Source organism: Streptomyces sp. NBC_00989, from assembly GCF_045162655.1.
Taxonomy (GTDB): Bacteria; Actinomycetota; Actinomycetes; order Streptomycetales; family Streptomycetaceae; genus Streptomyces.
On the sequence record NZ_CP108728.1, the window covers coordinates 9659224 to 9771801 of the forward strand.

Annotated in this window: 107 protein-coding genes and 6 pseudogenes (1 of these 113 only partly in view); 62 read left to right on the plus strand and 51 right to left on the minus strand. The window is 69.0% G+C overall.

Annotation, left to right across the window (positions count from 1 at the left end):
• The 7 genes from OG714_RS43355 to OG714_RS43385 form a co-directional block, all read right to left on the minus strand.
• Window positions 1-126: the start of a carbohydrate ABC transporter permease gene (locus tag OG714_RS43355; RefSeq protein ID WP_406129422.1), read on the minus strand. Its footprint begins 732 nt before the window's first position; 126 of the gene's 858 nt are visible here — the first part of the coding sequence; it begins with the start codon at window positions 124-126; the stop codon falls past the left edge of the window.
• Window positions 127-133: 7 nt separating this feature from the next.
• Window positions 134-1114, minus strand: a complete 981-nt coding sequence (locus OG714_RS43360; RefSeq protein ID WP_406129424.1) for a carbohydrate ABC transporter permease — start codon at window positions 1112-1114, stop codon at window positions 134-136.
• A complete protein-coding gene (locus tag OG714_RS43365; protein WP_406129425.1) occupies window positions 1107-2336 on the minus strand; it encodes an extracellular solute-binding protein in 1230 nt (409 codons plus the stop codon). Before OG714_RS43365 ends, OG714_RS43360 begins: the two co-directional genes overlap by 8 nt.
• A 105-nt stretch (window positions 2337-2441) precedes the next feature.
• The gene (locus OG714_RS43370) at window positions 2442-3467 is read right to left on the minus strand and encodes a LacI family DNA-binding transcriptional regulator (RefSeq protein ID WP_406129427.1); all 1026 of its coding nucleotides are present in this window, start codon (window positions 3465-3467) and stop codon (window positions 2442-2444) included.
• 274 nt (window positions 3468-3741) lie between these two features.
• Window positions 3742-4482, minus strand: a complete 741-nt coding sequence (locus tag OG714_RS43375) for a hypothetical protein (protein WP_406129428.1) — start codon at window positions 4480-4482, stop codon at window positions 3742-3744.
• On the minus strand, window positions 4469-5026 hold the full coding sequence (locus tag OG714_RS43380; RefSeq protein ID WP_406129429.1) for an RNA polymerase sigma factor: 558 nt from the start codon (window positions 5024-5026) through the stop codon (window positions 4469-4471). Before OG714_RS43380 ends, OG714_RS43375 begins: the two co-directional genes overlap by 14 nt.
• A gap of 192 nt (window positions 5027-5218) precedes the next feature.
• Window positions 5219-5974 (minus strand): HAD-IA family hydrolase, encoded by a 756-nt coding sequence (locus OG714_RS43385; protein WP_406129430.1) that lies wholly within the window; start codon window positions 5972-5974, stop codon window positions 5219-5221.
• Between the two features lie 39 nt (window positions 5975-6013).
• On the opposite strand from OG714_RS43385, the gene OG714_RS43390 reads away from it, so the two are divergent.
• Window positions 6014-6157, plus strand: coding sequence for a hypothetical protein (locus OG714_RS43390; RefSeq protein WP_406129432.1), 144 nt, complete (start codon window positions 6014-6016; stop codon window positions 6155-6157).
• A gap of 307 nt (window positions 6158-6464) precedes the next feature.
• Here OG714_RS43390 and OG714_RS43395 read toward each other — a convergent pair whose 3' ends face one another.
• The gene (locus tag OG714_RS43395) at window positions 6465-7298 is read right to left on the minus strand and encodes a PIG-L family deacetylase (RefSeq protein ID WP_406129433.1); all 834 of its coding nucleotides are present in this window, start codon (window positions 7296-7298) and stop codon (window positions 6465-6467) included.
• Window positions 7299-8322: 1024 nt separating this feature from the next.
• On the opposite strand from OG714_RS43395, the gene OG714_RS43400 reads away from it, so the two are divergent.
• Both OG714_RS43400 and OG714_RS43405 read left to right on the plus strand, forming a co-directional pair.
• A complete protein-coding gene (locus OG714_RS43400; protein WP_406129434.1) occupies window positions 8323-9684 on the plus strand; it encodes a hypothetical protein in 1362 nt (453 codons plus the stop codon).
• A gap of 25 nt (window positions 9685-9709) precedes the next feature.
• A complete protein-coding gene (locus OG714_RS43405; RefSeq protein ID WP_406129436.1) occupies window positions 9710-10315 on the plus strand; it encodes a hypothetical protein in 606 nt (201 codons plus the stop codon).
• A gap of 530 nt (window positions 10316-10845) precedes the next feature.
• Here OG714_RS43405 and OG714_RS43410 read toward each other — a convergent pair.
• On the minus strand, window positions 10846-11055 hold the full coding sequence (locus tag OG714_RS43410; RefSeq protein WP_406129437.1) for a terminase gpP N-terminus-related DNA-binding protein: 210 nt from the start codon (window positions 11053-11055) through the stop codon (window positions 10846-10848).
• Between the two features lie 193 nt (window positions 11056-11248).
• On the opposite strand from OG714_RS43410, the gene OG714_RS43415 reads away from it, so the two are divergent.
• From OG714_RS43415 to OG714_RS43430, 4 genes are all read left to right on the plus strand, one after another.
• Window positions 11249-11539 (plus strand): hypothetical protein, encoded by a 291-nt coding sequence (locus OG714_RS43415; RefSeq protein ID WP_406129439.1) that lies wholly within the window; start codon window positions 11249-11251, stop codon window positions 11537-11539.
• Complete coding sequence (locus tag OG714_RS43420; protein ID WP_406129440.1) at window positions 11448-11861, plus strand: class I SAM-dependent methyltransferase; 414 nt, start codon at window positions 11448-11450, stop codon at window positions 11859-11861. Before OG714_RS43415 ends, OG714_RS43420 begins: the two co-directional genes overlap by 92 nt.
• Before the next feature lie 38 nt (window positions 11862-11899).
• Window positions 11900-12511, plus strand: a complete 612-nt coding sequence (locus OG714_RS43425) for a hypothetical protein (RefSeq protein ID WP_406129441.1) — start codon at window positions 11900-11902, stop codon at window positions 12509-12511.
• Window positions 12512-12613: 102 nt separating this feature from the next.
• On the plus strand, window positions 12614-13789 hold the full coding sequence (locus tag OG714_RS43430; protein WP_406129442.1) for an NAD(P)-binding domain-containing protein: 1176 nt from the start codon (window positions 12614-12616) through the stop codon (window positions 13787-13789).
• Between the two features lie 80 nt (window positions 13790-13869).
• On the opposite strand, the gene OG714_RS43435 is transcribed toward OG714_RS43430, so the two are convergent.
• On the minus strand, window positions 13870-14259 hold the full coding sequence (locus OG714_RS43435; protein ID WP_406129444.1) for an ArsR/SmtB family transcription factor: 390 nt from the start codon (window positions 14257-14259) through the stop codon (window positions 13870-13872).
• A gap of 134 nt (window positions 14260-14393) precedes the next feature.
• Here OG714_RS43435 and OG714_RS43440 point away from each other — a divergent pair, with 134 nt between their 5' ends.
• Together OG714_RS43440 and OG714_RS43445 are read left to right on the plus strand one after the other, a co-directional pair.
• Window positions 14394-16373 (plus strand): heavy metal translocating P-type ATPase, encoded by a 1980-nt coding sequence (locus tag OG714_RS43440; RefSeq protein ID WP_406129445.1) that lies wholly within the window; start codon window positions 14394-14396, stop codon window positions 16371-16373.
• Entirely contained in the window at window positions 16370-16771 is a 402-nt protein-coding gene (locus OG714_RS43445) for a (2Fe-2S) ferredoxin domain-containing protein (RefSeq protein ID WP_406129447.1), read from the plus strand. The genes OG714_RS43440 and OG714_RS43445 overlap by 4 nt, the downstream gene beginning before the upstream one ends.
• A gap of 34 nt (window positions 16772-16805) precedes the next feature.
• Here the strand turns inward: OG714_RS43445 and OG714_RS43450 are convergent, their stop codons facing one another.
• Entirely contained in the window at window positions 16806-18152 is a 1347-nt protein-coding gene (locus OG714_RS43450; protein ID WP_406129449.1) for an MFS transporter, read from the minus strand.
• A gap of 139 nt (window positions 18153-18291) precedes the next feature.
• On the opposite strand from OG714_RS43450, the gene OG714_RS43455 reads away from it, so the two are divergent.
• Window positions 18292-18651, plus strand: a complete 360-nt coding sequence (locus OG714_RS43455) for an ArsR/SmtB family transcription factor (RefSeq protein ID WP_406129451.1) — start codon at window positions 18292-18294, stop codon at window positions 18649-18651.
• Between the two features lie 129 nt (window positions 18652-18780).
• Here the strand turns inward: OG714_RS43455 and OG714_RS43460 are convergent, their stop codons facing one another.
• Both OG714_RS43460 and OG714_RS43465 read right to left on the minus strand, forming a co-directional pair.
• A complete protein-coding gene (locus OG714_RS43460; protein ID WP_406129453.1) occupies window positions 18781-19494 on the minus strand; it encodes a DUF1775 domain-containing protein in 714 nt (237 codons plus the stop codon).
• Between the two features lie 55 nt (window positions 19495-19549).
• The gene (locus OG714_RS43465) at window positions 19550-19918 is read right to left on the minus strand and encodes a hypothetical protein (RefSeq protein ID WP_406129455.1); all 369 of its coding nucleotides are present in this window, start codon (window positions 19916-19918) and stop codon (window positions 19550-19552) included.
• A 50-nt stretch (window positions 19919-19968) separates the two neighbouring features.
• Between OG714_RS43465 and OG714_RS43470 the strand changes: the two genes are divergently transcribed.
• Complete coding sequence (locus OG714_RS43470) at window positions 19969-20226, plus strand: hypothetical protein (protein ID WP_406129457.1); 258 nt, start codon at window positions 19969-19971, stop codon at window positions 20224-20226.
• A 31-nt stretch (window positions 20227-20257) separates the two neighbouring features.
• On the opposite strand, the gene OG714_RS43475 is transcribed toward OG714_RS43470, so the two are convergent.
• Window positions 20258-20545 carry an LLM class flavin-dependent oxidoreductase gene (locus OG714_RS43475; RefSeq protein WP_406129459.1) on the minus strand — a complete coding sequence of 96 codons (288 nt, stop codon included), beginning with the start codon at window positions 20543-20545 and terminating at the stop codon, window positions 20258-20260.
• An 86-nt stretch (window positions 20546-20631) separates the two neighbouring features.
• Between OG714_RS43475 and OG714_RS43480 the strand changes: the two genes are divergently transcribed.
• Entirely contained in the window at window positions 20632-21411 is a 780-nt protein-coding gene (locus tag OG714_RS43480; RefSeq protein ID WP_406129460.1) for a helix-turn-helix domain-containing protein, read from the plus strand.
• Here the strand turns inward: OG714_RS43480 and OG714_RS43485 are convergent.
• Window positions 21390-21812, minus strand: a complete 423-nt coding sequence (locus OG714_RS43485; RefSeq protein ID WP_406129462.1) for a hypothetical protein — start codon at window positions 21810-21812, stop codon at window positions 21390-21392. The two genes, OG714_RS43480 and OG714_RS43485, sit on opposite strands and share 22 nt — an antisense overlap.
• A gap of 152 nt (window positions 21813-21964) precedes the next feature.
• Here OG714_RS43485 and OG714_RS43490 point away from each other — a divergent pair.
• Window positions 21965-22257, plus strand: a pseudogene (locus OG714_RS43490) (transposase family protein); the annotation flags it as partial.
• A gap of 52 nt (window positions 22258-22309) precedes the next feature.
• Here the strand turns inward: OG714_RS43490 and OG714_RS43495 are convergent.
• Both OG714_RS43495 and OG714_RS43500 read right to left on the minus strand, forming a co-directional pair.
• Window positions 22310-23719 carry a sensor histidine kinase gene (locus tag OG714_RS43495; RefSeq protein WP_406129464.1) on the minus strand — a complete coding sequence of 470 codons (1410 nt, stop codon included), beginning with the start codon at window positions 23717-23719 and terminating at the stop codon, window positions 22310-22312.
• On the minus strand, window positions 23716-24402 hold the full coding sequence (locus OG714_RS43500; RefSeq protein WP_406129466.1) for a response regulator transcription factor: 687 nt from the start codon (window positions 24400-24402) through the stop codon (window positions 23716-23718). Before OG714_RS43500 ends, OG714_RS43495 begins: the two co-directional genes overlap by 4 nt.
• A gap of 196 nt (window positions 24403-24598) precedes the next feature.
• Here OG714_RS43500 and OG714_RS43505 point away from each other — a divergent pair, with 196 nt between their 5' ends.
• The 6 genes from OG714_RS43505 (at window position 24599) to OG714_RS43530 (ending at window position 30675) form a co-directional block, all read left to right on the plus strand.
• A complete protein-coding gene (locus OG714_RS43505; RefSeq protein ID WP_406129468.1) occupies window positions 24599-25129 on the plus strand; it encodes a hypothetical protein in 531 nt (176 codons plus the stop codon).
• A gap of 2 nt (window positions 25130-25131) precedes the next feature.
• On the plus strand, window positions 25132-26349 hold the full coding sequence (locus tag OG714_RS43510) for a S8 family serine peptidase (protein ID WP_406129470.1): 1218 nt from the start codon (window positions 25132-25134) through the stop codon (window positions 26347-26349).
• A gap of 41 nt (window positions 26350-26390) precedes the next feature.
• Window positions 26391-28658 carry an MMPL family transporter gene (locus OG714_RS43515; protein ID WP_406129472.1) on the plus strand — a complete coding sequence of 756 codons (2268 nt, stop codon included), beginning with the start codon at window positions 26391-26393 and terminating at the stop codon, window positions 28656-28658.
• An 8-nt stretch (window positions 28659-28666) separates the two neighbouring features.
• The gene (locus tag OG714_RS43520) at window positions 28667-29365 is read left to right on the plus strand and encodes a DUF2993 domain-containing protein (protein WP_406129474.1); all 699 of its coding nucleotides are present in this window, start codon (window positions 28667-28669) and stop codon (window positions 29363-29365) included.
• A gap of 87 nt (window positions 29366-29452) precedes the next feature.
• Window positions 29453-29761, plus strand: a complete 309-nt coding sequence (locus OG714_RS43525; RefSeq protein ID WP_406129475.1) for a transposase — start codon at window positions 29453-29455, stop codon at window positions 29759-29761.
• Window positions 29758-30675, plus strand: a complete 918-nt coding sequence (locus OG714_RS43530; RefSeq protein WP_406129477.1) for an IS3 family transposase — start codon at window positions 29758-29760, stop codon at window positions 30673-30675. Before OG714_RS43525 ends, OG714_RS43530 begins: the two co-directional genes overlap by 4 nt.
• A 28-nt stretch (window positions 30676-30703) precedes the next feature.
• Here the strand turns inward: OG714_RS43530 and OG714_RS43535 are convergent, their stop codons facing one another.
• Window positions 30704-30844, minus strand: a complete 141-nt coding sequence (locus OG714_RS43535) for a hypothetical protein (RefSeq protein ID WP_406129478.1) — start codon at window positions 30842-30844, stop codon at window positions 30704-30706.
• Window positions 30845-31752: 908 nt separating this feature from the next.
• Here OG714_RS43535 and OG714_RS43540 point away from each other — a divergent pair.
• The 4 genes from OG714_RS43540 to OG714_RS43555 all read left to right on the plus strand — a co-directional run bounded on the left by OG714_RS43540 (window position 31753) and on the right by OG714_RS43555 (window position 34692).
• The gene (locus OG714_RS43540) at window positions 31753-32490 is read left to right on the plus strand and encodes a sulfotransferase family protein (RefSeq protein ID WP_406129480.1); all 738 of its coding nucleotides are present in this window, start codon (window positions 31753-31755) and stop codon (window positions 32488-32490) included.
• Window positions 32491-32534: 44 nt separating this feature from the next.
• A complete protein-coding gene (locus tag OG714_RS43545; protein ID WP_406129481.1) occupies window positions 32535-32915 on the plus strand; it encodes a hypothetical protein in 381 nt (126 codons plus the stop codon).
• 564 nt (window positions 32916-33479) lie between these two features.
• On the plus strand, window positions 33480-34112 hold the full coding sequence (locus tag OG714_RS43550; RefSeq protein ID WP_406129483.1) for a hypothetical protein: 633 nt from the start codon (window positions 33480-33482) through the stop codon (window positions 34110-34112).
• Between the two features lie 124 nt (window positions 34113-34236).
• Window positions 34237-34692, plus strand: a complete 456-nt coding sequence (locus OG714_RS43555) for a tellurite resistance TerB family protein (RefSeq protein WP_406129484.1) — start codon at window positions 34237-34239, stop codon at window positions 34690-34692.
• A gap of 165 nt (window positions 34693-34857) precedes the next feature.
• On the opposite strand, the gene OG714_RS43560 is transcribed toward OG714_RS43555, so the two are convergent.
• Window positions 34858-35790, minus strand: coding sequence for a M56 family metallopeptidase (locus OG714_RS43560; RefSeq protein ID WP_406129486.1), 933 nt, complete (start codon window positions 35788-35790; stop codon window positions 34858-34860).
• Between the two features lie 6 nt (window positions 35791-35796).
• Complete coding sequence (locus OG714_RS43565; protein ID WP_406129488.1) at window positions 35797-36189, minus strand: BlaI/MecI/CopY family transcriptional regulator; 393 nt, start codon at window positions 36187-36189, stop codon at window positions 35797-35799.
• A 223-nt stretch (window positions 36190-36412) separates the two neighbouring features.
• Between OG714_RS43565 and OG714_RS43570 the strand changes: the two genes are divergently transcribed.
• The gene (locus OG714_RS43570; RefSeq protein ID WP_406129490.1) at window positions 36413-36988 is read left to right on the plus strand and encodes a TerD family protein; all 576 of its coding nucleotides are present in this window, start codon (window positions 36413-36415) and stop codon (window positions 36986-36988) included.
• An 80-nt stretch (window positions 36989-37068) separates the two neighbouring features.
• Window positions 37069-37653: a TerD family protein gene (locus tag OG714_RS43575; protein WP_406129492.1), complete on the plus strand. Its 585-nt coding sequence runs from the start codon at window positions 37069-37071 to the stop codon at window positions 37651-37653.
• Window positions 37654-37674: 21 nt separating this feature from the next.
• Here the strand turns inward: OG714_RS43575 and OG714_RS43580 are convergent, their stop codons facing one another.
• Window positions 37675-37941, minus strand: coding sequence for a GlsB/YeaQ/YmgE family stress response membrane protein (locus tag OG714_RS43580; RefSeq protein WP_406129494.1), 267 nt, complete (start codon window positions 37939-37941; stop codon window positions 37675-37677).
• Between the two features lie 243 nt (window positions 37942-38184).
• Between OG714_RS43580 and OG714_RS43585 the strand changes: the two genes are divergently transcribed.
• Window positions 38185-38571 (plus strand): ArsR/SmtB family transcription factor, encoded by a 387-nt coding sequence (locus tag OG714_RS43585; RefSeq protein WP_406129496.1) that lies wholly within the window; start codon window positions 38185-38187, stop codon window positions 38569-38571.
• Complete coding sequence (gene mgtA, locus OG714_RS43590; RefSeq protein ID WP_406129497.1) at window positions 38555-41227, plus strand: magnesium-translocating P-type ATPase; 2673 nt, start codon at window positions 38555-38557, stop codon at window positions 41225-41227. The genes OG714_RS43585 and mgtA overlap by 17 nt, the downstream gene beginning before the upstream one ends.
• A 46-nt stretch (window positions 41228-41273) precedes the next feature.
• Here the strand turns inward: mgtA and OG714_RS43595 are convergent, their stop codons facing one another.
• On the minus strand, window positions 41274-42791 hold the full coding sequence (locus OG714_RS43595; protein WP_406129499.1) for a sensor histidine kinase: 1518 nt from the start codon (window positions 42789-42791) through the stop codon (window positions 41274-41276).
• 6 nt (window positions 42792-42797) lie between these two features.
• A complete protein-coding gene (locus tag OG714_RS43600) occupies window positions 42798-43610 on the minus strand; it encodes a response regulator transcription factor (protein ID WP_406129500.1) in 813 nt (270 codons plus the stop codon).
• A gap of 393 nt (window positions 43611-44003) precedes the next feature.
• Here OG714_RS43600 and OG714_RS43605 point away from each other — a divergent pair, with 393 nt between their 5' ends.
• The 5 genes from OG714_RS43605 (at window position 44004) to OG714_RS43625 (ending at window position 49892) form a co-directional block, all read left to right on the plus strand.
• The gene (locus tag OG714_RS43605; RefSeq protein ID WP_406129501.1) at window positions 44004-44564 is read left to right on the plus strand and encodes a hypothetical protein; all 561 of its coding nucleotides are present in this window, start codon (window positions 44004-44006) and stop codon (window positions 44562-44564) included.
• A gap of 89 nt (window positions 44565-44653) precedes the next feature.
• On the plus strand, window positions 44654-44779 hold the full coding sequence (locus OG714_RS43610) for a hypothetical protein (RefSeq protein WP_406129503.1): 126 nt from the start codon (window positions 44654-44656) through the stop codon (window positions 44777-44779).
• A 224-nt stretch (window positions 44780-45003) separates the two neighbouring features.
• Window positions 45004-46704, plus strand: coding sequence for an ABC transporter ATP-binding protein (locus tag OG714_RS43615; protein ID WP_406129505.1), 1701 nt, complete (start codon window positions 45004-45006; stop codon window positions 46702-46704).
• Between the two features lie 166 nt (window positions 46705-46870).
• Window positions 46871-47548 (plus strand): lytic transglycosylase domain-containing protein, encoded by a 678-nt coding sequence (locus OG714_RS43620; protein ID WP_406129506.1) that lies wholly within the window; start codon window positions 46871-46873, stop codon window positions 47546-47548.
• A gap of 652 nt (window positions 47549-48200) precedes the next feature.
• Window positions 48201-49892 (plus strand): LCP family protein, encoded by a 1692-nt coding sequence (locus OG714_RS43625; RefSeq protein WP_406129508.1) that lies wholly within the window; start codon window positions 48201-48203, stop codon window positions 49890-49892.
• 60 nt (window positions 49893-49952) lie between these two features.
• Here OG714_RS43625 and OG714_RS43630 read toward each other — a convergent pair whose 3' ends face one another.
• On the minus strand, window positions 49953-50612 hold the full coding sequence (locus OG714_RS43630; RefSeq protein WP_406129509.1) for a zinc ribbon domain-containing protein: 660 nt from the start codon (window positions 50610-50612) through the stop codon (window positions 49953-49955).
• A gap of 128 nt (window positions 50613-50740) precedes the next feature.
• A pseudogene (locus OG714_RS43635) lies at window positions 50741-51583 on the minus strand (undecaprenyl-diphosphate phosphatase).
• Between the two features lie 285 nt (window positions 51584-51868).
• Here OG714_RS43635 and tatA point away from each other — a divergent pair.
• Window positions 51869-52150 carry a Sec-independent protein translocase subunit TatA gene (tatA, locus tag OG714_RS43640; RefSeq protein ID WP_406129511.1) on the plus strand — a complete coding sequence of 94 codons (282 nt, stop codon included), beginning with the start codon at window positions 51869-51871 and terminating at the stop codon, window positions 52148-52150.
• A 19-nt stretch (window positions 52151-52169) separates the two neighbouring features.
• Here the strand turns inward: tatA and OG714_RS43645 are convergent, their stop codons facing one another.
• Complete coding sequence (locus OG714_RS43645) at window positions 52170-52400, minus strand: hypothetical protein (protein WP_406129512.1); 231 nt, start codon at window positions 52398-52400, stop codon at window positions 52170-52172.
• A gap of 246 nt (window positions 52401-52646) precedes the next feature.
• Between OG714_RS43645 and OG714_RS43650 the strand changes: the two genes are divergently transcribed.
• Window positions 52647-53381: a hypothetical protein gene (locus OG714_RS43650; RefSeq protein ID WP_406129513.1), complete on the plus strand. Its 735-nt coding sequence runs from the start codon at window positions 52647-52649 to the stop codon at window positions 53379-53381.
• A gap of 284 nt (window positions 53382-53665) precedes the next feature.
• Here the strand turns inward: OG714_RS43650 and OG714_RS43655 are convergent, their stop codons facing one another.
• Window positions 53666-54097 carry a sec-independent translocase gene (locus OG714_RS43655; protein ID WP_406129514.1) on the minus strand — a complete coding sequence of 144 codons (432 nt, stop codon included), beginning with the start codon at window positions 54095-54097 and terminating at the stop codon, window positions 53666-53668.
• A 158-nt stretch (window positions 54098-54255) separates the two neighbouring features.
• Here OG714_RS43655 and OG714_RS43660 point away from each other — a divergent pair, with 158 nt between their 5' ends.
• The 4 genes from OG714_RS43660 (at window position 54256) to OG714_RS43675 (ending at window position 58330) form a co-directional block, all read left to right on the plus strand.
• Window positions 54256-54831: a TerD family protein gene (locus tag OG714_RS43660; protein ID WP_406129516.1), complete on the plus strand. Its 576-nt coding sequence runs from the start codon at window positions 54256-54258 to the stop codon at window positions 54829-54831.
• A 430-nt stretch (window positions 54832-55261) separates the two neighbouring features.
• Window positions 55262-55642: a GNAT family N-acetyltransferase gene (locus tag OG714_RS43665; protein ID WP_406129518.1), complete on the plus strand. Its 381-nt coding sequence runs from the start codon at window positions 55262-55264 to the stop codon at window positions 55640-55642.
• A gap of 334 nt (window positions 55643-55976) precedes the next feature.
• Complete coding sequence (locus tag OG714_RS43670; protein ID WP_406129520.1) at window positions 55977-57314, plus strand: hemolysin family protein; 1338 nt, start codon at window positions 55977-55979, stop codon at window positions 57312-57314.
• A complete protein-coding gene (locus tag OG714_RS43675) occupies window positions 57311-58330 on the plus strand; it encodes a hemolysin family protein (protein WP_406129522.1) in 1020 nt (339 codons plus the stop codon). The genes OG714_RS43670 and OG714_RS43675 overlap by 4 nt, the downstream gene beginning before the upstream one ends.
• Before the next feature lie 425 nt (window positions 58331-58755).
• Here the strand turns inward: OG714_RS43675 and OG714_RS43680 are convergent, their stop codons facing one another.
• Together OG714_RS43680 and OG714_RS43685 are read right to left on the minus strand one after the other, a co-directional pair.
• The gene (locus OG714_RS43680; RefSeq protein WP_406129523.1) at window positions 58756-59016 is read right to left on the minus strand and encodes a hypothetical protein; all 261 of its coding nucleotides are present in this window, start codon (window positions 59014-59016) and stop codon (window positions 58756-58758) included.
• Window positions 58983-62345 carry an RHS repeat-associated core domain-containing protein gene (locus tag OG714_RS43685; RefSeq protein ID WP_406129525.1) on the minus strand — a complete coding sequence of 1121 codons (3363 nt, stop codon included), beginning with the start codon at window positions 62343-62345 and terminating at the stop codon, window positions 58983-58985. The genes OG714_RS43680 and OG714_RS43685 overlap by 34 nt, the downstream gene beginning before the upstream one ends.
• 421 nt (window positions 62346-62766) lie before the next feature.
• Between OG714_RS43685 and OG714_RS43690 the strand changes: the two genes are divergently transcribed.
• Window positions 62767-64011 (plus strand): IS110 family transposase, encoded by a 1245-nt coding sequence (locus tag OG714_RS43690; RefSeq protein ID WP_405969036.1) that lies wholly within the window; start codon window positions 62767-62769, stop codon window positions 64009-64011.
• Window positions 64012-64088: 77 nt separating this feature from the next.
• On the opposite strand, the gene OG714_RS43695 is transcribed toward OG714_RS43690, so the two are convergent.
• The gene (locus OG714_RS43695) at window positions 64089-66812 is read right to left on the minus strand and encodes a DNRLRE domain-containing protein (protein ID WP_406129527.1); all 2724 of its coding nucleotides are present in this window, start codon (window positions 66810-66812) and stop codon (window positions 64089-64091) included.
• Between the two features lie 1082 nt (window positions 66813-67894).
• Window positions 67895-68053, minus strand: a complete 159-nt coding sequence (locus OG714_RS43700) for a twin-arginine translocase TatA/TatE family subunit (RefSeq protein WP_406129529.1) — start codon at window positions 68051-68053, stop codon at window positions 67895-67897.
• Between the two features lie 164 nt (window positions 68054-68217).
• Between OG714_RS43700 and OG714_RS43705 the strand changes: the two genes are divergently transcribed.
• The 8 genes from OG714_RS43705 to OG714_RS43740 all read left to right on the plus strand — a co-directional run bounded on the left by OG714_RS43705 (window position 68218) and on the right by OG714_RS43740 (window position 78059).
• Window positions 68218-69183 carry an ion transporter gene (locus tag OG714_RS43705; protein ID WP_406129530.1) on the plus strand — a complete coding sequence of 322 codons (966 nt, stop codon included), beginning with the start codon at window positions 68218-68220 and terminating at the stop codon, window positions 69181-69183.
• A 73-nt stretch (window positions 69184-69256) separates the two neighbouring features.
• Complete coding sequence (locus OG714_RS43710; protein WP_406129532.1) at window positions 69257-70966, plus strand: LCP family protein; 1710 nt, start codon at window positions 69257-69259, stop codon at window positions 70964-70966.
• Between the two features lie 49 nt (window positions 70967-71015).
• Window positions 71016-71633 carry a TetR/AcrR family transcriptional regulator gene (locus tag OG714_RS43715; RefSeq protein WP_406129534.1) on the plus strand — a complete coding sequence of 206 codons (618 nt, stop codon included), beginning with the start codon at window positions 71016-71018 and terminating at the stop codon, window positions 71631-71633.
• Between the two features lie 40 nt (window positions 71634-71673).
• Window positions 71674-72885 (plus strand): acyltransferase, encoded by a 1212-nt coding sequence (locus tag OG714_RS43720; RefSeq protein ID WP_406129535.1) that lies wholly within the window; start codon window positions 71674-71676, stop codon window positions 72883-72885.
• A 220-nt stretch (window positions 72886-73105) separates the two neighbouring features.
• On the plus strand, window positions 73106-74680 hold the full coding sequence (locus OG714_RS43725; RefSeq protein WP_406132148.1) for an IS4 family transposase: 1575 nt from the start codon (window positions 73106-73108) through the stop codon (window positions 74678-74680).
• Between the two features lie 238 nt (window positions 74681-74918).
• Window positions 74919-75092: a hypothetical protein gene (locus OG714_RS43730; RefSeq protein WP_019070528.1), complete on the plus strand. Its 174-nt coding sequence runs from the start codon at window positions 74919-74921 to the stop codon at window positions 75090-75092.
• A gap of 97 nt (window positions 75093-75189) precedes the next feature.
• A complete protein-coding gene (locus OG714_RS43735; protein WP_406129537.1) occupies window positions 75190-76020 on the plus strand; it encodes a glycoside hydrolase domain-containing protein in 831 nt (276 codons plus the stop codon).
• 1292 nt (window positions 76021-77312) lie between these two features.
• The gene (locus OG714_RS43740) at window positions 77313-78059 is read left to right on the plus strand and encodes a DUF4118 domain-containing protein (RefSeq protein WP_406129538.1); all 747 of its coding nucleotides are present in this window, start codon (window positions 77313-77315) and stop codon (window positions 78057-78059) included.
• An 11-nt stretch (window positions 78060-78070) separates the two neighbouring features.
• Here OG714_RS43740 and OG714_RS43745 read toward each other — a convergent pair whose 3' ends face one another.
• Complete coding sequence (locus OG714_RS43745; protein ID WP_406132149.1) at window positions 78071-78481, minus strand: CBS domain-containing protein; 411 nt, start codon at window positions 78479-78481, stop codon at window positions 78071-78073.
• Window positions 78482-79466: 985 nt separating this feature from the next.
• Window positions 79467-81257: a hypothetical protein gene (locus tag OG714_RS43750; protein ID WP_406129540.1), complete on the minus strand. Its 1791-nt coding sequence runs from the start codon at window positions 81255-81257 to the stop codon at window positions 79467-79469.
• Window positions 81258-82096: 839 nt separating this feature from the next.
• On the opposite strand from OG714_RS43750, the gene OG714_RS43755 reads away from it, so the two are divergent.
• Window positions 82097-82315 (plus strand): hypothetical protein, encoded by a 219-nt coding sequence (locus tag OG714_RS43755; RefSeq protein ID WP_406129542.1) that lies wholly within the window; start codon window positions 82097-82099, stop codon window positions 82313-82315.
• Between the two features lie 177 nt (window positions 82316-82492).
• On the opposite strand, the gene OG714_RS43760 is transcribed toward OG714_RS43755, so the two are convergent.
• Window positions 82493-82729 carry a hypothetical protein gene (locus OG714_RS43760; protein ID WP_406129544.1) on the minus strand — a complete coding sequence of 79 codons (237 nt, stop codon included), beginning with the start codon at window positions 82727-82729 and terminating at the stop codon, window positions 82493-82495.
• Between the two features lie 338 nt (window positions 82730-83067).
• Here OG714_RS43760 and OG714_RS43765 point away from each other — a divergent pair, with 338 nt between their 5' ends.
• A complete protein-coding gene (locus OG714_RS43765) occupies window positions 83068-84648 on the plus strand; it encodes an AMP-binding protein (protein ID WP_406129545.1) in 1581 nt (526 codons plus the stop codon).
• Between the two features lie 78 nt (window positions 84649-84726).
• Window positions 84727-85932, plus strand: coding sequence for an alpha/beta fold hydrolase (locus OG714_RS43770; RefSeq protein WP_406129547.1), 1206 nt, complete (start codon window positions 84727-84729; stop codon window positions 85930-85932).
• Between the two features lie 207 nt (window positions 85933-86139).
• Here the strand turns inward: OG714_RS43770 and OG714_RS43775 are convergent, their stop codons facing one another.
• The 3 genes from OG714_RS43775 to OG714_RS43785 all read right to left on the minus strand — a co-directional run bounded on the left by OG714_RS43775 (window position 86140) and on the right by OG714_RS43785 (window position 89652).
• Window positions 86140-87474, minus strand: coding sequence for a Vps62-related protein (locus OG714_RS43775; RefSeq protein ID WP_406129549.1), 1335 nt, complete (start codon window positions 87472-87474; stop codon window positions 86140-86142).
• 119 nt (window positions 87475-87593) lie between these two features.
• Window positions 87594-88058 (minus strand): hypothetical protein, encoded by a 465-nt coding sequence (locus OG714_RS43780; RefSeq protein WP_406129551.1) that lies wholly within the window; start codon window positions 88056-88058, stop codon window positions 87594-87596.
• 361 nt (window positions 88059-88419) lie between these two features.
• The gene (locus tag OG714_RS43785; protein ID WP_406129553.1) at window positions 88420-89652 is read right to left on the minus strand and encodes an alpha/beta fold hydrolase; all 1233 of its coding nucleotides are present in this window, start codon (window positions 89650-89652) and stop codon (window positions 88420-88422) included.
• A gap of 269 nt (window positions 89653-89921) precedes the next feature.
• Between OG714_RS43785 and OG714_RS43790 the strand changes: the two genes are divergently transcribed.
• Window positions 89922-90497 carry a TerD family protein gene (locus OG714_RS43790; RefSeq protein ID WP_406129555.1) on the plus strand — a complete coding sequence of 192 codons (576 nt, stop codon included), beginning with the start codon at window positions 89922-89924 and terminating at the stop codon, window positions 90495-90497.
• Window positions 90498-90853: 356 nt separating this feature from the next.
• Here OG714_RS43790 and OG714_RS43795 read toward each other — a convergent pair whose 3' ends face one another.
• From OG714_RS43795 to lgt, 4 genes are all read right to left on the minus strand, one after another.
• Window positions 90854-91303, minus strand: coding sequence for a GIY-YIG nuclease family protein (locus tag OG714_RS43795; protein WP_406129556.1), 450 nt, complete (start codon window positions 91301-91303; stop codon window positions 90854-90856).
• Between the two features lie 9 nt (window positions 91304-91312).
• Window positions 91313-91567: a three-helix bundle dimerization domain-containing protein gene (locus OG714_RS43800; protein ID WP_406129558.1), complete on the minus strand. Its 255-nt coding sequence runs from the start codon at window positions 91565-91567 to the stop codon at window positions 91313-91315.
• Between the two features lie 598 nt (window positions 91568-92165).
• Complete coding sequence (locus OG714_RS43805; RefSeq protein WP_406132150.1) at window positions 92166-92987, minus strand: phosphatase PAP2 family protein; 822 nt, start codon at window positions 92985-92987, stop codon at window positions 92166-92168.
• A 5-nt stretch (window positions 92988-92992) separates the two neighbouring features.
• On the minus strand, window positions 92993-93883 hold the full coding sequence (lgt, locus tag OG714_RS43810; RefSeq protein ID WP_406129560.1) for a prolipoprotein diacylglyceryl transferase: 891 nt from the start codon (window positions 93881-93883) through the stop codon (window positions 92993-92995).
• A gap of 148 nt (window positions 93884-94031) precedes the next feature.
• Here lgt and OG714_RS43815 point away from each other — a divergent pair, with 148 nt between their 5' ends.
• On the plus strand, window positions 94032-94538 hold the full coding sequence (locus tag OG714_RS43815) for a MarR family winged helix-turn-helix transcriptional regulator (protein WP_406129561.1): 507 nt from the start codon (window positions 94032-94034) through the stop codon (window positions 94536-94538).
• A gap of 182 nt (window positions 94539-94720) precedes the next feature.
• Here OG714_RS43815 and OG714_RS43820 read toward each other — a convergent pair whose 3' ends face one another.
• The 3 genes from OG714_RS43820 to OG714_RS43830 all read right to left on the minus strand — a co-directional run bounded on the left by OG714_RS43820 (window position 94721) and on the right by OG714_RS43830 (window position 96848).
• Entirely contained in the window at window positions 94721-95647 is a 927-nt protein-coding gene (locus tag OG714_RS43820) for an alpha/beta fold hydrolase (protein WP_406129563.1), read from the minus strand.
• Window positions 95644-96012, minus strand: a complete 369-nt coding sequence (locus tag OG714_RS43825; protein WP_406129564.1) for a hypothetical protein — start codon at window positions 96010-96012, stop codon at window positions 95644-95646. The genes OG714_RS43820 and OG714_RS43825 overlap by 4 nt, the downstream gene beginning before the upstream one ends.
• 254 nt (window positions 96013-96266) lie before the next feature.
• On the minus strand, window positions 96267-96848 hold the full coding sequence (locus OG714_RS43830) for a hypothetical protein (protein ID WP_406129566.1): 582 nt from the start codon (window positions 96846-96848) through the stop codon (window positions 96267-96269).
• Window positions 96849-97134: 286 nt separating this feature from the next.
• Here OG714_RS43830 and OG714_RS43835 point away from each other — a divergent pair.
• Window positions 97135-97257 (plus strand): annotated as a pseudogene (locus tag OG714_RS43835) (galactose oxidase-like domain-containing protein); the annotation flags it as partial.
• Window positions 97258-97290: 33 nt separating this feature from the next.
• Here the strand turns inward: OG714_RS43835 and OG714_RS43840 are convergent.
• Window positions 97291-98349, minus strand: coding sequence for a PucR family transcriptional regulator (locus OG714_RS43840; RefSeq protein ID WP_406129568.1), 1059 nt, complete (start codon window positions 98347-98349; stop codon window positions 97291-97293).
• 241 nt (window positions 98350-98590) lie between these two features.
• Between OG714_RS43840 and OG714_RS43845 the strand changes: the two genes are divergently transcribed.
• A complete protein-coding gene (locus OG714_RS43845) occupies window positions 98591-98995 on the plus strand; it encodes a hypothetical protein (protein WP_406129570.1) in 405 nt (134 codons plus the stop codon).
• A gap of 343 nt (window positions 98996-99338) precedes the next feature.
• Window positions 99339-99803 carry a CBS domain-containing protein gene (locus tag OG714_RS43850; protein ID WP_406129572.1) on the plus strand — a complete coding sequence of 155 codons (465 nt, stop codon included), beginning with the start codon at window positions 99339-99341 and terminating at the stop codon, window positions 99801-99803.
• A gap of 9 nt (window positions 99804-99812) precedes the next feature.
• Here OG714_RS43850 and OG714_RS43855 read toward each other — a convergent pair whose 3' ends face one another.
• Window positions 99813-100172, minus strand: a complete 360-nt coding sequence (locus OG714_RS43855; RefSeq protein WP_406129574.1) for an STAS domain-containing protein — start codon at window positions 100170-100172, stop codon at window positions 99813-99815.
• 351 nt (window positions 100173-100523) lie between these two features.
• Between OG714_RS43855 and OG714_RS43860 the strand changes: the two are divergent.
• Window positions 100524-101778 (plus strand): annotated as a pseudogene (locus tag OG714_RS43860) (cation:proton antiporter).
• Window positions 101775-103072, plus strand: a pseudogene (locus OG714_RS43865) (SLC13 family permease). Before OG714_RS43860 ends, OG714_RS43865 begins: the two co-directional pseudogenes overlap by 4 nt.
• Window positions 103073-103157: 85 nt before the next feature.
• On the opposite strand, the gene OG714_RS43870 reads toward OG714_RS43865, so the two are convergent.
• Complete coding sequence (locus OG714_RS43870; protein ID WP_406129576.1) at window positions 103158-103493, minus strand: hypothetical protein; 336 nt, start codon at window positions 103491-103493, stop codon at window positions 103158-103160.
• A 935-nt stretch (window positions 103494-104428) separates the two neighbouring features.
• On the opposite strand from OG714_RS43870, the gene OG714_RS43875 reads away from it, so the two are divergent.
• On the plus strand, window positions 104429-106087 hold the full coding sequence (locus OG714_RS43875) for a penicillin-binding transpeptidase domain-containing protein (protein ID WP_406129577.1): 1659 nt from the start codon (window positions 104429-104431) through the stop codon (window positions 106085-106087).
• A gap of 1103 nt (window positions 106088-107190) precedes the next feature.
• Here the strand turns inward: OG714_RS43875 and OG714_RS43880 are convergent.
• Both OG714_RS43880 and OG714_RS43885 read right to left on the minus strand, forming a co-directional pair.
• Entirely contained in the window at window positions 107191-107787 is a 597-nt protein-coding gene (locus OG714_RS43880) for a hypothetical protein (protein WP_406129579.1), read from the minus strand.
• Window positions 107788-107806: 19 nt separating this feature from the next.
• On the minus strand, window positions 107807-109105 hold the full coding sequence (locus OG714_RS43885; protein WP_406129581.1) for a hypothetical protein: 1299 nt from the start codon (window positions 109103-109105) through the stop codon (window positions 107807-107809).
• Window positions 109106-109591: 486 nt separating this feature from the next.
• Between OG714_RS43885 and OG714_RS43890 the strand changes: the two genes are divergently transcribed.
• Window positions 109592-109951, plus strand: a complete 360-nt coding sequence (locus OG714_RS43890) for a hypothetical protein (protein ID WP_328934984.1) — start codon at window positions 109592-109594, stop codon at window positions 109949-109951.
• Between the two features lie 26 nt (window positions 109952-109977).
• Here the strand turns inward: OG714_RS43890 and OG714_RS43895 are convergent, their stop codons facing one another.
• Window positions 109978-110142: a hypothetical protein gene (locus OG714_RS43895; protein ID WP_406129583.1), complete on the minus strand. Its 165-nt coding sequence runs from the start codon at window positions 110140-110142 to the stop codon at window positions 109978-109980.
• 269 nt (window positions 110143-110411) lie between these two features.
• Between OG714_RS43895 and OG714_RS43900 the strand changes: the two genes are divergently transcribed.
• The 3 genes and pseudogenes from OG714_RS43900 to OG714_RS43910 all read left to right on the plus strand — a co-directional run bounded on the left by OG714_RS43900 (window position 110412) and on the right by OG714_RS43910 (window position 111863).
• On the plus strand, window positions 110412-111050 hold the full coding sequence (locus tag OG714_RS43900) for a transposase family protein (RefSeq protein WP_406129585.1): 639 nt from the start codon (window positions 110412-110414) through the stop codon (window positions 111048-111050).
• Window positions 111023-111124, plus strand: a pseudogene (locus OG714_RS43905) (hypothetical protein); the annotation flags it as partial. The gene OG714_RS43900 and the pseudogene OG714_RS43905, both read left to right, overlap by 28 nt.
• 283 nt (window positions 111125-111407) lie before the next feature.
• Window positions 111408-111863, plus strand: a complete 456-nt coding sequence (locus OG714_RS43910; RefSeq protein WP_406129587.1) for a transposase — start codon at window positions 111408-111410, stop codon at window positions 111861-111863.
• Between the two features lie 17 nt (window positions 111864-111880).
• Here the strand turns inward: OG714_RS43910 and OG714_RS43915 are convergent, their stop codons facing one another.
• Window positions 111881-112444: a hypothetical protein gene (locus tag OG714_RS43915; RefSeq protein ID WP_406129589.1), complete on the minus strand. Its 564-nt coding sequence runs from the start codon at window positions 112442-112444 to the stop codon at window positions 111881-111883.
• Between the last annotated feature and the right edge of the window lie 134 nt (window positions 112445-112578).

Here is a 112578-nt window from a genome sequence, read left to right on the forward strand (position 1 = left end):
CGGGAACAGCATCACGGCCAGGATCAGCGCGCCGATGGCGGTGTATCCCCACGGCCGCCGGGAGCGCCGCCGGTGGAGGGGTGTGTGCGTGGCCGGTTGGACGGCTGAGTGCGTGACGGTTGCCATGACGGCCTCACTGCTCGACGGCGCGGCGGTTCGCGCGCAGGTAGAGGACGGCGAAGACCAGCGAGACGACGATGAGGATGTTGCCGAGCGCGGCACCCTGCCCGAAGTCGAACTGCTGGAAGGAGAGTTGGTAGGACTGGCTGGCGATGGTCTGCGTCGCGTTGGCCGGGCCGCCGTTGGTGAGCCCGAGGATGACGTCCAGCACCTTGACCGTGTAGACGACGCCGAGCACGAGCACCACGCTGACCACGGGCCGCAGCAGGGGCCACGTCACGTGCCGGAACGCCCGCCAGCCCGTGGCGCCGTCCAGGGCCGCCGCCTCGTACAACTCCTCGGGGATGTCCTGGAGTCCGCCGTAGAGGATCGCGACGTTGAACGGGATGCCGATCCAGATGTTGACCACGATCACCGCGAACAGCGCCAGCGAGGTGCTGGTCAGCCAGCCGGGACGGTCCTGTACGAGGTGCAGGGCGCCGAGGAACCGGTTGAGGACGCCGTTGTCCTGGTCGAGGATCCAGCGCCATACCGCGCTGGAGACGATCAGCGGGACCAGCCAAGGCAACAGCAGCAGAGAGCGCATGACGCCGCTCAGCGGGAACCGGCGGCGGAAGAACAGGGCGATCGACAGACCGGTGAGGAACTGTCCCGCGATCGAACCCACCGTGAACAGAACCGTGTTGAGGAGTGCCTTGTCGAAGACGGAGGACGATATGACGGCCCGGTAGTTGGCGATACCGACCCAGGGCGCCTGGCCGGTGTAGAAGGTGGTCGTCGTGTAGTGCTGGAACCCCATCACGACGTTCTTCACGACCGGGTAGCCGAAGAAGGCCACCATGTAGGCCAGGGCGGGCAGCAGGAACAGCACGTGCGACTGGCGCAGCCGGTCGCGTTTCCCGAGCCTTCCGAGCCTCCGGCCCGCCGGGGCACTCTCCGCGGCCGGCGCCGCACGCCCCTTGGCCCGCACCGCGCGGCGCAGTACGTCAGCCATCCTGGGCCTGCTTCAGTGCCTTCGCCGGAGTCGCCCCCTGGGTGAGCGCGGTCTGTATCGCCGTGTAGATCTTGGTGGCGGCCTTCGGCCAGTCCTTGCCCAACTCACCTGTGCGGGCACGGGCGTTGCGCACCTGGTCGGTGAACGCCTTCATCCGGGGCTGCTCGGCGGCGAACCTGTCCATCAGCGCGGTCTTCGTCGGCACGGTCTGGCGCTGCTGGGCCAGCGACAGCTGGTTCTCGTCGGAGTTGAGGCACGCGACCACCTTCGCCGCCTTGGCCTGGCGCTGCGCATTGCCGGTCTGCGGGACGGTCCAGGTCTCACCGCCCAGCGGGACGACGGGAGTTCCGCCGGCCTCGGGCACGGGGATCTGTACGACGCCGTAGTGCAGGCTCGTCTTCTTGTCGAGGATAGGGAACTGCCAGGGGCCGTTGACCATCATGGCCGCGTTGCCCGCCGCGAACTGGTCGTTGGCGTCGGCCTGGGCCCAGCTGACCACCGACTTCGATGCCGATCCGTCCTTGACCATGTCCACCCAGAGCTGAAGTGCCTGTGCGGTCCGGGGAGTTGCCATGTCCTTCTCGTCGCCGCCGTTGGACCACATGAACGGCAGGAACTGCCAGGTGCCCTCGTAGGTGGCCGGTGCGGCGAAGGCGATGCCGTACCGCTTGCCCGAAGTGAGCTTCTTGGCGGCCGACTTGAGCTCGGCCCAGGTGGTGGGCGGCTTGGCCCCGGCCTTGTCGAGCATGTCCTTGTTGTAGAAGAGGCCGAGTGTGTTGGTCACCGGTTGCAGGCCGTAGAGCTTGCCCTGGTAGGTCGAGGCGTCCACCACGCCCTTGGCGTATCCGTCCGCCTTCAGGCCGAAGTCGCCGAGCGGGGAGAGGGCGCCGCTGGCGGCGATCTGTTGCAGGTCGGGGTTGTCGAGCATCAGCACGTCGGGCAGGGTCCGCGACGAAGCCTGTTGCAGCACCTTGGGTATCAGGGACGGCCCGGCCACGGCCTCCCGTTTGATCTTCACGCCGTTCTGCTGCCCGCACGCGTCCAGGACCTTCGCGTAGATCCCTTTGTCGGGCTGATCGGCGTAGTAGTCCATCACCCGCAGGGTGTCGGCGCCGCCGGACGATCCGCTGTTCGAGCCACAGGCGCTCAGGGAGAGCGGCGCCAGAAGCGCGAGGGTCACCGTCAGTGTCGTTCTGCTGAGGATCGCTCGTCGTTGAGCCATGTTCGTTCTCTCCTCGGTCGGCGCTGTCTCGGGTGGACCGCGCAGGGTGTCGATGCGTATCGACAGCGGTGAGGCGTCATCCCCCTTGACACGAAACGGTGGGGATCAGCGGGCAGACAGGCTGGTCTGACGAAGTGTCAGGCGTGGGGTCACCAGTTCGACGGTCGAAGTGGTGGGCACGCTCTCGCGGTTGAGCAGCCGGAACAGGATCCTCATCGCGCGGCGCGAGACGTCCCTGGGTTCCAGCGAGAGGTTGGTGACGGGGGGTGTGGAGGTCTCGGCCGTGCGGTCCGTGCACAGTCCGATGACGGACAGGTCGCGGCCCGGGACCAGACCTCGGTCCAGCAGGCTCTGCAACGTCGGCTGAATCAACTGGGGATCGGGGATGACAAGGCCCAACCTGCCGTCGCCGGGCCCTTGTTCGGCAAGCGCCTCGTCCAGGGCGGCCTCGGCCCCGGCGCGGCTGGTGTCCGGCGGGCTCACCTCGGCGTAGGCGATGCCGTGCGCGGCGGCCGCGTCCTCGGCTCCCCGCAGGAAGCGGCGGACGAAGTTGACGTCGCGCGCCAGCACGTCACGGGGATAGCCGAGCAGGACGACGCGGTCGTGCGCGGAGGCGGCCAGTTCGTCCACCGCCATACGTCCGGCCAGCGTGTAGTCCAGGTCGACGCAGTACAGGCCCGCGGGGTCGTCCGGCACGCCGATCAGGATGACGGGCACGCTCAGCCCGGCGGCCACGGGGATGCGCGGGTCCTTGGACCCGACCTCCATCAGCACGATCGCGTCGCACAGGGACTGGTCGCTGAGCCGGGTGAGGCCCTCGGCGCCCTCGTCCTCGGTGGCCAGGATGACGTTGTGGTCCTCTTCCCGGGCGCACTTGGTGATCGTCTCGATGAAGGGCAGCACCCCCGTCATGTCGGCCCCGGGCGCGAACGGCACGACCAGGCCGATGACTTGACTGCGCTGACTCGCCAACGCCCGGGCGCCCGCGTTGGGTTGGAACCCCAACGTCTCGATCGCCTCCTCGACCCGACGGCGGGTCTCGGGGGATATCGAGCGGCGCCCGCTCATGACATAGGAGACGGTGCTCTGGGAGACGCCCGCCAACCGGGCCACGTCCCGGCTTGTCACCATGCGAGCACCTCCCTCGGTTCCCTCGGTGTCGATACGCGGTGTCGATACGTATCGACTGACTGGGACGAGACTGTAGGGAGGGGCCGCGAACGACGGCAAGGGGCGTGCAGGGAAAAAGTTCCGCCGGACCGGGACCAACGAGGGCCGCCTTGAGCAACTCCCGTTGCGATACAGGGGGGTGGGGGAGGGGGGAGCTGCCACGGGGGAGGGGGAGCCGCCACGGGAAGGGGGAGCCGCCACCCTCCGCCCTTCGCGGTGTGTGGGCGTTGCCGGTCTACGGCCAGGTCATGGGGTCGCCGGCTTGGTGGTCGCCGAGCCAGATCGTCTTCTCCGGCTCGTCGTAGTAGCTGATCTCCGCGCAGGCTCCTTCCGGTTCCTTGTCGGCGGTCTGGAAGTGGCCGCTCTTCCAGCCGGTGAGGTCGTGCTCGGCCAGCAGTCGGCCGACCACCTTCCTGAACTCGGCGTAGGGGACACAGGTGCGCCCGGCGAAGTGCGCCTTGAGGTCGGTGCGGAAGAGAGCGAGGCCGAGCTGTTCCCGGGTCGGCCCGAGATAGGGATCCGCGCGGTGGCGCCCGCACTGGTCGCGGCCTCCGGCGTACACGACGATGGAGCCCTGCCGGGAGCTGTCGACGCAGGCGGTGAGCGTGCTGGGCGCCGGCTTGCCGAACAACTCCGGCCATTGCTGACGGCACTTGAGTACCGGATCGTCGGCGCCGGGATCGAAGCCGACCACGGCATCGCCCCGGTCGGGGCCGTCGCAGGTCAGCCCGGTCGAGTCGAGGGTGTGGCCCTTGCCGTCACCGGCCACCCACGCATAGGTCCCCGCGGTGACGCCGGCGACGGTCAGGGCCACCGCCGGGGCGAGGACCAGGATCCGCCTGCGCCGCTGTCGCGCGCTCCGGCGAACCCGCGCGAGGATCCGTGCGGCGGTCGGCGAGTCCGGGTCGGTCGCCGAGCCTGCGGGAGCCGGATCGCCGGCCCGCAGCATCCGGTCGAGTTCGTCATCGCTCAGCATGGTCCTTCTCCTTGTGGTCCTTCTCGTCGGTCGGATCCTGGTGAGAGCTCGCCGCGTCGAGGCGTACGCGCAGGCGCTGTCTGGCTCGGTGCAGGCGGGTGTCGACGGCGCCGACCGAGATGCCGAGCACGGTCGCGATGTCCTGCCGGGACAGGTCGTCCCAGTAGGCCAGGCGCAGCAGTTCCCGGTCGGCGTCCGACGCCTGCGCCAGGGCCGCCGCCAGATCGTCGCCCCCGTCATGCTGGAGCCGGCCGGTGTCCGGCGGATCGGTACGTTCGGCCACCCGTAGCAGCAGCCGTGCCCAACGCCGTTGACTACGCGCCTGGTTGGCGAGCACCCGGCGTGCGATGCCGAGCAGCCACAGCACCGCCTCCTCGTCGTCCGAGGGCAGTTGCCGTCGTCGGCGCCAGGCGATCCCGTACACCTCGGCCACCACGTCGTGTGCCGCTGTCTCGCCGGTCCGGCGCAAGCAGTACGCCATCACCCGGCGGAAGGTCTGCCGGAACAGCTGCTCCAGCTGTTCGCCCCGTTCATCCGCGTCCATGCACAGTAATGTCCACCACGGGGCGATGCCTTACGGCTCCCGGCCGCGGTGTTGTCCCGCTTGGGTGCAGCGCCTTGTGACGCCGAACGAGAGCGCGGGGAAACACCGCGGTGATCGCTCCGGGCAGACGGACAGGAGGAGTTCGGAATCAGCCTTTGGCCTTGGCCGGCCGGAGTCGGCGTACCGCATCTCCTACGGCGTGCCGCTGCGGCCAGGACCTCTGAGGCGCTGACGCGGTTGCCGGTCCGGGGGATCAGGACGGCTGGTCCGGGAGTCAGGTGGCGACGGATGCGCCATTTCCACGCGGGTCGTCGGGTCGTCGGGCCGTCGGGTCGGCAACCAGGTGTCGATGACGGCCGCCAGCTCGTCGCGACCGGTGAAGACGTGTCCGTTCATGCCGATGGCCTGCGCGGCGCGTACGTTCTCCTCGCGGTCGTCGACGAAGAGGAAGTCGGTCGGAGCGGCCCGCAGGGCGACGACGACGTGGTGGAAGGCCGCCGGGGCCGGCTTCGCCGCCTTGATCTTTCCGGAGAATGCGACGTGGTCCAGACGGCGCAGCCAGGGCTGCGCTGCGAGGAAGGCGTCCGCGTGGTCCGAGGGGATGTTGGACAACAGGGCGACCTCGGCGACATCGCGGAGGGACTGGGCGTAGGCGACCATCCGGTCGTCGACGCGTGACCAACTGTCGATGTCGGCGAGGCGCAGTTCCTCGATCGTGCCGGCGTCGACGGCCAGGGACAGCCGTCGCAGTACGGCGGTCCAGTACTCGGACGCGGACTGCTGCCCGGCGTCGTAGGGCGGGCGGCAGTCCCAGTAGGCCGTCGTGAAGGCGTCGGTCGGTGTGTGACAGCGGGCGGCCATCTCGCCCAGGGCGCCCGGGCGTTGGTCGCGGGCGATGACCCCGAAGAGGTCGAACAGCACGATGCGGCGGTCGATGGACGTCGTCATGGGTTCCTCCGGCTGTCGAGGCGAGGGGGCGTTCAGTGGATGCTTGCTGCCGTCTCGGGTGTCCGGCCGGATCCGGTGCGCGGGATCGTGGCGGATACGGCGGTGATCGCACGCAACGGGATCAGCAGTACGAAGGAGTGGTTCAGGGCGACGTGGTGGGGCTGCCGGCTGATGGCGACGTGACGACGTGACGACGTGACGACGTGACGACGTGACGACGTGACGACGTGACGACGTGACGACGTGGTGGCGGGACCGGCGTGGCGGCGTGGTGGCGGGACCGGCGAGGGCCTGGATGCGGGCTGACGGAGCGGAACTCACGTGGAGAAGCCTCCGGGCGTGTGCCCCGCTCGATCGCGTCGTGCGGTCGATGCGCTTTCCCGGACCGCCCGGACCGCCCGGACCGCCCGGACCGCCCGGACCGCCCGGACCGCCCGGACCGCCCGGACCGGTAGGGCTGGTTGGCCAGTCGGCCGGGAGGCCCGGCGTATCAGCGCAGTCCGGCGAAGAGGTCCTTCTCGGGTACGGCGGCGCCGGTGGTGTCCTGGACACGGACGAACGTCTCCGTACCCATCAACTCGCCGAACCTCTCCTTGCCCATCTTGAGGAAGAAGATGTTCTCGCCCTGGCTGGCGTGCGCGGCCAGCGAGTCGAACTTCTGACCGCTGAACGCGGTGGCGTCCACCCAGGTGGTGATCTCGTCGTCGGGGAGGCCCATCTTGGCCATCTCGGCGACCTCGGCGGGGTCCGGCTCGGGCATGTCCGGATGAAGCTCGCGCATGACCTCGCCGAACCGACGCATCTGCGAGCGGGGCATCGTCGTCCAGTACGCCTTCGGTGTCAGCTCGGTCATCTCCAGCGCCGCCATCGTGATGCGGTGGGCCTGGATGTGGTCGGGGTGGCCATAGAAGCCGTTCTCGTCATAGGTGACGACCACATCGGGCCGGTAGTGCCGCATGAGTTCCGCGAGCCGGGCCGCGCCTTCCTCAACGGGGGTCTGCCAGAAGGATCCGGGGGCGTCGTTGCTCGGCCAGCCCGCCATCCCGGAGTCGCCGTAGTCCAGCATCTCCAGGTCGCTGATCTTCAGGACCTCACAGCTCGCCTCGAGTTCCTGGCGGCGCAGCAGGGCGACCGCCGCCGGATCGTGCCCGGGATCGCCCGGCTTGACACCGCCTGGTCCGTCACCGCAGGCGCCGTCGGTACACGTCACGAGAACCGTGCGGATGCCTTCCGCCGCGTACTGCGCGAGGACCCCTCCGGTCGTGGTGGCCTCGTCGTCGGGGTGGGCGTGCACTGCCATGAGCGTCAAGGGCCGGTCGGTCATGAAGAGTCCTCCTGCGGAAATGCGTCTTGGTCCCTGTGCGCGGTGGGCGTACCGCGATCCTGGGGCCCGGATCCTGGTGGGGCGGACGACCTTGTGGTCTCCGTGTTCCCCGACCGTGCGGCGCCGGGCCCTCGGTCGGTGCAACCGCGCCGACCGGACCGGCTGTTCCCGGCGGGGCCACTTGGTCTTCCAGGCGTCGACGTTTCAACGCGAACGAGGTACTGGGCGACGTGTGCAGGGCACGCCAAAATAGATCACCTTCCAGGAAAAACCCAGGTCAGGAAGGTGATCGTCCGTGATCACGGCTCCGGGGAGCCCTGGACTCTCTACCCCCGAGGACTTCCGTCTGGTCGTCGACGACCAGACCGCCGGAGGAATGGGAATGTCACTTCGAGTGGCAGTGTTTCTGCCTCGACTGGTCGCCACGAAGGGTGCCTGACGGGAGTTCTCCCAGTTCAGGCACCCTTTCAGGCACGCGTCCCTCTGGCCTGGAGGGCCTAGAAGAAGCCCAGCTTCTTCGGCGAGTACGACACCAGCAGGTTCTTGGTCTGCTGGTGGTACACGGCTTGCATGGCGCTGACCAGCGCGAATGTGACGGCTGATGTGGATCTGGCGGTCTCTGGCCCGCATATGGTCCGGATCTTGGTTGTGGGTTGAGCGAGACCTCGACTGGGTTGGGTAGGGCCAATGGCACTGTTCGCAGTCGCAGAGTCTGGAGGGTTTGGCGAGGCGGTTTCTGATGGGCCGGCGCCTATTTTTCTGCGCCCGCAACGCCGAAGGCTGCGGATCCGCCCCGGTTCACACCCGAGCGCCGGGCCGGGCGGTGGCGTGCTGGTGGGAGAGCAGTCCGGCGGCGGCTTGGGGGCGCGGGCTTCGGGCAGGGTGCCTCTCAGCCGGATTAGCAAGCACTTTCGGACAATGCATGGACATGCCACGCATGTGGCGGATCTTGACTCCTAGTGTCGCGGTCGTTCGTGGCGCCGGCTCGTGGCCGGCCGTCACACGACTCTGCGAAGGGATAGCAGTGAGATCCGTTTTCAGAACGACCCTGACTGCCCTGGCGCTTGCGCTCCTTCCCGCGCAAGCTCTCGCCGCCACACTGCAGCCCGGTTTCCCCTCAACCGCGCCGGAGACTGTTGCTCAGGCCCAGGCCGAACTCCCCACGCCGCAGCCGCAGAAGGCCGGCCGCCCTGAGGCCCAGGCACTGAGTGCTTCCGACAGCTCCTGTTCCAAAGTCCTGCCCCGGCTCAAGGCGCTGGCGAAATCGGGGAAGGCCGACCAGCTCGCGCAGCAGGGCAAGACGAAGGCCGCGTGCATCAGTTCGGCCGCTCCTCACAAGCCGTCGGCTGTGAAAGCCGCAGCACTCGCCGATGACCGCACCCCGCTGTCGCTGCCCGACTGGTGCTACGACCTCTCCGACGGAGACGGCACCTGGTACTTCGACCGGTTCCACGCCTGTGCGATCGAGACGTGGATCGTCGACGTGCGTGACATCCGCACCCAGGAACTGCTCGGGCAGCTCTACTACCAGGCTGACGAATATGTCTACGCGCAGAGGGACATCTCCACCTGGGGCCATCAGCTGTCGATCCTGCTGTACGACGGCTGGGGACAGATCAGCGGCACCACGGTCAAGGGCGACGCCACCTGCGTGGGGGACTGCACCCTGCCCGCTTCCGCCGTCGACTTCCCCGAACAGCCCGTCACTCTGAGCAGCATGCCCTGGGGCGAGGCACTGCCGACCACCACGGCCACGGCGGCCGGAGCCACCGGAACGGCCAGGACCACCATCTACTACGAGTTCAACAACCCCTCATGGGCAGTAGGTACCGGCCTGTTCGGCATCCCGGTGCCGATGGATGTCCGTTGCGACAACGCGGTACCGGGCGTCTCCAGCGTCGGGTGCGTCTTCCCTGACTACGCGCCGACCGACGTCGTCAGCCTCAGCGGCTCCTCCCCCAACTACGCCCGCCACGTCCGCGACGCCCAGGCATCCGGGCTGCCCGGCGCCTACCCGGACGGTCAGCCTCTGTACCGGCTGACCGACGCGACACTGCGAGACCGCAACGGGAACACGGCCTGCCCGCAGTTCGCCAGCGGCGGCTACCCGCGCCCCACCGGCTACAGCTGCGACGAATACCCCTTCCGCTCGACCTGGCAAGGCGCCTACACCGGCTCCCTCCCGCAGCCCCAGCCGTATCCCGGCCGCACCTTCGACTGGTGCCAGATCACCGCGCTGCCCATCGGCAGCACAGGACCCGACGGATGGAGCGCCTGCATGATCCCGGCGGCGGAGAACAGCAGCGCGGGCAGCCTGTTGAACGTCTTCTACACCGACAACCGGGTCATCGAGAAAGACGCCTTCCGGGTATGGATCGTCGACTGAGGAGGCGCGGTCTAGCATGCCTGGCATGAGCGAACCGGTGGCGGCGGCATCCGCACTTGTACGGGTGGAGTACCACGCCTTCCACCTGGCGGACATCGGACAGCACCGCCAGCCCCCCTTCCGTCCCGAGAACGGCCTGATCTTCTCAAGACCAGGGCTGGCGGTGGTGCTCGTAGGGGCCAGCAGCGGTGTCGTCAACGTGCAGGTGCAGGTGTACGAGCAGCCTGTGACGAGCCCGGACACCACGGGGTGGGACGAGGTGGTGGATCACAGCATCGAGTCCGTCTCCGGGCAGATGCAGGTGGCCGCCATGATGGACGATCCTCCCGACCTGCCCTTGCTGACCCCGTTCGGGCCCGGCCATTACCGGGTACGCGTCCACGCCCGCGGGCGGGATCGCGGATACGACGCTGTCGCATTCGAACCGGCGGAGGACTACCTCCTGCAGATCTGGCCGGCTACGCCCGAGAAAGACACCGTCCACCAGCACACCGACCAGTGTGGGCGGAACTGGCGCAGCAGCGTCACGAGCGCACCCGAACCATCCACGCCTCCGGCAGCCGCGCCCGACTGGGAGCAACAAGCCAGAGCCCGGCTCAAGCGGGCGTCGACCCAACCCAACAACAAGTGATCAACCGGGGGCGGGCCATGACGGCCCGCCCTCTCACACAAAAGCCAGCCCAGCGACCGCCATTGAGTGGGTGGTTCGTGAGTTGATGTGCGTTCCGGACTTGGTTACTGCTTCTTACTGAAGGTGCCCGGCTCGGCCTCGGTGAGGATTCCTATGGTGACGAGGCGTTTCATCTTGGCGCGGGGTGCGTTCGACGTGTTTCGGCAGCAGATCGAAGTCGAGGGCCTGGCAGATGTCGCGGGCCCTCAGTGGGCCGGTGGTGTCGTTGAAGACGGCGAGGATGCGCGGGTAGTCCGGGTGCTCGGGCAGTTCCAGACGTGGTGACGGGTCGACCGTCTGGGGCTGTATTCGGTCGGCGAGGCCGGTGATGGTCGTGCGGGTGATGGCGAGGGTGGCCGCTCGCGCGGTGTGTCGATCGGCCGACCGCGGCGTAGCGGCGCGATGGCCATCTTGACCCGCTGGTAGTGGCCGCCGTAGCCCTTGGCGGCAATCTCCTGGTGCAGCACGGTCGCGGTGTGCTCGCTTTCCTCTCACCGCTGCCTCAGATACTCCAGATACGGGTCGAGGCTCGTGGACCGGCGGGAAGGAGTGCGCCGTATGCACTCCTTCCAGCAGGCAGCGCGTGCGTACTTGGCCACGGTGCGGCGGTTCAAGCCGAGCTCGCGGGCTATCGCGCTGAGACTGCGGGCCGTGCCGGTGTACCCCTGGACGGTCTCGAACAGGCGCTTCGCGTGACGCAAGGCGGGAGTATCAGGAGCCTTGCACGGTTCGTCCCGACGGGGGTAGGGCCGGTTCGGGTTCACGTACTGCCGCGGCCAGGCAGCCGCGGTGGGCCGCGGCGATGTCCGAGACCCGCTTCGACAGCCCCTGCCACAGGTGAAAGCGGACCTCGGACGCCTCATGCAGGGCAAGCCACATGCGGACACACCCGGTGTGACCATCGCAACCCCTCGTGCCTACGAACTCTTCGGCGACGTCTGTTTCGCCGGCCGCCGCAACCGCGCCTTCACCCGCCTCGCCGAACTCAGCGGCGCCCAGGCGGGCGACCACGTCCTGGACGTCGGCTGCGGCACCGGCTACCTGACCCGGCACATAGCGGCTCGGGTCGGCCCCGATGGCGCGGTGAACCGGAGTGGACCCCTCGCCGCCGGTTCTGGACTACGCCCGCCGCAAGAAGCAACGCGCGGACAGCGCCCCCTGCACCTACCAGGAGGGCATCGCTGAATCCCTGGACCTGCCGGATGCCGCCTTCGACACCGTCGTCACCAGCCTGATGCTCCACCACCTGCCCGAGGAGCTCCGCCCCGCGGCGCTGCGCGAAATGCACCGCGTCCTGCGGCCCGGAGGACGGCTGCTGGTCGTCGAGTTCCGACTGCCGAAAAGCGCCCTGGGCCGTCGGCTGGTGCACGGCGGCGGAGGGCACGCCATGGCGCACAACCGCGTGGATCTACTGGACGGACTCATCGCGGGCGCGGGCTTCGAGGTCGGCGAGCACGGCGATGTGCGGCCCTGGCTGTACAACGTGCAGGCGACGCGGACGCGGTAGTGACAGGGCGTCGACTCACCCTTCATGATGTGTGGGTCATGGCGATTTCAACCCATGTGTCTAGCCTGTGCCGTTCCGGTGGTGTATCGGCCCCGGTACGGATCGCGGCTGCCCGCGCGGCTCTGTTCGCCGGGGCGGCCACGGTGCTCGCGGTCGTGGGGCATCACGTGGTGTTCGACGTGTCGCCGTCGTGGGGTGCCCGTGGGGTCTTGGCCGGTCTCCTGTTCGCCGTGGCGTTTCCCTTCTCCTGGCAACCGAGCATGGTTTCACGGCAGTTGACGCTCAGCCTCGCGGGGCAGGCGCTCGGAGTCTGTTGGTTCACCACGACCACGGAACCCGCGTACGAGCGGCTGTCCACGGCCTGGCCCTTTGTGATCGCCCATCTCGCCATGACCGTCCTGCTCGCCGTCCTCCTGCACGGCGTACAGAACGGCCGGACCGGTCTTCACCGGGTGGCGGGCGAACTGCGTTCGCTGTTTGCCTGGTTGTGGCGTCTGCTGTTCCCGCGAGAAGGCGTCGAGACCGCCGTCGCGGCGCCCGAGGTGACGCCCGTCCGCTCCGGCCCGGCCCGCGCCTCGCCACGCGAACCGGCGCTCGCCCACTGTGTCGTACGCCGAGGCCCCCCTCTCGGCGTACTCACCGCTGCCTGAACGGCCGTAGCCGACTCGGCGGCGATGTGCGCGTGCCTGCACGCACCACCTGACCGACCACATTCATGGGCGGTCCGACGGGGCTGCCTTCTGGGGGGATTCATGTCCACGACGATTGTCGTGATCGGGACGGGTCCGTACGGCCTGTCCACCGCCGCACATCTGAAGGCGTGCGGCCTGCACGTCAGGGTGTTCGGTTCGCCGATGGCGAGCTGGGCCGAGAACATGCCCGCGGGCATGCTGTTGAAGTCGCCGCCGAGCGCGTCGATGCTGTCCGCGCCGAAGCCAGGGTTCACGCTGGACGCCTACGCCCGGCAGGCGGGGGAGCCGCGGCTGGAGGGGCACGATCCGGTGCCGGTCGAGATGTTCGTCCGGTACGGGCGTTGGTTCGCCGAGCAGTTGGTGCCCGAGGTGGAGGACATCCGGGTGCTGGGTGTCGACCGGCAGGCCGACGGGTTCCATCTCAAGCTCGCCTCGGGCGAGGAACTGCGCGCCTCGGCCGTGGTGGTCGCCAGCGGGATGGACGGTTTCGCGTACGTCCCCGAGCCGCTGGCGGCGCTCGTTCCCGAGGGGCTCGTCTCGCGCAGCTCCCACCACGCCGATCTCGCGAGGTTCGCGGGGCGGGACGTGGTCGTGGTGGGCGCGGGCCAGTCGGCGCAGGAGAGTGCGGCACTGCTGGGCGAGGCCGGGGCGAGGGTTCAACTGCTCGTGCGTGGGAGGGAGTTGGTGTTCGGTGCGGCTCCGACGCCTCCGCCGCACTGGCAGCCGGACACGGGGCTGGGCCGGTCCTGGGGGCTGTACGGCGTCGTTCACCACGCGGCGGCGTTCCGCTTCCTGCCCGCGGTCACGCGGCTGCGGCTGGTGAAACGGGTGCTGGGGCCCTTCGGCTCCTGGTGGCTCAAGCCCCGCCTAGAGGGCGTCGTGCCCGTCTACCTCGGGCAGCACATCACCGGGGCCGCGCGGAACGGCGACGGGGTCACCCTCACCACCCGCGACACCGAGGGCCGGACCCGCACCATCGAGACCGGTCACGTCCTGGCCGCCACCGGCTACCGGGTCCGCCTCGACGCGGTGGACTTCCTGGCCCCCGAACTGCGGGCCGAACTGACCCGCACAGCCGGCTTCCCGCACCTCGACGCCGGACTCCAGTCGTCCGTGCCGGGCCTGTACTTCACCGGCATCCAGGCGGCGGCGACCTTCGGGCCACTGCTGCGGTTCACGTGCGGCACGCAGTTCGCGGCACCGCGACTGGCCGCGGCGGTGGCGGCGAGGGGCTGACGGCGGATCGGGCCTGGGAGACGTCGCTGCGGTAGGGCGCCCCCGGGCCGTCCCGCGTTCACGTCGGGCTGGAGGGTGGCTCAGCGGGTCCCGACCGTTGCGGTCGGGACCATCGTCGCGGCGTCGCGCAGGCCGAGGCGCAGGTGTTCGACGTGGTAGAGGGCCTGCTCCAGGAGTTCGGCGACGTGGTTGTCGTAGAGCGCGTAGATGACCGAGCGGCCTCGGCGCTCTCCGGTGACCAGGCCGAGGTTGCGCAGCAGCCGCAGTTGGTGGGAGCAGGCGGACTGTTCCATGCCGACGGCGTCGGCGAGTTCTGTCGCCGCGCACGGGCCTTCCTGGAGACGGGCCAGGATCCGCAACCGGGAGGGGGTGGCCAGGGCCTGGAGGGTGGCGGCCACGTCGGTGGCGCCCACGGCCTCCAGGCGCTCGCGCGCGGTGGCGGTGGTCTTGGCGTCAGCTCCGTGGCCCATGGCACTCATCCTACGGAGATGCATGAATGAACGCATGAATGAGTCTTCATGTGATCCTGTATCGTGGAAGGGGCGGGGCTGGATCCCCGGCCGACCGTTGTTTCGTCATGGCTCCGTGAAGGACTTCCGCTCCGATGACCTTCACCCTCACCCCGCCGCACGCCGACCGTGCCGCGCCGACGCGCGACGGCGACACCTCCCGGCGCCGCACCCGTGTTCTCGCACTGCCCGAGGCGCGCTGGGCGGCTGCGGCCACCGTCCTCTTCCTCCTCGCCCTGCCGCTGCAGCTGACCGGCGCGCCGGTCTGGGTGTGGGGTCCGCTGTACGCGCTGTCGTACGCCACCGGCGGGTGGGAGCCGGGCTGGGAGGGGCTGAAGGCGCTGAAGGGGAAGACTCTCGACGTCGATCTCCTGATGATCGTCGCCGCGCTCGGTGCGGCGGCGATCGGGCAGGTCATGGACGGGGCGCTGCTGATCGTCATCTTCGCCACGTCCGGTGCGTTGGAGGCGTTGGCCACGGTCCGGACCGCCGACTCGGTGCGCGGCCTGCTGGACCTGGCGCCGGCCATGGCCACCCGCCTCGACGCCGACGACCGGGAAGTGGCCGTCGCCGTCGAGGAGTTGGCCGTTGGCGACACGATCCTCGTACGACCGGGCGAGCGCGTCGGCGCGGACGGCCGAGTTCTGGACGGGGCTAGCGACGTCGACCAGGCGACCATCACCGGCGAACCGCTGCCCGTGGCCAAGGAGAAGGGCGACGAGGTCTTCGCCGGCACGCTCAACGGCACCGGTGCATTGCGGGTGCACGTCGAGCGGGACGCGTCCGACTCGGTGATCGCCCGGATCGTGCGCATGGTGGAGGAGGCGTCGGAGACCAAAGCGCCGACACAACTGTTCATCGAGAAGGTCGAACAGCGGTACTCGCTCGGCATGGTGGCGGCGACCCTCGCGGTGTTCCTCGTCCCGCTCGGCTTCGGGGCGAATCTGACCGAGTCGCTGCTGCGGGCCATGACCTTCATGATCGTGGCGTCGCCGTGCGCGGTCGTGCTGGCGACCATGCCGCCCCTGCTGTCGGCCATCGCCAATGCCGGGCGGCACGGTGTGCTGGTCAAGTCGGCCGTGGTGATGGAGCGGCTGGGGCAGGTCGACGCGGTGGCGCTCGACAAGACCGGCACGCTGACCGAGGGCACCCCAAAGGTCACCGACATTCGGCCGCTCACCGGATCCGGGCTGGGTGAAGGCGAGTTGCTGGTCCTCGCCGCTGCGGCGGAACACCCCAGTGAGCATCCATTGGCCCGTGCCGTCGTGGATGCGGCACGCGAGCGCGGACTCACTCTGCCGGTGGCGGAGGACTTCACCTCCACGCCCGGCGTCCGGGTGACCGCCGCTGTCGACGAGCGCGTGGTCGCGGTCGGTGCCCCGGCCCGGCTGCTCGCAGGGGCGTCGGACGCGGGCTCCGTACGGGCCGCCGCGCTCGCAGGTGCGCTGGAGGAGGACGGGCGGACCGCCGTGCTGGTCACCCTCGACGGTGCGCCGGTGGGCGTACTCGGCATCGCCGACCGCCTGCGCGCCGACGCGACCGCGACCATCTCTTCGCTGACGTCCCTCACCGGAGCCGCACCCCTGCTGCTGACCGGCGACAACCCCCGTGCCGCCATCCGCCTCGCCGCCGAGGTCGGCATCGAGGACGTACGGGCCGGGCTGCTGCCGCAGGACAAGGTGAGCGCGGTCAGGGAACTGGAGGGCGCGGGGCGCAGGGTGCTGGTCGTCGGGGACGGTGTCAACGACGCACCCGCACTGGCCGCCGCGCACACCGGCATCGCCATGGGCCGCGCGGGCTCCGACCTTGCCCTGGAGACCGCCGACGCGGTGATCGTCCGCGACGAACTCGCCACCGTCCCCGCCGTCATCGCCCTCTCGCGCCGCGCCCGCAAGCTCGTCGTGCAGAACCTCGTCGTCGCAGGCGTGTTCATTGCCGCCCTGGTCATCTGGGACCTGGCGGGCCACCTGCCGCTGCCGCTCGGTGTCGCCGGGCACGAGGGCTCCACGGTCATCGTCGGCCTCAACGGGCTGCGGCTGCTGCGTGAAGCGGCCTGGAAGCGGGGCGTCCAGTGAGCCGGGGCAAGGACCGCGCCGCCGACCGGGCGGCGCCCTCGTGCACGGTCACCGTGTGCCGGGGCTGCTGCTGCGGCACGGCCAAGGTTCCCGGCGTCGACCACGCCGCCCAACTCGCCGCGCTAAAGGCCGAGTTGGGCTCGGTCGCCCGGATCCGGGCCGTGAACTGCCTCGACGCGTGCGAGCGGGCCAACGTCATCGTCGTACAGCCCTCACCGTCCGGACGCGCCGCGGGCGGGCAGCCGGTCTGGCTCGGACTGGTCAACGACCCGGACGCGACGGCCGACATAGCCGCGTGGGTGCGTGCCGGAGGGCCGGGCCTCGCTGAACCACCCGACATCCTCGACCTGTACGCCTTCGGCCCGTCCCGGCGAGTGCGGCGCGACATCGAGGACTGACCGGGCGGTAGGCGTTCCGTCCGTCACCGCCCGTTCAGCGGTGGGCGTGCAGTCCGTCGAGGAGCGGGTCGTGGCTGTGCCGCCAGCCGTTGGCGACCCGCGCGGCCCCGGCGACGTGGGGGTGTGCCGCGTCGAGGCCGGTGTGGTCGTGCTCGACGGCCACCGGTTCCCGTGCCGGCCACAGGCGTACCGCGAGCAGGCCCGCGGCAAGGGCGATCGTCCCGAGTGCGACCACGGCCGCCTGGAGTCCCGCGTCCGCTCCCAGCCAGCCGGCCAGCGGATACGTCAGCAGCCAACAGCTGTGGGACAGGGAGAACTGGGCGGCGAACGCCGATGTGCGTTCCTCCGGAGGGGCCGAGCGGCGGATCAGCCGGCCGGTCGGCGTGAGCACCATCGAGCAGGCGGCGCCGAAGGCGGCCCACACCGCGAGTAGCCCGGGCCCGGGCCATCGCCAACTCCCGCTCCCGGCGGCGGTGATGGCGCCCAGCCCGACGAAGACCACGGTGAGCAACAGGGCGCCGCGCAGCATGACCACGCGATCCGGGACCCGGTCCAGTACGCGGGGCAGCAGCAGCGCGACCACCATCGAGCCCGCGCCGTACGCGCCGAGCGCGAGGGACACGTCGGCGGCGCCGTGGCCGAGCCGGTCGCGGACGTAGACCACGCTGTTGACCGTGACCATCGCGCTCGCGGCGGCGACGGCTAGGCTGAGGGCGAGCAGGGCGCGCAGCTGCGGGGTGGCGAAGAAGAGTCGGGTGCCGGCGGTCGCCTTGGCATACGCGCTGCCGCTTCGTGGCGTGGTGGCCGTGACCGGCTTGGACAGCGCGGCCGACACCACCAGGGCCGCCGAGGCGAGGAAGCCGGCCATCGTGCCCAGGAACAGCCAGTTGTACGTGATCAGCGAGAGCAGCGCGGCGGCCAGCGCCGGACTGAACAGGCTCTCCAGGTCGTAGGCGAGCCGGGACAGCGACAGCGCCTGGGTGTAGTCGCGCTCGGCGGGCAGCACGTCCGGGATGACCGCCTGGAACGTCGGGGTGAACGCCGCGGACGCCGACTGGAGCAGGAAGATCAGGACGTACACCTGCCACACCTGGTCCACGAACGGCAGCATCAGCGCGACCCCGGCCCTCGTCAGGTCCGAGCCGACCATCAGCGCGCGGCGCGGCAGCCGGTCGGCGACCGCGCCGACGGCCGGGGCGATCACCACATACGCCAGCATCTTGATCGCGAGCGCGGTGCCGAGGACCGATCCGGCGTCGGCGCCCGCGATGTCGTAGGCCAGCAGACCGAGCGCCACGGTGGCCAGACCGGTGCCGACCAGGGCGATGACCTGGGCGGTGAAAAGGTGACGGTAGGCGCGGTCGCGCAGGACGGAGAACATGCGGGCGGGTCCTCGGCAGGGGGACGGCAGCAGCTGGCATCCACTATATGCACGAGTGCGCATCTGTGCACATGTTCCTGCGTGAACATGGTGGACGCGCGATGCGCTTCCCGCCCGTACGGGCCTCTACGCTGTCCCCATGTCTGTTCGCGAGCCCCTGCCACATGCGTCTGATGCGCATCTGCGTGCCCCGGACAGCGCGCGACTCGCGGAAGCGACCGAGGTGTTCGCGATGCTGTCCGACGTGACCCGGCTCCACCTGCTGTGGCTGCTGGCCCAGGCGGAGTCGGACGTCGGCTCGCTGACCGAGCGCTGCGAGGCGTCCCGGACGGCCGTGAGCCAGCACTTGGCGAAGCTGCGGCTCGCGGGGCTCGTGGAGACACGGCGTGAGGGCCGGCACGTCTACTACAGCCTGCGCGACGGCCATCTGCGCCGACTGGTGACGGAAGCGCTCAGCCACGCCGACCACCGGGTCACCGGCAAGGCCCCGCACGACTGACGCGCAGACGGCTCGGGCCACTGAGCGCGACGCACCGTACGCCAGGAGCCCGGAAGAGCCCGGCCGGCTCGGGCAGGTGGCGTCGAGTCGGCCGGGCCGGTCACGGCGAAGACCTTCCGCCGGATGGAACTACGCGGAGGCGGCGCCCCGGCGGCGTACGAGATAGAAGGCCCCGCCCGCCGCTACGACCACGACGGCACCGATGCCGATCCAGGCACCGCTCGACAGGCCGCCGTCGTCCTTCGTCTCGGCCTCGGCCACGGGGGAGGACGAGGGCTCGGGCTCCTCGGCCGAGGGTGAGGCGGACTGGGACGCCGTCTCGCTCGGGGTCGGGCTCGCGGACTTGGCGCCGGCCGCGGCGGCTGTCAGCTTGAGCACCGGAGCGGGCTGCTCGCCGCTCTCGTCGAGTTCGATCCAGCGGTCGGTACGGCCGTCGGTGTAGGTCTGCAGCGTCTTGAACGCCAGTTCCTTCGCGTCGGGTAGCTGCCTGACGACGATGGAGTACTCGGCGTTCACACCGCCCTTCACCGCCGGGCCCTTGACGGTGTAGCCGTCGTCGTTCGCGGTGAACTTCCAGCCCTTGGGGCCTTCGCCGTAGGCCACGTCGGCGGGCGCGATGCTCTCGGGCAGGACCACGCGGATCTCGGCGATCCCGGCCGTGGAGGACTCCGACTCGGCGTCGAAGGAGACCTCGACGTTCTCGGCAAGGGCCTGGGCCTTTTCGGACTCGACCTCCACGTGGGCGGCGGCCGGACCGGTGCTGAGGAGGACGGCGGCGGCGGTCGCGGCGGTGGCGATCGTCAGGCGCCGGGCGGTACGGCGGGTGTTTGTGGGACGGGACATGGGTGTCTCCAGGCGTGATGGAACGCGGAGCGGCGAGGGTGCCGTTCCGGCGGGGTCAGGTGGCGAGTACGAACCCCGCCGGCGGAGGACCCCGCCGTACCACCACGTCCGCGAGCAACGCCCCCTGGGGCAGCGGACGTTCCAACCATGCGAGGGCGAGCGTCGGCAGCTCGCCCTCCGGCGGCGCCGGGCGGTCGCTCAGCAGCGCCCAGACCGTGGCGATGCGTGCCCGGACGCCGTCCGCCACCACCGTCAGACCGCGCGCCAGCGACCAGCACGCCGCGTCCGCGCGGTGCAACAGCACGGCGACGAGTACGGCGGCGACGGCGTGCACGACGGTCATCGCGAGCGAACCGTGCAGCCGCTCGTGCCAGGCGCCATGGGCGTCCACGGGGTGGTGGGCGTCCATGGCCATCGTCGGCATCGCGGTGTGTGCGCGCTGTCGACAGCCACAGGTGCAGGCCCACTTGGGCGGTGGCGCTCGTCGCCGTCACCGCGCCCAGTGTGCGCGGACGCCGAGCACCGGCGAGCCCGATGCCGAAGAGCACGGAGGCCGCCCAGGCACTCTGCCGCCAGGGCGCGGGCCCCTCGGCGATCAGGTGGTGGGCGCTCACGCCCAGCACCGTCCCGACGGCGGCGAACACCGCGGCCCGCAGAACGGGCAGGGGCGCATGGTGCGTCGTCGTACGGGGCATGGTCATGGCCCGACCATCATCGGGCATGGCCTGGTGAGTGTGGAGGCGGGTTCCGGAAAGAGGCGACCTCAGCCACCGGACAGCAGGTCGATCGACGCAAGTGACTGCGCGGCCTGGATCGGCCGACGGAGGAACGGCATCAGTGCGGCTGTGCCCAGCGTCACGGTCTCGGTCACCGGGGCGAGTGCGGCCAGCATCGTGAGTGCCTCGATGCGCGGGCTGATCAGGGAATCGTTGGCGAAGAGCGAGGAGAAGCCCGAGCGTTCGGCGTACCGGCCGAAGGCAATCAGCTCGCGGGGGTCGTCGGCAGCGCCCCATTGGGCGGTTCCGGTCGGAAGTAGTACACCGATGTCCATGTCGGCAATGTTCACGACCTGTAGGAGTGGCGACAATTCCCTGCGGGGAATGGCCTGGGACCCTCCGCGGCCGTTACAACAGGCCCGTGGACTTTCCTCGTGCGCTTCGTGAACGCCGTACCCGCCGTCATCTCAGCCAGCTCGACCTGGCGCTGCGAGCGGGCACCACCCAGCGATACCTCAGCTTCATTGAATCCGGCCGGTCCGTCCCGGGTCGGAACATGGTCGTGCGCCTGGCCGAGTCGCTGGAGCTGCCGCTGCGGGAGCGCAACGAGCTGCTGCTGGCCGCCGGGTACGCGCCCGCCTACCCGGAGAGCTCACTGGACGATCCGGTGTTGGCCCCCGTGCGCATGGCGATCGACCACATCCTCCGCGGGCATCTGCCGTATCCGGCGCTGGTCGTGGACCGGGGCGGTGACCTGATCGCCGCGAACACCGCATTCGACCTGATCACCGAGGGTGTGGCCGCCGAGCTGGTGGGCCCGGGCGCGAACATGTACCGCCTTGCGCTGCATCCCGACGGCCTGGCCCCCCGTATCGTCAACCTCGCCGAGTGGGCGCGCCACATCCTGGTGCGCCTTGGCCACCTGGAGGAGTTGCGCGCCGAGCTCACCGGATACGTTCCCGAGCTGGAGCCGTCCGCCGGGCAACTGGGTTTCGCGGTGCCGCTCCGCCTGCGGTCCTCGTATGGTGAGCTGCGCCTGATGACGACTGTGACGACCTTCGCCACCGCCGTCGACGTGACGCTTGCCGAGCTGAAGCTGGAGGCGTTCCTGCCGGCCGATCCGGCGACGGCCGAGGCTCTCTCCGCAGCCGCCGGGGCAATGGCTTGCGCTGCCGCCGGTCAGGAGCCCGGGAACATGTAGTCGGCCTTGATGCGGCCGTTGTCGTCGAGTACGAGCATGTCCGAACCACCACCCACCACGTCGCCGGTTGCGGTGGACACCGCCTCCCAGCCGATCCGGACCACGCTGTTGAGACGTGTCGCACCGGGGCGCGCCCGGAAGGTGAATCCCTGTTTCTCTACGAACCGTTCGTAGCTTCGTGTCACTCGGGTCTCGATGGCGTCGTATCCCTGAGCCTGCAGAGTCGGGTGGTCGAAGCCGAGTGCCGCGGCGGTCTCCCGTATCTCCGCAGGCGGGTGAAGGATGTGGGTGCCGTCTTCGGCCCAGAGTTGCTCGATGGCCGCGCGGCGCTCTGCGGCGTCGGGCACATTCCATTGAGCCATGTAGCGGTCGGCCAGCTGCTGCGGGTCGATCTCGATCATCTTCGTCTCCTTGCCCCGGCAGGTCCATTCGGACCAGATCCTGCGGGGCGCGGTGGAGGCCGGCAATTCCCTGCGGGGAATGGGCCTTTCAAATCAGAGACGACAGCGGTCATGCGCAGCCTCAGCGAAATGTTCACTGCGTGAGTGGTGTGATGACGACGTCGGAACCGTCCTGGACAGCTCCGTTCAGTGGGCTGAGCCCGCCGGCCTTCGGCGAGCTGCTGGCCCCGTTGCGGCGCGAGCGTGCCACGCGTCCGGCCGGGGACGACCGTGGAAACTGTCGCCGGAGGATCGAGTGCTGCTGGTGACGGCCTACTGGCGAACGAACCTGACACTGCGGCAGCTGGCCCTGCTGTTCGGGGTGTCGAAGTCTGCGGGCGACCGGGTCATCGATCGCCTCGGCCCGAAACTCGCGTTCCAGCCACGCAAGCGGTTCGCGAAGGACGCGGCGGACAGGAGCGTGACCGGGTGAGACGACGATCGCGTCAGCCCAGTGTTCAGGGCGTGTAAGGACCGCCGGAACCGCTGTCCGGGGTGGTGGTGCCGGGCCGGGGTGGCAGGTGGACGGTGAAGCAGGCGCCGCCCTCGGGCGCCTTTCCCTGGGCGGTGATGGTCGCGCCGAGGCGGGTGGTCAGGCGGTGGGCGATGGCCAGGCCGAGGCCGCCGCCGACGGGGCGGACTCCGCGGTAGCGGTTGGAGAGGGTGCCGCGTTCGAAGGCGACCTTGATGTCGTCCTCGGTGAGGCCGGGGCCGCCGTCGCGGATCTCCAGGAGGGCGCCGGTGCCATCTGCCCGCAGGGCCAGGACGAGGGATTGTCCGGCCGGGGTGACACGTAGGGCGTTCTCGGCGAGGCCGTCGATGAGCTGGCGTATCCGGAAGCCGTCGGTGGTGACGGTGAGGGGCCGTTCGGGGCGTTCGACGCGGAAGTGCACGCGGTGGGGCGCGCAGCGGGCCGACCAGGCGGCGGCGGCCTCGGCGGTCAGCGCGGTGAGGTCGACTTCGGTGATGTCGAGGCGGAAGTCGTCGGCCTCCAGTCGGGCCAGTGCGAGCAGGTCGCCGACGAACCGCTCCAGACGTTCGATCTCGCTACGGAGGATGCGGCCGGCTTCGGGTACCTCGTCGCCGGTGACGACCTCGTCGGCGAGTGCCTCGGCGTAGCCGCGTGCCGTGGTCAGCGGGGTGCGGATCTCGTGGGAGACGGAGAGCAGGAAGTCCCGTTGCCGGTTCTCGCTGTGGGCCAGCGCGGAGTCCAGTGTGTTCAACGCGGTGGCGAGTTCGGCTACTTCGGTGGGTCCCTCGGTCGGTACGGTCAGGCCGCGTTCACCTCCGGAGAGGCGGTGGGCCGTGCGCGCGGCTGTGGTGAGCGGGCGGGCCAGGCGCCGGCCCAGCAGCGCTCCGGCCAGTGCCGCGCCTCCCAGGCCCAGGACGAGGGGCAGCACCAGGGCGCCGCGCATCCGGTCGGTGGCCTCGTCCACGGCGCTCATCGGCTCGGTGAGGACCAGCCCGCCGCTCGTGGGCGTCGGCACCCCCTCCACCAGGACCTGGCGGCCGTCCAGCCGTGAGGTCGCCGACACGTCCCGGCTGGAGAGCAACGCCTTGCGGCGGGCAGTGTCGACGACGGCTGCCGCCGGTCCCGTCACGTCTCCAGTGGGGCGGACGAGGGCGAGCTGGATGTCCTGGGGTCCGGCGATGCGCTGCTGCCGGTCGAGCATCCACGAGGCCAGCTGCGGGGTGCGGGCCAGTACCTCCGCCTGGCGGGAGAGCTGGTCCCGTTCCTGTGCCTCGGCGTTCGTACGGATCATCCGCCAGGCGAACAGCCCGGTGACCACTACCGCCAGGGCGGCCACGGCGGTCGTGAGCAGGACGATGCTCCCGGCCAGGGAGCCGCGGCGGCGTGCGGCGTTCATCGGGTGGTGTCGGTGGCGCTGTAGCCCACGCCCCGGACGGTGCGGATAGGGCTGGCGTCGCCGAGTTTGGCGCGTAGTTGGGAGACGTAGACGTCCATGACCCTGGTGTCCCGGTAGCCGGCGTAGCCCCAGACCTGCGCGAGGAGTTGCTCGCGGGTGAAGACCTGGCCGGGGTGATGCAGGAGGAAGGCGAGCAGGTTGAACTCGGTGGTGGTCAGGTCCACCGGGCGGTCGTCGACCCGCAGGGTGCGGCGGCCGGTGTCCAGTGCGAGGCGGCCCACCCGGCGCACCGGGTCGCTCTGCGGTCCCGCGGCGCGCCGCAGCAGGCTCTTGACGCGGGCGACGAGCTCCTGCGGGGAGAAGGGCTTGGTGAGATAGTCGTCGGCGCCGAGTTCCAGTCCGAGGATGCGGTCCATGACCTCGTCCCGAGCCGTCACGAACAGCACCGGCGTCCAGTCGCCCTCCTCGCGCAGCCGGCGGCAGACCTCCATGCCGTCCATGCCGGGCAGCGCGATGTCCAGCACGACCGCGACCGGGCGCATCCGGCGGACCGCGGCCAGCGCCGTGTCACCGGCGGTCTCGACGTGGACGCCGAAGCCCTCCCGGGCGAGATAACGCCGCTGCAGATCGGCGATGTTCCGCTCGTCCTCGACGACCAGGACGAGCCCCTTGTTCTCCGGCATGCGCTTCTCTCCTCGCGGCCGAGCGGCCAGTGCAGGCGCCGTGCAGGCCGTGGCCATGGCCTTCGATGCTATCCAGCGGATCCCCGCCCCAGCGCCCCGGCCAACGGCCCTTACACACCCCGAACATTCGCCGAACCTCCCACTCGTACGCCCCGGCCAGGCTGGGGCCCGAGACCGACAGCAATGGGAGGACATCGTGAACCGCATCGGTATCGCCGCGGTACGCAGGACCCGGACCACCGCACTGACCGTCGCCGCCGCTGCTGTGGCCGGACTGGTATGGGCAGGCGCCTCGTCCGCCGGGCCGGCCGACACGACCTCGGCCACCGTGAGCACGTCGACGGCCGAACTGGCCGACACCGTCGGCTTCGCCGCCACCGACCAGCGCCCGCTCCCCGCCTGGATGCCGCCGGAACTCCGCGCCGACCTGCGGAAGCTGCGCACCATGAAGCCCGGGCAGCGACAGCAGGCGGCGGCGAGGATCTGGCAGGACGCGCTGGCCGGTGAGTACGGCACCGCCGTACGCGTGCGGGCCGAGGAGGCCCGGCGCCGCTACCAGGCCCTGCCCGAGGAACTCAGGGACGACATCAAGGAGTTGAGCGGGCTCAGCGGGGACCAGCGGAGCGAGAAGAGGACGGAGATCCGGGACAAGGCGCTCGCCGGCGAGTACGGCGAGCAGGTCCAGGGCTGGGCCGAGCGCCGCAGCGACTTCTGGCAGCAGGGCTGACGGTGACCGTCCTCCGGGGCCCGTGTCGGGCCCGCCCGTGGGGCCCGGCCGTACCCGTCGCCCTTCTGCTCACGCTTCTGCTCCCGTCCGCCGCGGCGGCCTCCGGCACCGATCCGCTGCGCGCGCGGCAGTACGGGCTGGAGCTGAGCGGCCTGGCCGACGCGGCGGATGCCGGTGCCCGTGCCGACGGGGTGGTCGTCGCGGTGATCGACACCGGCGTCGACCTGGACCACCCCGACCTCGCCGGCGTCCTCGTCCCCGGCCGGGACTTCGTCGACGGCGACACGCGTCCGGATGACGAGAACGGCCACGGTACTCATGTCGCCGGGGTGATTGCCGCGGTGTCCGGCAACGGCGTCGGCATCGCCGGCGGGGCGCCCGGTGCGCGGATCATGCCGGTCCGGGTGCTGGGCGCCGACGGCACCGGGGATTCCGCGGTGATCGCCGACGCCGTGCGGTGGGCCGTCGACCACGGTGCCGACGTCATCAACCTGTCGCTGGGGGACACGGGGCCGGCCGATCGGCTGCGCAAGGGCGGACCACTGGACCTCGCGCTGCGCGAGGCCGCCGACCTGGCCGTCGTGGTGGCTGCGGCCGGCAACGACGGCCAGGTCGAGCGTGTCTATCGGGCCGGGGTATCCGCCGTCGTCGTCGAGGCCGTCGGTTCCGACGGGCAGCTCGCTGCGTTCTCCAATGTCGGCGATCCGCGATCGGTGGCGGCGCCGGGAGTCGACATCCTCTCCACCGTGCCGGGCGGCTATGGCCGTATGTCCGGTACGTCCATGGCGGCACCCCATGTGGCAGCTGAGGCGGCGTTGCTGATCGGCCGGGGTGCCGACCCGGCCACCGCCCGAGGGCTGATCACCAGCACCGCGCATGCGACGGACGATCCGCGTCTCGGCGCGGGGCTCATCGACGCGGCTGCCGCGGTGCGGGCGCTCGGACCGCCCGGCCCATCCGCTCCATCGAGTGCATCCGGCTCGGGCAGTCCGTCCGACCACTCCGCCCCGTCTGACCAGTCCGCCCTGTCCGCCCCGTCGGACCTGCCCGGTGGGTCCGCTACGCCCTACACGCCCGCCGCGGACAGCGGGACTCCCGACCCGGGCGCGGGAGGAGCGGCGCTGCTCGGCCTGAGTCTCCTCAGCGGCGCGGCGTTGCTCACGGCCGTAGCGCTGTTCCTCCGCCGTACGGGCCCCGGCCGACATCCCCGACATCACTGAGAGCGATCCCGCCCGACGAGGGCCCGACAAGGAACGACGGTATGACCAACGCTCCCGCACCTACCCAGGAACCCGACCGCCCCGAGGCGTTCGCAGACGTCGGCCGACTGCACCGGCTCGGCCGCTGGTGCGCACGACGGCCGTGGTGGGTGCTCGGCGCCTGGCTGCTGGTGCTGCTGGCCGCACTCGGCGCCGACCGCGCCTGGGGCGGCACCTACGACGACGACTTCTCGCTGCCGGGTACCTCCGTGCAGACCGGAGCCGACCTGTTGGACGCGCACGGATCCGCGACCGTCCGTGGCACCGCTGCCCAGATCGTGCTGCACACCGGCACCGGATCCCTCACCGACCACCAGGACTCCGTCGACACCGCCGTGGCCGCCCTGAAGCAGCTGCCCGAGGTGATCTCGGTGACCGATCCGCTCGGCACACCGGGGGCGGTCTCGGTAGACGGTGCCACCGGCATCGTGACCGTCCGCTTCACGGAGAACCCGGCCCGCTTCGAGATGTCCTATCTGCACGGCGTCGACGATGCCGTGCAGGGCCTGCGCGCCGACGGCGTCCAGGTCGAATACGGCGGCCCGCTGGGCCAGTTGGCACGTCCGAAGGCAGCGGACCGGCTGTCGGAGGTGATCGGGCTCGCCACCGCGGTGATCGTGCTGCTGGCCGGATTCGGCAGCCTGGCCGCGGCCGGGTTCCCGCTGCTGACCGCCGTCGTCGGACTCCTGTCGGGCATCTCGCTGCTGGGACTGCTGGCCGCGGCCTTCACCTTCGGCAACGCCGCACCCACCCTGGCCACGATGATGGGCCTGGGTGTCGGCATCGACTACGCGCTGTTCCTGGTCACCCGCCACCGCCGACTGCTGCGGGACACGGACGCCACCGCCGACCCCACCGAGGCGGTGGGCCGGGCCGTGGCCACCAGCGGCCGGGCGGTGATCGTCGCCGCCGCCACCGTCGCCGTCGCACTGGGCGGCCTGTACGCGTCGGGCGTGAACTTCATCGGCACCCTCGGCATCGCCGCGGGCCTGACCGTCGTGGTCGCCGCCGTCGCCGCGCTCACCCTGGCCCCCGCCCTCCTCGGCATCGCGGGCCGCCGCATCGACCGCTGGCGGGTCCGCACCCCGGTCGACGAACCCGACGACATGGCCGACACCTGGCACCGCTGGGCCACCACGGTGGGCCGCCGCCCGTGGCTCTTCCTCACCGTCGGCACGCTGGTGCTCGGTGTCCTCGCGATCCCCGCCGCCTCCATGCACCTGGGCCACATCGACAACGGCGCCGACCCGACCGGCTACACCGACCGCCGCGCCTACGACCTCATCGCCGACGCCTTCGGGCCCGGCACCAACGGCCAGTTCACGATCGTCGCCGACGTAAATGGCGCGCACACGGACACCGGAGAACTTTCCGCGACACTGTACGACGCCCTGGCCACGACGCCCGGCGTCACCCACGTCACCACACCCGTCGCCAGCGACGACCGCACCCTGCTCGTCTCCACCGTCACCCCGGACACCGGGCCTCAGGAGACGGCCACCTCCGACCTGATGCACCGCCTGCAGAACGACACCCTGCCCCACGCTCTCGCGGACTCGGGCGGCCACGGTTACGTCACCGGTGTCACCGCGGCCCAACTCACCTTCCGCGATGTGGTCGTGGACCGGCTGCCGGTCATCGTCGCGGTGGTTGTCGCGGCGGCGTTCCTGCTGCTGCTCACCGTCTTCCGCAGTCTCCTGGTCGCCCTCAAGGCGGCTCTGCTCAACCTGCTCTCGATCGGCGCCGCCTACGGAGTCGTCGTCGCGGTCTTCCAATGGGGCTGGGGCGGCTCCCTGTTCGGCGTCGACGAACCCGTCCCGGTCGAGTCGTACGTGCCGATGATGATGTTCGCCATCGTCTTCGGCCTGTCCATGGACTACGAGGTCTTCCTGCTCTCCCGGATCCGCGAGGCGTGGCTGCACACCAAGGACAACCACCTCAGCGTCGCCACCGGCCTGGCCGGCACCGCCCGTGTCATCACCTGCGCCGCCCTCATCATGACCAGCGTCTTCCTCGCCTTCCTGCTGTCCACCAACGTGGTCATCAAGATGCTGGCGCTGGGCCTGGGCGTCAGCGTCATCGTCGACGCCACCCTCGTCCGGCTCGTCCTGGTCCCCTCCACCATGTATCTGCTCGGCCGTGCCAACTGGTGGCTGCCACGCTGGCTCGACAGGCTCCTGCCGCACCTCGACCCCGAAGGCCCTGGCTCCGACACCGCTGCGGACGCCGCCCGGGCCGCCGTTCCGGTCGTTTCGGGGGACCCGCAGTGAAACGCTCCATGTTCAGGCCGCACCGTGCCGTCTCGGTGACGGCGACCGCCCTCGTGCTTCTCCTTCTCACCACGACCGTCGCCGAACTCGCCGCCCGTACACTGCTGCACAGCCGCCTCTCCGCTGCGGTGGGCCGGACACTCGGCAAGGACACCGATGTCGACATCGACGGCGGTCCGGCCCTGCTCGACCTCTTCGAACGGCACCTCGACGCCATCACCGTCACCAGCGGCCACGCCACCCTGGGCCAGATCCCCGACGTGTCCCTACAGGCCCGTCTGGACGACGTACGTCTGACCGGCGACCACTCGGGCACCGTCGCCCGAACCCACGCCGACGTCGAGATCCCCGCCGCCTCCCTGCAGAACATGACCACCCAAACGGACGGCCGGCTCCCGGTCACGGACGTACGCCTCGACGACCAGGCCGACACCATCACCCTCGACCTGCAAGGCGGGCTCGGCCGGGCGACGCTGCAACCCCGGCTCCAGGACGGGCGCGTGACGCTACGTCTGGATGACGCGGAGATCCTGGGCAGCCCCGCACCCGCCGCGGTCGTCGACCGGATCCAGCACAGACTCACCGACCGCACCAACGCCGACTATCCCCTGGGCCTGAAAGCGACAGCGGTTGACGTCACCTCCACGGGCCTCACGATCACACTCGACGGAGGCCCCGCCCGGCTGCCCGGCACGACACAGGCGTAGCCGGTTCCGGCTGTCGGGTGAGGTTCCCCCGAGATGCGGAGTGTGTTGACAGCGGGTCAGATGGTTCTCCTGAGAGGAACATCGACCATGGCTGCGCCGAGGAAATACTCGCTGGAGTTGCGTGAGCGTGCGGTGCGGATGTATCGCACCACCGAGCCGAAGCCGCAGATCAAGAAGCTCGCCGTCCAGCTCGGTGTGCATCCCGAGGCCCTGCGCGGTTGGATCCGCCAGGCCGAGCGGGACGCCGGCGAACGCAATGACGGCCTGACCACCGACGAACGCGCCGAGCTGATCGCGCTGCGCAAGGAGAACGTCCAGCTCAAGCGCGCGAACGACGTCCTGCGCACCGCCTCGGCGTTTTTCGCGGCGCAACTCGACCCGACCCGGCCCAGGTGACCGCGCTCCTCGACGAGCACCCCCGCCTGGGAGTCGAGTGCGTACTTCGGGAACTGCACATCGCCTCCTCCACCTACTACCGCTGGCGCCGCGCGGAGCGCGAGCCCTGCGAACGCGTGCGGCGGGACACGGAGCTGACCGAGCGGATCAAGGAGATCCACGCCGATTCCGGCGGGATCTACGGCTCCCCGCGCGTGCACGCTGCCCTCAAGCGTGAGGACGTCCACGTCGGCCGCAAACGCGTCGAACGCCTCATGCGCGAGGCCGATCTCGCGGGCGTGAGCCCCAGGAAGAAGGGCTTCACGCGTCGTGATCCGAAGGCCACCCTCGCCCCGGACCTCGTGAACAGGGACTTCACCGCAACCTTGCCGAACCGGCTGTGGGTCACCGACCTCACCATGATCCCCACCGGCGAGGGGCGGTTGTGGCTCTCCGCGATCCGCGACGCGTTCTCCCGGCGGGTGGTGGCCTGGGAGACGTCCGCCCGAGCGGACGCCGACCTCGTGCTGTCCAGTCTGGAGTACGCCCTCGCCTCCCGCGAGGTCGAGCCCGGCAAGCTCGTCCACCACGCCGACCACGGCTGTCAGTACACGTCCATCAAGCTCACACCTCGCCTTGTCCGAGCGGGAATTGAGGCATCCATGGGGTCCGTCGGGGACAGTTACGACAACGCCCTCGCGGAGAATCTGTGGATGCTCATCAAGACCGAGTGCGTCCGTGGCCGCGTCTTCGCCACACGTGCCGAGGTGAACCTCGCGCTCTTCGAGTACATCGACGGCTTCTATAACTCGCGGCGCATCCAGGAGAAGCTCGGCTGGCTCAGCCCGATCGAGTTCGAGGAGAAGCACTACGCCGAGCAGGTATCGGCCGAACGAACGAACCTGAAACCCCGTCAACCCACTCTGACCAGCTGATCAGCACCTCTCGCACAGCGGGGGAACCTCAGTCGTGCACGAGGTTGAACAGGTCATCGAACCGACGGCCCGGATCGGCCGTCGCCCAATGGTGCAGCTTGGTCTGCATCTCCAGTACCCGAGCCCGAGAACTTGGATCCTCACTGTTCAGCGAGGTGTCTTCTGGCATTGCAGTCCCTCCTTGCATGCTTTCCGCTGCCGCCCTTCCCCATGTGACCGGCTTTCCCGGCCTCCGAGTACTACGGCGGCTCCGCCCCGCCCGATCCGTTCGGCTGTCGGTGCGCCTATCCGCGCTCCCCATACGGGAGTTGAGGGGCGTGGAGCTGCGACCGGGCGGTTCCCGTGTTCACTGTGATTCGTTTGTCGAAGTAGGAGCCCGACTATGTCCCAGCGGCCTCGCCACGAGTACGCCGCAGACTTTCCTCGTGGCCTCCCACGCCCGCTCTTGAATACGGTCGTGGAAGTTCCCGCCGCCCCTTCGGACGACGAGACGCACCGCGCCCGGCCCAGATCCGCCAGGTTCGAGCCGGTGTCGGGGTTGAAGGACGTAGTAACGCCGGTTCCTCGCGTACTCCTCTTCGTCTCGCTCGCCGGGCCCGCACCATCTGGCAGTGCTGGTACGTCCCGGCTTTGTCAGGGCCGCTCCCGCCCTCTCCGGCACCACCCGGGTCAGGCTGCCCTCAGCTACGCTGACCTGCTGCGACAGGCCAGAGGTGACGGTCTTTCACCTCCACTCGAACCACAGCGCCTCACGGCGCAACCAAGATCCCCGACAGAGTCAAGCTAGGGAGATGGCGTCGGTCGGCCTCGCCGCCGCAGCGCGTTCCGGGTTGGGGCCTGGGTGCTGACCGACCTGTCATGTCATTTCCGTCATAGCGTTTGTCTCATGGGATTCTCATCGGCTGTCCATGGCTAAACCGGGGGGGTGTATCGGTATGGTCAAGCATTCAACGGGAGGGTAAGGCTCCGCATACCGGGACAGGTCAGGGAGGCGCCGCGATGGTCTTGAGCGGTCCGGGGGTGCGCCGTGTGGCAGGCGCGGTACGGCGGCGGATACGAAAGCCGGCCGGGCCTCCGATGGTGCAGGCGGCAGACCGGCTCGTGCCGGCTCCGGTGTTCGTCCTCTCCTCCGTGCGCTCCGGCTCCACGCTGCTGCGGGTTCTGCTCAACAGCCATCCGCAGATCCGCGCCCCGCACGAGATGCACCTGCGCACGCTGGCGGTCAGTCTCACCAAGCCGTACACCTCGAAGGCCATGGCCCAGCTCGACCTCGACCAGCGAGAGCTGGAGTACCTGCTGTGGGATCGCATCCTGCACCGGGAACTGGTGCGCAGCGGCAAGCGGATCATCGTGGACAAGACGCCCGGCAACGCCGGGTTCTGGGAGCGGTTGCACGAGGGCTGGCCCAACGCCCAGTACATCTTCCTGCTGCGTCACCCGGCGTCGATGGTGAGCTCGCTGATCAACAACCGTCCCGACCGTGACCTGGATGCGACCGTGCGTGAGGTGCGCATGTATGTCGACGCGGTCGAGGCTGCCCGCGGAGGGCTGGACGGTCTCACGGTCCGTTACGAGGAGTTGACCGAGCGGCCGGAGGAGGTCACGCGGGAGATCTGCGCGTATCTCGGTGTGCGGTGGACGGCGGCGATGCTGGATTACAGCAGTGGTGATCACGGGCCGTTCGTGCCGTTCATCGGTGACTGGAGCGACAACATCAAGTCAGGGAAGATCCAAACGGCGCGGCCACTGCCGGATGCGGCGAACGTGCCGGCGGCGCTGCGCGACATCACCCGTGCCTGGGGGTACCCGTGTTGAGCGACCTGAAGTGCCGATGTACCTGTCCGGGAGCCACGGTGTGGGTGACCGGGCGGCAGCCGGCCGATCGGCTGGCTGCCGCCTATACCCTGGCTGAGCGGCTGTTGGCCGATCAGCGCCGGGTCGAAGTGCTCGACCGGTTCGACGGCCCCGGAACAGATCTCGAACGCACGGGTGTGATGGCCGAGGTGTTGGCTCGCAACGGCGTTGTGGCGATCGTCCCGTGTGCCGCGGAGAGCGTGGCCGCCGTACGTACGCGCCACGAGGCGAGCGGCACCCGGTATATCGAGGTTTCCGTGACTGAGTGGGAAGGCCCAGTGGATTCGGCAACTGCGGTGCACGGGCTTCTGGTTGGGCGGGATGGATCAACACGCAGAGATGCGGCTGTTGCTCGGGTCTCGCGCAGTCATCCCGCGACCTGCTGAGCCACGGATCTGTCGAGCTGATGGCCCCCGGACTCCGTGAATTCCGGCGGCCTGCTGATCGTCGCGTGCCAGAAGCCGCAGCACCGCAGACATTCTAACACCGCTGATCAGATGGAAGGTTCTACCATGGACTCAAGGCGGGGGTGGAACGCCCCACGGCGGTCGCCTGGTTGAGCCGGGAGCCGGTCGAATATCGGCTGGAACGGCGGCGTTTCGTCACTGTGTTGGTGCTTCACGGCGGGCACACGCGGGCTGCCCTGGCGGTGGGCGAGAAGGTTTTCGCCGAGGCGGGCTGCACGGTCGCCATCCTGATGAGGCAGATGATTTCCCCGGACGATCACCCCGGGCCGGCGCGGGCATCCCACCTCGCCTTACACCAACCCTGTGACCAGCTCCATCAGGATGGGACTCCCCCGTTGAGGCTCGGTCCCGACACCTGCGCCGCCCGTCGGCCGAGGCTTTAGAGGTTGCGCAAGTCGGGAACCATTACACTCGCCCCCTTACCGCTCGCGTGGGTGCGATCGGCTTCTGTCGCCGCGGGCTTTCATTCATCGGGGGAGATGCATGCCGGATCCTGAGCTTTCGGGGGAGGACAGCGGCGTCGCCTTCGAACAGATCCTGGAACAGGCTCTGGACTCCGGACGGGTCAGGGAAGCGCTGGCGCGTTGCGGCAGGACACCCGATCGCGAGCGACTGCGTAGGGAGGTGCTCCAAGCGCGTACTGCCATCGTCGAGGCTGCTGCGGTCGAGTACCGCGACTATCTGGAAGCCGGGGATGGGCAGGACGGCTGCCGGAACACCGTTTCTCCGGCTGTGGCCGGTACGCGCGGCGGTGGCTGGCTCATGGCCGTGCTGGGTGTGGTGGCTGTCGCCGCAGCCGTGTTGCTCGTTCTCGGGTTCGGACTGCGTGCCTTTGTCGGGCGGCCCTACGTCGGCGATGGCCTGATGACAGCGGGGCTGATTACTGGCGCTGTGGCTGCCGGGGCGGCGGTGGGCGACTTCGCCTGGTCGTTCAGGGCGGCGGCCCGCGACCGCTCCGGCGCGTATGACGGGGCGTCGCGCGACGGAGGGGCCGAGGTCGGGTGGGTGCGGGAGGAGTGGGAACTGGCCTTGCTGGAATGGGGATTGGTGCCGTTCCTGCTGGACCGCATCGAGGAGCCGGGACTGGTGGAACGGGACAACCGTCCCCCTCGGTGAGCCATACGGACAGAGGGCGCGTGTCCGTCCTGATATCTTCTACAACACTGTAGATATAGAAATGGACGGCCGTCCGGTTCGCCTCGTACGCGGCTCGGGCGGCCCCGGAGCATTCGGAGTTGGCATGGCCCTGTGGGACCGCTTCAAGGAGTCCGCGTCGACGATGCAGACTCAGTTGGTGGCGAAGAAGAACGACTTGAAGAGCGGTGCGTTCCGGGACGCGAGCATGGCGATGTGCGCGCTCGTCGCCGCGGCCGACGGGAAGATCGACCCGTCCGAGCGGCAGCGCGTCGCCCAACTCATCTTCAGCAACGAGGTGTTGCAGAACTTCCCGGCCGACGACCTCCAGCGCCGCTTCGACGACAACCTCAACAAGCTGACCGCCGACTTCGACTTCGGCAAGGTGGGCGTGCTGCAGGAGATCGCCAAGGCGAAGAAGAAGCCTGCCGAGGCGCGTGCCGTGATCCAGATCGGCATCATCATCGGCGGCGCCGACGGCGACTTCGACGCCACCGAGCGGGCTGTGGTCCGCGACGCCTGTTTCGCGTTGGGGCTGCCGCCGCACGAGTTCGACCTGTGAGTCGGTCTCTCTGAGCGGAACGGCGTTGTGGCCGACGGGAGTTGAGTCCCGTCGGCCACAACTGCTTGTGCTGTCGGCAGTGTAGGAGGCGGGCACTGCTGCAGGTTTCTTTGGCCCCACGTGCAAGGCTGCCGCAGGTGTGCGCGGAGTGGAGTACGCGGATCTTTAGAACGGTGTGGCCGCGTGCAGGAGAAGCAGGAGCGTTACCGCTGAGTTTGCCGAGAACGTGGCGGACAGGGCCGCACCCGCCGCAGCGCTCCACAGCGCCAGGCCCGCAGTGGTGAAGAGCGGCGGCCAGGTACGGGCCAGAGGCGGTGGTGCCAGTAGGGCGGCGACCCGGCGGGGGAGGGGACCCGGCGCCGCGAGGGCCGCTAGCGTCCGCGACGGCGTACCGCGTGAGACCAGGGCCGCCTTGCCGATCGCACGGGCGACAGCCTTGCGACTGCCGACGGACTGGGCGGCCTCTTCGTCCGCCCAGCGCTCCGCGACGTAGGAGATTGCCGTGCGCAGCGGCAGCAGGAACGGGTTGGCCTGAGCCGCCAGTTGCGCGATCAGCAGGTGGCGGTGGTGCCGAGCTGTGAGATGGGCCCGCTCATGAGCGAACAGGGCTCGGCGTTCTTGGGTGTTCAGGCAGGTGAGCATGGCGGTGGACACCACGATCCGGTCGCGTGGACCGGCGGGCAGGGCGTAGGCGTACGGCTCGGGGGCGGGGAGGACCGCGACCAACGTGTTGCGTAGGTCGACGAGTGCTTCGTGCGCCTGCCGCCGGATCCGGTAGTGGCGCCACAGGGTCCGGCCACAGCCCACGACCACGGCGAGAAGGACGGGAATCGCTGCCTTCCCCACGATCTCGTCGTGGGGCACGCTCTCACGTACCTCGGGGTCGGACCAGCCGTCCGGCAGTGGGTTGCCGGGCAGTTGGGCGGTGCCGACCACCATCAGCAGGCCCAGGCACAGCGTGCTGCACAGGGCCATGACGGCGGCCACGGCGCTCAACAGGGTTGTGGCGGCGCGCGGATGCAGGTGCTGGGTGGCGAGGCGGGCGATCGGCCAAGCTGTTAACGGCAATACGAGTGGCAGGAGGACGAAGAGTCCCACGGGACGTCAGCCGCCTGCCGACTCGTCGGTCGCCTGGTCCAGCAGGTCGCGCAGCACCTGCTCGTCATCCTCCGGAAGGGCGGTGAGGAAGCTGGCCAGCACCGCTCTGCGGTCCTGCTCGCGATTGAGTACCTTGTGCATTTTCAGCGCGGCGAGTCCCGCCTCGTCCGCAGCCGGCGACCAGACGAACGAGCGTCCCTGCCGCACGCGGGTCACCGCCTGCTTCTCCAGCAGTCGGCTCAACACGGTCATGACGGTCGTGTAGGCGAGATCGGCGTCCAGGTGCTCCTGTACCCAGGCCGCGGTCACCGGTGCGTCGGCGGTGAGCAGGGCAGTGAGCACCCGCGTCTCCAGCTCGCCCTGTGCCCGGCGCTGCGGGCGTAGATCCGGCTTCGCCACGTTCCGTCTCCATCCTGCCGCTCCGAGGCGGTGATCGTCACATCGTATAGACCCGGTATGTCGGCTCATCCCGCGTCGAGGAGATCGGTCAGCTCGGACAGGTCGGCGCGATCGGAGCCGCTCGCCCGTGCCGTCCCTCTCGATTATTTCTACATTGTTGTAGATTCTAGCTCGGGGTCCGTGCCGCGGACCCGGACCGTTGGTATGCGTGGAGGGGTGAGTCATGGGTGTTTCCCTGGCCAAGGGCGGCAACGTTTCGCTGAGCAAGGAGGCGCCGGGCCTTACGGCGGTGCTGGTCGGGCTGGGTTGGGACGTGCGCACCACGACCGGTGCCGACTTCGACCTGGACGCCTCCGCCCTGCTGCTGAACGCGTCGGGCAAGGTCGTCTCGGATCAGCACTTCGTGTTCTACAACAACCTCAAGAGCCCCGAGGGTTCGGTGGAGCACACCGGCGACAACACCACCGGTGAGGGCGAGGGCGACGACGAGTCCGTCAAGGTCAACCTCGCAGCCGTACCGGCCGAGGTCGACAAGATCGTCTTCCCCGTCTCGATCCATGACGGCGAATCCCGTGAGCAGAGCTTCGGCCAGGTCCGCAACGCCTTCATCCGCGTCGTCAACCAGGCCGGCGGCGCCGAACTCGCCCGCTACGACCTGTCCGAGGACGCGTCGACCGAGACCGCGATGGTCTTCGGCGAGCTGTACCGCAACGGCGCAGAGTGGAAGTTCCGTGCCGTCGGCCAGGGCTATGCCTCCGGGCTGGCCGGGATCGCATCCGACTTCGGGGTCGGCGTCTGAGGGACTCGCCCTCAACTCCCCTGACTACTCAGCTCGTAGTCACCTGTCGAACCGCCGAGTCGTAGAAAGAGAGATCGTGCATGTCGGTCAACCTGGGCAAGGGCCAGCAGATCAGCCTGAGCAAGTCCGATGGCAGCGCCCTGAGTTCCGTACGGATGGGGCTCGGCTGGCAGGCCGCACCCCGCAAGGGTTTCCTGGCCAAGCTGACCGGTCCCCGGGAAATCGACCTGGACGCCTCGGCGGTGCTGTTCGCCGGCCGTGAGCCTGTCGATGTCGTCTTCTTCCAGCATCTGACGAGCGATGACGGGTCCGTCCGTCACACCGGGGACAATCTGACGGGTGGTGCCGGCGCCGGCGGCGACGACGAGATGATCCTCGTCGACCTCGGCCGCGTCCCCGCGCGCGTCGACCAGATCGTTTTCACGGTCAACTCCTTCACCGGGCAGACCTTCGCCGAAGTGCAGAACGCCTTCTGCCGCCTGATCGACGAGACCAACGGCCAGGAACTGGCCCGCTACACGCTCAGCGGCGGCGGCACCCACACGGCGCAGATCATGGCGAAGCTCTACCGTGACGGTGGCGGCTGGCAGTTGAAGGCGATCGGTGAGGCTGCCGCCGGCCGGACGTTCCAGGATCTGCTGCCCGCCGTCGCCGCTCATCTGTGACAGCGCTGCTGAACTGCCCCGTCAGTCTCGGGAGTTGCCGAACAGTACGCGGTAGGCGATGAGCAGGACGAGGGAGCCGCCGATCGCCGCGCCCCAGGTGTAGAGGTCGAAGAAGTGGTTCTCCACCGGGCGGTCGAAGAACCGGGCGGAGATCCAGCCGCCCACGAACGCGCCCGCGACACCGATGAGCGTCGTGATGATGAAGCCGCCCGGGTCGCGTCCGGGGAGCAGGATCTTGGCGATGCCTCCGGCGAGCAGACCGAGGATGATCCAGCCGATGATGCCCACGTCGTTGTCCTTCAGTTGGGTCGGGCTGGGCGGAATCCGCCAGGTGCCCGAGGTTGTGCATTGCTTGATTGCGCAAGCCTAGGAACAGTTGTGGTGTGTGGCGAGAGCCTGTCGGCCATCGCAGGTGAGCCGTTGAGGACCTGTCACCTGTTCAGGACATTTGCGCAACCCAGGAACTGGAATCGTGACAAGGGCATCGGGGCCGGACGCCTACACTGGGTGGGCGGGTGTGCGGCGGCTGTGATGTGGGTGGGACGGGAGAGGACTGTGGCGGAGAACGTCGGTCGTTATGAGGACCCGTCTGCCGAGGTTCTGGCGGAGGCGGCCTCGGCGTTCGGACTGCTCGCCTCGCCGGCCCGGCTCCACATCATGTGGGCGCTTTCCCAGGGGGAGAGCGATGTCACGCACCTCGCCGACCGGGTCGGCGGCACGCTGCCCGCGGTCAGCCAGCATCTCGCGAAGCTGAAGCTCGCCGGGCTCGTACGCTCCCGCCGTGAGGGCCGGCGGCAGGTCTACTACGTCGACGACCCCGACACCGTGACAGTGGTGCGGGTGATGGTCGGGCAGTTGACCGTACGTTCGCATCAGACTTCGGCACCGGTGCACCCGCTGCGTGGGACTGGTGCCTGAGACCACCGTGTCCTCGGGGCCCGGTGCTGACGCGCCGGACCCTACGGTCGTATCAAGGCCGCCTGGTGCCGATGAACCGTGGCCGGGGCTCGCCGCGCCCACCGTACTGGAGGTGCTGCGCCGACTCGACAGCGGTCCGCGTGGGCTTACGGAGGCGCAGGCCGAGGAACGGCTGGCCCGGTGGGGCGAGAACACGCTTCCGGCCCGGAACGAGGCATCCTGGCCGGTGTTGTTCGTCCGCAGTCTGCGCGATCCGTTCACGGCGGTGCTGGGATGCCTCGGCCTGGTGTCGGCGGTGGTCTCCGCGTGGGGCACAGCCTCGGTGATCCTTCTGCTCGTGGTGGTGAGCTGCGTACTGCGTGCGTCGGGGGAGCACCGGGCCGACCGGTCCATGGCCCGGCTCCGCAAGCTGGTCGCCAACACCGCCACCGTGCTGCGGCGCGCCAACGAGGACGCTGCGCCGACGGCTCGCGAAGTCCTCGTGGAGGATCTGGTTCGCGGCGACGTGGTCATGCTCGGGCCGGGCGACCTGGTTCCGGCGGACGTACGACTGCTGCGGGCGAGGGGTCTGACCGTGCATCAGGCCGCGCTGACGGGAGAGTCGGCCCCTGTCGAGAAGTATGCCGACGACTCTCCCAGGGCGAAGTCGAAGGTGGGGGAATTCGACCAGCCGCAGCTGTGCTTCCAGGGCAGCGGCGTCGCCTCCGGCAGTGCTTCCGCGATCGTCACCGCCACCGGCGCGCATACGCGCTTCGCCGCAGCCCACGGCCACGGTCCGGGCCGAGCGGAGGCGAGCGCGTTCGATCGCTCCGTGCACGGTATCTCGTGGATCCTGATCCGGTTCATGCTGCTCACCCCGCCGTTGGTGCTGATGGCCAACGCGGCGCTGCGCGGGCGTGGCCTGGAGACGGTGCCGTTCGCCGTAGCGGTGGCGGTCGGGCTGACGCCGGAGATGCTGCCGGTCCTCGTCACCACCTGCCTGGCTCGCGGAGCCTCGCTCCTGGCCCGCTCGCACGGCGTGATCGTGAAGCGGCTGCCGGCCTTGCACGACGTCGGTGCCGTGAACGTGCTGTGCCTGGACAAGACCGGCACGCTCACCCAGGACCGCCCGGTCGTCGACCGCGCCCTCGGCCCGGACGGCCAGGACGACCCCGAGGTCCTGCGCTGGGCCGCCGTCAACGCCTGGTGGACCCTGCAGCTCGCCGACCTGCCGGCACCCGACGCCCTCGACGAAGCCGTCCTGGAATCGGCCGACGAGGACGAACTCATGGCGTACGACGGGACGGGGGCCGTTCCGTTCGACCCGGTGCGCCGGCTCGCCACGGCGGTCGTCCGCACGCCCGGCCGTCTCGGCGTACACACCCTGGTCGTCAAGGGTGCCGTCGAGGCCGTCCTGCACCGCTGCACCCTGGCCGAGGAGGAGCGGGAACGGCTGCACGCCCTCGCCGCCGGGCAGGCCGATGCCGGGCTTCGCGTCCTGGCGGTCGCCACCGCCGAGCGCCGCACCCGCCTCCGCGACTACACCCCTGCTGACGAACGCGGCCTGGCCTTTCAGGGGTTCGTCACCTTCCGGGACGCACTCGCACCCAGTGCCGCGGGCGCGCTGAAGGTACTCGCCGAGCGGGGCGTCGCCGTCAAGGTCCTCACCGGAGATCACCCGGGCACCGCCACCCGCGCCTGCCGCGACCTCGGCATTCCCGTCGCCGAGGACGCCGTCCTCACTGCCGACAGCATCGACGGCCTCACTGACGACGAACTTTCCGCCCTGGTCGCCCGTACGACGGTCTTCGCCCGCTGCACCCCCGAGCACAAGGCCCGCATCACCCGCGCCCTGCGGACCACCGGGCGCACGGTGGGCTTCCTCGGCGACGGAGTCAATGACCTGCCCGCTCTGCGCGCTGCCGACGTCGGCATTGCTCCGCGCGACGCCGCCGATGTGGTCCGCGAGGGCGCCGACCTGGTCCTGGCCGAGAAGGATCTCTCCGCGATCGACCAAGCGATCAGCGCGGGCCGGTACGCGGGCGGCAACGTCGCCGCGTATCTGCGTATCACGCTGTCCTCGAACCTCGGCAACGTGATCGCGATGCTCTGCGCGGGTCTGCTGCTGCCGTTCCTGCCGATGCTCCCGGCACAGGTTCTCGCACAGAACCTGTTCTTCGACGCGGCCCAGTTGGCGTTCGCCTATGACCGCCCGCATCCGTCGGTGCTGCGTCGCCCGACCGTGTTGCGCCCACGCGAACTACTGCGCTTCATCACCGGCTTCGGCGTGCTCAACGCCGTCGCCGACCTCGCGACCTTCGGCGTTCTCACGCTGGCCCTGCACGGTCCGGGAACGGGGGACGACGAGGCGGTGTTCCATTCCGGCTGGTTCACCGAGAACCTGCTCACTCAGGCACTGGTGATGATGCTGCTGCGCCTCGGCAGTCGCACTGCCCAGGAGCGCAGGCCGGGCCCGGTCGCCTGGGCTGCGGCGGCGCTGGCCGTCATCGGCTTGTTGCTGCCGCCCTCGCCCCTTGGCCCGACGCTCGGCCTGACCGCATTGCCCGTCGTCTACTATCTGCTGCTCACCGTGGTTCTCGTGTTCTACGCAGCCGGACTTCTGGCAGCCAGGGCGGCTTACATGCGACGTCGCCCGGAGCGTGGGACGGCAGGGTGAGGCCATGGCCCCGCGTGCCGATGCCGAGCTCTCGGTAGCCCATGGCTCAGGTGTGTGTCCCAGTGGGCAGGCATACCCGGAAAAGGGATCCCCGGCCGAGGGCGGTCTCCAGTCCCAGACGGCCTCGATGCGCGGTCACCAGGGCTGAGGCGATGGCCAGGCCCAGGCCGGAGCCGCCGCCTTCCTGGCGGCTGCGGGAGGCGTCGACGCGGTAGAAGCGTTCGAACACTCGGGCTGCTTGGTCCGGCGTCAGCCCTGGTCCGCGGTCGGCGACCTCGATGACGCTGCTGCCGTCGATGGCCAAGCCGACACCGATCCGTACCGGGGTGCCGGTCGGGGTGTGCGCGATGGCGTTCCCGATGAGGTTGGCGACCACCTGGCGCAGTCGGGCCTCGTCGCCCAGTACCAGGGCGGGAACCGGTGGAGTGTTCGCGCCGCCTGGTCCGGTGAGGGTGACCGGCCGGGTCGGGTCGAGGGCGGTGATGTCGTGGAGGGCGTCGACCGCGAGGGTTCGCAGGTCCATGGGGGCGAGTTGGAGGGGGCGTTGCTCGTCCATCCGGGCGAGCAGCAGCAGGTCTTCCACCAGGCCGCCCATCCGCACCGCTTCGTTCTCGATGCGGTCCATGGTGCGTTTGATGTCGGCCTCGTCCGGCAGCGCGCCCATCCGGTACAACTCGGCGAAGCCGCGGATGCTGACCAACGGGGTGCGCAGTTCGTGGCTGGCGTCGGCGATGAAGCGACGCATCCGCTGCTCGGACTCGGCGCGGGCGGAGAAGGCGGTCTCGATCTGCGCCAGCATGCTGTTGAGGGCGGTGGACAGGCGCCCTGCTTCCGTACCCGGGGATGATTCGGGCATTCGGTGGGACAGCGGTTGGCCGGCGGCGATCTCGGCGGCGGTGGTCTCGATCCGGCGCAGGGGCCGCAGCCCGGCCCGCACGGCGAACCACCCGGCCACGGCCAGTACTGCCACGACGAGCCCGCCGATCAGCAGGAACGAATCGCGCATCTGGGCGGTCGTGGCGTCGGCCTCGTCCATCGACGCCGCCACCAGAAACCCGGCGGGCGGCGTCGTTGCAGAGGTGGAGACAGAGCCCGGCAGGACGAGTACGCGCCATCTGCCGCCGCCGCGATCGCTGGGCACGGTGAGCGCCGTGCCGGTGTGCGCCCGCAGGTGGGTGGCGTCCAGGACGGGCCACCGAGGCAGCGGAGCGTCGTCGGTCACCGCAGCCCCGAACTGCTCGGAAACCGACCCGTCAGCGGCGGGGAAAGCAACGACGTACTGGCTCCGCATCAGGGCGCTCGGGCGGCCGGAGGCGGTGGGACGGTAGGCGGCGGTGCCTTCGGCGGCCAGCCTGTGAGTCACCGATTTTCCGTACTGCCGCAGCTTGTGGTCGAGCCGCTGCACCAGTTGCCGTTGAACCGACCCCAGTACGACCGTGTCACTGGCGGCCAGGCCGCAGACGACCAGAGCCACCGCGAGCAGTACCAGCCGGGAACGCAGTGACAGGGCGGAGGGGCGCGGCACGGCCAGTCGGCGGGCCGGAGCGGTGGCGCTCGTGGGCACTGCGGATCAACCCTGGGGGTGGCGCAGCACGTAGCCGATGCCGCGCACGGTATGGATGAGCCTAGGCGCGCCGTCGGCTCCGGAGTCGAGTTTGCGGCGCAGATAGGAGATGTAGGACTCGACGATGCTGAGGTCGCCGCCGAAGTCGTAGTTCCAGACGTGGCCGAGGATGTCCGGCTTGGACACGACCCTGCCGACGTTGGTCATCAGGTATTCGAGGAGCTTGAACTCGGTGGGGGACAGGGAGACTTGTCGTCCGCCGCGCAGCACTTGGTGGCCCACCGGGTCGAGGACGAGGTCGGCCACGGCCAGGCTCGCGTCCTGTTCGAGTGGGCCGGTGCGGCGCAGGACGGCGTGGATCCTGGCGATCAGCTCCTCCAGGCTGAACGGCTTGGTGACATAGTCGTCGCCGCCCGCGGTGAGGCCGCTGACCTTGTCCTCCACCCCGTCCCTCGCGGTCAGGAAGAGCACGGGGAGCCGATCTTTCTCCACTGCGGCGGATCTGCCGTGGATGCCGGACTCCTCACGCAGCCGTCGCACCACGGTGAAGCCGTCCATGTCGGGCAGCATGATGTCGAGCACGACCAGATCGGGACGCTCACGGGCGACCGCGACCATTGCTTCTGCTCCGGTGGCGGCCGAGACGACTTTGAACCCGGCGAAGCGCAGGGAGGCTGAGAGCAGTTCTCGGATGTTGGGCTCGTCGTCGACGACCAGCAGGCTGGCCTTGTGTGTGTCCGTGGCGCTCGTCGTGCTCGCGGATTGCGCGGGGTCCTGGGTGTCGGTGTTCACGACGTCGGCGCCGGGCTGGTGGGCCATGGCAGGTTCTCCCTGTCCATCCATGCGGATCGATACGAGTCGATACGGGCATGAGCCGGGATTCACTCAGGGCGCCGTGCGTCGCCGCGTTGCAGGAGGGCGTCAGAACAGCGGGTCCCTGGCCGCCAGTTGTGGACCGCACGGCTCAAGCTGAGGGCTTCCTGGGAGCCTTGTCGTCACCACTGCCTTCGCCAACTCGAATCAAAGCGGTAAAAGCCGTCAATTCTGCCGTGCCCTCTTTCCTTTCTTCGCCCGGCCTTTCAGGGAATTCCCAGCCAACGCCCAGGGAACCCCCACCTGGTGGGCTGAGTCGCGGATCAGGCGCCCCTCGTATCCATTCCCGTGACAAGCCGTGACACCGGTCGCGCTCACCGCATCGAGGGGGAAACCGCCATGACCCTGACCACCGCCCGGTCGTTCGCTCCGCAGACGGCGATCCGGGGCGCCGCTTCGGCCGCAGCCCTCGCGGCCGGCGCACTGCTGCTCACCGCTTGCGGATCAATGTCCACCACGGCGAGTGTCCAGAGCGGGGGCTCCGCTTCCGCATCGACGCGTATGCAGCAGCAGACTGCCTACCGCCAGTGCCTGTCCCAGCACGGCTTCACGGCCAAGCCGCACTCCAGCGCCAGTCCGAGTCCCAGTCCCACCTCTGGCGGAGCGTCCGCTTCCGGCGATGCCGCCCGTGAACAGGCTCAGAAGGCGTGTGCCAGTCTGCGCCCGAAAGGCGGCCACGACGGACGGGGCGCCTCCAGCGGCGCGGAGAAAAAGGCCCTCGCCACATGCCTGAAGGAACACGGTGTGGCACTTCCTTCCGTCTCCCCGGGCACCGGCGGACCCCTGGGCGCGCTCAATACCGCCGACCCCAAGACCGCCCAGGCGCTCAAGACATGCAAGGCCCTCCAGCCGAAGCACGGTTCCGGCTCTCCGACGGCGAGCCCGAGCGCCTCCACCTGACCGGGCGTATCTCGGGCCAAGAGTTTCCAAAATATGGAAAAGGGATTTCAAGAAATCCCTCATCGCATCCCACGGAAAGGTCCGCTTTCATGTCCTTCAGCAAGATCATGCTCGGTAAGAAGGCCAAGCAGAAGGCCAAGGAGCACGACAAGAAGCACCACAAGCACGGCCACCATCACCACCGCAAGCACGCTGCCAAGAAGCAGGAAAAGTAGTCACAAGCGCCCAGAGGACGACGCCGGCGTGCGTCCATCGCACCAACGCTGCATGGACGTACGCCGGGGCCTTTTGACCCGGAGGGTTCGGGGAAACGGAGCACTGGCAGTAAATGCGCACACGAGGGGACACGCCTACAGCCGGGTCGGTCCGTCATGTGCGGATGTCGCCCACTGCGGCGTTCCGCACCTTCTGGCCGTTGGTGCGGACGCACCGTTCCGCCGTGACAGCGTCCGTCCTCCTGCTGGTCGTTTCGGCAGCATGCGACACCGCGTCCATCGGCATCGTCGCCTACCTGACCGACGACGTGCTGGCCACCGGCAATCTGCGGGCCTTCTGGCGGCCTGCCGAACTGTGGCTCGGGCTGGCCGGGGTGGGCGCCCTGGCCTCGTTCGGCGGCAGCTACCTCGCGAGTTGGACCAGTGAGCACTTCCTGCTGGGTCTGCGCGACCGGGCCTTCCGGCACATCCAACAGCTTCCGCCGGACTTCTTCGACCGGAACGGCAGCGGCGACCTCGTCACCCGGCTGACCGGTGACATCGAGGCTGTGGAGTCCCTGGTCGCCTCCGCCCCCGTGGAGTTCATGACCTCGGCTGTCAGCGCTGCCTTCTTCGCCACCGCCGCCGTGTGGACCAACTGGCAGCTGGCCGTGGTGGCCTTCTCGGCGGCACCTGTGATCTGGCTCGTCACCCGCGTCTTCGCCGGCCGGGCCCGCAGCGCGAGCCGCCAGGAACGGGACAGCAACGGTGAGCTTGCCTCGCTGCTGGAGGAGAGCCTGGCCAACATGGCCGTTGTCCAGGCGTACAACCAGCAATTGACGCAGAGCGCTAAACTGCACAAGGAGGGCCGGGCCTGGATGCGGGCCGGCTTGAGGCAGGCGCGGCTGTCATCCGCATACGTGCCGCTCGGTGAATTCATCGAGACTCTTACCGTCCTCGCGGTACTCGGCGGCGGGGCCTGGCAGATCAGCGAAGGCCGGCTGACCGTCGGCGGCCTGTTCGCCTTCGCCGCCTACGTCGGCTACCTCTACCCCCACCTCCAGTCCTTCGGCGATCTTCTGGTGGGCGCATCCTCGGCCACCGCCGCCTCCGAACGCGTCCAGGAAGTACTGGCCACCCGCCCGGCCGGTACCCACGGCATCATGGAGCGCTCGCGAGCGGACGTCGCCCTGGTCCGGGGTGCCATCACCCTGGACGGCGTTAGCTTCGCCTATCCGGGTTCGACCTCCCGGATCCTGCACGAGGCCCGGCTGACCGTCGAACCCGGGCAACTGGTGGTGGTCACCGGCCCGAGCGGCGCCGGAAAGTCCACCCTCGGCAAGCTGCTGCCGCGGTTCTACGAACCCACCGTCGGCCGGATCCTGCTCGACGGACGGGACATCGCCGAACTGCCGGTCGGGGTACTGCGCGAGCACATCAGCCTGCTGCCGCAGGAGAGCATGCTCTTCGACGGGACGATCCGGGAGAACATCCGCTACGGGCGCTCGGACGCCACCGACGAGGAATTGTTCGTGGCCGCCATGGAGGCCGATGCCCATGACTTCATCACCGCCCTTCCCGAGGGTTACGACAGCCCGGTCGGCCGCCGCGGTCAGCGTCTGTCCGGTGGCCAGCGCCGTCGCGTCGCCATCGCCCGCGCAATGATCCGCTCCGCACCCGTGCTGGTTCTGGACGAGCCCACCGCCGGCCTCGACGACGCCTCCGCAGCTCGCGTCCTGGAGCCGCTGCGCCGCCTGTCGGCAGGCCGGACCACGCTACTCATCACCCACGACCTGCGGCTGACGGCCGGTGCCGACCTGGTCCTCGAACTCGACCACGGCTCTTTGACCACCCTCGGCACCCGGGCCCCGGCCAACCCCTTCGTCCATGCCGAACCGCCCCCACCGCAGCAGTGGTACGCCACATCGGGAGGCTTCGCCCGCTGAGCTGTGCAACGGAGGTCCCGCCGTCAGCCCGCAGTGGCGTTGTGTCTGCTGACAACCTGATCCGCCCGCGGTTCCGGAACGCCCCTCACAGCACCGCCTCACGCAGGTCTTAATGCGCCTGCGGTACAAGGGGGCTGGTCAAGCTGGGTGCAAGAGAGGGAAGGAAATGTCCGATTCCCGTGCGCCGAGGCGTCGGTGGTGGCTCCCCGCAGTGGTCTTCGCCCTGGCGCTGTACGTCATAGTGCGCGCGGCCAACACTCCGCAGGGCGACACGCCGCCCCCGGCCAGTGCGTCCACTTCCGCACCGACCCGTTCGGCTGACTCGGCTTCGGCGTCTGCCTCTGCGGCTTCCTCGTCGTACGACCCTGCCGACTACGTCTCCCAGGTCCGCACCCGGGCCCAGCAGGCCCACATCAGCGCTCAGTTGGCGATGGCGATCCTCTACAACGAGGCGTATAAGCCCCACGCCCCGTCCTTCGAGCGAGCCTGGCAGAAGTACAAGCCGGACGCATCCTTCGGCATCGCCAACATGCACCGCGCCACCTTCGACGAGGTCAAGAAGGGCCGGGACTTCGCCGACCGGCGGTGGGACGAACTGCCCGACGACCGGGACCTCGCCATAGAGGCCGAAGCCTGGTTCCTGCACGACCTTGCGGCCCAACTGCCCACCACCTGGTCCGCCTCGTACACCAGGAACGAGCTGCTGGCCCTCGGCTACAGCACCGGTGCGGGCAACATGCTCGCCTTCGCGCGCGGCGCCACTCCGGGCGGCCAGGCCCAGTCCTACCTCGACAAACTGCACGCCAACTGGGCCAAGGCGGGAAGAGCCGTCGGCACTGGCTGAAGCGTCTGAGGCGCCCTGAGCGGAGCGGCGATCAGCAGCAGGTGCCCGATCTCCCGGATGCGAGGTGGGTGGCTTGCAGTATTGCGCAATAATCGAAGTCAACGAGGGGCAGGCCCTGGTTCCGGGGGAGGAAGGGCATGCATGCCGCACGGGGACATTCGGCAGGTGCGTGACGCGAATCTACGGCTGGGCGCCGCGCTAGCCGAGGTCGAAGGACTCTATGCGGCATTGCTGAGGGCCGGTGCTTCCGGGCGGCGCCGGCGGCTCCAGGCGGAACTGGCACATGCCGCTGATCGTCTCGCCCGTCTGGCCGCCGTGCCGCCGACAGCACGATCCTCGGCCGTTACTGTGCGGCGCTCGCGTCGGGGCCGGCGGCGGGTGCTGGCCGAGCGTGGCGCCGCGTGGATCATCGCGCGGTACGGAGACGACGCGCACTGAAGCCGGGCAGGGTGCGCGGGGGCCCGCCCAGCCATGAGCTTCCTCACCTCTGCAATGCGGCAGGATCTGTCTCTCGCAGTCCTCAGATTTGCTAGATTGCGCAACTAAGCAAGTGACGGGATCCTTGGTTCGCCTACCCGGACACCGCCGAACACGCCAGGCCGTACCGCTTGGGGCCCGGCTTGACGAGCCCGACTGTTCATGGGAGTGAGAGATGAGCGACCCGTGGGACGGCTCGGGTGCCCAGGCCACGTGCAGCCGCACCACTCGGGTTCCGGATCGGCGTACGGCCGGGTCCGATGGAGTGCGTCCGTCGGGAGGCCGGGCGGCGGCTCGGTCGGGACGCGGCCGACGTTCGCGGCGCGCTCGATCGGTGCGGCGCGGCAGGCGGGTGCTGCGGATCGTGGCGGTGTGTGTGTCGGTCCTGGTGCTGGGTACGGCCGGTGTCGGCTGGTGGTTCTACGAGCATCTGAACGGCAACATCAACAGCGTCTCGCTCGACGGCAAGGGTGGCGAGGAGAAGGCGGACGGGTTCGGCCGCACGCCGATCAACATCCTGGTCATGGGATCCGACGGCCGTACCAGCGCGGCGGACTGCAAGCTCGGCGGCGGCTGCTCGAAGACCGGCGTGCAGTCCGGCAACGGGAACGCGGACGTGGAGATGGTCGTGCACATAGCCGCTGGCCGTTCCAACGCCACCGTCATGAGCGTTCCCCGCGACACCATGACCGACATCCCGGCCTGCAAGGACCCGGACAGCAGCGCCTCGACGTCCGGCTACTACGGTCAGATCAACAGCGCGCTCCAGTACGGTCCGGCCTGCCAGGTGGCCACCGTCCATCAGCTCACCGGCATCCCCATCGACCACTTCGTGAAGCTGGATTTCTCCGGCGTGGTCAAGATGCCCGACGCGGTCGGCGGTGTCTCCGTCTGCGTCAGCGACGACGTCTACGACACTTACTCGCACCTGAAGCTGTCGAAGGGCGCCCACACTCTCAAGGGGGAGGCGGCGTTGGAGTTCGTCCGTTCCCGGCACGGGTTCGGCGACGGCAGCGACCTCGGCCGTACCGTCTCCCAGCACATCTTCCTCAGCGCGATGATCCGCAAGTTCAAGAGCGCGGGCACGCTTACCGACCCGGTCGCGGTCTACGGCCTCGCGGACGCGGCCACCAAGGCGCTGACCGTGGACGACGGTCTCGGCAGTGTCAAGAAGCTGATCTCGCTCGCGGCCGACGTGAACAAGGTCCCCACCAAGCGGATGACCTTCACCACTATGCAGACCGCCCCCGACCCGGCCAACAGCAACCGGGTGGTGGTGGGCGCCGGTGCCAAGTCACTCTTCTCCACCATCGCGGGCGACCAGTCCCTGACCACCGGCTCGGGCAAGAAGTCGGCGGCAGCCTCCGCGACCGCCACTGCCTCGGCCGTGCCCGCCGCGCAGATCGCCGTGACCGTGGAGAACGGCACCACCATCGCCGGCCGCGCCTCTGTTATCGCGACCGCCCTGACCGACCAGGGCTTCAGCTCCGCCACGAGCACGGCCAACGCCCCGAGCGCCGCCACCGACACCGCCCTGACGTACGGCACCGGTCAGAAGGCGGAGGCCCAGACGGCCGCCAAGGCCCTGGGCCTGTCCTCCTCGCACCTGAAGCAGGGCACCGGGACGGGCCTGACGCTGGTGATCGGCAGTGACTGGCCGAGCGGATCCACCTACCCCGGCGGCACGTCCTCGTCGGCTCCCGTGGACACGCAGGCCGCGGTCTCCAACGCTCACGCCTCCACCGCCGACGAGGCCAAGACCTGCGCGAAGGTCAGTCCTTACAAGACGGTCGCCCTCAACGGGGTCGCCATGACACCCTCCCAGGCGTATGCGGCGGCGCGCAGCAAGCCCGACTCGGACGAATGAGGCGACGGGGAGCCACGCGATTCCGCCCGCGCTTCGGGCTCCCCGCAGCCGGGCACTGGGCTACTGCCGAGTACCGCAACCAGGGCAGAACGCCGCGCCGTCCGGCACGACGGTGGAGCAGGAGGCGCACGCCGTGGACTGGGCCAGGTGGTGGCCGCAGCCGGAGCAATAGGCGGCCCCGCGGGTCTTGGTGCCGCATTGAGGGCAGACCAACTGCCGGGGTGTGGTGGGGTCGTAGCCCTGCCCAGCTTGTTGGCCCGAGGCGTACGCCCGCTGCGAGGCCATGTCGTTCAGACCGCGCTGCTGGGCCGCCATGGCCTCGGCCACGGTGTCCGGGGCGCAGCCCAGGCACAGTCCTTGGGCGGCGTTCCAGCAGCGTCCGCAGACATAGTCGGTGCAGCGCGCGCAGCGGTTGAAATGTCCTTGCGCTGTGCTGATCGCCCGCTCGAAGGCTTTGTCGCGGGCAGGGCCCCAGCTGGCGCCTGCGAGTCCGTCGGCCGCAGAGGAGAGCCCGGTGCCGGCACGGCCCAGCAGGCTCCAGGCCACGTCGACGCCTTTGCCGAGCCAGGTGGCGGCCCGCTCGCCGGCGTACGGCTCGAAGGGCGAGCGCCAGGTGTCGTAGCAGCGGCAGCACGAGAACTCGAACTGGAAGCCGGCTCCGGTCCCGTTGGGCTGGCACAGGTCACGGTAGTTGTTGCTGAAGTAGATCTCGCTGCTCATGTGGTCCCCCCACAGGTCAGGCTGTTGGCACACAGCCCTACGACGGCGACGGGAGCCTACTGGTTCTGGCCGTCGGCGAGAATTCGAGCCGCGGCAGAGGCGGCAGCCGGGCACCGCCTTGTCGGAGATCAGCCCAACGGCCCCGCGCCCGGTGCGAGCACGCCGAAGGTGACAAGGGCGAGCAGTGCGACACCGAGCAGCACCCGGTAGACGACGAACGGGGTGAAGTTGTGCCGGGAGATGAACTTCATGAACCAGGCGATCACCACATAGCCGGAGGCGAAGGCGATGAAGGTGGCCCACAGCGTCGGGCCCTAGGCCGGTGCCGTTCCTTCCCCGATCTTCAGTAGCTCCAGGCCGCCGGAGGCCAGTACGGCCGGGACGGCGAGCAGGAAGGAGTAACGGGCGGCGGCTTCTCGGCTGTAGCCCATCAGCAGACCGGCACTGATCGTGCCGCCGGAGCGGGAGACTCCGGGGATCAGCGCCAGGGACTGGGCGAAGCCGTAGCCGACGGCCTGGGGCAGGGTCAGCTCGCTGATCGGCTTGGCGGCGCGGATCGCCCGGGTGCGGTCCGCGAACGCCAGGACGAGGCCGAACACGATCAGTGCGCACGCCGTGATCCGCAGGTCCCGCAACCCGGACTCGATGGTGTCCTGGAACGCGAGGCCCAGCGCGGAGATCGGCACGGTGCCCACGATGACGAACCAGCCCAGGCGGGCATCGGGATCCTTGCGCCGCTCGCGGACGACCAGCGACACGCTCCACGCTTTCACGATCGAGGCGATGTCGCGCCGGAAGTAGATCAACACCGCGCTCTCCGTGCCGAGTTGGGTCACCGCCGTGAACGCCGAGCCCGGATCTCCCCAGCCGGCCAGCGCGGAGAAGACCCGCAGGTGCGCACTGGAGGACACGGGCAGGAACTCGGTCAGACCTTGCAGCAGGCCGAGCACGGTGGCATGAAACCAGGTCATCGAGAAGACTCTCCGCGGATCGTTCGTCCCGGCCGCGGGGCGACCGGAACAGGCTGGAACACCAACGGCCTTGTCCTTACGGCAAGTTGGCGCAAGCACATGGGCAACGTCCGGGGAGCGGGCATCGCCCGATGGTCATGTGTGCGCCCTCACCCGTCGGACTCATGCGCCGGGGACGACCGGCGCCACCCCAGGGTTGTACAGTTGCGCAATGTAGCAAGGATCCCAGACGGTACGCGCCGCCCGGCGCGCACCCTGGTCAGCGAAAGAGGAGGGGTGTGCGGGATGCTCCGTAACGGACTGGAACCCTGGCACCTGCTGGTTGTGGCGATCGTGATCATCGTGCTGTTCGGGTCGAAGAAGCTGCCCGAAGCTGCGCGCGGGCTGGGCAAGTCGATGCGCATCCTCAAGAGCGAGGCGAAGGCCATGAAGGAGGACGGCACCGCACAGTCCACCGCGCCCCCCACCGGGGACGCCCCCGCGGAGCCCGCGCCGCGCATCATGCAGGCGGCAGCAGGCGAGACTGTGACGGCCCGCCCCGCCGCCGAAAGCCACTCGCCCCATTGAGCCCCGCGTGCCGCGCCCGTCACGGGCTGGCCGCGTCGAAGCCGTACCGCAGCGGCTCACTGGTCACGCCGTAGTCGCGGAGGTAGACGTAGACCCCTTCCACGCGCAGGCCGCGCGGAGCGGCCTCCACCTGGCAGGGGTACGTCACCTGGATCACTCGCGGCCGGTCGGCGACCTTCATCCGCAGTCCGTCCGCCGGTCCTCCGTCGAGCACCGCGGTCTCCCATGCCGTCACGTCGTTCGTCTCCACGAGCGTTAGTTTAAAGGTTGCGCAAGTTTATAGGTGTCGTGAGGCGGATCGTGACCCGGACGGCTGTCATCTGGTGCTGCTCCGCACAAGTTCGCGGAGGGGTACTTGACGGCCCGGCTGGGGCATCAGGATGTCAGCGGTCATCGGGTGTGCGAGGGCGTCGTGGGCCCGGGCGTATGGGACGAGAGGCCAGCTTGCGCTGGTCAGCGCAGTGACGGTCGCGGCGTGTGATGGTTGAATCCGGGGATGGACTTCAGCAAGGAGCTGCTGGGACAGGTCACGCTCGCCAAGGGCGGCCAGGCCCGGATATCCCTCGACAAGGAAGACCGTGGCCTGACCGTCGCGGCATCGCTGCAATGGGATGGCGGCAGCGAAGAGCGCCGCGCGCGGGGTGCGGATCTCGATCTCTACACGCTGTTCGTGCCGGCCGACGCGGCTGTACGCAGCGCCGATCATGCGCCCGGCCATGTCTTCCCGCAGATTCGGCGCGGCCTGTTCCGCGGTAAGAACAGGGACGAGGTCAAGGCCCTGGAAGCGGAGCTTGCGACCCGTACCGATGCTGGCCAGGCTCTCTATTACAAGAACCTCGGCTCCCTGAAGGAGCCGCCGTACATGCAGTTGAGCGGTGATGCGAAGGTGCCGGGCGAGGAAACGATCAGCATCGTCTGCCCGGACCAGCAGGGGTACGCCCTGATCTGCGCGTACAGCGCGGTGGGCAACGGTGCAGGCAGCTTCCGCAGTTATGGTGCACGGGTCGTCGTCACGGACGGGATCGGCTCGACGGTGACGGTGCCGCTCTACAACGACACCAACACGTCGTACTGGGTGGCCATTGCCTTTGTCGATTTCACGGATCCGCACGGGGTGTCCATCGGCCATGTCGAGCGCTACAGCAAGCGGTTCACGGAGAAGCGGCCAGTGCTGCACACCGACGGCACGGTGCTCATGGACGCCGGTCCGGTGGAATTCAAGCGCCGTTGATCAGTCGTTTTCTGCGGCCCTGAGCTCGACGCAGAACTCGCTTCCTTCGGGGTCGGCCGGGAGGGCTTCGGCACCGGCCCATCCTGCTGGGGGCCGCGTCGGCCCGCCGTGATCATTGGCCGTGCGTGGTGAGCAACAGACGGGTACGGCGGTTGTGGTGGTGCCCGACCCGGAGGTTTGCGCGCGGTTGGTGAGGACGGTGGCCCCGACGAAATCCCAGATGCGGACGGGCTTGCCAACGGCGCGATTGCCCGGGAACTGGGGTGCACGTCCGCGGAGCGACACTAGGTGGCATCGGCGTCGAAGGCCGCATGTGCGGGCGGTCCGGCCTGTCCGTCCTTCGCAAGGGAAACGTGCCCCGGTACCGCCGTGTCCTGCGCGGTTTCGTCCGCCGCTTCGCGCACCGCGTCGGCGACCTGGGCCAGTTCCGCTCTCGGGTCCATGGCGCTGCGGATCTTGTCGAGCCCGAGAGTGTCGCCGTCGAGGACGTGCTTGCGGACGAACGTCTTCGCGTGCAGATCCTCGAACTCGAAGTCGCAGAACTCCGGCCCCAGTTCGGAGCGGATCTCCTCCTTGGCGCTGTCGGAGATCGCCCGCACCTTGCGCAGGAACTCCGCTACGTTCTGGATGATCTCCGGCAACTTGTCCAGGCCGAAGAGCAGGACCGCGAGGATCGCCAGCGTGATGAGTTCCATTGGGCCTACATCTGGGAACACCCGGCATTCCTCGCCTTCGCCTGCGCGGCTGGCCCGCTCGATGAGTGGGCGCGCTACGTCGATACTTTAGAGGTTGCGCAAGTGTTGGAACTACGGCGGTAGGCTCCGCGTTGGAATCCAGTGACGTACAGGCAGGCCACATTCGGGAGGAATGAGCCGTGGGAGTTTCCCTGGGCAAGGGCGGGAACGTGTCGCTGAGCAAGGAGGTGCCGGGGCTGAGCGCGGTGTTGATCGGGCTGGGCTGGGACGTGCGGACCACCACCGGTGCGGACTACGACCTGGACGCGTCCGCGCTGTTGTTGAACGCGTCGGGCAAGGTCGTCTCCGACCAGCACTTCGTGTTCTACAACAACCTCAAGAGCCTCGACGGCTCGGTGGAGCACACCGGAGACAACCTCACCGGTGAGGGCGAGGGCGACGACGAGAGCATCAAGGTGAACCTCGCCGGCGTACCCGCCGATATCGACAAGATCGTGTTCCCGGTGTCCATCCATGACGCCGACGCCCGCGGGCAGAGTTTCGGGCAGGTCCGCAACGCGTTCATCCGGGTGGTGAACCAGGCGGGCGGTCAGGAGATCGCCCGCTACGACCTGTCCGAGGACGCCTCGTCGGAGACGGCGATGGTCTTCGGCGAGCTGTACCGGCACGGCGGCGAGTGGAAGTTCCGCGCGGTCGGCCAGGGGTACGTCTCCGGGCTGGCCGGTATCGCGTCCGACTTCGGCGTCAACGTCTGACGCTGTCCCAGGTCCCCGTAACCCGCCTGGCTGACCATGTTGTCCCCCCGCGAGCGGGCGGCGGGGCTGCTTCCGCTCGGAGCCGACCTTCTGCAAGGGGGCTGAGCCAGGCGGATGCTGCTGGGGAGCAGGTCGGTTTTCTGCTGCCGCGACGAGTGAACGACAGCCTGGTCATCGAGTTCCGGGCGCCTGCATGAGCGGGGAGGCGGTGGGGCAGGTTGCTGCCAGACATTCCAGAGTGAGGAGATATTGGTATGGGGCAGGTCTTCCTGCACAGGTTGACCCGGTGGCAGGCCGACGGGGACCGGGAAGAGCTGGCGGACCTGTATGTGGCTGCTTACGAGGAGCCCTTGGTGAGGAGTACCGCAACCGCGAACGGTTCCTGGCCGGACTCGCGCAGGACGTCCAGCGACCGGGCTTCGACATGGTGGTGGCTGACGACGAGGACGCCGATGACGACGAGCCGGCGGGGTTGGCGTATGGGTATCCGCTGCACCGTGACGGCTCGTGGTGGCGCGGATTCGTCGGTGTGGTTCCCGACGAGGTGGAGGAACTCACTGCCTCCGGGAAGGTGTTCGCCGTCGCAGAGCTGATGGTGTTGCCCGAGCACCGGCGCCGCGGGATCGGTGGCCGCCTCATGGAAAGACTGCTCTCCGCCAGTGATGCGGAGTTGGCGGTCGTATTGCTCGATCCCGCCGACACAGTGGCGCGGGCTGTATTCCGGGCGTGGGGCTGGGACGGGCTCGGCGAACTGCGGCCCGACACCGGGGATTCCGTCGTCCAGGTGCTCACTCGGACCTTGCCGGACTGAGCACTGGCCGTTTGCCCTCCTCGGAGAGTTGCTCCGCCTCCGCCTACGGCGCGAGCGCCTGACGACGTACATCCTCATCACGAGCGGGACCGGACACGCCCGGGACTCCTTGTCCACCTCGCCTGTGAGGACGCCGACCACTCCGGGTTCCGACCGCTCCGTCGGCGAGAGGCCCCCGGTGGCTTCGGGAACCCGGATGTGTCCAGAATCGTTCCACTGATCCCGCCATTACTAGAGGAGCACCGACCTTGTCCGCCAGATCGACGGACCCTTCGGGGCACAGTCCCCGACCACCCCGCCACAGTGAGCGCGGCACACGGTGGGGTGGTGTCTGATGAGTGCCGGAACTGCTCTCCTGGGTCTGCTGGCCGTGTTCGTGCTGACCGCCGGCACCGGCTACTTCGTCGCCCAGGAATTCGCCTACGTCTCCGCCAGCAGGCTCGCCCTCGCCCGCGAGGCCGAGGCAGGGGACAAGAAGGCCGCCCGCGCGCTGACAGTGCTGGAGCGGCTGTCGTTCATGCTGTCCGGCGCGCAGCTCGGCATCACGGTCACCGGTCTGGTCGTCGGTTTCATCGCCGAGCCGAGTGTGTCCGCGCTGCTCAAGCCGGCCCTGTCCGGTCTCGGCCTGCCCGACGCGGCCGTCAGCGTCATCTCCGTCGTGCTCGCCTTCGTCGGGGCCACGGTGGTGCAGATGGTGCTGGGCGAGTTGGCCCCGAAGAATCTCGCCATCGCCGTCCCGGAACGGCTGGCGAAGGCGCTGGCACCCTCCACGCTCGCCTACCTCAAGGTCGTCGGACCGGTGGTGCGCGTCTTCGACGGTGCGGCGAACCGGCTGCTGCGCAAGGTGGGCATCGAGCCGGTCGAAGAACTGCACCACGGCGCCACCCTGGAGGAACTCGGCCACCTCATCGGCGAGTCCCACGAGCAGGGCGAGCTGCCCAAGGTCACCGCCGAACTCCTCGACCACGCCCTGGAGTTCTCCGAGCGCACCCTCGACGAGGTGATGGTGCCGCGCGCGGACGCCGTCTTCGTCCGCAAGGACGCGAGCGCCGCCGAGGCGGTCGACCTCATCGCCAAGCACGGCCACTCCAACTACCCCGTCCTCGGCGACCACCCCGACGACGTCACCGGCGTCCTGGGCGTGCGCGAACTGATGCGCCTGCCCGCCGACCGCCTGACGGTCACGACCGCCGGCGCCCTCGCCCGGCGGCCCCTGCTGCTGCCCGACACCCTGCCCCTGCCGGACGCGGTCGAGCAGATGCGCCGGCAGGACGACGAATACGCCGTCGTCCTGGACGAACACGGCGGGGTGGCAGGCATCGTCACCTACGAGGACATCGCCGAGGAACTGGTCGGCGACATCGCGGACGAGTCCGACACCGTCACCGAACTCGCCGTCGCCGACGGGGACGGCTGGCTGGTGGACGCCGGCCGCCGCCTGGACGAGGTCTCCGAAGCCACCGGCATCGAACTGCCCGAGGAGGACGACTACGACACCGTGGCCGGCCTGATCGTGGACCGGCTCGGCCGCTTCCCGGCCATCGGCGACCGACTCGCCGTCGAACTGTCCGACGGCAGCCGCGCGGCGATCGACGTACGCAGCCTGGACCGGCACGTACCCGAGCGCGTACGGATTCAGCGGCTGGCCGAGCAAGGGGAGGAGCAGGTATGAGTTTCCCAATGGCGCTCTTCGTCACCGTGCTGCTGCTGATCGGCAGCGGGTTCTTCGTGGCGGCCGAGTTCGCGCTGGTCGCCGCCAAACGGCACCGCATGGAGAAGGCCGCGGCCGAGGGACAGCGTGGCGCGAAAGCGGCCCTGGCAGGTATGCGCGAGCTGTCCCTCATGCTCGCTGGAGCCCAACTCGGCATCACCATCTGCACCTTGGGCCTCGGCTCGGTGTCCAAGCCCGCGATCTCGCACGAACTCGATCCGCTGCTCCACAAGGTGGGCCTGCCGAGCGGCCTGAGCTACGGCATCGCCTTCGCCGTCGCGATGATCGTCGTGGTCTTCCTGCACATGGTGGTCGGCGAGATGGCCCCCAAGTCGTGGGCCATCGCCCACCCCGAGCGCTCCGCGATGCTGCTCTCCCCGCCCTTCCGGGCCGTGGTGAAGGCGGTCCGTCCGCTCCTCCAACTGCTCAACACAGCGAGCAATGCTCTCGTACGGCTGTGCCGGGTCACCCCGCGCGGCGAACTGGCCGAGGTCCACAACCGCGAGCAACTCACCCACCTCGTCGAGGAGTCGAAGCGCCTCGGCCTGATCAGCGAGACCGACTCGGAGCTGCTCACCAGCTCGCTCACCGAGCCGCAGAACCCGGTCGGTGCCCTCCAGGTCCCCGCCGAGCGGATCACGTCGGTGCCCGCGGACGCCGGAGTGGACGAGATCCTCGCCCTCGCCGCCGAGCACGACCGCAACCGCCTACTGGTCCGCGACGGCACCCGCATCGTCGGCTCCGTGCACGCCCGGGACGCGCTCATCGCCCGCACCCGCGGGCGTACGGCCACAGCCCGGGACCTGGCCCGCCCGATACCGGAACTGACCGAACAGGACACGATCAGCTACGCCATCGAACAGCTCCGCCAGCGCAGAGCCTCCCTCGCCGTGGTCCGTGACGACGCCGGCGGCCTCACCGGCATGGTCACACTCGACGACCTGCTCGCGCGTCTGTTGCATCCCCAGGCGGCATAGCCGACAACGATCCCGCCCGGTGCTTTGGCTTGGGGCGCCGGACGGGACAGGGGACCTGGGCAGATTTACGGAGGACCTTCTATGAACCCGGCCCTTCGTCACGGTGGGCGCGCCGACAGAGACCTTGCCAGCGCGGTTTGCCAACTCAGGACAACGCTGGCCGGGCTCGTGGCGGTGGCGCATCTCGCGGGCCAGCCGGGGCAGCGGGCGTAGGTGGTCTTGGCGGTAACGTCGTCCCAAGCTCGACCACTCGTGGAACGCCCTCTTGCGGACTGCCAGTTTCAGCACATCGGGTCATGGCCCCATCCGCTACTGATCACCAGCGCCGAAGCTCTGACGGTCAGTGATCTCTGTGAAGCAGCCGGAGTTCCCACTCGGCACGGTGCGGGGGCTCGGTTCCGGCCCCCGCACCGTGCCGCCGGTTGTCAGATCGGCAGGTTGTGCTTCCTCCTCCGGCGCCGCTCGCTGAGCGCAGTGAGCGTGGCGAGGGCTGAGAAGGGGATGAACGAGATCAGTATCTCGCTCGGGCTGAGGCCGCCTTGCAGGACAACGAACGCGAGGGTCACCGCCGTGCCAGCCAGCAGGCCGACGAGCACAGGATGGCGTGCGGACCAGCGATTTGCTCTGTCACGTCGTGAGGAAACGACCATGGTCACCACCGGTTCCATCTGCTGTATCGGCTCCATCCAGTTCTGAATCCGTTCCGGTAGGCGCGCCTGATCGTGCTCAAGCCATAGCGGCGGTAGCGCGAGGCGGGTCGGCCGAAGTAGTGGCTGTAGCGCCCAGCTCCGTGACCGAGTCCTCCCCAGACCGCCCCCCGCCACGCGGTGGCATAGTAGCCTCCCCCGTGCCGTTTCCGCCGAGGGGTTGAGACCCGATACGACACCATGTTGCCGATCGCTCCTCCCGCGATAGAGCAGGCAACAGTTCCCCAGCCGGCCGTGAGTGCGGAGCAGCCTGCCGCGAACCCGAGGCCGACGATCTCACCGCTGTGTCTTCTCCAGAAGCCCTTGGCCCACTTGCGGAATCCCCACTTGCCGTCGAGGTCGTAGCGGTTGAGTGGGTCGCCGTTGCAGTACTCGTAGGCGTTGGCGTTGCCGCCGGGCACAGGGTCGACGGACAGGAAGCGTCCGGTGGTGGGGTCGTAGAGGCGGACTCCCATGAGGGTGGCGCCGGTGACCGTCTCACTGGAGCGTTGCTTGCCGCCGAGCCAGCTGTAGCGGGCGGCGGTGGCGTCGCCTTCCGGGTTGCCGTACTCGTCATAGGCGAGTGCGGCCGTGGCCTGGGAGGTGTCGAGCGGGAGTTGGACCGTCACATCGCCATGGATGTCGGTCAGTTGGAGGATGGTGCCGGTGGTGCCGGTGGTGGTGGCATCCAGGTTTCCGCTGAGGCCCTGGACGTTGCGGGTGAGGGTGGTGCTGGTCTCCTGGATCCAGTCCGGGCTGTCGCCGTCGGAGCCGTAGTGGTTGGTCTTCGTTGCGGTCTGGGCCCAGGTGCCGCTGCTGTTGGATTCGGTGGTCCAGGCTGCGAGCCGGCTGGCCGCGTCCAGGGTCCAGGTCTGCCGACTGGTGCGGGAGGTCTGCTGGCGGACGAGGTCGTTGGCGTAGTAGCCGATCGTCGCTCCGGACGCCTGGGTCGTGGTGCGGCCGAAGGCGTCGTAGACCGTGCCCGTGGTGGTCAGCCGGTCCGCGCTGTCGTAGGAGTACGACGTGCTCGTGGCACCGGTGGAGGTGCAGGCCGCGCCCACGTCGCTGATCGAGGTGGCCAGGCCAGTGCGGTTGGTGTTGTTGTCGAAGGTGTAGTCGCGGCGGGTGCAGGCTCCGTCCGGGTCGGTGTCGTCGGCCCTGGCGAGGCGGCCGGCTGCGTCGTAGGTGTAGTTGCGCGCCCGGGTTTGGCCGGCGGTGTCGGTGTCGGCCACGACCTGGCCCTGGACGCTCTCGTCTGTACTGTCCGAGGCGACGACTGTGCCGTCGCTGTCTTGGGTGTAGACCCGGGAGATCTCGGCGCCGGTCTCGTCCTGGCCGATGGTCAGGGTGTAGCCGCCGGGCAGGGACTCGGTGGCGAGGTCGCCGTCCGCGTCGTAGGTTGCGGCGAAGGTCCCGGCGACGGAGTCGGTGCGGGAGGTCTCCACACCACGCGGGTCCTTGGCGCTGTCGTACGTGTAGGTGGTCGTCGAAGGCGCGGAGTCGGTGGTCTTCACCACGCGCCCGAGCGCGTCGTACTGCGTGGCCGCAGTGTTGCCGGCGCCGTCGTTGTAGGAGATCTCCCGTCCGAGCTGGTCGTAGGTGTGGGTGATGGTCTGGCCGTTCGCGGTGACCGTGGCTACATCACCGCTGTCGGCGTCGTAGGTCATGGACGTGTCCGGCACCGCGGTGCCCACCCCGCCGCTGACAGCGGTCAACTTCAACCGGCCCGCGGTGTCGTAGGTGATGGCCGTGGTTCGAGTGACAGAGTTCGCGGTCTCGGTGACCTTGGCGGTGTTGCCCCACCGGTCGTACTCGATGGTCTTGGTGGGCAGTTGGGTCGGGTTGGATCCGCCGCCGGTGATGTCGGAGGCCGGGCCGGTGGAGCAGACCAGGTCGGCCCACTCCGGCTTGCCGTTGCACGCGCCGGTTCCGGTGGCCGAGTAGTAGACGGTCACCGTGGCGCCCGCGTCCGAGCCGGACGACTTGGGCAGGGTGGTCTTGGTGACCCGGCCCTGCGAGTCGTACGACGTCGTGGTCTTCAGCGCCAGACCGGACGGGTCGGTGGTGCTGGCCGTGGGCAGGCCCTTGACCCAGTCGTATTCCGTCTTCGTGGTGCGCACGTCTCCGTCGGACGGATAGCCGTCCACGTACGCTCCCACCTTGGTGGTGGTGACCTGGTTGGTGACAGTGGCCGTGCCGTCGGTCGGGCGGCCCTCGTCATAGGTGTTGACCGTGTGCTGCCGGGCCGGCCACGCGGTTCCCGCGGCCAGGTCCGTGCCGCCGGAGCCGGCCGCAAGCGCCGAGGTGAGGGTCACCTGGTGCAGCGGGCTGTATTCGTCGGTCTCGCGCAGTCCGTCGGAGGAGTACACCGAGCGGGTGGACAACAAGTCGGCGCGGTCGGCCGAGGTCATCTGGTCGATGCTCAGCGCCACCTGCTCGGCCAGTCCGTCACCGCTGGTGGCCAGCGCCAATTCGCGGTTGCCGGCGGTCAGTTCACGCACCGTGTTGCCGAACTGGTCATACTCGGTGGCGGTGATGTGCCCGCCGGGCGTGGCGGTGTTGACCTCCCGTCCGGAGGCGTCGGTGTAGGTGACGGTTGCCCGCTCGTAGTCGGACGCGGCCAAGGCGCTGCCCGTGTTCGACGTCGGTACGGAGTCCGCCGGGAAGACGGCGGTCGCATCGGTCGGGACGTCGTCCTGGCCCCAGGTGGCCACGTCAGAGGTGCCCATGGCGTTGGGCGCCTTCGAACCCGTCAAGGGCACGTCGTAGACCACGCTGGTGGTTGCGGTCGTGCCGTCGGTGGTGCTCTTGGTACCTGCCGTCAGGTTCGGCCGGGAGGCCGACAGCAGCATCCCGGAACCCGCTGTGGCGGCGTTGCCCGCCGTGCCGTAGGCGAACGTCCAGGGAAGTTCACCGGGCGGGATGAGGGTGGTGACGCGTCCGGCACTGTCGTAGCTGTAGGCGGTCTTCAGCCCGGTCCGCGGGTCCCACTGTTCGCGCAGGCGGCCGGAGGTGTCGTAGGAGTACTGCGACACGACCGTAGCAGTCGCCGTGGAGGCGCCCGGGTCGGTGGCCCACTCCTTGATCTGTGCGACCTGCCCGGTGTAGTTGCCCAGCGCGCTGGACGTGGCGGAGGTGGAGGTCGCGTAGACGAACTCCAGCATCCGGCAGCCCTTCGTGGACGGCGCGCCCTCACAGTCCGAGGCCGAGGCCGCCGAAGTGGGGGCGATCACATACTTCGGCCGGGCGAGGATGGTGGTGCCGGAAGTGACCTTCTCCGGGACCACCTTGGTGATGGAGTTGTCGGTCGGCAGGAAGGTACTGGACACCTGCCACGTCGTCGCCGCCGAATCCACCTTCGCGAACGTGGTGGTGGTGCCCTCGTCGTCCTTCAGGGTGAAGGACGAGACCTGGGCCAGGTCATTTGTGGCGATGCCGGAGCTCTTCTTACTGGTCAGCGACTCAGCGCACCTTCGGTGCGCGCCGGGGGCGTGGTAAATCCCGTGGCGCGCTGGAGGTGCTTCTGTCTGCCCTGACGGCGCTGGTATCGGTCCGGGACGCTGGCAGAGTTCGTTCCGGCCGAAACCGATGCTTCTGTGATGCCGGTGAGCTCGCAGGTCAGCGTGGTGCTGGGGGCCGACCACGGGAACCGTGGAGTGTTGCTGTGAGCACGTGCGTCAGAATTCCTGATTCGCCCTGGCCCTCCCGGAACGGCGTAACCGGCCGTCCGGCGAGGGAGGGGGCAAGACCGTGGACGTGCTGCACGAACGCTGTGCCGGCCTCGACATCAGCAAGAAGGACGCCAAAGCGTGCGTCCGCACCCCGAGTTCGAAGCGGCGGGGGTCCTTCACGACCGAGACCACGACGTGGGGATCGACGACGAACGCGGTCCTGGAACTGCGGGACCATCTGCTCGCCGCACGGGTCACGCTGGTGGTGATCGAGGCGACCTCGGACTACTGGAAACCGTTCTACTACGTGCTGACCGAGGGCCTGAACGTGATCCTGGTCAACGCCCGGCAGGTCAAGAACCTGCCAGGCCGCAAGACCGACGTTTCCGACGCCGCCTGGCTGGCCCAGCTCGGCGCCCACGGACTGGTCCGCCCCTCCTTCGTGCCACCCCAACCGGTGCGCGAACTACGGGACCTGACCCGGGCCCGCACCCAGATGACCCGCGAGCGCGGACAGATCGTGCAGCGCCTGGAGAAACTGCTGGAGGACACCGGGATCAAACTGTCCGCGGTCGCCTCCGACATCATGGGCGTCTCCGGCCGCGCCATGCTGGAGGCGTTGACCTCCGGGGAACGCGACCCGCAGGTCCTCGCCCAGCTGGCCAGGCGCAAGCTCCGCAACAAGATCCCCGAGCTCACCGAGGCCCTGACCGGGCGCTTCCGCGCCCACCACGCGTTCCTGACCCGGCTGCACCTGGACCACTACGACCAGCTCACCGACGCGATCCGGCAGCTGGACCAGCGGATCGAGGAGGCGATGGCCCCCTTTCGTCCCGCACTCGACCTCCTGGACACCGTCCCCGGGATCAACCGGGCCGTCGCCGAGGTGATCATCGCGGAGACCGGCAGCGACATGAGCCGGTTCGCCTCCGCCAAGCACCTCGCCTCCTGGGCCGGGGTCTGCCCCGGCCACCACGAGTCCGCCGGCCGCACCAAGAACACCAGGGTCCGGCCCGGCAACCCGTATCTCAAAGGCGCCCTCGGCCTCGCCGCGTTCGGCGCCGTGAGGACCAAGGACACCTACCTGCAGGCCCGGTACAAACGCCTGACCGCCCGCCGCGGTCCGCTCCGGGCCCTGGTCGCCGTCGAGCACTCGATCATCACCGCAATCTGGCACATGCTCACCGACAACGTCCCCTACTGCGAACTCGGCGGCACCTACTTCGCCCGGCGCGACCCCGAACGCGCCACCCACCGCGCGATCAACGCGCTCAACCAGCTCGGCTACACCGTCACCCTCAACCCGCTGGAAGGCACAGCCTGACCGACCCGAGCCACGGCACCCGGCGCCACCACGGCCACCGGGCACCCAGCCCTGCCTACACCCACCCTGACCTGCTGCTATTTACGCGTCAGAGTCATGTCCTCGGAGCCGGGCTCGGACTTCCAGCCGCTGGAGCTGGTGGCGGTGAACCCGGTCTCGTCGCCATCCACGTCCACCAGGGCCACCGAGGCGGATGAGGTCTTACGGATGTCCACCCAGTCGGAGTCGGTGATCTCCGCTACCGTGCCGGAGGTCCACTGGGGGCCGAAGATCGCTACCTGGCCCTCGGCATCCGACCCGGCGGTCGGACGGCGCGAGGACGCGGTACGCGACACCGACAGGCCGAAACCGGAGACGTCCGTGCCGGACAGGGTGAAGTCACCGGTCAGCGCGTTCACCGAGCCGGGGCCGACGCTCGCGCTCGGCGCGGTGCCGGCGTTGCGGTCCACCGTGATGGTGTGCGGCTGGGAGTAGGCCGTCGTCGTACCGTCAGTGAAGGCGGCCCGGATGTCGAGGGAACCATCCTGCGACAGGGAGTTGGTGACACTCCACGTCAGCGCCGCGGGCGAGCCGCCCGACAACACGACCGGCCAGGCCGAAATCGCCGAACCGTCCGAGGACTTGGTGACATCCGCGACCGGGACGCTGGTCCACGAGTCGGTCTCGCCACGCCGGTACTGGTAGGTCACACCGGTGTACGTGCTCTTGCCCGTCGAGGTCAGGCTGACCCGGCGGGCGGCGCTGTCGCCCGCGCCCGGGGTGAGCAGGCCCGCGCCGTCGCCGACACCGAACGCGTAGGTGGTGGTGGCCGTGGACAGGTTGCCGCCGGAGTCGACGGTCTTGGCGTACAGCTTGTGCCAGTCCTCACCCGGCTTGATCGTGATCGTCAGCGGGTCGCCGCCGTTGCCGTCGGCGGTGTCGTAGACCCGGTTCGGCACCGAGGAGTCGTCCAGGCCCCAGTAGAAGCCCATGCCGTCGGTCGAGGACGTGTCCAGGGTGCAGGTCGCGCCCGCCTCAGCCTTGACCGTCCAGGTGTCGGCCGTGTACGGGTCGCAGGAGATGGTCGGAGCGGCGGGCTTGGCGACGTTCGGCACGAAGTAGATGTACGAGGACCAGGCCCCGTAGTCCGTGCCGTCGTAGCCGCGCACCCGCATCCGCAGGTGCGCGCCGGCCAGCTGGCTCGCACTCGGAATGGTCAGCTTCGCGGTGCCGCCGGAGGCCACCGAGGCCGAGGTGCCGGTGTAGGAGTACGAGGTCTCACCGCTGTACGACGGGTCGTTCGTGATCTCGAACTGGCCCTTGACCGTGGAGCCGTCCGCGTCCGTCACCTTCGCCGACACCGTCGGCGTGTACGTCGTCACGTACCGCTTGCCGCTGTAGGCGTTGACCGAACTCGGCGAGATCGCCAGCGAACTCGTGGTCGCGTACGAGTTGTAGGTCACGACCAGCTTCGGCGCGTAGCCCGAGGTCGTGTAGTTCGCGGAACGGAAGCGCCGCCACGTAGTGGAGTCACTCTCACTGTCGGCGCGTACCTGGAGGCCGTAGTTGGTCGAGCCGTCCGCCCACGCCTGCGTGATCGTCTGGAGGTTCCAGTTCGACCAAGCCGCCGCGCAGCCGGTGTAGCCCCAGTGGCCGGTGTTGGAGGCCATGCCCGTGGTGGTGGTCGACGGCTGCGCGCCCCAGGTGATCGACGACGAGGACCAAGTGGAGGTGATCCGCTTCGCCACGGTGGCGGCTCCGGAGGTGGAGCAGGTCGCCGAGTAGTAGTTGTACAGCGACATGGTGGCCGCGGTGATGTGCTTGCCGGCGAACTTCGACACATCGAACTTCAGGTACGACCGTGCCGTGTCCGTGCCGCCGTCGTAGGTACCCGACTTCAACTCCTGCGAGGAGACCTGCGAGTCGGTGTAGTCCGGGTTCTGCACCCAGGTGTCCGTGGTCACCGCGAGCGTCGAGGTCGGGTCGACCGTCACCGGGTACGTCGCGGTGGCCAGAAAGTCCTCGTCCGGGGTCAGGACGAGGGTCTGCGCGCCGTCCGGCGCGGTCTCGATTTTCGTGGAGACCTGCTCCCGGTGCGCGGACTCACCCGACGCCTCGTCCTTCGAGGCGTCCCACATCATCGGAGCCGGCGCCTCAGCGACCAGGTCACCGTCGCTGTTCTTCAGCAGCAGGTGACCGGAGTCGGCCTGGGACAGCTTCAGCCCGTCCAGGTTGAGCGGGATCCGGTACGACACGGCATCATCGTCGGGCTGCTGAGTGAGCTTCAGGTTCTCGGAGAAGCCCTGGGCGAGCGCGGTGACGGACAGGGTCTGACCGCTGCCGAGATCGTAGGAGGCGGTGCTGTCCTTGACGGTCGGGGTCGGGAGCTTGTCCGCCCAGCCCAGCCCGAAGGACTCGCTGCCCTTGGCCACCGACGCCAGTTGCGTGTCTCCACCGTCGGAGACGGCGACGTCAGCCGCCGCCACAGCCGGGGTGAGATCCGCGCCGGTGTCGGACAGCGAGGTGTCGATGTCCTTCCAGACACCGTCCTGCTTCACCCGCACCGGACCCGCGTACGCCTCCGTCTCCAGCTCCCCACTGGGCAACGCGTACGTCGTGGAATCCGTCGTCCGGGCCGACAGGACCTCAATCTTGCGGTCCTGCAGACGAGCCATCAACACCGCTGACGCCTCGTCCTGCGCCTCCGCGGGCCCTGACGCCTTACTCGTGTCAGACGATGCGGAAACGGATGACGTGGTGGTCAGGCTTTCGGCGAACGCGAGCCCGCTGTCCTCGGCCACCAGGGCAGTCTCGGCGGCCATGACCATCACCACACCGATGGCGATCTGCCGCAACCGTCGGGACTGGCGTATCCGACCTATTCGCGATCTGCCATGGGCCACGGGTCTGTGACGCACGATCAGCTCCCTCCCTTGAAACTCCGCGACACGCGGAGCTAACAGAAACGAGCCGATCTTCACAAAGGGCAACACCCGGCAGCCGCCCGACCAATCGGGAAGTGCAAATTAAACCCAAGAGAAACCCGGAAACAGGTAAAATGATTGCGGTCTCCGGCTATCTAAAAGATCTTCATTGTTCGCTTTGTGCGCTTCGCGACTATTAGGGATTCCGTAAGTGCCAGGTAAGAGGAGTCCGTGGGGATGCTCAAAACTTTTCCAAGAAGTGAAGGAAAAAGTGGATCAACTATGAAGAATCCGGCGAGGCCCTGCTGGCGGATGCCCCGTGTTCGGCTGCGTGCTGGCACACCTGCACTGATCGCCCCCACCCTCGGCCGTCACGGGCGCCGAGTTGACCCGGCCATGACCGGGCGACGGCCATGATCTTCTCGTCGAGACCGGCCAATTGGAACGGCGGAACGAGCCAGGCGTTGCCTCCGTGGCAACACGTGCTGTGGTTTCCTGAGTTCGGGGTCGAGCGGGTTGGGGATTGCGGTCCCGTCGTGGGCGGCGGGCCGTCAGGTCCGTCAGGGCCAGTGATTCATGGCTTCGGGGCTGGCGGGGCGAGTCCCGTAGTCATGCGCCTGGAGCGGTGCAATGTCCGCCAGCCCAGGGTGCGTTCGCTGGCTCGCCGCCTGTACCCGCTCTGCCCCAAAGGGGTGGGACCGGCTTCGGTTGCCACATCACCGCCATCGACCACGACGCCCGGCTGGGCTCGATGGGTACGTCGTCCAATGTCCGCCGGGCCCGGCGGGTTCAGAATTCTGCCCTGACGCTGGACAGCCGAGCGGAGATTGGGCTGGCCCATGGATAGGTGTCGCCTTACCCATGACCAGGAAACGCGCCGCTCGCGAGCCGTGCTCGACCTCGTGAGCCGCAGAATCCACTCTGAAATGGCGACGTGCCGAGCCCGTGACCAGGTGCGATGGGCGGGAGTAAATGGTCTGTCAGCGCTCCTGGGAGTCCTGTTCCTTGAGCGCCCTGGCCTCGCTCTTGAAGATCCGGGTCGCCTTGCCCGCCGAACGCGTCAGCTCCGGCAGCTTCTTGATCCCCAGGACGACCACAACGACGAGGAGGATCACGGCCAGTTCGCTCAAGCCGAACATCAGGTCTGCTTTCTCCCGGGGGCGGGGCCGCTACGGCGTACCGGCCACACGCTTCAATCTACAGTGCTGTAGAAGTCTCTCCTGAGGTGTGATCTCTCAACAACCCCGCCTTCCAGTCCGGTTGGCCGGGTCGAGAGCCTGCGCGAAGGAGCGGAGACAGCAGGATGCCGGACCAACACGACCACGCAACCGAGACGGCACCGCGATCAGCCCGTCAGGAGCTGGCGCGCCGCTGCCAGTCCGTCACCGAGGCCCGCTGGTTCGCCCTCACCGTCTTCGCCGTCATCGTCGCCAACGCCGCTCTGCTGGGCATCGAGACGTACCCGGGTCTGGTCGCCGAATGGCGTCACTGGTTATGGCTCGCCGAGCACGCCTGCCTGGCCGCGTTCACCGTCGAGATCCTGCTCCGCCTGGCCGCCCACGCCGACCGCCCACGGGACTTCGTCAAGGACCCCTGGAACCTCTTCGACCTTGCCGTCGTCCTGTGTGCCTTCCTGCCCGTCGTGCGCGAGAACACTACGGTGCTACGGCTGTTGCGCCTGGCCCGCGTCCTGCGTACCGCCCGCTTCCTGCCGCAGCTGCGGGTGGTGCTGGTCGCCGTTGCCCGTAGCCTGCCCGGCACACTGAGCTTCCTGCTCGTCGGCGGGCTGGTGTTGTACGTCTACGCGATGGTCGGCTGGGTCTTCTTCGGCCGCCACGATCCCGAGCACTACGGCTCCATCGGCCGCGCGGTCCTCACCCTGTTCCTGCTGATGACCCTGGACGGCATCGGCGACGCCGTCCACGCCGGCCTGGAGATCTCGCGCTGGAGCCTGCTCTACTACGCCTCGTACGTGCTGCTGGCCTCCTTCGTCCTGGTCAACGTCCTGATCGGCGTGGTCCTCACATCCCTGGACGATGCCCGTGCAACGGAGCGGGACGAGCCGCAGCAGCAGGATGTGACGGCGTCGGAGGACGAGGGCAGCCGACTGCTGCTGGAACGCATTGCCGCGGCCCGCCGGGCACTGGACGACCTCGAACAGGACCTCATTCAGTCCGCGGTGCGGACCGCGGATGTGGGAGAGGTCACCGGCGGGAACGGCGACAGTTGCTATATTGCGCAATCATCCAGCCCGAGGGGTACGCCCTGACGTACGGGTTGGCTCTCTGCCGTCTCAACGTCGCGCCGGCGGTTGGTGTCGGCGACAGCGTAGGGAGTGGTGGATGAGTGACCCGTGGGGCGAGACATCCGGCCGTGCAGCCACGCGGGATCGCTCCACCGTGCTCCACCAACGCAGAGCGGACGGGGCATCGGCCCACCGACCGCCGGGCGGAAGGGCTGCCGCCCGCCAAGCCGCACGACCCAAGGGGCGCCAGTCCGGCCGACGGGCGAAACCCGTAGCCCGGCGCAAACGGCTGGCCCGCATAGCCCTGATCACCGCGTCGGCGCTGATCCTGGTCACCGCAGGGGCCGGAGCCTGGCTGTGGCAGCACCTGAACGGCAACATCAAGAGTGTCGCGATCGACGACGGCGCCGGTGGCAAGGAGAAGGCGGATGCCTTCGGCCGTACCCCGATCAACCTCCTGGTGATCGGCTCGGACGGCCGGAACAACGCGGCCGACTGCAAACTGGGCGGCGGCTGCGGCTCAGGGACTTCGACCGTCGGCCACAACGCGGACGTAGAGATGGTGGTGCACGTCTCCGCCGACCGCTCCAACGCCACCGTGATGAGCGTGCCGCGCGACACGATGACCCAGGTGCCCGCCTGCAAGGCCCCGGACAGCAGCCAGGCGACGGCCGGTTACTACGGCCAGATCAACAGCGCGCTCCAGTACGGCCCGGCGTGCCAGGTGACGACCGTGCACCAGCTCACCGGCATCACCATCGACCACTTCGTGATGCTCGACTTCGCCGGTGTGGTGAAGATGTCCGACGCGGTCGGCGGCGTCTCGGTCTGCGTCAGCGACAACGTCTACGACACCTACTCGCACCTGAAGCTCGCCAAGGGCACCCACACCCTCAAGGGCACCGCCGCGCTGGAGTTCGTCCGCTCCCGGCACGGCTTCGGCGACGGCAGCGACCTCGGCCGTACCGTGTCCCAGCACCTGTTCCTCAGCGCGATGATCCGCAAGTTCAAGAGCGCGGGCACGCTGGCCAACCCCGCCAAGGTGTACTCCCTGGCCGACGCCGCCACCAAGGCCCTGACCGTCGACACCGGACTGGGCAGCGTCGGCAAGCTCGTGGACCTGGCGACCGACCTGGACAAGGTCCCGTCCAAGCGGATGACCTTCACCACCATGCAGACCGGCGCCGACCCGGCCAACGCCGACCGGGTCGTCCCGGCGGCCGGTGCCAAGTCCCTGTTCGCGGCCATCGCGGGCGACCAGTCCCTGAGTTCGGGCAGCGGCAAGAAGAAAGCATCCTCCTCGCCCTCCACGACCGCGCCCGCCACGGTGCCGGCCGCCGAGGTCGCCGTAAAGGTGGAAAACGGCACCACCATCGGCGGACGCGCCTCCGTGATCGCCAACGCCCTCATCACCAAGGGCTTCAGCCCCGGCACCAGCACCGGCAACGCACCCGAACAGGCGGCGACCACCAAACTCACCTACGGCCCCGGCGAGAGGGACGAGGCCCGGACGGTGGCCTCCGCCCTCGGCCTGTCCGCCGCACACCTCACCCAGAGCAGCGCGAGCGGCCTGGCCCTCGTCATCGGCGCCGACTGGCCCACCGGCACGACGCTCTCGAGCGGTTCCTCGTCCGCCGCCCCCGCCGACACCCACGCGGCCGTCTCCAACGCCAACGTCTCGACCGCCGACCAGTCCAAGACCTGCGCCAAGGTCAGCCAGTACAAGACCGTGTCATTGAATGGTGTGGCGATGACTCCGACCCAGGCTTATGCGGCGGCGAGCGGCAAGAAGGACTCCGCGTCCTGACGCACGAAGGCAGACCTGGCCTGGACACGCGGGCGGTTACGCTGCGGCCATGGTGCGGGCGGTGGCGAAGAGTGATCTGACCGGGCGGGCGCGGTTGCGTGAGGCGGCGCTGGAGTTGTTCGCCGAGCACGGGTTCGAGGCGACCTCGACCCGGGCGGTGGCTGCCGCGGCCGGGCTCTCGCCGGCGCTGGTGACCCGGCATTTCGGTTCCAAGCAGGGGCTGCGGGCCGCAGTGGACGAGTACGTCCTGGACCGCATCGGGGAGCAACTCCGTGCCCTGGACCCGGAGAAGGGCGTGATGGCCTCGCTCGGCGAGATCTCCGCCCGGGTCTTCGGTTCGGACCCGGTCCTGCGCGGCTACCTGCGACAGGTCCTGCTGGAGGACAGCGAGGCGAGCGCGGCCCTCTTCGGGCGGCTCCTGTCCGGTGCCCGCGCGGAGGTGGAGCGGCTGTCCGGGGTCTACGGCGAGCAGGGCACGGACGAGGAGTGGGCACCCTTCCAGATGCTGTGCCTGATGCTCGGCCCGCTCCTCCTGGAACGGGTGATGCAGCCCAACCTGGACGAGCCGATGTTCGCCCCCCAGGCGCTGGCCCGCCGCAGCGCGGCCAACCAGCAGCTCCTGCTGCGGGGTTACTACGGCCACCTGGAGGGAGCGGACGGGGGATAGCCCCAGTGTGACGTGTACATGTGTTTACAAAAATGAACACATGGATACTTCCTCGCTCTCCTCGTCGGCACAGGCCCAGGCGCCCGGCCGTCCCACACAGCGCCTCGACTGGCTCGACAACCTCCGTATCGCCCTGACCGTCCTGGTGGTCGTCCACCATGCCGCCCAGCCCTACGGCCCGTCGGACTGGTGGTACGTCGAAGGCCAGCCGCGGACCGGCGCCCTGGCCACGCTGTCCGCGGTCGACGGCGCGTTCTTCATGAGCCTGTTCTTCTTCGCCTCCGCGGTCTTCGTCCCCAGCTCCTACGACCGTCGCGGCGCACGGGCCTTCCTGAAAAGCAGGCTGATCCGGCTCGGTATCCCGGTCGTGGTCGGCGCGCTGACGATCGTGCCGGGCCTGCTGTACGCGTACTACACCCACTACCGCGGCTATCCGCCGATCTCCTTCCCCCGCTACTTCACGGACGTCTACCTGGGCCTGGGCGACAAACCCGCCGACTGGACCGGCCCGTCCTGGCCGCACCTGCAGTTCGCGCACCTGTGGTTCATCCAGAACCTGCTGGCGTACTGCGTGTTGTACGTGCTGTGCCGTCAGGCGGCCCGTCTCGTCAGGCGCCGCCCGGACCGCGTGCGCTTCGAACTCCCGGCTCCGGGTCACCGGTCCCTGCTCCTGCTCACTTCCGTGATGGCCGCGGCCACCTTCGTCGTGCGCGTGCGCTATCCGCTGGACACCTGGGTCCCGTTCCTGGACTTCCTCCAGGTCGAGCCCGCCCGACTCCCGCAGTACGCGACCTTCTTCGTCCTTGGTGTAGTGGCCCACCGTCAGGGTTGGCTCGAACGGTTCGATGCGCGCACCGGCTGGGTGTGGCTGACCGGCGGCCTGCTCGGAGTGGCGGCCCTCTTCGCCGCCGGGGCCGACGCACCGTGCTTCGGCCCCGGCGGACTCAACGCCCCCGCCGCACTGTGGGCGGCGTACGAAAGCGCTCTGTGCGTGTCCCTGTGCGTCGGCCTGCTCACGCTCTTCCGTGAAGCCGTCACCGGCGGCGGACGGATCTCCCGGGAACTGGCGGCCGACTCGTACGCCGTCTACATCGTCCATCTACCGCTCGTGGTGACGGTGCAGTACTACCTGTCGGGGCGCGGTCTGTCTGCGGCAGGCGCATGGACGGCGGTATCCGGCGTCGCTCTACCGGCCGCCTTCTTGCTTGCCGCCGGTTTGCGTCGGCTACCGGGTTTCCGGCGGGTTCTGTGACGCCGATCGTGTCGTGCGTGGGGTGACCATCGCGGGGGCCTGGGCCTTGACCCAAGGCCGGGTAGTTAACGCATTTGTGCTGGTGGCAAGCGGGTTGGCGGCGGCTTTCGCGCGGGAGGGAACGTGGGCAGCGGAGCCTCGTTGGAGCAGGTAGTCCGCCAAGACTTCTGCCACGTACGGAGCTCCGTTGCCTGTAGGTCATTGTGCCCTGACGCCTGGTCTGACGACCGTGTCCCGCGAGTTCACGGTGGCCGGAGGGCGGTTCGCTCCCGGTCACTTGGGCGAGCTGACGCAGGTGCTGCCGTTCGATGTCGTCGACGCCGTTCTGGAAGAGACGTTGACTGTGCAACGGCGACTACGGGACCTGCCCTTTCGGGTGGGCGTCTACTTTGTGCTCGCTATGTGCCTGTTCCCGGAGGTCGGCTACCGGTTGGTATGGCAGAAGCTGACCGCAGCGCTGGAGATCGCGTGGCCGTCCGCGAAGGCCCTGCGCGACCTGCGCCGCCGGGTCGGTGCCGCGCCGATGCGGCATCTTTTCGACGTCGTGGCCGGGCCGCTGGCTCGGCCGACGACGCGCGGTGTTCGCTTCGGGCCGTTTCGCACGGTCTCCTTCGACGGCTGCAGTTCTATCAAGGTCCCTGAGAGCGACAGGAATGTGGACTGGTTCGGACCGCAGAGCCGCGGTGGCTACCCGATGGTGGAGCTGATGACTCTCGTGGAGACCGGCACTCGCGCCCTGATCGGTGCGGTGTTCGGCCCCACCAGCGTCGGAGAGACCGACTATGCCCGTCGGCTGTTGCACCACCTCCGCCCCGACATGCTGGTCTTATGGGACAAGGGCTTCGACGCCAACGCCTTCCTGGCCAACGTTGCCGGCACCGGCGCCCAGTTCCTGGGCCGGATCCGCGCCAACCGGCGCACCCCGGTCCTGGCCTGCCTCGGCGACGGCTCCTACCTGTCCGTCCTGGGCACCCTCCCGGTTCGTATCGTCGAAGCAGAGATCATCGTGACCTGCAAGGACGGCACCTCGTTCACCGGCTTCTACCGGCTGGCCACCACCTTGACCGATGCCCGCCGCTACCCGGCCCCGACCCTGGTCGCCCTTTACCACCAGCGGTGGGAGCACGAGTCCGCATATTTCGCGCTGCGGAACACCCTCTGGCAGGGCCGGGTGCTGCGCTCGGGCGACCCTCTCGGCGTCGAGCAGGAGATGTGGGCCATGCTCACCCTCTACCAGGCCCTGCAGACGGTCATGGTGGAGGCCGCCGAGTCCCGTCCCGGTACCGACCCGGACCGCTGCGGCTTCACCATCGCCCTCCACACCGCCAGGGATCTGGTCGTCCAGGCCGCAGGCATCACCAGCGGTGCGACCGGAGTCGTCGGCCGGCGGATCCTGGCCGGGCTCCTGCCGCCCAGGCGGCCCCGCGTCAGCAACCGCAAGGTCAAGTCGCCGATCTCCCGCTACCACGACCGCAAAGACGACGGCCGCCCGGACACCAGCCGCACCGTCACCAGCCTGGCCATCTCCATCCTCGCGCCAGAGCCTGACCTGCCCGCCACCTCGCGCGACGACCGCCACACCCCACCGGACGACCGCCGCAGGAACCGCGTCCTTGACCTCCTCGACGCAGAACCCGACCGCCACTGGCACCCGCGAGACCTCGCCCGCCACCTCGGCGACGTCACCCTGGGCGCCATGCGCCGACAGCTCGACCGATGGGCCCGCCAAGGACTCATCAACAAAACCGGACCCGCCACCTACACCAGCCAGGACGCCCCATTGCCACCAGCATAAATGCGTTAACTACCCGGCCTTGGGCCAAGGCCCCGGAAGACCTACACCAACTTCCGGTTCTCCGAGACGTCGTCCTGGTGGACTACCTACCGGCGAACCTACGTCTACTCGTCGAAGATCTACTGGGGATACTGACCCCCGGTACATTCCAGGCCGCCGGGGCCGCTCAGAAGCGGCCCGGGCAGCCGCCCTGACTTCCCGAACACCTCTCAACAGTGAAAACCAAGGAGCAATAAGCATGTCCCAGTCCCGCGTCGGCGTCCTGGTGATGTCGATCGGCGTCGCACTCACAGCGGCCGGAGCAGCGATGTACGTTCTTCCAGGCCCGGGCCTTCCTGTCCTGCTGCTGGGCCTCGCCGCTGTCGTCGCAGGAGCGGCCGTATGGTTCATCGGCCGCAACTCCGCAAGCTGAACGCTGATCGGCCGTCATAAAGCGCACCGATTTCCCTTTTCGGTATCCGCCCGGGCTGCAACATCCCTGGCCGATTGAATACTTGTGAGGTGGGGAAATGCCGAAGCATCGGCTGTCCAGAAAGAGCCGCTACATCGCCCTGGCGACGACCGGCATTGTCGTCGTGTCCGGCGCCGGGATCGCGGCGCAGACCTCGATGGCCGCCACAACGTGGCCCGCGCAGAGGACCTTCACCGGCCGGGCCTTCGACGCCTGCACGGCGCCCTCTCTCACCGCGATGAAGGCGTGGAAGAAGGACGCCTACTACAGCGGCGTCGCCGTCTACATCGGCGGCAAGAACCGGGGTTGCGCCCAGCCCAACCTCACCAAGTCCTGGGTGAAGTCGGTCGACACCCTCGGCTGGCGGATCATCCCCTTGTACGTCGGCGCACAGCCACCCTGCCAGAAGAGCCTCAACAAGGAGAGGTTCACCGCGACCACCGCCACCTCGGTAGGCGCTGCCAATGCCAACGACGCGGTAGCCAAGGCGTCGGCGCTCGGCATGAAGCCCGGCAGTCCGATCTACCTCAACATGGAGTCGCACGACATCGCCGACAAGGCATGCAACGACGCCACCCTCACCTACGTGCGGTCCTTCACCAAAACCCTGCGCGCCAAGACCTACCGCGCGGGCCTCTACGGCTTCAGCAGCTCCAGTGCCAAGGCGATCGCCACCGCCAAGAACCGCACGGACCTGCCCGGCAACCTCTGGTACGCCCTGTGGAACGGCCAGGAGACCACCACCAAGGACTGGCCCTGGGACCCGAAGCTGTACACCGACCACAGCCGGGGCCACCAGTACAAGGCCAACAGCAAGGAGACCCGCGGCGGCTACACCATCAACGTCGACCGCAATGCCTGGGACGCCCCGGTCGCGTTCATCGGCTGACTTGCGTGCCGCCGTGCAGCGCCGCCGGCCATGTGGACTCGACTGGCCCCGTCGCCCCTGGTGACGGTTTCGAGGTGACGCCTGGCGGGCCTTGGCCTCCAGTCCGACACATGACCGGCGCCGCACGTCCCCGCCGTTCGTCTGGGTTTAGCGCCCTGTGCTGGCCCTGTTGTCCGGCGCGGCTTGGTCATCGCAACAGCCCTCAGGGGGCTGGGCATTGGAACGCTCCTGGAACCCGAGCCGGGTGGTCGGGGCCGCGCCAAGGCGAGAAAGTCGCCTGCCCGCTTCGGCTGACTCATACACCACCGACGCCTCGCCCGCGACTACGAACGCCGTGAGGTGGGTGAAGCTGTGCTCGACGGGTGCCGGCACGGCCTCCAGCGCCGTGCTCGATACTTCTGGCCTCGCGTAAGGGACCAGTTCCGGGCAGCCCTGTGATCGCAGGTGTGACGTCCCGGCATCGGACTAGGTCAGCGACACAGCGGCCGTCAAGCAGCCTGCTCATACGGTGCCCTTCCTCTCCGGCGCCTCCGTCAGGTCAGTGCGCGGGCGGAACGGACGCCTCGACCTCGACGGTCTCCGTCTTACGGCCTTCTGCGTCCGTGCTGGCGGACCGCTTCTCCCCGGCCCGGGGACCGGCTAAGGGCGCCTGGGGCGCACCGGACTGCGCGATCTTGACCGCGTCTTGACCATGAGGGTCTTGCCGTCTGCGTCCTTGACCACCTTGCCGTCCGCCCCGATCAGCGGCAGCTCTTCGGGCATCTTGGACCGAACCTCGGCCTTCCCGACTTCATGGCTGTCGCTGCTCACCGGATCTGCCGCCTCTCTCATTTCAGGCCACCACGGGATGGCCCCCGTATGGGCAAGTATGGCTTTCGGTCATCCTGTTGAAGCCTCGTGCGGCATCTCGTGACTGGGTTGGCCTTGTCCACATCCTGTGGGCGGTGGGAGGTGGTCGGCAGGTCCCGCGGCGCTGATCGATGCAACTGGCGCCCGGGCGCTCATCGTCTGGGCGTCCATGCCGCGCGTGAAGAACGGCGGGATGCCGTGGTGGTACAGCCCCGGGGACCGGTGGGACCCGTGCAACGGCTTGAGCGCCCTGCTGGTGATCTTGAAGCACGTCCACCGTGGTGAGGGGGGCGTCAGGATTGCATCAAGAGCGTGTCTGTCCCAGTACCGGGGTGGGTGCGGCAGCGGGATTCCTGCCTTGTCGACCGTCTTGTCGCGTCGATCCCCGTACGGGCGGCCCCTTGGGCAAGGGGCTGCTCCTCGCTCCCGTGAGGTGGTGGACCATGCGGATGCCGCTGCGTGGCCGGATCGCCCTGGTGGCTGCCCTGCCTGCCCCGCTCGTCGTCGCGCTCGCCCTGGCACCGTTCCGTACGCACATGACGTCCGCGAACCTGGCCCTGATCCTCGTCGTGGTCGTCGTGGCGGTCGCGGCCCTGGGCAGCCGGGCCGCCGGGGTGCTGGCCGCGCTGTCGGCCGCGGCCTGGTTCGACTTCTTCCTCACCCGCCCCTACCAGCGGTTCACCATCTCGCACGGCGACGACATCACCACCACGCTGCTGCTGTTGGCAGTAGGCGTGGCCGTTTCCCAACTGGCCGCCCACGCCCGTACGTTGAAGCTGGTCACCGTCACCGACGCGGCTCTCCTGGCACGGATCCACGACACGGCGAGCCTGGTCCAGGCAGGGGCCTCGTATGCCGTGGTCGATCATGTGTCCCAGCAGCTCGTCGAGATCCTGGGACTGCGCAGCTGCCGTTTCGAGCTCGGGACGCTGCTCGGACGGCACCCTCGCCTGGAACAGGACGGCTCGGTGAGCGTCGGCCGGGCGTCCTGGAATCTGGAGAAGGACGGCTGGCCCGGCGAGGAGATCGAACTGCGGGCCTCGGTGGGCGGCCGGTACCTCGGCCGGTTCATGCTGGTGCCGGAACCCGGCGCGGCACTGCCGCCCCTGCAGACACGCCTGGTCGCCGTGAGCCTGGCCGATCACGCCGGTTCGGCGCTGGACACCGCGGGGCCGGTGCTCGACCGCTGACCCGACAGGTTTCAGGCGCCCGGCGTGCAGTTCAACGTGCCGGTCTTCCCCAGGAGTTCGTGCAACAGGTGGCAGGCGGTGATGACGCCGAGGAGGTGCGTGCCGTCCTTGGTCTTCTCCGCGACCGCCACCAGGACACTGCGCACCTGCGCCATCGGCGCGGCGACCTCCGGGGCGGTGTCGTCCGGGTCGGCGATCGGCGGCGGGGCCGCCGTCTTGGAGAGACAGTCGCCGACGCGGCAGCCGGCCGGCGCCTGGCACAGCCGGTCGGCGTGCTGCTCGTCGACCACCGCGCCGAGCGTGGGGTCCTCGATGACGTAGGCGGGAACCGGCACTTTGATCATCTGGGAGGCCGGCAGGATGGCCTTCGGCTCCCCGCACGTGTCGAGGACGAGCAGCCCGGGCAGCTTGTGCTCGGCCATCAGCCGGGCCGTGTCCAGGCCATTGCTGTCGACGCTCACCGACTCGTCGTCTGCCTCACAACGCCCCTGCGCCCAGCGTCGTGCGCATCGCGGCCGGCCTGTACGTGCGGTGGACGCGGGCCGGCCGCCCCACCAGCATCGAAGACGTCGAGGCGCGCGCCGAGGCGGAGTGACGGCGTGATGCGTACGGCACCGCGGCCGGTAGCCTGCAGCCTGCTGGGGAACGGGTAGGCGTCACGGGCGAGGTGGTCGAAACGCTGCTGCGCCGCGCCGCCTTGTTGTCCCAGTTCCTGCGGATCGGGTATGTACGTGACCCGCAGGAGCAGGAGACGTGGCCGCCCCCGGGCCTCTCCGGTTGTCCGCGAAGGCGGCGTACGCTCCTGATCCGTATGTGATCAGTGCCGGCGCTCGGAGCGGGCCGTCGGCTGTCGGCCGGGGGCGGACAACCTCAAGCAATGCTGACCAGGTCGGGAGCCCGGGGCTCGCGCAACATCTGGCGCGACCGCTTCGATGTGTCCTTGGGCCCCGCCGAACTCACCCACGTGTGACGGCTGTTCTCGGCGTCGCTGGTCCCCGGCCCGCCCCTTTCACGGCGCGCCCTCGTAAGGCCGTTGCGAAGATGCCCGGGTTGACCTGCGGACGAAGCATGACCGGCTATCGATGAATCGCGCGGATGCCGGGAACCCCGATCCGCGGCTGGGCCTGTGCCTTCTCACACGAAGAGCGAGGCTGCCGTGGTGAGGGCCACGAGGAGAATCAGAACGGGGCCGAGCGGCAGGCCGTGGTCGCGTGGCTTTAACGCTCTGAGGCGGCCCCGCTTCTCCGGCTTGCGCTGGCTCCGACCAGAACGGACAGGCCCAGTTCCAGTCCGAAGCGGCCCCACCACTCGCCAGGTCCGACGGCGCACAGTGGGGCCAGGTCGGGCCGGAGTCGAACGCGCTCGTGGGTCCACGGCGGGCCGATTCTGGTGGGGCCGACTGCGCCGTTAAAGCCAGTCGCGCGGTGAGCTGCGGCCGGTGGGGCGCAGGTCCGGGTGGAGGCGCAGCGCGGTGACCTCCTCGACCATGCGGACGTACGACGGACGCAGCCGCAGGCGTCGCTCGAGTCGCGGCTCGCCCAGGCCCGTCAGGTGCCAGGCGCTGCCGTCCGACCGGCGTATCTCCACGCTGCCCTCATCGGTGTACTGGGCTGCCGCCAGCCGTTCCCAGGGGACGTGCCGTACCGTCCAGGCCCCGGCCAGCCACAGGCCGGTTCTGTCCGCGGTGACGCGCCAGTTGAGGAGGACGGCCACCAGGTTGATCCACATGAGCAGCCCGAGCAGGGGCAGGATCTCCCAGCCGAAGCCGTCGGTCATAAGGGAATGCGTGAAGTAGGCGATGCCGGCTGCCACGCCTGCGGTGAGTGCCACTCCCGCGGAGCGGGCCACGGAGCCGGGTCCCCAGCGCAGCAGGTGGCTGGTGGGTGTCAGCGTGGCGGCGATCCGGTCCGTCTGGGCCCGGTGGCGTGACTCCGTGGTGTCGGAGAGGGCTGTCGTGAGGGTATGGGGCGCCGGCAGTGGGCCCTTGCTGGTTCGGGGGAGTCGGACCGGGCTGGCGGTACGGGTCACGATCGGGTGCCCGTCCCGGTCTGTCGTGACAAGGGCCAGTTCACCGCCCTCGTGCAGAGCGCCGAGTATGACCGCTTCGTGCAAGCGCGTGTCGACGACAGTGAGTTCCGCCTCCTCGTCGTCGTATTCGGTGCGGCTCGCGGGCTGGGCACCGTCCGGGAGAGCCGCTGTGAGCAGGCAGCTGAAGAGCGGGGCGCCTGAGCTGTCGTCGGCCGCGTAGACCCAGGTCCGACCTTCGTGATCGGTGCGTTCCAGCACGCGCAGGGCCGGCACCGGTGCGCGACGCAGCGCCGCGGCACGGCGGCGGGCGAGGACGCCCGCGGTGAGCAGGGACAGTCCCGGCAGTCCCGCGGCCAGGACCAGCAGTTGCCAGCCGAAGGCGTCGTACGGCTCGGCCACCAGGCGCTGCCACGAGCCGTCCTCCAGCACGGTCACTGTGCTGCCGACGCCGTAGTCCTCTGGGTAGAACGCGGCAACGGTGATGTGCCGTGCATCGTCGGTGCGCAGCCGTACCGACTCCTCGTCCTGGCTGATCACTTTCGCTGTGATGCGTACGGACCGGACCACGTGCTGCTCGTCCGCGCCGATCCCTCTCAGCCCCATGAGGACCGCACCGGCGGCCACAGCGCACAAGAGCAGCGCGGCGGCGATCGGGAGCTTTCCTCGCGCGAGCGGGCCGACGGGCCCTGGCAGCGGGTGCCGCACTCCAGCTGCCCGCTCCGTGAGCCGACGCTGCCTGGAGCGGGCGGCCAGTCGCTCGCGGGCCGCGGCCCAGCCCAAGGCGAGAGCCCCGATCACAGCGACGTTCGCGGCCAAGGACATCGAGTCGGCGCCCGGCAGCTCTCCCCATGCCACGATGGCCGCCAAGGCGGGCGCGGCGATCAGCGTGAGCTCCGGCAGCCGGGCGAGCCAGTACAAAAGGCCCACGGCCAGGCCCATCTGCACCATCCCGCCCCAGTCCGGCCCACACGGCACCGCATCACTGCACGGCGGTTCCGGCTCCACCGCGATGGCCCACACGACGGTGACCAGCAGCGCCAGCACGGACCACATCGGCCGCGCCCAGGGTGCGGGCCGGGTCCGCAGCCACTGGATGGCGTCAGCGGACGACCAGGCGGCCGTACCCGCAGGAACGGATCCCGACGCTATCGGGACGGGAGCTTCAGACACACGAGGATTATGCGGCACAGGCCACCCACGCCGACGGCCTGGGCGTGCACCATCCACCATGCTGACCAGGCCAGGACATTCGATCGCTGCGGCCTGCGCGCCGTCACCGCCCCCGCCAGCCCGCGGTTGTGGCCCGAGATCGGCAGCCGCCTCACCCGCCAGGAAGAGGTAGCAGGCCCAGCGGGCGGCGTCCGCCTCCACCGTCGCGGATTTCGGCTCCGTCCCGGCCTGTGCACACGCTGTGGGCGGCAGGAGGAAGTGGAGCGAACATCGGCCTGCGGCGGCGGGCCTGTTTCGCATCCGCCGGACCGAAAGAGTGGCGACTTGGGCGGCCGTCGCCTCCCTGAGGCAGCAGTTGGCGGACATGGGGTCTGAACGGCTGAGGCAGCGGCCGGGACTGTGCTGGTGGCCGTGGTGGCGCGTAGGGTGACGGCAGCTCACCTCGCCGCTCGGGGGTGGGTGGTGTGCCGGGAAGCCTGGTCGGCGACGTGTCAGTCCGCGTTCGAAAGGCTTGCTGTGCCGCTCATGCTCCCTCCACGCTCTCGTGCGGTCGTCCGGCTGCGGGGCAAGTTGACCGCCGGGGATGCTCGTCGTGTCCGGAGGCAACTCCTGAGAGCCGGGCCCCGGCGTCGTGGAAGTAGACCCCGGCAAGGTCACCTCTATGGCCCCCGAGACCTGCGCGCTGCTGCCGGTCCCTGCAGCCGGTCCCGTGTGCGGTTCGTCATCGCTCGGGCTTCGCCCCGCAGCGTGCGCGTTCTCCGGGAGCTGGGCGTGCACCGTCTGATGGACACACTGCTTCGTTCCGATTCGTAGCCTCGCCATGAGATAGGAGTTCGGCCATGTCACTCCGAAACGGACCCTCCTCCACACCTTCCCCCACGCCGCAGGAGTTGGTGATCCAGGAGGTCCTCGCCTGCTTCGATGTCTATGCTCGCGTCCGTGGGGCGCGTGACAGTGTCCTGGCCGCCTCCCGCGCCGACGCGCGGGAGGAAGAACGCGCCTTCAATGAACTGCGGCAGGCCATCACACGGCTCCGCGCCATCTCCGGGCCCGGGTGACACCAGACGGGGTTCAGGCTGTCGGCCCCTTCAGCCATCGCCGGCGTCTGGGGCTTGGCAGGGGTGAGGCGGTCAGGACTCGGTACTGGTCTGGAGGGTGGTGTCGTGGGAAGTGACCCCGCCGAGGCCCGTCAGGCTGCGTGTGCCCGCCGCTTCGGCAGTCGGTCTTCGTCCAGTTCAGTGTGCTGCGAGGCGGTTGTACCCGTAGTAGACGCCGAGTTGGCTTCCGCCTGCCTGGTTCTCGGCTGAGTCGGTCATCTCGGCGGAGAAGTCGTCCGCCGGCGCGGTTGCGTCGTAGGCGTGGCGTGCGGCGCCTTCATAGGTGGTGGCGAAGGGGAATTCGTCGCAGTCGAGGCTGGCTGTGCCGTAGTTGGGGATGCAGCCGCCGGTGCTTTTGATGGCGCGATCCGGCAAGACGGTCGCCCTCAGCCCGTCCTCAGAGAAGCCTCAGGGTTCCGCCAAGGAGAACCCGGTGGCAGGAACCATGATCGAGCTGTCCAACCTTGACTGACCGAACCGCCAGGTGACGCCGATCCATGTCGACTGACACCGCTGCGCAGGGGTTCGACCGGCCCGCTTCCTGGTCGGGTCCGACCAGGCGGGCACCAGCTCATGCCTGCCTTGTCAGGCACGCGTACTGCGCCCTGTATGCCCCGGCCCGGGAGGGCCGTTCGAATACAAGCCCGTCGTCGCCCACCGCGCGGACAACTGGCGGTTCCGGCCAATGCCACAGACCGAGAAACGGAGTTCCTGTGATCCACAAGAGCAAGTACCCGGATGTCCCCGACATCGACCGTCCCCTCCATGAACGCGTGCTCGGCGATGCTGCGCGGCGTGGCTCGCGGCCCGCCATGGTGGACGTGGCCAGCGGACGGACACTGACCTACGGCGAGTTGGCAGGGCTGGTCCGCAAGCTCGCGGCGGGTCTTGCCGCCGAAGGCATCGGCAAGGGGGATGTGGTCGCGCTGCACTCGCCGAACACGATCCTTTTCCCCGTGGTCCTTTACGCCGCCACCACCGCGGGCGGGACGGTGACCACGCTGTCGCCGTTGGCCACGCCGGCCGAGATCGCGAAACAACTGATCGACTCCGAGGCACGGCTGATGGTGAGCGTGTCGGTGCTGATCGAGACCGCGCGGGCGGCGGTCGGGGTGGTCAGGCGCATGACCGGCCGGGACATCGAGATCCTGGTCTGTGACAGTGCCGACGGTCACCGGCCGGTGCTGGGGCTGCTCAACGACGGCGAGGTGCCGGCGTTCGAGACTGATCCGGCCGTGGACGTCGCCGTGCTGCCCTATTCGAGTGGTACGACGGGTGTGCCCAAGGGAGTCATGCTGACCCACCGCAACCTGTGCACCAACCTCGATCAGGTGGACGCCCTGCATCGGGTCGGCGAGGGCGACCGGATCATCGCGATCCTGCCCTTCTTCCACATCTTCGGGCTGACCGCGCTGCTCAACAACGCACTGCTGCGCGGTGCGACCGTGTATGTGCACGCGCGGTTCGATCTCGACGTGTTCCTGAGCAGCCTGGAGCGCGACCGCATCACTCACGCGTACGTCGCCCCGCCGGTGATGCTGGCGCTGGCCAAGCACCCCGCGGTCGGACATCTGGACCTGTCACATCTGCGGCGGATCATCTGTGCCGCGGCGCCGCTGGACGCCGGGGTGCAGGCGGCAGCGGCCGCCCGGCTGGGCGTGGAGATCGGGCAGGGGTACGGCATGACGGAACTGTCCCCCGTCTCTCACCTCCATGCCGACGGCGATGTCGATGAGCCCGCCGCCTGTGTCGGTCGCCTGCTCCCGTCGACCGAGGCGCGGCTGGTCGACCCGGTCACCGGGCTGGACGTGGCGGCGGGCGAACCGGGTGAGGTGTGGATCCGGGGGCCGCAGGTGATGAAGGGCTACTTCGGCCGCCCGGAGGCCACCGACGCGACGGTGGACGCGGAGGGCTGGCTGCACACCGGTGACATCGGGCGGGTCGATGAGGACGGGAACTGGTTCATCGTCGACCGGGTCAAGGAACTCATCAAGTACAAGGGCTACCAGGTGGCGCCGGCCGAGCTGGAAGCGATTCTGGTGCAGCATTCCGGCATCGCGGATGCGGCCGTGATCGGCGTTTACGACGAGGAGGGCAACGAGATGCCCAAGGCGTTCGTGGTGCCGATGACGGGGGTGCCGATATCCGCCGCCGAGGTGATGGCCCACGTCGCGGGTCAGGTCGCCCCGTACAAGAGGATCCGCCGGGTCGAGTTCATCGAGGCGGTGCCGAAGGCGGCCTCCGGAAAGATCCTGCGGCGCCAGCTGAGGGACCGGGAGCCGGCGCGCTCCTGAGACGCAGGCCGTACCCGTCGGCCCGGCCCAGAGGGCTCACAACTCCCGCAATATGAAGGGATGTTGTAAAGTTTTCGTGTGGGCGGCGCGGTTTATCGGTTCGGGCAGTACGCGTTGGACGCGGACCGCCGTCGGCTCAGCCGCGGTGGACAGGTGGTCGATGTCGAGCCCCGGGCCTTCGAATTGCTGTGCCTCCTGGTCGAGCACCGCGACGGTGTCGTGTCTGAGGACGAACTGCGCGAGAGGATGGGGCGCGGACGCACGGTCAGTGAGGCCGAGCTCGCCGCCTGGCTGCGCACGGCTCGCCTCGCGATCGGTGACAGCGACACCGGGCAACAGCTCATTCGTACCGTGAGCCCGCACAGCCATCGGTTCGTCGCGAGTACGACAGTGCTCTCCAGTACGCCGCTTTCTCCTCCCGGCGCCGCACCCGTTACGGAGGCCGATCACGAGGTCATTCGCTTCTGCCGGTCGGTCGACGGCACCCGCATCGCCTACGCCCTCACCGGCGAAGGCCCGCCCCTGGTGAAGACCGCCAACTGGCTGACCCACCTCGACCTCGACCGGACCAACCCGATGTGGGCCCACTGGTTCGACGGCCTCACCCGTGGCCGTCAACTCGTCCGCTACGACGAGCGGGGCTGCGGGCTCTCCGAGTGGACGGTGCCCAGCTTCACCCTCGACGACCTGGTCGACGACCTCGATTCCGTGGTCGAGGCCGTTGGCCTGGACCGCTTCCCGCTGCTCGGCGTGTCACAGGGCGGTGCGGTGGCGGTCGCCTATGCCGCGCGCCGTCCCGAGCGGGTCAGCCATCTGATCCTCACCTCGGCCTACGCCCGGGGGCTGCAGATCCGCGCGGGCAGTGACGACGAGCGCGATGCCGCCGAGGTCGACCTCAACATCGCCCGCGCCGGATGGCGATCCCAGGACAGCAGCTTCCTGCGCTACGTCGCGGCCCAGTTCCTCGCCGACGCCACTCCCGCGGAATGGGACGCGTTCGCCGCCTACCAACGGCAGACGACCTCGTCCGCCAACGGTCTGCGCTTCCTGGAGGAGTTCGCCCGCATCGACGTTTCGGGCATCGCCCACCAGGTGACCTGCCCCACGCTGATCATCCACTCCCGTGACGACGCGCGCGTCCCCGTGACACAGGCTCTGGAGCTGGCCACGCTCATCCCCGACAGCCGGCTGATCCTGCTCGAAAGCCGCAACCACCTGTTCACCGCGGACGACCCCGCATGGCCCACCTTCCTCACCCACCTCTACAACTTCCTCTCCGAGTAGCCCGGCAGACGGAATGCCTGCGCTGACGAGAGGGCCCCGCGCGGCGCGTTGCACGGCCGTATCGGCGACTGCGTGCGGATGCCGGTCGCGCTCCGGTGGGTGTGGCGGTCGTACAGTCCGTGGCCGTGCCGGGAAGAGATGAGCGACGGGCGAGGGCCCACCGGCACAGCGTCGGCCGGTGGGCCCCTGTTGCCCGCCAGGTGACGGTTACTGCTGGATCTCGGTGACGTCGGATTCGGTCAGGATCTTGGGGTCGATCCCCATGTCCTGTGCGGCCTTGATCTCCTCGTCCGAGAACTTGCGGGCGACGACGATCTTGGTGGCGTCGAGGTGCGGGAAGGTGCGGCCCACGTAGCTGCCGGAGTTCAGCTTCAGGTTGGCGCTGGTGACCAGGGTGCCGTCGCCCCGGATCGGGACCAGCAGATGAGTGTCGGTCCACAGCGCGCCGGCATGGTCGGCGGGCACGGCGTACGACACGCTCACCGCCTTGTTCTCGAAGGTGGACACGCTGTAGCGCGAGGTGTACCCGAGTTCGAGGGACGCGCTCACCGTGGCTTCCGCGTAGGAGCTGGCCCCCATGCCGAAGGGCTTGGCCGACGCCTCCACGCCCGCGGTGACGCTGACGGAGATCCCGACGTTCTGCGAGAACTCCTGCCCCCTCTCCTCCGAGACGCCTTGCTGGATCTCCTCGAGGATTGTCCCGCTGCCCGAGCCTCGGTAGTCCACGTGGCGGACGAGATCGTACTGACGCTTGCGCTGGATCTTGTAGAAGGGTGAGTTGGCCACCTTCCACGCCTCGGTGCGCCCCTCGTCCTTGACCATGTGGTACGGCACGGTCACGGTCCGGTCGGTGACGATCGCCTGGGCCGGGGGCGGGTTGTAGGACGTCAGGGTCATCTCCGGGGCGTAGCCGGTCTTGTCGACGGCGGCCGGCAGGTCCAGCACCCAGGTCACGGCCGTCGGCGCGTGCGGCGTGTCGGGTCCGCAGCTGAAGGTGGCGGCCGGCAGGAGCAGATGCTCCTCGGTGTCGTCCGCCGGGAACAGCGGGGTCGTGACGGCCCAGAGGGCCTCCCCTGATCCATTTACCCGAAGCGGGAGCCGGCCGAGTTCGCCGCGGCGTACGTAGGCGCGTCCTTCGTGCACCTGCTTGACGCACACGAGGCCCAACTCAGAGACGCGGGGCTTGACAGCCCCAGCGCTCGTGTGCATGGTCACCACGTCTCCCAGGGCGACGTAGCCGGCGGGCGGGACGGGGCGCCAGATGTCGGCGTCGCGGGACGTCCAGGGGTCAAAACGGCCCACCTTCTGGAAGTCCACGGGCGGCCGGAGCAGGTCCTGGCCGGAGGAGAGGTCCTTGACCAGGAGCCCTCCGAACTCGCCGCCCGGCCACGTCGTCGAAGATGCATTGTTCGCGAAGACGGCGCCAAGGGCGCGCCATTGCTCGTCCCCCGCGGGGACTCCGGCCGGGAAGTACGGGTACGGGTTCGCGTGCCACTGCGTGGTGTAGGCGACCTCCAGGTCGCCGTATCGCTGAGTGATCATGTGTCTGGGTTCCCCCTGTGGTGTTCCGAAATGGCGTCCGTGAAGGCGTCGAACGGCTTCACGGACGCCCGTGGTCTTGCCGGGCCGGCACCGCGCCGGCCTGTGCGAACGGTGTGCGACTAGCCGATGACGATGTCGCAGTCGGCCCTGCCGTGGTCGGCGATGTCGGCGAAGTCCGCCTGGATGTTCGGGTCGTACGCCGCCGAGCTGATGGTGCGGGTCTTCTTGCCGGGCACGGCCTTGTCTCCGGTGGCGTGCGTGACGGTCGCCGCGTCCCACGTCAGATCACAGGTCCAGTGGAATGTGCGGACGAGGAGGTGCGAGTTGTGCCCGCTTCCGGTGATCGACCAGTTGCCGTCCGCGTTGACCACGAAGGAGACGCTTCCGCTGACGTCCCGGCTGCTGTCACTCGTGGCGAACGTGACCGACTGGCCGTCCGCCGAGACGACCTTGGTCGTGTCGTTGGCCTGCGCGGGCACCGTTCCCAGCAGCAGGGCACCCAGCCCCGCCCCCGAGGCGATCAGCAGCGCCAGCCCCCGTCGAGTCCGAATGGTGCCGGACGTCCTGGTGTTGTCGAGTCGCATCGACTGTCCCTTTTCTCTCGTGTTTCGCTCTTCGATGAAGGCCAGGCAGGGGTGCGATGTTCATCAAGAGCCCCTCGGCCTGGCGTAGTTCGAGCTTCGGCCCTGCATCGGTCCGGAGCTTGGGGGCGGTCTGAGGCTTCTCTGAGGGGGAGCTGAGGGTGCGCGTCCTCAGGTTGCGTGGCGAGCTGCTGAAGGGCGTTCCGAACGGGGCCTTCACGACGTGCGGGGAGGGGGAGAGCAGCAGGGGACGGCCCCGGTGCCCGAGCATCAGAGCGGTGAGGTGGCGGTCACCGATCTCGTCGGTCGCTACCGCGGGCAGCCGATTGCGCGGTCCGGCTCCGGCCGGCCACCCGCTTCGAGGTCACTCCGCCAGGAAGGCGTCGATGTGGGCGAGGAACTCGTCCCAGGCCGGTTCGAACGCGGTCAGCAGGTGACTACGGCTCTTGAGCACGACCAGCCGGCTGTCCGGAATGAGCGCGGCCAGTTCACCGGCCTGCGAGACAGGCACCCGCTCGTCGTCCCGCGAGTGGATGATCAACGTCGGGCACTGCACCCGGTGGGCGATGTCGGACACATCGATTCGGGCGAACTCCTCCAGGAAACGCACCCCGTTGGCGGGCGACGTCGTCTGCCGCTGGAAGGTGATGAACTCCTCCCACTCCTGCGGCGTGCCCTCGGGCAGGAACTGGGAGGCGAAGACCCGCAGGAACTTGGCGTCCTGGTGGAGCCACCCGACCCGGGCCAGATCCAGATCGAGAGCCGCCTCGTCGCGCTCCGCCCCGTTCTGGGCCCGGACCTGCCGTCCCCGGGCGTAGGCGCCGGCGAGGATCAACCGGCTGACCCGCTCGGGATGGCGTACGGCGTAGGCCACTGCCACCGCACCGCCCTGCGACACACCGAGCAAGGGGAAACGGTCGAGCCCCACGGCATCGACCACGGTTTCGAGATCGTCGACCCAGTCGTCGAACGTGAAGTCGGGCACCGTCCAGTCCGACAGGCCGCACCCCCGCTCGTCGTACCGGACCAGTCGGCGGCTGCGCGCGAGACCGCGCAGCCAGTGCGACCACACCGGCGTCGTCCACTCCAGGTCGAGGTGGCTCATCCAGTTGGCCGCCTTGAGCAAAGGCGGGCCCGACCCGACGGAGGCATAGGCGATCCGGGTGCCGTCGCCTGCCCGGCAGAACCGGATCGTCTGACGGTCGGCGCCGATGGGGGCAGGTGCCGGTGGCGGCTGGTCACTGTGCTCTTGACCGGATTCGGCCGAAGGGCCGCCTCCGACGGCCTCCGCCGGGGCCACGAACTGGTATCCCCGCCGGTGCACAGTGCGGATCACCTGCTGCAGGCTTCCGGTGTCCCCCACGGCCAGCCGAGCGGTCCGCAGCGCCGTGGTCAGGGCAGCCTCGCTGACGAACCGGTCACCCCACACCTCGTCCAGCAACTCGTTCTTGGTCACCACCCGGTCCCGGTGCGCGACCAGACGGCACAGAAGGTCCAGGGCCCGGGGCTCGACGTGAACCGACTCACCGGCTCGGCGGAGCTGATGCCGAGCCAGGTCCAGCTCGTATTCCCCGAAGCGATACTTGTCCCCCTCCACCTTTGCAGCGTACAACCCTCCTCCGTGGAGGTACACACACGCGAGCGCGCCATGACCGGACAAAAGATCAACTGCCTTGGTCGGTCGGCATATTGACCAGGGGGCAGCAACCTGCCGACCGGCTCGAAGAGGTGGTCCCGCGTGCCGCCATTGCTGCCGGCTCGGTCCGGAGGTCATCAAGGAAGCATCAAGTGGCAGGTCACAGGCCATACTTGACGAGGAGGGGCCAACCGGCCGTGGGATGGTTCGATGCGGGAAGGTGGCGTCCGGTGAGCAGCGCGGGCAAGGCACTGGGGAAGGCCGAGGTGCGACTCAAATGGGACCCGAGCCCCCTGGGGGAACCGCCTCGGCATCTCGACATCATCGCCGCGACCTACTCCGCGGACGACCTCTACGGGCGGCCGGTCTATGTCGTCCACTACGACAGCCGGTCACCCGACGGCACCATCAACATGTCCCGGCACAGCCGGACCGGGCTGGGCCTGGGATACGTCGAGGCCATGAGTCTGGAGTTCGACCGGCTGGCATCCGCCTACGGCCGGGTCGTGGTGGGGGTGGCCATCCATCAGGACCGCGGGCGCCGGACATTCGGCGACATCGCCAATGCCGGCGTACTGGTCGTCGAGGGATACAGGGAACTACTGGCAGACGACTTCGCCCGGGTCGCCGACTCGACCGCCACGACGGTCGCGGAGTTCACGAGGGACGGCTCCGGTGCCTGGGAGTTCCACGACATGATCCAGGGCTTCGACAGCGACCCGTCGGTCTTCACCTTGGAAATGGGCGGCGCCGAGCCGTCCAGACCGGACGACACTCCGGGCACGCGTCCGGCCGGGACGATGTGAGCCCGCGCGCGAGACGCGCGGCCTTGTCGCTCGGTATGTGGTGGGCGCTGCTCACCTCGGTCCTCTGGCTCCTGGGCAAGGCACTCGCAGAACCCGCCTCGCCGGGCCGGTGCGCGGCTTCGGCGGTCTTCCTCGTCGCTCTCGGGGAGGCCGGCGACTGGCTGCGTCGACGGTGGCGCTCCCGCCGGTTCCGATGACCCGGTGCGGTGGCCCGGCCTGCCCTTCGCGGCGGAATCCGGGCCGGCCTAGGTCGGCACGTGGAACGTCTCCGTGCGAGGCCCGGCGCTGGTGAAGTAGGCGGCCCGCGCCCGCTTGACGCATTCTCGGGTGGGTACAGTGCTCTGCGCCGTCGAGATTCAGGGGCGGGCGGAGCCGGGAGATGAGCCTTGTCTCAGGGGAACGGGATCGGGGTGCTCGCACCAGGTGAGGCGGAGGCGTTGGCGCATGCAGCCGGTAAGGCGTTGCTCGGCCCCGGGGATCAGGACGACACGGTCGGTCCACGTGGTGCAGTACTCCTCCACCGGCATCAGCAACCCGGCCGGTGCGCGACGCAGGGTGGACCGGCCTGAGTCTCTGATGTGGTTGGGGACGATGCGGGTCCGCAGCCGCTTGGCCTTGCCGAGCCAGAGGAGGCGCTGCCCGGGAGAGCTCTCATTCGCCGGCCCGCCGACGGTGGCCACCGCCTCTGGCGCGGCCCACCAGGCGTACAGGCCCGCGGTGATGGGCAGGGCTGCGACTGCGGCGCGCAGGTCATGTGGCTTGGCGTGCGGGTCGGCCGCCGCCTGCAGCACGGTTGCGTCGAGCATGGGCGCACCCTAGACGTGGCGGAGCCGATCCGTCACAGGTTCGGTCGCTGTCGACGTCCGGCCGGAGTCCTTGCTCAGGATGCGGCGCGCCCGGCGTTCCACGAGGACGGGGACGTAGGTCCGGATGGGAAAACCCTTGAAGAAGGAGCGGGCGATGTCGACGGCGATTTCGATCTCACTGGGCGTGCGGTTGTCGCTGTACGAGGTCTTGAGGTGGTCGGTGACGCGGTCGATGGCGACGTCCTCGTCGGGTTCGATCAGCATGACTCCCCTTGATGTCGGGGCTCGGTGAATTCCAGGGTGGGGCCCGCGACAGCGCCGTTGGACATTCCTCGGCGGGCCGGTTGCCCGCGTTGGCGGCACTGCCGCCGGGCACCAATATGGGACGGTAGCAGAATAGTTCGGTAGCCGATGTAATGCCGGGGTCATGTGCACGCAAATGACTCGCTCAGGACGGGAGTCGTTGCTCTGCCGAGCTCGCATGGGAGCGGGCCCGCCCGGAGGCCGTACGGTCACGGCCGAATGCCTGACGGCTCGAGGTCGGCACGGTGTGCTTCGGGGTGTCCATGGGGCAGCCATCCCCGGGAGCCTCGTCCGGTACAGGCGGCGGCCTGGTCAACTTGGCGCGAGGTCTGGGTACGGCGCTGCACCTCGGCGGCGGGACCTCGGCAGTCGCCGTCGGCTCGGCCTTCCCGGGGGCCGCATGGACCGGTTGCCGGGCGGGTGCGTACCCGGTGAGCTGGTATGCGGCCGCCGGGGCGCCCGACCCGTCAACGGTCGGTACGGGAGTCGTGGTCACCGCCGTGACCGCGACCGGGGCGGTTTTACTGCAGGCGTGCTGGCTGTCGGCAGTGGCGCCGCGTCAGGGCCGGCTGGGCGTCAGGGTGTTCCGCCGTAGTGGTGGGTAGGCCGGGCGGCCGGTGAGCAGCCGTTGGATGAGGAAGCCGAGTGCGAGGGTGGCGGCCCCGGCTGCCGCGTCGGTGACGAAGTGGTTGGCGGTGGCCAGGATGACGGTGAAGGTCGCCACCGGGTAGCAGGCGCCCAGTATGCGCACCCAGGTGCGGCGGGCGAGGAAGGCCAGGGTCAGGCCGGCCCAGGCGGACCACACGATGTGTACCGAGGGCATCGCGGCGTACTGGTTGGACAGCGACGCCACGTCGCCGGAAGCCCAGGAGCCCCAGGTGTGGTGGACGACGACCGTGTCGATGAACCCCTGCCCGGCCAGGAGGCGGGGCGGTGCGGTGGCACAGGAGGCGAAGCCGATCAGGGCCAGCAGGGTGGCTGTGTAGAGCGCTGTACGCACGGAGCGGTAGCGGCCGGGGTGCCGAACGTACAGCCACACCAGCACACCGATGGTCACGCTGAAGTGCAGGGTGGCGTAGTAGTAGTTCATCCCCACGATCAGCCAGCCGACCCCGTCGGCGACGTGGTTGACCGTGAGTTCGATGTCTACGTGCATTTGCTGCTCGGCGTGCAGGATGGCGTGGGCGCGGTGCAGGGCGGCGGTGCGGTGGGCGGGGACGGCATTGCGGGTGAGGGTGTAGGCCCAGTAGAGCAGCGCGGTACAGACCAGCTCCGTCCATAGGCGGGACCGGTCCAGAGGGCGCAGTCTCGCGGGCAGCAGCGGACCGACATGCCACTGGGCAGGGGTTTCGCCAGCGGCGGCGGGTGTGGCCTCGGACATCGTGGTCACACCCGTTCCCGGCCGGACGGGCCATCCATGATCGATGTCAGTGCGTTCTTCCGATCCTCGCCGGGCGGGTGGGGGACGTCGTCACCGCTGCGGGACCGGCGAGTGGTGAACAGATAAAGGAGCGAGCCGGTGAACAGCAGTAGGGAGACGTAGTCGTTCAGGCGCAGGCCCAGGAAGTGGTTGGCATGGTCGATGCGCAGGGCCTCGATCCAGGCCCGGCCCGTGGTGTAGGCGAGGACGTAGCAGGCGAACAGGCGTCCGCGGCGCAGGCGTTGGTGGTGCCGGGCGTCGAGCAGGAGCAGCAGCGCCATGACGGCGAGGTCCCACAGGGACTCGTACAGGAACGTCGGGTGGTACAGGGCGACGGTGGGGCTGTCGGCGGGGCGGTTGGCCGGGTCGATGTACAGCGCCCACGGCAGGTGCGTGGGGCGGCCGTACAGTTCCTGATTGAAGTAGTTGCCCCAGCGGCCGATCGCCTGCGCCAGCACCAGCCCTGGTGCGACGGCATCGGCGAAGTCGGGCAGCCGGATGCCGCGGCGGCGGCATCCGAGCCAGGCACCCACCGCCCCGAGGGCCACCGCGCCGGGAATGCCCAGGCCGCCGTCCCAGATGAACAGAGCGTGCAGAGGCTGCTTCCCGGCAGCGAAATACAACTCGGGGTCGGTGATCACGTGGTACAGACGGCCGCCGAGGATCCCGAAGGGCACCGCCCAGATCGCGATGTCGGCGATGTCCTCGCGGCGGCCTCCGCGGGCTTCCCAGCGGCGGCCGGTCAGCCATACGGCGGTGAAGATACCGGCCAGGATGCACAGCGCATACGCGCGGACCGGGATCAGCCCCAGGTGCCACACGCCTTGGGAAGGGCTGGGCAGGTAGGCGAGGTTCATGGGCTCGACCGTTCTCGCGTGCGTGGGCAACCGGCCGCCGGGCCGGGGAAGGATCTGGCTGAGAATACATCGGACACCGAAGTAATTGACGGGCGGGCATCCCGCCGGAGGAACAGGTGTACGCGGCTGTCCCGGCTACCCTTGCCGCATGTCCGCCCAGCCCCGCTCCGAACTCCCGCTGTCCCGGCCCGTCGCTGCGGCGTCTGACGCCCGGGTGCTGACCGAGGCGGTGACCCGGCTGCGTCGCGCGCTGCGGGCCTCGATCCGTACCGACTACCCGTGGGAAACCCTGCCCATGGCGCAGGTCGAACTGTTGCAGGTGCTGAGCGAGCACTCGCCGGCCCGGGTCAGTGAGCTGGCTACGCGCCAGCGTCTGGCACCCAGCACCGTCAGCGGGCTGATCGGTCAGATGATCACCGAGGGGCTGGTGGTCCGCGAGGTGGATCCCGGCGACCGTCGCGCCTCGGTCGTCACTCTCACCGACGCCGGCCGTGGGCAGCTCGCGGCGTGGACCGGTGCCCATGAACGCCGCATGGACGCGGCGCTCGCAGCTCTCGGCGCTGCCGATCGCGCTGCCCTTGGCGCCGCGCTGCCCGCCCTCTTCCAGCTCGCCGAGAACCTGGGCGAGCCGGGCGACGGCCCGCTGCCGGCCTGAAACACCGGATCAGGCTGTCGGCCGCAGAGGGCCGGAGGACCTGTGTGCACGAGCCTCTATCCTGTCGCGCAGGCCGCCCAACCCCCTCCTCCCCCCTATCGCAGCGGTGAGAACCGAGTCACCTCCTCGACCAACGAACTGAGGACGCCCTTCTCGACTCGATCCTCCTCAACCGTGTGTCCCTACAAGCTCTGCCGGCTGGGCTGCGTGGGCATCTCCGGCGGTGTGAGGAAGGCGCGGATCCTCTCGGCGATCGAGGGCCAGTCCCGACCGAACCACACCAGGTGCCCCTCGGCCTGACTCTCCACCAATTCCGCGCCGGGGATCGCCGAGGCGAGGGACTGTGCGTGGGCGAACGGCACCGCCGCATCCTTGCGGGAGGCGATCACCAGCGCGGGGCATCGGACCTGTGCTGCGAGGCGGGCCAGGGCAGCTGGGGTTCTCAGAACATCGAGGTCGTGCACGAAACCGCGCCCAGAGCGCATCCGGGAGAACAGAGCGATGAGTTCGGCCCGCTCCTCCGGTCGTAGAGCTGCCAGCGTGTCCTGGACAGGGAGGACTGTGAGGTCGCCCAGCAGCAGTCGCAGGCCCGTGTTGGGCGCGCGCCGTACCAAGGAGTGGAGGGTTGCCCATGTCACGGCCTCCATTCCGGCGCCGAAGACGAGGCGGGCGCCGACGCGCGTCCGGCGGTCGGGCCAGGGCAGCGGGCCGACCGCGCTCTGCAGGATCAAACGCTCCACCAACGCAGGGTGGCGGGCCGCCATGGCCACCGCGGTCGGCCCGCCGGCCGAGACACCGACCGCTGCGGCGACTGCGCTGATTCCCAGATGGGCGCACAACTCGGCCGTGACATCGGCGAATCCGGTCACCGAAGCCCCGGTCGTGACCGGCGTGCGGCCGTATCCGGGCCGCGACACGACCAGCAGCGAACAGCCGCCGCTGGCGAACACCTCCTCACCCAGGGCGAGTCCGGCGCGCATGTGACCGCCGTAGAAGACCACGACGGTGGCCGGGCCTCGCGGCTCGTACCGGAACTCGACTGCTCCGCGACTCAACTGTGCGACCCGGGTGGGGAGTTCACCGAAGGGGAGACCGAGGGGCGCTCTCACAGCAGTTCCTCGATCCGGCGCAGCTCCTTGCGGACCGTGTTCAGTTCTGTGCGCTCGCGGTCCAGGACCACGTAGAGGAAGAGCCCTTCGTGGGTGCGACGGATCAGAGGCCGGATGAGGTGGTACTCGGTGTCCAGAGTGATCAGGATGTCCTCCAGCCGGGTCGGTGCGTATCCGATCAGTTCCATGGCCGAGAGCTTGGCTCGTACGACATCCGTGTCGCCGCAGGCAGCCTGGTCCAGGTCGAGTCCGTCAGGATCGCCGAGGGCGCCGAGCGTCATGCGGCTGATGTAGTCGACGACCGCGGCGCCGCGCGCTCCGTCGAGGCGCATCGCTTGGCGCAGTGCGGTGGTGATGGCGGACACGGCCGACCCCTTCGTCGTACGGCGCGATTCCTGGGACCGGGCAGACACGGCCCGGTGCTTCGGTTCCGGCGCGCGTCTCCCCTCGGGAACCCGCTCTTCGGCTCACCGTTGCATCGTGCCACGATTCGCGGGCCCCGGTCCTTGCGTCGGGAGGTCGGGCTCGCCGCACCGGCTGGCTCCGACGCCTCGCCCCACCCCGTGGCCTCGACCCATGTGACGCCGTAGACCTGAGGACTTGGGATGTTCGCGCCGCGTCATCCTGTCTTCCCGCCCCGGCGGGTGTCGACGCGCGCCCACTCCTCCTCCCAGCCTTTCAGGCGTCGCCGCTCCAGTCCGGTGCGTGCGAGCTGGGTGCCGCCGAACACGACAACGGCCGCGCCCACCGCGGCCAGTACGCCCGTCCAGTCCGCCTGGAGCTCCGCTTCCCCCGGCGCGAGCGGTTTCGAGACCAGCCGCCCCTGCCGGTCGGCCCAGATCGTGACCGGGGTGCCCCTTGGTGCGCCGGGACGCACCTTCGTGCGGCCGGTGCGCGTCAAGCCGTCCGGAATCGTCCAGCGCACGGTTGCCCATACGTGGCTGTCGTCGACGGCCTGTGCCGACGTGCTGCCGGCCGCCCTCTCGGTGAGGACCGCCGTGATCGGGCGGCGTTCCGCCCGTTGCTGGTCCAGCCTGCGGTGCACGGCGTCCGCCGTCATCAGCCCCGCGAGCAGACTCCCCGCCAGAGCGATCAGCCACGCCGCAAGCACGATCCAGGCTTCGACGAGGTAGCTGCGGCGCCTGAGCGGATTCCGGCGCCAGCGCCACGTCCAGAGCCTGCCGACTCGGGTCCCTGCCATGGTCGACACCCCCTCGCACGCACCGCCGCTTCCACCCCCGTCTCCCAGTGTCCTCCCGCGGAGGTCCCGCGCCACCTGACGTCCGGGGCGGACGGTGCGCGAGTGCATCGGGTATCGCACCCGTACATGCGATTGGACTCGTCTTTGCGTAGTGCAAATTATGGTGGTGTGGTCGTGCGACTGGCAGTCCGACATCGCTTCAGGCATTCCGGGGGATGCGGAAATGAGTGATCTTGCTGTGCTTCGAGTACGGCACGCTGATGGGACAGCCGCCGAGACCAAGGACGGCAGGGGCATCCAGGTCACCGTCCCCAACAACCGCAACCTCGTCCCGGCCGGCTGGTACATGCTCTTCGTTACCGATGACCAGGGCACCCCGTCCAAGGCGCTGTGGGTCCGGGTGCCGTGAGGGTGCACCTTGCGCCCCCGGGCGGGTCCGGCGTCACAGGTCCTGCGCGGGCCAGTCCAGCAGGCGGGCGCCGATCACCGCGGTCTGCAGCTTGTAGCGGTGGGCGGGGTCGGCCGGGTCCGCGCCGGTGAGCTTGTGGATGCGTTCCAGGCGGTACGTCAGGGCGCGCACGCTCAGCGTCAGGCGGCGGGCGGCCTCGGCGGCCACACAGCCCGAGTCGAAGTAGGTGGTGAGGGTGTCGAGGAGCGGCTCGGCGCCGCCGCGGGCCGTGGTGAGCGGACCGAGGGTGTCCAGGACGAGGTCGGCCATCGCCTGCCGGTCGCGGGTCAGGACCGGGTAGACGAGCAGGTCGGCGGCGCGCAGTACCGGCCCGTCGAGTCCGAGGCGCTCGGCCAGTTCGAGGGCGTTCAGCGCCTCCTCGTAGGACTGGACGACCCCGCCCGGACCGGGCTGGGGGCGACCGAGGGCGATGCGACAGCTGTCGGTGGCTGCGTACACCTGTTTGGCGAAGTGGGTGAGGACCTCGTCCTGGTGGCCGGGGGCGACGCAGAGCAGGCGGCCGTCCTTGGTGGTGAGCAGGATGCTGCGGTCGCCGAAGCGGGCCGTGAGTGCGCGTTCCACCTGCTGGGGCACCTGGTCGCCCTCGTCGTAGGCGGCCGGGCCCTGGGCGACGGCGACCGCATGGGCGTGGGACAGGCGCAGGCCGAAGCGCTCGGCGCGTTCGGCGAGTCGGCCCAGGTCGCTGCGGCCGTGGAGGAGGTCGTCGATGAACTCCCGGCGGGCGGCTTCCTCCTGTCGTACGGCGAGGCGCTGGGCGCGTTCGTAGCCTTCGGCGAAGGCGTCTATCACCTGGTGTACGGCACCGAGGGCGATGTCGGTCGAGCCGGAGGCGTGGGGCCAGGCGAGGCGGGCGGCGGCCAGGTGTGCGCTGACGAGGTCGCGCAGCCCGTGACCGGCGTCGGCGGCCTGTTCTCCCAGGGCGCGCCGGGATTCGATCTCCTCCCGGGTGAGACGTCGGCCGGTGGCCGAGACCTCGGTCAGGATCCGGGCGTAACCCTCCAGGTAGTGACCGGGAATCTCTCGGGCTGTCACGTTGTCCCCCGCATCTTGATGCTCCGGTGACGGTTTCTTATCGGTTCACCGGCATGCAGACCCTAGTGAATGCTGCCGGGAACCGGCAATGCGCGGCTGTGCCTCTGCCATGCAGCATGGCGTGCGGGGAGCACTGTGGATGGTTCCAGTGCCGGGCACCGGCAAGGGGTGCCCGGCACCGGAACCTGGAGGGGAACAGTTGTCCGTCGGACGAGGTGGTGGGCGGGGGGAGGGGCCGGCGATGCGGATTTTCGTGGAAGCCGCCACCGGCCTGCCCATGATCCTGGTCACCGCCGCCGTGACGGCGGTCGTGTGCTTCTGGCTGCTGGTCGCCGTCGGTGTCGTGGCCCCGGACAGCTTCGACGCGGACGCCGATCTGGATGCCTGGGGCATGGGCGGGGTGCCGGTGGCGGTTGCGGTTTCCATGCTGACGGTGCTCGCTTGGGTTTTCGGCGTCGGCGCGACCGCGCTGCTGGTTGCCCTCGCGCCGCCGGGGACAGCCGCCTGGGCGCTGCGCCTGGCGGTGGCGGTCGGTGCGCCGTTCGTCGCCTGGCGGCTCACCTGCCGCTTCTTGCGGCCACTACGCCGTCGCTTCCCTGACAAACGCAGGCCGTCCCGGCCGACCACGCATGAGCACCTCGCCTGAACCGGGACCCACCTGCACTCCGGCCCGCCCCCCTGCCTCCCGCGCCATTACTCATAGGTCCAAGGACACCTGCGATGAACGCCATCTACCTGACCGTCCGTCAGGCGGCAGGACGGCAGGAGCGGTGATGGCGTACTTCCTCGTGCCGCTCGCTGCCGCCTTGGTGACCGTGGCGCTCGGTACGGCCGTGCTGGTCCGCGGGGACCGACGGCGGATGCGGGTGAGTCCGCGGGAGGTATGTCCTGCGCCGTCGGTTGTATCGTGCTCGTACGACCAGCCTGCCGTCGCGGTGGACGACCGGAGGCCGGCTGTCGGTGCATCGAGCGTGAGACAGGAGCCGAGCGTGCGCGCGCGTGACCTGGCGGTGGAGTACGAAACGGTCGGCCTCGACAGTGACGCTCTGGACGCTGCGCGGCTGATGGCCGAACAGCGGCTGCCCGCGCTGCTGGTGGTCGACGAACGGGGAGCACCCAAGGCGATCCTGCCCGCCTCCCAGATGGTGAAGATCCTGGTCCCCGCCTACGTCGTCGAGGACCCGACCCTCGCGGCGGTGGTCGACGAGCGCCATGCCGACCGGCTGTGCGAGGCACTGGCGGGCCGCAAGGTGCGCGACTGTCTCTCCAAGAGCACGCCGCTGCCTGCCGTCGCGGCGCCGGACGACACCGCGCTGGAGGTCGCGGCGCAGATGGCGCAGGTACGCAGCCCGCTGGTGGCCGTCGTGGAGAAGGACGGGGCGGGCGTGCGCCTTCTCGGCGTGATCACCGCATCCCATCTGCTGGAACGGCTGCTCGCCGCCGCTTCCTGCTGACTTCCGGGATCAGCGCTCGTCCCGGTCCCAGTCGGTGCGGATGTCGATGAGGCGGGCCAGGCCCAATTGCGTGAGCGTGGTCCGGGCTCGGGAACTCGCGTGTGTCGCGGTCACCAGGGTGTGATGCGTGCGTGCCGCCGGCAGTGCCCGGAAGAACGCCGCACCCCCGTCGTTGCTGAGATAGGTCACCCGGCCGAGATCGACTTCGAGGACGTCAGGACGCGTGTCGAGGGCCTCCCGCAGGCGTTCTCCGACTCTCTTCGCGTTGCGGGAGGTGATTTCCCCCGAGAGGTGTACGACAACGCGATCCCCGTCGCAGATCATGCTGACGGTCGGATGCCGCAGGACGTTCCGGAGGCGATGGCCCACCTCCCGGAGTCGGTGGTGCTCGTGAGGTCCGTGAGCTGCGGGGGTGTGGTGCATGCGGGGCTCCGAGGGCAGAGGAGGTCCGACCGCCGACCAGGCTTCCCGGCACACCTGATCATCAGCCTAGGCGCACGTTCCGTGGGCAGCCACGCGAGTGGGCAGTGTCCGACGGGAACGGGGCACCATGGGGAGCAGGCTGCTCCTTGCCGGAAACCGGCAGGGTCGCGCACTCCCCGGTGCCTGGCAACATCCTGTTAAAGACGCGTCAAGAACCGGTAAGGTTCCCAGCGGTGTGCCGGGAAGCCTGGTCGGCGAGCAGGGGATCACTCTCTCTTCCGATCGGGGGCACTCGACATGGTGCTGGTGGCGGTGTTCGGTGTCGCGTTGCTGGTGGCGGTGCTGTTGTCGGGCCTGGCGGCCCGCACGGTACTGTCCACGTCCTTCCTCTTCCTGGCCGGGGGCGTGCTCGTCAGCGACGGCTTTCTCGGCCTGATCCACATCACACCCGACAGTGAGATCGTCTCCGTGACAGCCGACCTCGCCCTGTTCGCGGTGCTGTTCACCGACGGCATGCACGTCTCGCTGCCCAAACTGCGCACCCACTGGAAGAACCCGGCGCGGGCCCTCGGCCTGGGCATGCCGCTCGCCTTCGTCTTCATGGCCCTGGTCACCCACTTCCTGGTGGGCCTGGACTGGACGACGTCGTTCCTGGTGGGCGCGGTGCTGGCGCCGACCGACCCGGTGTTCGCCTCGGCGATCGTCGGACGCGCCGAAGTCCCGGCCAAACTACGGCAGTTGCTGAACGTGGAGAGCGGCATCAACGACGGGCTCGCCCTTCCGGTGGTCCTCGTCCTGATCGCCGCCGCCGGTCCCACGGCGGGCAGCGCCGAGGCGTCGCCCGGGAAGATCGCGGTCGAGCTGTGGATGGGCCTGGCCTTCGGTGTCGTACTGCCCCTGCTCTCGGCCGCGTTGGTGCAATTCCGGCTGCTGGGGGGCGGAGCCGAAGCTCCAGCCGCTGCTGCCGTTGGCGGTCGGCATCATCCTGTACGCGGCCTGCCACCTCACCCACGCCAACCCCTACCTGGCGGCCTTCTCGGCGGGCGCCGTCCTCGTCCATGTCTCGCCGGAGGCGAAGGCGTCCTTCGAGCCGCTCGGCGAAGCGCTCGCGGAACTGGCCAAGTTCGCGGCGCTGCTCGTGTTCGGCGCGCTCCTGACTCCGCAGCTGTTCGGTGACCTGTCGTTCGGCGGATACGTGGCGGTGGTCCTGGCGATCTTCCTGATCCGCCCGGCATCGCTGCTGCTGTCCCTGCTCGGCACGGGCATCTCCCGGCGGGAGAAGCTCGTGGCGGCCTGGTTCGGCCCGAAGGGCTTCGCCTCGGTCGTCTACGGACTGCTGGTACTGCAGTCCGGCATCCCGCAGGCCGAGCAGGCGTTCACGCTCATCGCGGTGTGCATCGCCTTCTCGATCATCGCCCACAGCTCCACGGACGTTCCGATCGCCCGAGCCTTCGACGTCGAGGACCTGGCAGGCATCCCGGACGGACGCGACGACGCGGACGCCCTCACTCACACGTCAGCCCAAGCACACTCAGCAACCGGAGGACCGTGAACGACTGGCACAGCTGGGCGTCGATCGTCGTCTTCGTCGGCGCGTACGCCCTGATCATCAGCGAGAAGATCCACCGCGTCGCCGTGGCCCTGGGCGGCGCGGGCCTGATGCTGGCGATCGGGGCGACCGACGACGTCTCGGCGTTCTACTCCGAGGACTCCGGCATCGACTGGAACGTCATCTTCCTGCTCATGGGCATGATGATGATCGTCGGCGTACTGAAGAAGACCGGCATGTTCGAGTACCTGGCGATCTGGGCCGTCAAGCGCGCCCGCGCCCAGCCGTTCCGGGTGATGGCCATGCTGGTGGTCATCACCGCGCTGGCCTCCGCGCTGCTCGACAACGTCACCACGGTCCTGCTGATCGCCCCGGTCACCCTGCTGGTGTGCGAGCGCCTCGCCCTGCCCGCCGCCCCCTTCCTCATCGCCGAGGTCATGGCCTCGAACATCGGCGGCACGGCGACCCTGGTGGGTGACCCGCCGAACATCATCATCGCCAGCCGGGCGGGCCTGACCTTCAACGACTTCCTGGTCCACCTCGCCCCACTGTCCGCGGTCCTGGTGGTGGTCCTTCTCCTGCTGTGCCGGGTGATGTTCCGCAGGACCTTCGTCTACGACGAGGACCGCGCCGCCGAGATCATGGCGCTGGAGGAACGGGAGGCCATCAAGAACCCGCGCCTCCTGGTCCAGGGTCTGTTCGTCCTGGCCCTGGTGGTCGCCGGCTTCGTCCTGCACCCGGTGCTGCACTACGAGCCCAGCATCGTCGCGCTCCTGGGAGCGGGACTCCTCATCGCCGTCTCCACCGTCGACACCCACGACGTGCTGGCCGAGGTCGAGTGGCCCACGCTGGCCTTCTTCGCCGGACTCTTCGTCATGATCGGCGGACTCATCGACACCGGTGTCGTCGGAGAGATCTCCCAGAAACTGGCGGACGCGATCGGCGGCAACGAACTGGGCGGCTCGATGACCCTGCTCGGCGGCTCGGCCGTCCTGTCCGGCATCGTCGACAACATCCCCTACGTCGCCACCATGGCCCCCATCACCAGCGACCTCGTCCACGACATGGGCGGCGCGAGCGACCACGTCATGTGGTGGCCCTCGCCCTCGGTGCCGACCTGGGCGGCAACGCCACCGCCATCGGCGCCTCCGCCAACGTCGTCGTCCTCGGCATCGCCGAACGCAACCGACAGCCCATCTCCTTCTGGCAGTTCACCAAGTACGGCCTCGTCGTGACCGCTGCCACCGTGGCCATCTCGCTGGCCTATGTGTGGCTGCGCTACTTTGCGCTCGGCTGACGCTCCGGCGCTCTCCTCACCCGGGCGGCAGGCTCACGGAGGACGCAGCGGCCTCTCGGCGGCGGGCGAACCGACGCCAGGCCACTCACACGTTGACAAGGAGCACCGCCGCACCCGCAAGGGGCCAGGCCACGGAACCGCCGCCGCGCCAGGTTCCGAGTCCCGCCGCCAGCAGCATCCCGCCGACGGCCGGGCCCATCAGGTCGAGGAGAGTGTCCCCCCGCCTCACGATCTTCGAGAGGTTGACCACCGCCTGATCGTGGCAGTCGGGCCTGCCCGCTGCCAGGGCCGGGCGGGGGCTCATGCCTTCTTCGAGGTCCTGTTGGCGCCCTGCGTCCTGACCGGCGTCACGGTCACCGCGGACGCCCTGCCCTGCCAGCGCGATCACGTCCGGTTCCTCGTCGGAGAGAGGGAGGCGCACTACGCCTTCACCGTGAAGCGCAACCAGAAGAACCTGCACTGCCAACTCGCCGTCCTGCCCTGGGAGAAGGCGAGCGCCGGGTGCGATGCCGGACGATCTTTGGGACCTGGACTGCGTGCACGAACGGAACCCTTGTTGTTGCGGGAAAGGCTTGTTTCTAGAGCACGCCTTGTTCCGGTTTCCCTGTGGGCCGGTCCGAGACCGTGGGGCTGTCGGCCGTGCGACGGTTGCGATTCGGCCAGGAGGGGGTCGGGCTGCCCCAGTCCATGACGTGCCTCAACTGCCGCAGTGTCTCCTCCGCCGCAGCCCGTACTTGGGCGGGCACATCTCCCCGTTCGGCTGTCAGCTGACGGAATATCGGCTCGTCCTGGAACATCGTTCCCTCCGCTCGCCGCCACTTTGGGCACGCGGCAGCGCATCTTACGGGCGGGTCGGAGGCGGTTCGCAAGGAGTCCAGAACGTGGGCAGTCGAGATCGCGACGCTCGGACGGCAGCTGTACCGCGCCGATAATGATCGTGCAGGTTTCATGCAGTACCGGAGGTATGGACTTGCTCTCCCTGGCTTGAATACGTGTGAATGTGCGTCCGATGTCCGCAGATGAACAGCACTATCGACGCGGCGATCATCAGTTTGCCCAGGAGGCGAGATGACGTTCCAGCCGGTGCCGTAGCCCCCGGAGTGGAACGCCTAGACGCCGTAGGTCACCCCGATCGCCACCGCGCCGCCGTGGCTCTGGGCGGCGCGGGACTGATGCTGGGATCTTCTCGCTGTTGATCAGGCGTATGCGCCGACGAAGACGACAATGCCTGTCTTGAGCTTCCTCGCGGGGGCCGATCCTGCCAGCTGTCCGCAGCGCGGCGGACAGCTTGACAGTCCGGTAACGATCTGCATGAGCGAACACCTGCACAGTGCAAAGAAACATACGATCCACCACATGAACAGAGCTGTGAAGATCGGCATAGCCGGTACCTGTACGGCGTTGCTCGCTCTGGGGGGAATCGGTGCCTACAACGTCGTGCAGGCGATGTCCTCCGGGACGACGGACAGCGGTGAGACCAAGGCGGCGCGCGGTTTCGACCCGGCGGCGGCGTCGAGCGAGCCGCCGCCGGACGCCAAGGCCGTCAAGCTGGCCCGCGCGTTCCTGGACAACTGGTCCAAGCAGCGACTCGACCAAGCCGCGAGCTACACCGACGCGTCGACCACGGCCGTATCGGCCTTGCGGGGATACGCGGACGGCCTGCACCTGAAGACGCTGACCTTCACCCAGGTCGCCTCGGCGGGACCGTCGACGGTCACGGCGGGTGCCACCAAGGTCACCTTCGCCGTCACGGCCCAGGTGGCGGGCGGCACCTGGACGTACCCGGGCGCTGTGGCGGTACGGCAGAGCACCAACGGCCAGTTGGCGGCGCACTGGAACAACTCGGTGCTTTACCCCGGCCTGGGCGACGACCAGTCGCTTACCGCAGGCAGGCTGCCGGCCGGCGCGAGCACCGCCACGGTCGTGGCGAGCGACGGCAGGACCGACCTTGCCCGCTTCTCCTCGCTGCACGACATCGTGGCGACGATCCGCAAGAACGCCACCCCGACCGGCGGCAGTACCGGCACCGGCGTCGCCGTGGTCGACGCGGGCGGCGACGGTGTGAAGACACTGCGGGTCTTCTCCAAGGGGAAGACCCCCGTGATCAAGACGACCATCGACGCCTCTCTCCAAGGAGTGGCCGAGACTGCGGTCAAGGACGCGCACCTTCAGGACAAGCCCGCCGGGACGGTGGCACTGGACTGGAGGACCGGTCACATCCTCGCGGTCGCCCATTCCGGCGCGGACGGCGACATCGCTGTCAACGGCATCAAGTCGCCGGGCTCCACCATGAAGATCATCACCTCGGCGGCCCTGTTCGACCAGGCGGGCCTCACCCCGGACAGCGCCGCCCCGTGCACGGACTCGCTGACAGCCAACAGCCAGCTGTTCCACAACGATTCGGGGGTGAGGGCCAACCCCGCCTCCACCCTCACCCAGGCGTTCACGGTCTCGTGCAACACCGCCTTCATCAAGGACGGCTTCCACTACCTCGTGCACGACGGAGACGCCTCCGCCCTCCACGACGAGGCCGTCAACGTCTTCGGCATGGGCAGCTGGTCGATCGGCGGGGGAGTCGCCACCACCGACCCGAGCATCCCGCCGGACGTCCAAGGCGGCGACCAGGCGGCCCAGTTCATCGGCCAGGGCAAGGTCACGGCCACCCCGCTGTTCATGGCGTCCGTGGCAGCCACGGTGCGAGGCGTCGGCTTCAAGCAGCCCGTCATCCTCCCCGGACAGCACCAGGACACCACGCCCCGGCCCATCTCCGCCCGCACGGCCGGCTACCTGCAGACGATGATGCGTTCCGTGGCCACCAGCGGCACCGCGGCACCGCGGCTCGGCGGTCTGGCCGGCGTCGGCGCCAAGACCGGCACCGCGGAGGAGGGCGACCACACCAACGGCTGGCTGACCGCCTACAACTCCCGCATCGCCGTCGCCGCCCTGGTCGAGGGCGGCAGCTCCGGTGTGGACTCCGCCGGGTACGTCGTCCGGCACCTGCTTACCGGGAGCTGACGCATCGTCAGCAAAGCTGTGGCTGCGACTGTTCGTCGGCCCGGCTGGCTTCACACCTCATCTCTGTTCGGACGTAAGGGAGCCGCCCGTCGGTGATCCCGCGGAAAGGGCCCGGAGCCTTTGGGCTCCTGCATGGTCGATCCGTGATCGAAACCGACAGGGTGGCTCTGCCGTCTCGGGCTTCCATACCCGACGGCGTGTCCGACCGGACGACACAGGACGCGGGCCGATGGGCGGCCCAGTATCCCGACCCGGTGGGCCCAACCTCTCTGACCGACGCTGATGACGTTGGTTGCGGCGGTGGTCGCTCTGTCCCTCCTTGCCGCGGTGCCTACATGCGGCACGGGCAATCCGTGCCGTGCGGACTGACCAGGTGTGTGCACGTGGGGCCTGTTGCCGGGGCTGCTGCTGTGGTGGCCGCGCTTCCCGGGCTGGTGCTGCTGACATGTCCGGTGTTCGCTGGGGTGGTTTTCGCCGGGACATTCCCGTCGCCGGGTGGCTTCCACACCGTCGTTGCCGAGGGGCGCTGGCCGACTGTGGCTGCAACGTGGGTGCGGTGCCTGGTCGCGTGTCGGCGACAGTGGTTGATGGCTGGTCAGGTGTCCGGTACGACACGTTGCCGCGTGACCGGTGCCGATAAAGCGTCGGTGCGCGGCATGTTCCAGATCGTCGTGGCACTGACACTGCTGGGAGTCGCGGCCGGTGCGGAATGTACGGCGTTTTACGGCGTCCGCCCGCGACGATGCCCGCTGGCCCGCAGGGCCGATCACCTCACAGGCTGGGTCGTGGCGCGTGGCGACACGAGCATCTGTGTCCGAGCGGAAGGCGCGACGCACGCGGTGGATACCCAGTCCCCTCAGGACTACGAGCCGGGCCAGCGGGGCGAAGTGCTGGCCGACGGAGCACGTTCATCCTCGGTCAGCAAGATGAACGCGAGCATGTGCTGCAAGTTCTCCTTGGGAGTTGCGCTTTGCTGGAGTCCTTCCTGCCACCGTCACCACGCTGCCCATTGTCGAAGTCCGTCAGGGCAAACACACGTGAGCCTTGCCGGAGCTTGATCCCATCACTGGCAACGAGCGCGGCTCCTTCGAAGGAAGGGGGGCCTACGGTGTGCGACGGTGGTGGAGCCGTTCGCGTGTGCGCCGCCGCCGATCGTCTTCGGCATCGCCTGCGGACAGCGGGGGTGCCGGTCTGCTTGGCCGGGCTCGTAGTTCGGCGCCGTAGCGGTCTGTCTGCTTGTGGATCTCGTCTGGCTGAGACTCTGCTGGCCAGACGATGAGCAGATAATCCTCGACGGGGTCGTCGGCAACACCGTCGGGGGCGTTGTCGCGGCCCCGCGCCTGAACCCGGACGCGGTACGTACCCGGCCCCTGCGGCGTAAGGAGGGGCAGATCCGGAGCGTCGGTCATTACGCTCGTGACGCGCAGGGCCCCGGTCGCTGTTGCGACGCTGTGGTCGAGGATCTCGTCCCACACGTCGGCATCCACCTGTGCTGGAGGATGCCGACACACCTGGACACTGACGTTCACGGGGCCCGTGCTGATGCCGGTGCAGATGACAACCTGCCCGGGCCGGGAGAAGACCAACCCGTTCGACGTGTCGAACCCCATGGGGATGCGTTTGTCCGAGTCGGTCAGCTCGAACGTGTGGTAGTCAACGTGGACCGGGCTGGAGGCCACGGTGGGTGCTGGCTCCGTCATGTGGCCATGCTAGGGGCTGTTACTGGACGATCCACACGTAGAACGCGTCGTCCTCCAGGACGCGGTTCTCGTTGTAGAAAACGCGCAGGTCGTCGCGCCCGGCGGCGGTATTTTCCTCGGCGGGGATCATGCAGGCGCTCCAGCCGGGGCCGGTGCGGCTCGTGAGTGTGCTGATCTGGCACCAGTCGAAGGTCCGGCCGAGCAGTGGGTTGCTGGCGGCGCCCTCGTGGCTGGAGGCAAAGGGGTACTCGTCGCAGCTGTATCCGGTGGGACGCGGATAGCCTCCGCTGGACGACGCCCGAGGGCAGGCTGTCCCTCGGTTGGTCGTGATTGCGGCGTCGTCGGTCTGCCTGGTCAGGGGCTGACCGTCGGGGTAAGCGCCGGGAAGCCCTGACTCCTGAGCGTCCTGGATGTGCCGGGCGTAGTTGGGATAGAGGCCGCTGAGGCTGACGACGTTGACCGGCGCGTAGTCCTTGAAGACGCATCCGGGCGTGGTTATGCCCTTGGTGTCGTTGTCGCAGCGCACGGGCACCACCACCTGGGAGCCGATGAGCCCGGTTCCTTCGGTCCACGACGGGTTGTCGAACTCCCAGTACATGGTGGACTTCGCCTCCCCAATGGCGCCGGCCGCAGTGGCCGTGCTGGTGGGCAGGGCCTCACCCCAGGGGGCGCTGCCCACCGAGACGGACTGCGCAGGGAAATCGATGTCGGTGGCCGGCAAGGTACACGGCCCGTCGCAGATGGCATCGCCCTGCACCGTGGTGCCGCTGACCTGTCCCCAGCCGTCGTACATCCGGATGGTCACCTGATGGCCCCACGTGGGCGAGTCGTCCGCGGTGTAGACGAATTCGTTCGTCTGGTAGTAGATCTGTCCGGTGAGTTCGCCAGTCGGAATGTTGATGACGTCAACGGACAGGGTGTCGATCGAGCAGGCTTCCGAGCGGGTGAAGTACCAGGTGCCGTCGCCGTCGGAGACGTCGTAGCACCAGTCGGGAACGGGTACCGGTTCCCGGTCGGCGAGCGCGGAATCCGTGGAAGCGTCGGCCTCAGGGGCAACGGGCTCATGTGCCGGCGCGGGTGCGACACACGCGACCGTCTTCTGCCCTTCCGCCGCGAGCGCGTCGATCCGGGAGCGCACCTTTTCGCACGAGCTGTCGCCACTGGCCAGTTCTGCGCTTGCCGCGGGCCGCCTTGCCTTCTGTGGCTCCGGATGCGGCAGTTCAGCCGCTGCGGAAGCACGCTCAGGCGAAGCGGAGGTCTGGCTGTGCGGCGTTGCGGCAATGGCCTGAGCCGGCAACAGGGCGAGCGTCAGAGCCATCAGGGTCGTTCTGAGAACGGATCTCACAATTTTCCCTTCGCGAATAGGCAACATGGCACCGGCGATCACCAGGTGCCACGAACGTCCGCCACGCTAGGGTCAAGATCCGGCAAATGCATGGCATGTGCATGCATTGACTGAAAGGGGTTGCCGCTTCGGCTGAACTTGCCCCCTTGATCCCAACGACGCCCGCCCCTATCCCGAACTCACCGCCCAGCGTGCCGTGGTGTAGCCGTTTCTAAAGGTTCTGTAGGTCAGGGCAGGGGCATTTCCCGATGCGATCGGTCGACGAGGCCGGTGCGGTGCCGAGCGGGTGAACATGCCCAGCATGGAACGACCTCACAACATTGCATGCTCAGGGACGTGCGGCGGAGTGGGTGGCGCTGCGAGGATGTTCTGGGCCGCAGCGAGGGGAAGCACCGCTACCGGGCTACGGGATGCCGGCACTGCTCCCCTTCCTTCACCGTGGACGATTGGGGAGTCCCCATGCAGGAGTTCACCGACGCCATGACCAGCTTTCCCGCGGTCACCTTTACCGCCGCGCTTGTCGTGATCATCGGGTACTGGCTGCTCGTACTGCTGGGCGCGTCCGAACGCGGCAGCTTGGACGGTGAGGTGAACCCCGATGCCCCGGGTCCGCGTGGTCTCCCGGTGGTGGCGGCGGCTTCGCTCGTGATCACGCTGGCCTGGATCCTCAGCGTCGCCGGGGCGGTGCTGCTGCGCCGCTCCGAGATTGAGGGCCTCCTGTACGCGGTGCTGGCCGTTGCTGGCTTGATTGTCTCGCTCGCACTCGCCTACACCGTCATCCGTCTGCTGATGCGGGCATCGCGGCGTCTGAGCCCCTGATTCCGGGTGCTTCGGCCCAGCCTGTGTCATGCACCGGCGGTCGCCTCGCCGACCAGGACCGTGAAGTAGTCCCGGTTCTCTTTGCTGTTGAGGTTGACGGTGTCGTAGGGGTGCCCTGGCCATAGCGGGCGGTCGTCGATCCAGGGGACGACAGCGGGAGTGTCGTCCTGCCATCCGCGCAGTTCGGCCATGCCCACTGGCTGTGTAGGTGTCAGCGGGAGGCGTTTGTTGGTGACTTCGGATGGCGGTCGGGGGCCTGAGAGCCCGTAAATATCGGTGAGATTTGGGCTCTGGCACAGACCTTGGACAGCTGTTGCAGAGCGTCACCGCGCCGTTCGAATCCCGCGGGGCGCTCTCGTGAGACCGCGTGCGCAGTGCCGCCGAACAGCAGTCACTGACGCTCCGTCAACTAGATGCAGATCCCCGCATTTCACGCCACTCACCCCTGACGGTGCCGGTCATGCAGCCCGACGCATCGTTGTGGGAGACGCTGGTGTTCGACGGGATCGATGAGGTGTCCGTCGAGGAGGTCACCGTTGCCTTCGGCGCGGTCGACATCGTGGCCAGAGGCCGCAGGGCCGGTGCGACCTGCCCGGACTGCGGCCACTACTCAGAGCGCATGCACGGCTCTTACCAGCGCAGGCTGCGGGACCTCCCGCTCGGTGAGCAGCGTGTCGTGATCCTGCTGAAGGTCCGGCGCTTCGTCTGTGGTGCGACGGCCTGTCCGCGTCGCACGTTCGCCGAGCCGTTCGAGAGGCTGACCTGTCCGCACGCGCGATTCACCACCCGGCTCGACCGCGTCCTGGAGCGTATCGGGCTCGCGCTCGCCGGACGAGCCGGCGCGAGACTGGCCGCCCAACTCGGTCTCGGTGCTGGGTGGATGACGCTGCTGCGCCGGGTGATGGCCTTGCCGGATCCCCAGTTTGCTACGCCGCGGGTGGTCGGGGTCGACGATTTCGCCACCCGCCGCGGTCACGCGTACGCCACCGTGATCACGGACGGCGAACGCCAGAACGCCACCACCCCATCGATGTCCTGCCAGGCCGCGAAGCAGCACCGCTGGCGGCCTGGCTGCGCGCGCATCCAGGAGTGGATGTGATCTGCAGGGACCGTGCGGGGGCGTACGCCGAAGGCGCAGCTCTCGGCGCCCCCGGCGCGCTGCAAGTGGCGGACCGGTTTCACTTGCTCCAGAACCTCGGCCAGGCCGTCGAGAAGGTGGTCGCAGCGCATCGCGACTGCCTACGCACCGTCGCGCCACCGTCGGGCAACTACGCGGCCCCAGATTCGGGGGTCGACCACAGCGAGGCCGAGCTGCCCGAGACCGCGGTGCCGTCCGGCCGTCGGGCCGAGCGGATGCGTGCCCATCATGCTCTGGTCCACGGCCTGGTGAGCGAAGGGGTGGGGTTGCGGGCCATCGCTCGCCACCTGGGCTGGGGCCGGCACACCGTCCAGCGGTATGCGCGCGCCGCCCGCTGGCAGGACATGGTCACCGGACGCGGTTCCCGCCCCGGCCGCCGCGGTGCCCTCGGTCCGGGCTGTCGTCGGCTGGATCACCCGGCACCCCGACACGCTCGCCGAAGACGAGATCCGGCAGCTCAAGGCGGTGCTTGACGCCTGCCCGGAGCTGGAGCAAACCCATGAACTCGTACGGGGTTTCGCCCAGATGCTCGCCCTGCGCACCGGCGGCGACCTTCCGGACTGGATCAACACCGCCCGCGACGCACAGCTGCCCGGGATCACTGGGTTCGCCAGCGGACTGACTTCCGACCTCGAAGCCGTGATCGCCGGACTGACCCTGCACTGGAGCTCCGGCGGCACCGAGGGCGCCGTGACACGCGTGAAAAAGATCAAGAGGCAGCTGTACGGGTGTGCCGGATTCGAACTCCTCCGCAAAATGATCTTACTTCAGTGATCCTCCGCGAGTGCCCGTCACGTCAGGATGTAGCAGCCCTTGGCACGCGCCTCGGGAACGTCATCGCGAAAACCGATCCAGGAATTCTGGCCATGAGAACGAAGAGAATTAATGGCCGAAGTTGATAGCGTCAGGCAGAAATCTGCGGTGAGTGGCTTGTTGCTGCCCTCGCGATGCAACGTCAATCGCCCCTCATAGTTACCCGCGCTAAAGTTCCAGCTGGTGGCCGTAAATAGCATTAGCGGCTGCTGCGGTTTATCTCGGCTGACCAAAAGCGGGCTGGGGTCGGCCTTCCAGTCATAATTGAGAGTTTTTTGAGTAGGGTCGTAGGTGAAGGCGCCACTCTCATCCCAGAAAAAGGTAGGTTTCCGACTTCCAAGGTTCGATGGGTACATCCGAAGGTCGACCCGAGGGATCACTTCGGCTTGCGTGCTCTCAACTCTGGTGGACAAGGTCGGTTGGAGGTAGAACCACACGTCCGCACCCTGGGATATTCGGACGATATGCGGGAGTGTTACGTCCGTATCGGGTTGCCGCTGAACGGAGATGAAGTTGTAGAGGGAAAAGGCGAGTGCCGTCAAGGCGGCCAGACTGCTGACCCATGCGTGAATGTGTTCGAAGCGACGGCGACCGACCTGTGGCGTGGGCCTATTTGGGCTTCCGTCATCGGGGCCTGGCTCCGGGGATGGGTTTCCAGCGGGACCAGGGGTAGGCC

Excerpts from the sequence above, each read along its gene's own strand:
- OG714_RS43535 (WP_406129478.1), bottom strand. The coding sequence starts at position 30,844 with ATGCCAGAAGACACCTCGCTGAACAGTGAGGATCCAAGTTCTCGGGCT.
- OG714_RS43800 (WP_406129558.1), bottom strand. The coding sequence starts at position 91,567 with ATGCTGATCGAACCCGACGAGGACGTCGCCATCGACCGCGTCACCGAC.
- OG714_RS43435 (WP_406129444.1), bottom strand. The coding sequence starts at position 14,259 with ATGGGCCACGGAGCTGACGCCAAGACCACCGCCACCGCGCGCGAGCGC.
- OG714_RS43755 (WP_406129542.1), top strand. The coding sequence starts at position 82,097 with ATGTCACTCCGAAACGGACCCTCCTCCACACCTTCCCCCACGCCGCAG.
- OG714_RS43360 (WP_406129424.1), bottom strand. The coding sequence starts at position 1,114 with ATGGCTGACGTACTGCGCCGCGCGGTGCGGGCCAAGGGGCGTGCGGCG.
- OG714_RS43620 (WP_406129506.1), top strand. The coding sequence starts at position 46,871 with ATGTCCGATTCCCGTGCGCCGAGGCGTCGGTGGTGGCTCCCCGCAGTG.
- OG714_RS43525 (WP_406129475.1), top strand. The coding sequence starts at position 29,453 with ATGGCTGCGCCGAGGAAATACTCGCTGGAGTTGCGTGAGCGTGCGGTG.
- OG714_RS43730 (WP_019070528.1), top strand. The coding sequence starts at position 74,919 with ATGTCCCAGTCCCGCGTCGGCGTCCTGGTGATGTCGATCGGCGTCGCA.
- OG714_RS43695 (WP_406129527.1), bottom strand. The coding sequence starts at position 66,812 with ATGGCCGCCGAGACTGCCCTGGTGGCCGAGGACAGCGGGCTCGCGTTC.
- OG714_RS43520 (WP_406129474.1), top strand. The coding sequence starts at position 28,667 with ATGTTCAGGCCGCACCGTGCCGTCTCGGTGACGGCGACCGCCCTCGTG.
- OG714_RS43670 (WP_406129520.1), top strand. The coding sequence starts at position 55,977 with ATGAGTGCCGGAACTGCTCTCCTGGGTCTGCTGGCCGTGTTCGTGCTG.
- OG714_RS43740 (WP_406129538.1), top strand. The coding sequence starts at position 77,313 with ATGCGGATGCCGCTGCGTGGCCGGATCGCCCTGGTGGCTGCCCTGCCT.
- OG714_RS43680 (WP_406129523.1), bottom strand. The coding sequence starts at position 59,016 with ATGGAGCCGATACAGCAGATGGAACCGGTGGTGACCATGGTCGTTTCC.
- OG714_RS43745 (WP_406132149.1), bottom strand. The coding sequence starts at position 78,481 with ATGGCCGAGCACAAGCTGCCCGGGCTGCTCGTCCTCGACACGTGCGGG.
- OG714_RS43815 (WP_406129561.1), top strand. The coding sequence starts at position 94,032 with ATGTCCGCCCAGCCCCGCTCCGAACTCCCGCTGTCCCGGCCCGTCGCT.
- tatA (WP_406129511.1), top strand. The coding sequence starts at position 51,869 with ATGCTCCGTAACGGACTGGAACCCTGGCACCTGCTGGTTGTGGCGATC.
- OG714_RS43715 (WP_406129534.1), top strand. The coding sequence starts at position 71,016 with ATGGTGCGGGCGGTGGCGAAGAGTGATCTGACCGGGCGGGCGCGGTTG.
- OG714_RS43390 (WP_406129432.1), top strand. The coding sequence starts at position 6,014 with ATGCTTGCTGCCGTCTCGGGTGTCCGGCCGGATCCGGTGCGCGGGATC.
- OG714_RS43500 (WP_406129466.1), bottom strand. The coding sequence starts at position 24,402 with ATGCCGGAGAACAAGGGGCTCGTCCTGGTCGTCGAGGACGAGCGGAAC.
- OG714_RS43405 (WP_406129436.1), top strand. The coding sequence starts at position 9,710 with ATGAGCGAACCGGTGGCGGCGGCATCCGCACTTGTACGGGTGGAGTAC.
- OG714_RS43650 (WP_406129513.1), top strand. The coding sequence starts at position 52,647 with ATGGACTTCAGCAAGGAGCTGCTGGGACAGGTCACGCTCGCCAAGGGC.
- OG714_RS43460 (WP_406129453.1), bottom strand. The coding sequence starts at position 19,494 with ATGTCCCGTCCCACAAACACCCGCCGTACCGCCCGGCGCCTGACGATC.
- OG714_RS43495 (WP_406129464.1), bottom strand. The coding sequence starts at position 23,719 with ATGAACGCCGCACGCCGCCGCGGCTCCCTGGCCGGGAGCATCGTCCTG.
- OG714_RS43625 (WP_406129508.1), top strand. The coding sequence starts at position 48,201 with ATGAGCGACCCGTGGGACGGCTCGGGTGCCCAGGCCACGTGCAGCCGC.
- OG714_RS43890 (WP_328934984.1), top strand. The coding sequence starts at position 109,592 with ATGCAGGAGTTCACCGACGCCATGACCAGCTTTCCCGCGGTCACCTTT.
- OG714_RS43795 (WP_406129556.1), bottom strand. The coding sequence starts at position 91,303 with ATGCTCGACGCAACCGTGCTGCAGGCGGCGGCCGACCCGCACGCCAAG.
- OG714_RS43475 (WP_406129459.1), bottom strand. The coding sequence starts at position 20,545 with ATGGACATCGGTGTACTACTTCCGACCGGAACCGCCCAATGGGGCGCT.
- OG714_RS43425 (WP_406129441.1), top strand. The coding sequence starts at position 11,900 with ATGGCGATTTCAACCCATGTGTCTAGCCTGTGCCGTTCCGGTGGTGTA.
- OG714_RS43440 (WP_406129445.1), top strand. The coding sequence starts at position 14,394 with ATGACCTTCACCCTCACCCCGCCGCACGCCGACCGTGCCGCGCCGACG.
- OG714_RS43910 (WP_406129587.1), top strand. The coding sequence starts at position 111,408 with ATGCGCGCGCCGCCCGCTGGCAGGACATGGTCACCGGACGCGGTTCCC.
- OG714_RS43705 (WP_406129530.1), top strand. The coding sequence starts at position 68,218 with ATGCCGGACCAACACGACCACGCAACCGAGACGGCACCGCGATCAGCC.
- OG714_RS43395 (WP_406129433.1), bottom strand. The coding sequence starts at position 7,298 with ATGACCGACCGGCCCTTGACGCTCATGGCAGTGCACGCCCACCCCGAC.
- OG714_RS43830 (WP_406129566.1), bottom strand. The coding sequence starts at position 96,848 with ATGGCAGGGACCCGAGTCGGCAGGCTCTGGACGTGGCGCTGGCGCCGG.
- OG714_RS43385 (WP_406129430.1), bottom strand. The coding sequence starts at position 5,974 with ATGACGACGTCCATCGACCGCCGCATCGTGCTGTTCGACCTCTTCGGG.
- OG714_RS43780 (WP_406129551.1), bottom strand. The coding sequence starts at position 88,058 with ATGCGACTCGACAACACCAGGACGTCCGGCACCATTCGGACTCGACGG.
- OG714_RS43630 (WP_406129509.1), bottom strand. The coding sequence starts at position 50,612 with ATGAGCAGCGAGATCTACTTCAGCAACAACTACCGTGACCTGTGCCAG.
- OG714_RS43485 (WP_406129462.1), bottom strand. The coding sequence starts at position 21,812 with ATGATCGAGATCGACCCGCAGCAGCTGGCCGACCGCTACATGGCTCAA.
- OG714_RS43450 (WP_406129449.1), bottom strand. The coding sequence starts at position 18,152 with ATGTTCTCCGTCCTGCGCGACCGCGCCTACCGTCACCTTTTCACCGCC.
- OG714_RS43875 (WP_406129577.1), top strand. The coding sequence starts at position 104,429 with ATGAACAGAGCTGTGAAGATCGGCATAGCCGGTACCTGTACGGCGTTG.
- OG714_RS43775 (WP_406129549.1), bottom strand. The coding sequence starts at position 87,474 with ATGATCACTCAGCGATACGGCGACCTGGAGGTCGCCTACACCACGCAG.
- OG714_RS43900 (WP_406129585.1), top strand. The coding sequence starts at position 110,412 with ATGCAGCCCGACGCATCGTTGTGGGAGACGCTGGTGTTCGACGGGATC.
- OG714_RS43570 (WP_406129490.1), top strand. The coding sequence starts at position 36,413 with ATGGGTGTTTCCCTGGCCAAGGGCGGCAACGTTTCGCTGAGCAAGGAG.
- OG714_RS43895 (WP_406129583.1), bottom strand. The coding sequence starts at position 110,142 with ATGGCCGAACTGCGCGGATGGCAGGACGACACTCCCGCTGTCGTCCCC.
- OG714_RS43720 (WP_406129535.1), top strand. The coding sequence starts at position 71,674 with ATGGATACTTCCTCGCTCTCCTCGTCGGCACAGGCCCAGGCGCCCGGC.
- OG714_RS43735 (WP_406129537.1), top strand. The coding sequence starts at position 75,190 with ATGCCGAAGCATCGGCTGTCCAGAAAGAGCCGCTACATCGCCCTGGCG.
- OG714_RS43700 (WP_406129529.1), bottom strand. The coding sequence starts at position 68,053 with ATGTTCGGCTTGAGCGAACTGGCCGTGATCCTCCTCGTCGTTGTGGTC.
- OG714_RS43455 (WP_406129451.1), top strand. The coding sequence starts at position 18,292 with ATGTCTGTTCGCGAGCCCCTGCCACATGCGTCTGATGCGCATCTGCGT.
- OG714_RS43805 (WP_406132150.1), bottom strand. The coding sequence starts at position 92,987 with ATGTCCGAGGCCACACCCGCCGCCGCTGGCGAAACCCCTGCCCAGTGG.
- OG714_RS43370 (WP_406129427.1), bottom strand. The coding sequence starts at position 3,467 with ATGGTGACAAGCCGGGACGTGGCCCGGTTGGCGGGCGTCTCCCAGAGC.
- OG714_RS43575 (WP_406129492.1), top strand. The coding sequence starts at position 37,069 with ATGTCGGTCAACCTGGGCAAGGGCCAGCAGATCAGCCTGAGCAAGTCC.
- OG714_RS43365 (WP_406129425.1), bottom strand. The coding sequence starts at position 2,336 with ATGGCTCAACGACGAGCGATCCTCAGCAGAACGACACTGACGGTGACC.
- OG714_RS43465 (WP_406129455.1), bottom strand. The coding sequence starts at position 19,918 with ATGCCGACGATGGCCATGGACGCCCACCACCCCGTGGACGCCCATGGC.
- OG714_RS43710 (WP_406129532.1), top strand. The coding sequence starts at position 69,257 with ATGAGTGACCCGTGGGGCGAGACATCCGGCCGTGCAGCCACGCGGGAT.
- OG714_RS43885 (WP_406129581.1), bottom strand. The coding sequence starts at position 109,105 with ATGGCTCTGACGCTCGCCCTGTTGCCGGCTCAGGCCATTGCCGCAACG.
- OG714_RS43515 (WP_406129472.1), top strand. The coding sequence starts at position 26,391 with ATGACCAACGCTCCCGCACCTACCCAGGAACCCGACCGCCCCGAGGCG.
- OG714_RS43605 (WP_406129501.1), top strand. The coding sequence starts at position 44,004 with ATGACCCTGACCACCGCCCGGTCGTTCGCTCCGCAGACGGCGATCCGG.
- OG714_RS43585 (WP_406129496.1), top strand. The coding sequence starts at position 38,185 with ATGTGGGTGGGACGGGAGAGGACTGTGGCGGAGAACGTCGGTCGTTAT.
- OG714_RS43610 (WP_406129503.1), top strand. The coding sequence starts at position 44,654 with ATGTCCTTCAGCAAGATCATGCTCGGTAAGAAGGCCAAGCAGAAGGCC.
- OG714_RS43600 (WP_406129500.1), bottom strand. The coding sequence starts at position 43,610 with ATGGCCCACCAGCCCGGCGCCGACGTCGTGAACACCGACACCCAGGAC.
- OG714_RS43675 (WP_406129522.1), top strand. The coding sequence starts at position 57,311 with ATGAGTTTCCCAATGGCGCTCTTCGTCACCGTGCTGCTGCTGATCGGC.
- OG714_RS43375 (WP_406129428.1), bottom strand. The coding sequence starts at position 4,482 with ATGCTGAGCGATGACGAACTCGACCGGATGCTGCGGGCCGGCGATCCG.
- OG714_RS43880 (WP_406129579.1), bottom strand. The coding sequence starts at position 107,787 with ATGACGGAGCCAGCACCCACCGTGGCCTCCAGCCCGGTCCACGTTGAC.
- OG714_RS43550 (WP_406129483.1), top strand. The coding sequence starts at position 33,480 with ATGCCGGATCCTGAGCTTTCGGGGGAGGACAGCGGCGTCGCCTTCGAA.
- OG714_RS43845 (WP_406129570.1), top strand. The coding sequence starts at position 98,591 with ATGCGGATTTTCGTGGAAGCCGCCACCGGCCTGCCCATGATCCTGGTC.
- OG714_RS43555 (WP_406129484.1), top strand. The coding sequence starts at position 34,237 with ATGGCCCTGTGGGACCGCTTCAAGGAGTCCGCGTCGACGATGCAGACT.
- OG714_RS43540 (WP_406129480.1), top strand. The coding sequence starts at position 31,753 with ATGGTGCAGGCGGCAGACCGGCTCGTGCCGGCTCCGGTGTTCGTCCTC.
- OG714_RS43430 (WP_406129442.1), top strand. The coding sequence starts at position 12,614 with ATGTCCACGACGATTGTCGTGATCGGGACGGGTCCGTACGGCCTGTCC.
- lgt (WP_406129560.1), bottom strand. The coding sequence starts at position 93,883 with ATGAACCTCGCCTACCTGCCCAGCCCTTCCCAAGGCGTGTGGCACCTG.
- OG714_RS43380 (WP_406129429.1), bottom strand. The coding sequence starts at position 5,026 with ATGGACGCGGATGAACGGGGCGAACAGCTGGAGCAGCTGTTCCGGCAG.